The sequence below is a fragment of the Paraburkholderia bryophila genome, assembly GCF_003269035.1.
Lineage (GTDB): Bacteria > Pseudomonadota > Gammaproteobacteria > Burkholderiales > Burkholderiaceae > Paraburkholderia > Paraburkholderia bryophila.
The window spans coordinates 1-115,343 of record NZ_QLTK01000023.1 but is presented as its reverse complement, the minus strand read 5'-3'; the positions used below and the strand labels follow the sequence as shown (position 1 = coordinate 115,343).

Genomic DNA, 115,343 nt, shown 5'->3' with positions numbered 1-115,343 from the left:
CTCGAGACCAGTCAGCAGCCTGCCCGCTATTTGCGCGACGACGACTTTCAGCGCTTCGTTCCCGTGCATGTGGTGTGGGAAATTACGCTGGCCTGCGATCTGAAGTGTCTGCATTGCGGTTCGCGCGCCGGTCGCCGCCGCCCCAACGAACTGAATACCGAAGAGTGTCTGGAAGTGATCGAGTCGCTGGCCCGCCTCGGCACTCGCGAGGTGTCGCTGATCGGCGGCGAAGCTTATCTGCGCAAGGACTGGATTCAACTGATCGAGGCGATCCGTTCGCACGGCATGTACTGCGCGATTCAAACCGGCGGCCGCAATCTGAATCCGGCGCGGCTCGCGCAAGCCGTCGAAGCGGGGCTGAACGGGGTGGGCGTGTCGCTCGACGGGATGGCGCCGCTGCACGACAAGGTACGCAACGTTCCCGGCTCGTTCGGCAAGGCAATCGACACGCTCAAGCGTGCCCGTGCCGCCGGTCTCGCCACCAGCGTCAACACGCAGATCGGCGCGCTGACCCTGCCGGATCTGCCGGCGCTGATGGACACCATCATCGAACTCGGCGCGACCCACTGGCAGATTCAACTGACGGTGGCGATGGGCAACGCCGCCGATAACGACGAACTACTGCTGCAGCCGTACCAGTTGCAGGAACTGATGCCGCTGCTGGCGAGCCTCTATCGACGCGGTTTGAGCCACGGCTTGTTGATGAACGTGGGCAATAACATCGGCTACTACGGTCCCTATGAACACTTGTGGCGCGGTTTCGGCGACGAGCGCGTGCATTGGACCGGCTGTAGCGCGGGGCAACAGGTGATCGCGCTGGAGGCGGACGGCACGGTCAAGGGATGTCCGTCGCTGGCGACAGTCGGCTTTGCCGGCGGCAACGTGCGCGATCTCTCGCTGGAAGAAATCTGGCGGACGAGCGAAGCCATCCATTTCGGCCGGCTGCGCTCGGTGGACGACCTGTGGGGCTTCTGCCGCACCTGCTATTACGCGGATGTATGCCGCGGCGGCTGCACATGGACGTCGCATTCATTGCTCGGCAAGCCCGGCAACAATCCGTATTGCCACTACCGTGTGATCGAACTGCAGAAACAGGGGCTGCGCGAGCGCATCGTCAAAGTCGAGGAAGCCGGCGCCACCTCGTTTGCGGTGGGGCGCTTCGATCTGGTGACCGAGAAGATAGCGGACGGCACGCCGGTGGCGAGCATCGTCCGTTCGGGGCAAACCATCGAACTGACGTGGAAGAACAAAGGCAAGCGCGCGCCGGAAGTGGGCCGTGTGCCGGCGAAACTGGAGCTGTGCCGTAACTGCAATGGCTACGTTCACGCGCACGAGCAAACCTGTCCGCATTGCAGCGAGGATATCGCGGCTTCGGCACGAATCTATGAAGAACAGGCGCAATACCGCCGGGCCTTGATCAGTAATCTCGAACACTTGCTGGGTCAACCGGCCGGTTGATAGCACCGTACGAAAAGTTGCAAAGACACGCCTGGGACAAGGCGAGAGATGTTCCGTTGGTCGAGACAGAAGTAAAGATTGGCATGTTGGATTCACTCTTTCAACGCATCACAATCGGAGATCATTATGTCGACACAAACGCTTGAGAAAGAACGCGTCATCGCGCCGGAAAACCAGGTCAAGGAATCGCTTGCCGTCGATTGGCGCAAGTATGACGGCGAACGCGTCATCGCCAGCACGGGCGGCCCCATTTATCTGGTGCTGAATGGCGAGTTGCAGTGGATTCCCAATCCGGAGACGTACAACAATCTGTTCGCTTCGTGGAACGGTGTCGTGGTGAGCGACTATCTGGTCGACAACGTGCCGCGCGGTCCCGCTCTCACGTCGGGCGCGGTGCTGGCCAAAGGCAATGGCGCGCCGCAGGAGTATCTGGTGTCGAACGGCACCAAGCAATGGATTCCAGATCCGGCGACGTTCAAGAAGTTTGCATTCAACGCATCTAAAGTCGTGACGGTTCCGCAGATCATCATCGACTATGTGCCGTCCGGGCGGAACATCGGCTAACTGATTCGTCTGCCTTCCTGTCGGCGCGCCTGGCGTTATCGCCTGGCGCGCCGACTTTGCTCTAAGGTCTTCACCGCACCGCTGTTATACGGCTTGGTCTGATTCGTCGACGCGAGCCGCCGTCCGTCCCTCGAGCTCCCGATTTGCTGCCCCACGTCTGTTTGGCGCACAAGGCGAAACCGTGCTCGCGTTGTGTCGCCTCAGCGACCGGCCGGCACCTTTCCATTCCCTTGCCACAAATCTTTAACGATCCACAGCCAGAATGGCGCCCGTGCATCGATAGATATTTGTACGTGACGTTGCACACGGTTGCAATCAACCCGCCCCGACTTCCGTTTCTTCACCGAGAGATCGCATGAAACTGTTCAGCAGCCTGCGCGCCGTATCCGTTGCCGTCGCCTTATCCATCGCAGCGTCGAGCGCCGGCGCAGCCGATCTCGTGATCGCCGGCCGCGACGACATCTACGGACGCGGCCTGGCGGACGCCGTCGCCGGCTTCACGAAACTGCACCCCGGCACGGATATCGAACTGCTGAAGCTGCCCAATGCGAACCTCTACCAGAAGCTCAAACTGTCGATGCGCGAAGGCACCGGCGCCTTCGATCTGGTGATGATGGACGACACGTGGTCGCCCGAATTCATGTCGAACGGCTGGCTCAAGCCGCTGCCGGCGAACCTCGCCGATGCGGACATGGTCGCCTCGACCGTCGCGCTCGGCCGCGCGCCGTCGGGCGGTTTGTACGCGCTGCCGGTGGTGGGCAACGTCGAAATGTTCGCCTACAGGAAGGACTTGCTGGCGAAATACAAGCTGCAGCCGCCGCGCAACTGGGACGACGTGCTGAAGATCGCGCAGACCACCGGCGCGGCGGATAAGGACGTGTCCGGCGTGGTGTTTCGCGGCGCGAAGGGCAACCCGGTCGTGACCGGTTTCCTGCCGATTCTGTGGGCGTACGGCGGCGACGTGATCGATCAGGGCGGTAAGGTGACGATCGATTCCCCGCAAGCGCTGAGCGCATTGAAAATGTTCGTCGCGCTGAAGAACAACGCGCCGAAGGAGGTCGCGGTCTACGGCGCAGCCGAAGTGCGCGACGCCTTGCAAAAGGGTGCGGCGGCACAGGCGCTGGAAGTCTGGCCGGCGTGGATTCCCGCGCTCGACGACCCGAAGCAGTCGCGCGTGGTCGGCGAAGTCGCGCTGCAAGCGCCGCCCGGCCAGGTGAAGGGACCGTCGCCGATGCTCGGTATCTGGCAGATGGCGATTCCGAAAGACGCACCCCACGCCGCGCTCGCACAAGAATTCCTGGCCTATCTGACCAACCGCGATACACAAACTCGGCTGGCCGCGATGGGTATTCCGCCGACCCGTAAAAGCGTGTTCGACGATGCGGCGCTGGTGAAGCAATTCCGCTGGTATCCGGATCAGCTCAAGGCGCTCGAAGCCGGCCGGGCCCGTCCGCGTGTGAAGGACTGGCAGCAGATCGAAAGCATTCTCGGCGACGCATTGCAACTGGTGCTGACCGGCCAGCTCGCGCCGGACGCCGCCTTGCATCAGGCCGCGCGGAAGATCACGCCGGCGCTTGCCGCCGCGGCCCAATAACCCCGTCGTCCCGCCGATCTATTCCATGCCATGAACGCCGTGCGCCGCTATCTGCCACTGGTCCTGCTGGTGGGTCCCGCTTTGCTGGTGCTCGGCGTGCTTGCGCTGTATCCGGTACTGCGCGTACTGATCGACTCTTTCTTCAACGTCGACTATGCGTCGGGCCATCGCATCTTTACCGGACTGGAAAATTATCGCGCGGTGCTCGGCGATAGCGAGTTTTCCGCGAGCTTCGCCAATACGCTGCAGTTCACGGTCGCGGCGTCGGTGATCGAAGTCGCGCTCGGCGGCGCACTGGCGTTGTTGTTCTCCCGCGCGTTTGCCGGCCGCCGCTTCATCATTCCGCTCGCGATTCTGCCGATGATGCTGTCCACCCTGGTGTGCTCGGCCATCTGGCGCAACTGGCTGAACTACAGCGGGTTTCTGAACGCGCTGCTGGCGGTGTTCGATCTGCCCGGCGTGCAATGGCTGTCCGATCCGCATCTCGCGATCTGGTCGCTGATTCTGGTGGATGTCTGGCAATGGACGCCCATGGCCTTTCTGATCATTCTCGCCGGCTTGCAATCCATCGCGCCGGAGCTGTATGAAGCGGCTCGCACCGACGGCGCGAGCGAGTGGCAATGCCTGCGTCATATCACGTTGCCGCTGATCGTTCCGCAGATCGTCCTCGCCATGCTGCTGCGTTCGATCGACACCTTCAAGCTGTTCGACAAGGTCTATGCGCTGACGGGCGGCGGTCCCGGCAATGCCACGCAGACGCTGTCCACCTATATCTACGACACGGGTTTCCGCTTCTTCAACGTCGGGCCAGCCAGTGCCGCGTCGGTGCTGATGCTGCTGATCTCGGCGGTGCTGGTGTCGGCCAACGTGTGGCTGTCGATCCGCAAGGCGGGTGCGCGATGAACACCGCTACGTCGTCTTCCGCGTTGCGTCCTGTGGGCCGGCAGGCCGCGCTCTGGCTGTTGCGGGCCATCGCGTTGATCCTGTTGCTGCTGCCTTGTGTCTGGATGATCGGCGCCGCATTCACGCCGACGCTCGAACGCCTCGATCATCCGTTGTTGCTGTGGCCGCATGTGCCGACTTTGCAGCACTTCGAAACGGTATGGGCGAGCGGGATCGGCCGGCAGTTGCTGAACTCGGTGCTGGTCAGTTGCGGGACGACCGTGCTGTCGCTCGCGCTCGCCTTTCCGGCCGCTTATGCACTCGTGCGCATGCGCTTTCCGGCGCGCCTCGATCTGCTGTTCTTGATGCTGGTGCTGGCGGTCAAGCTGATGCCGCCGATCACCGTGGCGGTGCCGTTGTTCACGCTCGCCAAGAACCTGCATCTGCTCGATTCCGAGTTCGGTTTGATGCTCGCCTACCAGGTGTACACGCTGCCTTTGTCGATCTGGATGCTGCTTTCGTTCGTGCGCGAAGTGCCGATCGACTACGAGGAGGCGGCCAGCCTGGACGGCGCCGGTCTGATCCAGCGGCTCGTTTATATCGTGCTGCCGTTGTGCGCGCCGGGGCTCGTCGCGACCGCGATCTTCGTGCTGATCGCGGCGTGGAACGAGTTTCTGCTGGCGTTGCTGTTTCTCAGCACGCCGAGCCGCTTTACGTTGCCGCTCGCGGTGGCGGGCTACGTCACTGAAAACGGCATCGACTGGGGCGATCTGATGAGCGTCGGCATGATCGCTTCGCTGCCGACCCTGGCCGTCGCCGGATACGTGCAGCGTTATCTGCTGCGCGGTTTTTCCGGAGGGCTGAAGTAAAGCAAATAAAGCAGGCGGCACGCGCTGGTCGATGGCGCCTGCGTCGGGTGACATTGTCAATGTACCGGGTGCTTCGCGCTCGTCTACCTACCATCTGGAGATCCACGAAAATGAACAAGCATTTGGCGGTCGTGCTGGCGGCCGCAGGCCTCGTCGCGACCACGGCGGCTCACGCGCAAAGCAGCGTCACGCTCTACGGGGTAATCGATAACGGCCTCGTCTATCAGAACAGCAGCACGTCGCGCGGTTCGACGACGGGTGGCCATTCGGCGATCACGGCGTCGAACGGCGCATGGGCCGGCAGCCGGTTCGGCCTGAAGGGCAGCGAAGATCTCGGCGGCGGCTCGAAGGCGATTTTTCAGCTCGAAGCCGGCGTGAATAGCCAGAACGGTCAATCGCAATTCACGGGCGGCATGTTCACGCGCCAGGAATGGGTCGGTCTGACGAATCCGGCCTACGGTACGTTGACGGCGGGTCGCCAATATACGGCCTACTACACGCTGCTTTCGCCTTATAGCCCGACGACCTATCTGACCGGATTCTTCGGCGCGCATCCGGGCGATCTCGATTCGCTCGACACGACCATTCGCGCGAACAACTCGCTGGTCTACACCTCGCCGAAGTTCTACGGCTTTACGGTGAGCGGTTCGTATGCGCTCGGCGGCGTGGCGGGCAGCACCAATCGCGGCTCGACCTGGAGCGCGGCGATCCAGTATCTGAATGGACCGTTCGGGATTGCGGCGGGCTTCCAGCGCGTCAACAATTCGACGGTCGGTGGCGGCGCGTGGGGAACGGACTCGACGACGAACTCCGGTGGCCAGCCCGGCATTTCCGCCATCAACAACGGCTACGTGACGGCGCAAGCGCAGCAGCGTGTCGCGGTGACGGCCGGCTACAAGTTCTCGCCGGCGTGGGACGTGTCGGTCTCGTACTCGAACGTGCAGTACATCCCGGGCGTGGGCTCGGCGTTTCTGAACACGGCGACCTTCAATACGGCCGGCGCGGTCTTGCACTGGAAGCCGACGGTGAGCTGGGATTTCGCGGGCGGTTATAGCTATACGCGCGCGACGCAGTCGAACGGTATCAGCAGTTCGGCGCAATACCATCAGATTTCGCTGACGCAGTACTACAGCCTGTCTTCCCGCACCGGCCTGTATCTGGGCGAGGCATATCAACATGCTAGCGGCAAGACGATCGGCTCGAACGGCGTGAAGATCATCGACGCCACGGCGTCGATCGGCGACGGCTTCAACGGTTCGCCGTCGTCGACGAGCACGCAGTTCACGGCGGGCGTCGGCATTCTGCATCGCTTCTGATCGTGCAGGCCGCTGCGGTGGCGGCCGGCGTTGACGTCTTTTGCGGTGCAGGCCTCTCCCGCGTCGCGAATCCGAGCCAAACGGCGTGACGTAGGTGAGGCCGCCATGGGGGGCGGTTTTGCTCCGTGGCGCGATGCGATGGTAATACGACAAGGAATACACGGTGGCTACACTCACACTCCGTGCGGTCTGCAAGACGCGGCACGCCCGGCAGCAGGTATTGCGCGATATCGACCTGGAGGTGGCGGACGGCGAATTCGTCGTGCTGGTCGGGCCGTCCGGTTGCGGCAAGTCGACCCTGTTGAGAATGACGGCGGGCCTCGACAGCATCACCTCCGGCGACATCAGGATCGGCTCGCGCGTCGTCAATCAGATCGCGCCGCAGGACCGTAATGTCGCGATGGTGTTTCAGAGCTACGCGCTCTATCCGCACATGACGGTCGCACAGAATATCGCGTTCGGTCTGCGCATGCGCGGCATGCCGGCGGACAAGGTGCGAGAACGCGTCGCGTCGACCGCGCGGATGCTCTCGCTCGACGCCTTGCTCGAACGCAAGCCGAGCGCGTTATCGGGCGGTCAACGTCAGCGTGTCGCCATGGGCCGCGCGATCGTGCGCGAACCCGCGCTCTTTCTGTTCGACGAACCGCTGTCCAACCTCGATGCGAAATTGCGCAGTCAGATGCGCGCGGAGATTCGCAATTTGCACGCGCGGCTGGGTACGACTTCGCTGTACGTCACGCACGACCAGGTGGAGGCGATGACGCTCGCGCAGCGCATCGTCGTGCTGAATCAAGGCGGGATCGAGCAGATCGGTACGCCGGAGCAGATCTATGAGCGTCCGCAAAGTACGTTTGTCGCGAGTTTTATGGGAGCGCCCGCGATGAATCTGCTGCGTGGTCGTCTGAGCGGGGACCGGCAGCACTTCGACGTCGACGACGGGCCGCGCCTTCCGATCCTGGGCGCGAGCGGCGCCGGCGTGCAGGTCGAAGCGAATCGCGAGTGCGTGCTCGGCATTCGCCCCGAACACGTGACGGTGACAACCGACCGGCCGATATGTTTATCCGTCGACGCCTGCGAGATGTTGGGCGCCGACAATCTCGCGTTCGGCCGTCTCGGCAAGCAGAGCCTGGTGGTGCGCCTGCCGTATCGCCAGCGTCCGGCGCCTGGCGAGCAACTCGGTGTCGGATTGCCGGCCGCGCAGCTCCATTTTTTCGATGGACAGAGCGGGCGGCGCGTGAATTGAGCAGCTTCAGGCGCAGCTTTTACGTACCACGCTCGTGACCGGCACCACGTACGTACGTGAGGCGCCGGAAAACGACTCCATGCGGTCGATCAGCATTTCGACCACGGCATTGGCCAGGCCGGAGGTGTCCTGGTGGATGGTGGTGAGCCGATAGTTTTCGTAGCTGGCGGCGGGGATATCGTCGAACCCGACCACTCGCAGTTCTTCGGGCACACGGATCGAGAAATGCTGACGCGCGGCATCGAGAAAGCCCAGTGCCAGCAGATCCGACGAACAGAACACGCCGTCGGGGCGCGGGTTTTGCCTGAGGACCGCTTGCGCTGCCGCCACGCCGCATTCATAGGTATCGGCTTCCGTGGCATGAACCAGAACCGGATCGACGAGGCGCGGTTCGTCTTTGGCGATGCGCTGGACCGCGCGAACAAAGCCGGTGCGGCGCGATTTGCCGTTGTAGCTGGTTTTTGTCGGGCCGACGAAGGCAAGCCGCTTTGCCCCCGCGTCGATCAGCATGCGCGCGGCCAGCGCGGCGCCGGCGGCATTGTCGCTCACCACGACGTCCGCGCCGGGCAGATCCGACGCGCGGTTGATCATCGCCACCGGAATCTCGCGTTCCAGGTACTGGCGAGCAAGGCCGAGCGGTGGCGACGCCGAAGTCATGATGATGCCGGCGATCCGGTAGCTCAGCAGCATTTCCAGCGAATGCTTGATTTGCACCGGGTCTTCCGCGTTCATCACGAGCGGCGTGAGTTGCTGACGCCCGAGCGCGGCGATGATCTGCGAGAGCAGCTTGGCGCGGAACGGGTTTTCGAAACCCGCCGTGACGACGCCGACCATGCTGCTGCGCTGCATGATCATTTCGCGCGCGATCTGGTTGACCTGATAGCCGAGCGCGCCGGCGGCCTCCATCACGCGCTGCCGTGTCTCGGGTGCGATGCTCGCGGTTGGCGAGAAGGCACGCGAGACGGCGGAGCGCGACACACCGGCGCGGCGCGCGACGTCGGCGGCGGTAACCCAAAGCGTTTGTTTCTTAGGCATGTGTGAATGAATGAAGGGATGCGAAGCTAGCTTAACGCAGCTTGCCCGATCAAGAGGACAAGAAGATGACCGTCGAACACGATATAGCCGGGCAGGGTGACTATGCCGGCGCGGCGCCGGCATTGGCGCCGGCCTGCTGGATGTCGAGCCTTGCCGACGATCTCATGCTGAGTCAGTTGGCATTGCCGGGCAGTCACGATAGTTGTGCGTACACCGTTGAGGATTCGCTGGCGAAAACGCAGGGCGCGACGCTGGCGGAGCAATTGGCGCACGGCGTGCGCGTGCTGGATATCCGGTGCCGGCATGAAGGGGATGTGTTTCATATCAATCACGCGCGCATTCCGCTCGGCCTGATGTTCGACGATGTGATCGACGCGTGCGCTGAGTTTCTATCGCAGCATCCCGGCGAATGCATCGTGATGTCGGTGAAGGACGAATGTGGCACGCAGGATTGCACGCGCAGTTTCGCGCGGACGTTCGAGTCGTACGTCGAACGCTATGCGCAGCAGCAGAGCTGGTATCTGGGCGACACGATTCCGCGTTTGGGCGATGTGCGCGGTTCGATCGTGCTGTGGCGGAGGTTCGAGAGCAATTGCGCGCTGGGCATCGATCTGTCGAACTGGCCTGATAACGCCACGTTCGAACTCGATGCGCCGGGTGCGGCGTTCATTATTCAGGACGAGTTTCGCGTGCCGGTCGAGGCGTCGATAGCGTACAAATACCGCGCGATCGAAGCGTTGCTTTCGATCGCGCAGCACGGTGCGCTCAAGCGCTGGATCGTCAACTTTTGCAGCGGTACCGGCATGGGTGCAAACCCGCGCAGAGTGGCCTGCGGCGACGACCGGCGGCGCGGCATCAATGACATGATGGCCGACTGCCTCGCAAACTACCCGAGCGCGCGCGGCGCGCTAATGATCGATTTCTGCGAGTACGCGCAATGGGCACTGGTTCGGGCGTGGGTGGCACAAAACGTGAACCGGTGCCCATCGCAGGCTTGATTAGAGCCGTTCAATCGGCAACGCGTGACCCTGCCTCAACTCGACACGTAGCGTGAGGGCAGCGCCGGGGCACCGGCCGGAATCGTCACGAGTGACGTATTCAACCAGCTCTGCGGTGTGCCGTTCGAGTTCGCGTACGCGCCGACGTAAGGCATCATCAGCGTGGTTTGATACACCTGCGGCGTCCAGCCGGCCGGCGCGAGGAAGATCGAGGTCGCGCGTTTCTCGCTATAGGCGGACGCGCCGTAGGTCGAGATGTTCCACAACGTTTGCTGGTAGGTGTCGTAGTCCGCGTTGTGGCGCGAGCCACCGGCCTGCCAGCCTTCCAGTTGAATGAACGTGTTGTAGGTGCCGCTTCCCGCGAGCAGATTGTTCACGGTGCGGCCATACAGGAACGACAGAATCAGCCCGCAGTTTTCCGGCGCGAAATCGCTGCCGACGCTCAGGTAGTACTTGCCCGTCGTATTGAGCAGCGACGTGTAATGCGAATTGCCGATATCGACGCTGGTGGTGAGGCCGCTTGCCCCCAGGTAGGTGTCGAAGGCCTGCATCGATACGCCCGCTGGCAGGTCGTTCGTCGCGCTGATTGCCACGAAGTGCGAACCCGCCGCGAGCAGTGTCAGAAACGCCGACAGACTTGCCGCATTCCAGTTGCCCGATACGTCGGTAAATGCGAACGGCTGATAGCCTGTGAGATTGAACACCGCCGGGTTCGAGCCTGACTGATAGGCGATCTGCGGTACCCACATGGTCAGCGGGCCGTTGCTGGCGGCGCTATTCACGTAGCGGCTCAGGCAGTCGATCAACTGCGCGTCGGTGCTGGGCAGCGTGGTATAGGACGCGCCGTTCAACCAGCGCTGCACCCATTGCGCGACGAATCCCGCCAACTGGCCGCCGGTGAAATCCGCCGGCGGCACATAGCCGCTCGCGCCCGTGTCTTGATACGCGGACTGGATTGCGGCAGCGCCGCGAATGCCGTTGCCGAACATGCTATTGGCGAAGTCCTGCGCGTTGTTGCGTGGCGGCGTGCCGAGCAGCGCGAGCGGCGCCACCCACGCGCCGTTGCTCGTCGCGACGCCGCGATACAGATTGACGTTCGCCACCGAGTCGTGACCCGGAAAGGTCGCGGCATTCGCACCGGATACGTAGCCCGCCGAAGGCGCAACGGCGACTGTCGTCGGCGATGAACCGAACGGATGAACATACGACACGGCGAAGCTCGCGTCGCTGCCTGTCAGGCTGAACGAACCGGTGCAGTCGCCCAGGCTGTTCGATGCGCTGACCGTGGTGGCTTGTCCCACGGCGATCTGTGCCGTCGACGCCTGCGGTACCGAACCGCTTTGGCTTGCGGCGCTGCCGTAGCCGAGCGCGAGGTCGGGAATCCAGTTGGTGAGGTTGATCGTCATTGAGCGTCCGGTCAGGCTGCGACTGGCCGCCGCCGCGTTGGCGGAGAGTTGGGATGCGCCGGGTGAGCCGCCGTCGCCGCCACCGCACGCGGACAGCGCCGACACCAGCGGCGTGAGAGCGAGTGCGGCGCCGCCCTTGAGGAAGGTCCGGCGGTGCGCGGGCATTGGCTGCCTGAGTGTTCTTGTCATGAGGAATCCCGTTCAAAATTAAAAGAGAAATTGCATGGCGTGTTATGAGCGTTGCACGCGTGTGCAATGCGCGGCGCGGAAAGGACGAATAGCGGCGACGCTGGGCGTAGTTATGCACGAGTTATGTGAAAGGATTGCGACTTGTTTTAACGTGTCGATTCGATTCGACGAGTTTGATGCTTCGCGCTATTCGTCGACGGGATCGTGATGGCAGACACACAGCTTATTGCCGTCCGGGTCTCTGAAGTACGCACCGTAGTAGTTGGCGTGGTAGTGCGGTCTCAGGCCTGGAGCGCCTTCGCACGAGCCGCCATGCGCCAGTGCACGGGCGTGGGCGAGATCGACCGCGCGCCGGTCCGGTGCGAGCAGGGCGATCATCTGGCCGTTTCCGCAGCTTGCCGGATGACCGTCGAAAGGCCTGCCGATCAGGAAGAGTGGGCGGGGAGTATCCGGCGCCATCCAGCCGGCCCACGGCTTGTCCCGGTCGCAGAACTTCATCTTGAGCCGCAATGCTTCCATCACGGGCGAATAGAACTGCACGGCACGATCGAAATCGGTGACACCGATATAAACGTGTGAAATCATTTCCATTTTCCCCAAGAAGCAGATCAGATATGACCCAGTCTACCGAGAACGCGGTGCTCGTGGTTCAGAAGTTTTGGCGTCTCATGGCCACCAACGATTTCCATTCTGTCGCGGTGGTTCTGGCCGATGACTTTATGCTGGAGTGGCCGCAATCGAATGAACGCATTCGCGGCGCGGACAATTTCTGTCGGTTCAATGCGGCTTACCCCGCGCAAGGGCGCTGGGTTTTCACGATCAATCGTATTGTCGGCAATGAGAGGGACGCGGTGTCGGATGTCTCCATTACCGATAGCGTCCTGCAGGCCCGAGCTATTTCGTTCTTCACGGTCGAGCGCGGCAAAATTTCCCGCGTGGTCGAGTACTGGCCGGAGAGTTACGAGCCGCCGTTTGATCGCACGGAGTGGGTCGAGCGGATTGGGTGAGGTGCGATTTCACGCTTCTACACATGATTTTGCAGATCGACGACGTGATCGGTCGAATGGATCGTGCTCTTGCGATGCGTGATGGCCAGCACGGTGACTTCGTCGGCAAGCGTGCGGATATGGTCCATGATGCCGGTCTCCGTGGGTTCATCTAGCGCGGAACTGGCTTCGTCGAGAAACAGTAGCTTGGGTTTGCCATAGAGCGCGCGGGCGATGGCAACCCGTTGACGTTCACCGCCCGACAGCTTCAGGCCGCGCTCGCCGATTACTGTGGCGAATCCATCGGGGAGATCTTCGATCCGCGTGAGAATGGCCGCTCGCGCAGCGGCCTCGCGCAAACGCGTTTCGTCGACCTCCCGGCCGAGCACGATATTCGCCGTGAGCGTGTCGTTGAGCAACATGATTTCCTGCGGCACGACGCCGACCATGCTGTACCAGTCTTTGCGGGCGATCTCGCGCAAATTGAAGCCGTCGATCAGGATCTCGCCTGCGGACGGCTCCATCGCTTTCAATGCCAGTTTGAAGACCGTGGATTTGCCCGAACCGGATTCACCGGTGAGGAATGTCACCGCGCCTCTCGCAGCGATAAAAGACACGTTGGACACGCCCCGCCCGTTTTCGTACGCGAAGCCGACACGCCGGAATTCGATCCTCCCGTCGCTCGCTGGCCATTCTGTGCGCGGCGCAGCGGGTTCGATTTCTTCGGCGGCGGCCCACATGCGGGCAAACGGTTGTATCCGTGCATACGACTGAATGAGGTTCTCGATAGCGATTCCTACCATCTCGAACGGATGGTTGAGTTGGAGCAGCAGCACATTGAACAACACGATATCGCCGACGCTTATCAGCCCAGCCTTGTAGCGCGGCAGAAAAAGAGTAAAGGCGATCACGAACTGGAGCGCAAGCGCCATGCCATACACGCCGGCATAAGCGATGCGTTTAACGCAGAAGCTCCGCCAGTTTTCCAGAACTTCCGTGGCGCCATGATTGAAGCGCTTGCTCATCCACCCGGAACTGCCGAAATAACGCAGCGTTTCCATCGACGTGATTGCATTGCCGATCAGGCTCGCGTTGGCTTGAGCCACACTGATTGCGCGATTCAGGTGCGGCCGTGTCCAAACGTTGGTGAAGTAGGTCAGAGAAGTAAATACCGCGCCGTAGAGGAGCACGACCGCGGCAATTTTTGTATCGAGTGCGGTGCCCAGAACGGCCAGTGTCAAGACGAGCTGAATGACGCCCGGCAGAATGATGCTCAATACCAGGTTCACCGTCATGCTGAGGGCTTGTGCGCCTTGCGTCTGAGCGGCCTGAACCTCTACCGGATTATGTTCGATAAAGAAGCGCGGCGACTTCTTCGACAAACGCTCGAAGAAACTGGTGGACGAGATGAAGTTCAGATTTTCGGCAGCCATCAGCGCAAGAAATCTCGCCGTATTTCCCAGCGTGAGTGAAGCGCCGACGAGGATGGCATAAAGCATGAATCCCGCGAAAGTCGTCTCGATCGGATGCTGACTGGAAAGCCGGTCGACAAGGCGGGAAAAGACAAAGGGCGCGGAGACCGAGATTAGCGACGAACCTGCTACGACCGCCGCGACGAGGGCTATGGTGCCGCGGGACATTTGCCAGAACTTACTGAGAATACTGCCGACAGGAGACGCTACGATATGCCAATTGGTTTCTTTAACCATCTGCACGCCTCTCTCTGCGATAGATAAGCCACGATTATGCGAGGTTTTACGCAGCGACGTCGAATGCTCATGACCGGAGCGCAGGCAGGGTGTTTAGTGTTCACGCCCGCCGTCCGCTGTCTTTCGGCAACGTCCGAACGATCACGAACGCGAGTACGGCCATCATCGGCAACATCAGTACGCTGCCCTCCGGGCCTACCGCGCCGCCGCTCAACCAAACGGGTCCGGTTGAGTGACTCGTCAGCCAATGACCGCTCGCCATCGCACCGCTATCGGCCACACCGAACACGAACGATTGACTCCAGTCCCACGCGGCGTGAAAGCCGATGATCCACCACAGCGAACCCGTGCGCCAAACCGCGAGACAGAACACGAGTCCAGCGGCGGCGACGGACGCAATGCCGAATACCGTTTCCCCCGGATTGCCCATATGCGCGAGGGAAAAAATGGCGGCTGTTACGAGAGTAGCGACGACTGGCCCCACGCCGCGCAGCAAACGGAAGAACACATAGCCCCGGAAACACAGTTCCTCGTTAAACGCAACGAGCAGGAACAACGCCGCCCAGACTATGGCCGATTGGAGCAGCGCTCCCAATTGCATGCCAGACGACTCAATGGTCACCGCGTGAAAATAGCGCAGCGCGGCCATCACGAGCGACATGGCCACTACACCAAAGAAGAGTCCTTGCGCAAGATGGGCAACGCGATGCCGCGCGCGCAGTCCGTAGTCGAGCCATGAACGTTTGTCGATCAGGCTCATTATTTTGGTGGCGACGAGTCCCGCAAAGATCATGACGAATTCACCGATGAGCATGCGCGTCGGGACCATCTCCGTGGATCTGGGCGGAAGGTGATGCAGCAGATGTGCGATAAACGCCACGCCCGCAACCAGACCGCTCACAATCATGATGAAGAGCAGGGCGGCCCAGCCTGAGCGCAGACCGTCTTTGCCGATCCAGATCCGCTTGAATTTGCCGCCGAAGAAACGACGCAGCCGGTGGGTTCGTTGGTGGACAGGTTCGCCGCTGCGATCAGGACCGCTCGATGCCGTGCCGTAGTGCTTGGAATCGCTCATGCATTGCCTCGCTATTTTTGTTGGAATTGGAGAGATAAACCTGGGACGTATTCGGGACGCGCGTTACATTAGCCCTACAAAGACATTTAAAGGCGCAGGCGAAGTTCGTCCGTGACCGTTTTTATGATTGTTCTGCTGCAATAAAGCAGACTGGAAAAGAAAGGTTTGAAATGCGGAAGACTCTTTCCGGAGAGGCCGGAAACGCTCTAAAACCAACGGTGAAAATTGTCGAAGTGCCGTCAATCAGCGGTTCCGATTCTCGACGAACCATTAAGCAACGTCAACTGACTGTTTATCGTGGAGTTGTGTCTACGCGATAGGCATAAATCGATCTATTGCCGCTATTTGGCTGGAGGGTTGCGGAACGGGAAATCGTCGATTGTTAACCTGATTGTTTCTAGCGAGCACGCAGCGCGATCGTCAGAAAGAATAAACGGACGGGGCAGGGGAAAGTCTAACTCGGCGATAGCGAGCATGTTTTCTCCGAGCAATGCGGAAGATCATTTCCAACGCGCAAGGTCAACGCTTCACGATACCTCGCCGATCTCCACCCACCCCCGCACGCCCCCGCCGACGCCGCCTAAGCAGATACGCCTCCACCATATCCACCAGTTCCTGCTTAAGCACCGGCAAGCCGATCGTCCCCCGATGCGCTGAGTCATGAATCACACCCGCCACCGCCGCCGAAACGACTTGCGCCGCGGCGTCGGCGGATTCGCATTTCCGCGCGTCATCTTCATCCGGCTGCGCGATCAACGCCGCATAGCAGCGCAAATACTCCGCCTCGAACCGGTCATGAACCGACTTCGGCCCACGCACGCGCGGCGCCTCCTCGAGCAGCACCCGATGCAGCGCCGGGTTGATGCTATGAACGCCGATCATGCCGTCGACCAATTGCTCCACACGCCGCGTCAAAGACAAGGCTTCGTCACCGATCGGACGTAGCACCGCAAGAATTTCGTCGAAGTGACGCGCCGTGATCGCTTCGGACAAGATCAGCTTGTTCGGAAAGTACTGGTACAGCGAGCCGATGCTCACACCCGCGGCCTCGGCAACCTCATTCGTCGTGAAACCGTCCCAGCCACGGCGGCCCAAAACCTGAGCCCCGGCGATCAGAATCGCTTCGACCGTGGCGCGGGAACGCGCCTGGCGCGGCTGTTTGCGCATCGCCGAAGGACGCGTGGGAATGCGAGTAGCCAAGTGTGGGCTCCCGGGAGAATATGAGCGCTATGCTCACATTGTTTGACACGTTTGGCAATAACGTGCGCGTGTGGCCTCACAAGGAATTTCAAATGATCCAGCCACTCCCCGCCACCAGCCGCGAAATTCGCTTGAAGTCGCAACCTGAAGGCTTGCCCCACGCCGGGAACTTCGAGATTGTTTCGACACCGCTGCCAACTCCCTCCGATCGCGAGGTGCTGGTTCGCAACCGCTATTTTCTGCTCTCTGCGTCACTGCGCATGATGATCAGCAAAGACGCCCAGGACGTAAAAGGTGTGCCGTTCCCGGCCTTGCGCGAGGGCGACACGCTGGCGGCCGAGGCGCTTGGCGAAATCGTTTCGGCCCCTGCGGGCAGCGGTTTTTCTCCAGGCGATCTGGTGCTGCATTTTCAGGGCTGGCGCGAATATGCGGCGGTTCCTGTAGCGGATTGCCAGCGGATCGGCGGCGGATTGCCGGACCCGGCCGCGTATCTTGGGCATGGCTGGACCGCGTATGCCGCACTGACTCGCGGCGTGGAGATCCACCCGGGCGACACGGTGTTCATTTCCAGCGCGGCGGGCGCGAACGGATCGATGGCGGGGCAGATCGCGCGTTTGCTCGGAGCGGGGCGCGTGATCGGCAGCACCAGTTCCAATGAGAAGGCTGCACGGCTGGTGTCCGAGCTGGGTTACGACGCTGCGGTGTGCCGTGGCGGTACGCCAATCGTCGAGCAACTTGCCGCCGCCGCGCCGGAAGGTATCGACGTGTTTCTCGACAATGTCGGCGGCGAACAACTGCAAGCGGCGATTGCAGCGGCGCGTGAAGGTGCGCGCGTGGTGATCGTCGGTACGTTGTCGGGGCAACTGGCAAGCCATGGCGCGGGCAGAACCGCACCGGTCGAACTCGATTCAGTGCAGCTATTGGTGAAGCGCATCACGCTGCGAGGCTACAGCGCCGACGACCATCCCGAAGCCTACGCAGACTGGATCCAGCAATTCGCACAATGGCTGGAGGCGGGCAGCATCCGTTTCCCGCACGAGATCATCGACGGACTCGACCATGCGCCGTTCGCGTTGGAGCGAGTGATACGAGGGGAGTATTTCGGGACGGTGTTGATCAAGCCATAAGCGGAAAGCGGATAGAAAAATAACAGTGCGCGCGGCGACCGAAGTGAACGGGCATGCTTCGACTCGCGTCGAAGCATCGGCAAGCGGGCGGCCTCTACACTCGTCTCAACTTCTTTCGACCTGGACGCGCCGTGACCGTCAATGCTCATTTCACCCTTGAAACCGCCGCCGCCCACGCGGCCGCTCGCTGATCGTGGCCGCGCTCGCGCCGACTCGCAGCGCCGCGTCCCGTGTGCTCGCCGCCACCTGTATCAGTTATACGGTGGTGCTGCTGGACGCGTCCATCGTCAATGTGGCGCTGGGGGAAATCAGCCACACGCTGCGCAGCAACATAGCGGGACTCCAATGGGTCGTCAATGCGTACACGCTGACCTTCGCGAGTTTGCTGATGACCGGCGGGACGCTCGGCGATCGGCTCGGCGCACGTAACGTCTACCTCGCCGGACTCTCCGTGTTCGTGCTCGGCTCCGTGCTGTGCGGAGTCGCGCCCGACCTCACGACGCTGACGTTGGCGCGGGCCTTGCAAGGCGTCGGCAGCGCGATGCTGGTGCCGTGCTCGCTCACGCTGATCAACGACGCGTATCCGCTTCCCGCGGCGCGTGCCTCGGCGGTTAGCCTGTGGATGGGCTGCGGCGGCGTGGCGATGGCATCCGGTCCGTTGATCGGCGGGCTGCTGATTCATCTGCTCGGCTGGCGCAGCATTTTCTTCGTGAACGTGCCGATCGGGCTCGCCGGAATCTGGCTCGCGCAAGCGGTCGGGCGCACGCCGTCGCCAGGGACGCGCCATGTCGATCTAGCGGGGCAACTGGCGGCAATCGTCGCGCTGGGTAGCTTGATCGGCGTGCTGATCGACGGGCATCGGCTCGGTTGGCAGTCCGCGCCGATCGTGGCCGGTAGCGCGATCGGTTGCGCCGCGTGCGTAGCGTTCTTCGTGATCGAGACGCGGACCCGGCACCCGATGTTGCCCATGCAATTTTTCCGCAACGCGCTGTTTTCGGCGTCGACGTTTGTGTCGATGGTCTCCGCGTTCGTTTTCTACGGCATGCTATTTACGTTCAGCCTGTTCTACCAGCAGGCACGCGGTTATTCCGCACTCGACACCGGCCTCGCCTTCCTGCCGATGACCGGCATGGTCGCGCTGGGCGGTCTGCTGTCCAGCCGGGTCGTGAAACGGCTCGGAACCAGAGAGTCCATGTGCATCGCGTTCGCGCTGTACGCGTTGGGCGCTCTCGGCATGAGCCTCACGAGCGTCGCGTCACCGTACTGGGTCGCCGTCGTGCCGATGCTCGCCATTGGCATGGCGTCGGGCTTCATCTCGCCGGCGGCGACCTCGCCCGCGCTCGGCACGGTCGACAAACAGCGCGCGGGGATGGCCGCCGCCGTGTTGAATTCGGCGCGTCAAAGCGGCTCCGCGCTAGGCGTGGCGATCTTCGGCACGTTCATTGCCACCGCCCATGTGTTTCAGCAGGCGATGAATCTGATTCTTGGCATCGTCGTCACCTTGTCGATGGTCGCTGCGTGCGTATGGTGGATCGCGTCGCGCCCGGTTGAGGCAGAACCCTGCCGCCTGTCGTGAGTAAGCGACTGCGAGCAGCCCCCCCACAACCCGACCGTATCGCTACACATCGATCCGCTTGCGCAAACTTTCGCCGGCCAGAGGCAAATCACGCAAACGCTGACCCGTCGCATCGAACAGCGCATTACCGAGCGCGCCCGCGGTCGGGCCCATCGACGCTTCGGCGACGCCCAGAAACGGCATGCCGGGCCGATTGATCAGATGCACGTTGACGCCGCGCGGCACCGCCGAAAACCGCAGGATCGGGTAACTACTCCAGTCGAAGCTGCGGATTCGCGAGGTATCGAACTTCAGTTCTTCGTACAGCGTCCAGCTGGCCGATTGAAGCACGCCGCCTTCGATCTGGTTGCGAATGCCGTCCGGGTTGACGCCTTGCCCGCAGTCCACCGCGACTTCCGCGTGTTCGAGGATCACCTGACCCGTTTCAGGCACGACGGAAATCTCCACGGCCATCGCAACATAAGCCATCAGGTTCTTGTACTTGCCGAACGCGAAGCCGACGCCGTGATTACGCTTGCGCGCCGCGCGCGGCCAGCTGAATTTTTCGGCGGCGAGTTTGATCACGTCGTGTGCGCGTGGATCCTGCATATGCTTGAGTCGAAACGCGACCGGATCGGCGCCTGCGGCGGCGGCCAGTTCGTCCATGAAGGTTTCGATCGTGAAGACGTTCATGTGCGCGCCGAGCGAACGCATCGCCGAGGTTTGCAGCGGCATGGTCGGCGAAAAATTGTTCATGACGTGCACGTTCGGCAACGCGTACAGCGGAATCGCGTTACGGTCGCCGCCGCCTTCGGGCTGCACCATCGGCACGGAAGGCGCCGACACGAATGGCTTCGCCAGCATGCGCGCCGGCAGAAGGCGGCCCGCGTTGACGATCCGCTCATTGTGCGAACTGCTCCACAGCGCGTAGTTCCAGTCGACGATGCTGCCGCCCGCGTCGAGCGACGCGCTCACCTCGGTGACCATCGCGGGCGTGAAGTGGTCCCACGTGTGCTCCTGTTCGCGCATCCACTGCACCCGCACCGGTTGGCCCGGCAGTTCGCGCGCAATCAACGCGGCGTGCGCGGCGACGTCGTCCGCGCCGTTGTGGCCGTAGCAGCCCGAGCCTTCCATGTGGATGCAACGAACCTGCTCCCTGGGCAGCGCGAGCATTTCACCGAGGCCGTCGCGCAGCGGGTAGACACCTTGCGAATGGGTCCACACCGTCATCATGCCGTCCTTGAACTGCGCGACCGAACAGGACGGTCCGATCGAACCGTGCATCATGTAGCGCTTGGTGTACTTCGCGCTGAGCGTTTTGACGGGCGTGCCCGCCGCGCCGTGCGTATTGGCGATCTCGATGTGCTGCGTGGAGATCGTCTTCAGGTCGCGATGCACGGCGGCCGGATCGGGCAGCGTGCGGCCGCCGCTCCACTGGCTGCCGGCCGCGAGTGCGCGCTGCGCCTGCACTGCTTGCCATTCGCCTTTGGCGACCACGGCGAGCATGCTGCCATCGCGAATCACCTTGATCACGCCGGGCATCTTCAGGATCTCGGGCGTGTTGGTCTGCAGCAGTTGGGCGTCGTACACCGGCGGCATCACCACGCGCGCGTGCAGCATGCCGGGCATCGTGATGTCCTGCACGTAGCTCACGCCGCCGGTCACCTTGCCGGGAATGTCGAGCCTCGGCAGCGAGGTGCCGATCACGTTGAAGGTGGCGGGATCTTTCAACGGCGACACCGGTGTCGCCATACGATGCAGATCCACGAAGCCGACTGCCTGGCCGTAGGTCATGCTGCGGCCGTCGGGCGTTTTGATCACGGCGTTGCGCACGTTCAGCGCCGTGCTGCTCACGCCGAACTTCGCCGCTGCCGCGTCGACCAGCAGACCGCGCACCTGGGCAGCCGCGTTCAGCAACGCGCTGCCGCTGTCGGCCATGGTGTGGCTGCCGGCAGTCAGTCCTTCGTCCGGCGACGTGCCTGTGTCGGCGGTCAGGAATGTGATCAGCGCGGGCGTCATGTCGAGCTCTTCGGCCGCGACTTGCAGCAGCGCGGTCCGCACGCCGGTGCCGAGTTCGACCTTGCCGGTGTAGACGGTTACCTTGCCGGCTGGATCGATCTTGATCCACGCGTCGAGATACGGATTGGTCTTCAGGCTGCCGGCCAGCGTCTGGGTCGCTTTGCCGATATGCACGGCCGCGCCTTCGTCGGCAATCACTTCCTGCGCCATCGACCTGACGCCGGGGAACAGGCTGAAGCTCACCACCAGCGCGCCGGACATCAGGAAGCGGCGGCGTCCTTCGTTGACGTCGTCGTGATCGAAGCTCATTGCGCGCCTCCACGAGCCATTGCGCCATACGTTGCGGCAGACGCAGCCGCCGTATCCGGTACGGGCAGATGCGCGACTTCGCGGATCGCCGCGAGAATCCGCGTGTGCGTGCCGCAACGGCAGAGGTTGGGCTCCATATGGTCGAGCAATTCGCCCTCGGTAGGCCGCGGATTGCGATCGAGCAGCGCCTGCGCGCGCATGATCATGCCGGCGATACAGTAGCCGCACTGCGCGGCCTGGTGATCGATAAACGCCTTCTGCAGCGGGCCGGGATGCTCGGCCGTGCCGAGACTTTCGATCGTGCGCACGGCGCGCGTGCCGATCGCCGACACCGGAATCAGGCAAGAGAAGGCCGCCTTGTCGCCGACGATCACGGTGCAGGCGCCGCACTGGCCGAGTCCGCAGCCGAACTTCGCGCCATGCAGATGCAGGTCGTTGCGCAGCGCGTACAGCAGCGGCGTGGAGGGATCGATATCGAGCGTGTGTTGCACGCCATTCACGGTCAGGTTGATCATCGCGCGTTGTTCTCCTTTCTGACTTTGGCGACCGTCGCCTCGACGTTCTGCCACGGCCCGCGCTGCGAGTACGCGGCGCGAACGTAGGACGCCAGATCGGCGATCTGCTGGTCGCTATAGACCTCGCCGAAGGCGGGCATGTAGTTCATGCTGTCCTCGCCCTGCCAGCCGTTGCCGCTGAGGATCATCTGCGCGGTGTTGCGCGGCGTCGTCGCGTTGATGGCGGTGCTGAAGGCGAGGGTGGGGCGTTCGCCGATCGACTGCATTGGCGCGGCGGGGCCGTGACATTGCGCGCACGAGGCGGCGAACAGCAACGCGCCGCGTTGCGCGCCGGGCGACGTCGCGCCTTGGGCCGCCATGTTGACGAGTGCGGGCTGCGGCTTCTGGATCGACAGTATGTAAGTGGCGATCGCTTGCACGTCTTCTTCCGGCACGGTCGCCAGATCGCGCGTGACAGGCAGCATCGGACCGGCCGCCGCGCCATGTTCGCCGGCGCGGCCGGTGCGCAGATAGGTCACGAGTTGCTGCTGGGTCCATGGCTTGGGCGCCGCACCGAGCGCATTGAGCGGGGGCGCTTCCCAGCCGTCGACCACGCCGCCGTCGAACGCATGGCCCAGTTTTTCTCCGCCAATCGCATTGAGCGGCGAATGACACGACGCACAGTGTCCGAGCCCATCCACCAAAAGCTTGCCGCGATTCCACTGCGCGTCTTTCGACGCATCCGCCTGCTGCTCGCCGGGCCGCAGGAACAACACGTTCCAGAAGGCGAGCGGCGGGCGGAAATTCAGCGGGAAGATCAGGTCGTTGGCGGGCGCGGTTGCATGGACCGGCTCACGCGTCATCAGGTACGCGTAGGCCGCCGCGACATCGCGATCGGGCATGCGGGTGAAGTGAATATACGGAAACGCGGGATACAGCAGATGTCCATCGCGCGCCACACCATGACGGACCGCTCGCGTGAATGCATCGAGCGACCAGTTTCCGATGCCCGTCTCGGGGTCGGGCGTGATGTTGGTCGCGTAGATCGTGCCGAACGGCGTGGCCAGCGGCAGGCCGCCGGCGAACGGCTTGCCGCCCTTCGCGGTATGGCAGACGATGCAATCGCCGAGCGCCACGACACGCGCGCCCGCAAGCCGCGTCTGCGAGTCGAACGACGTAGCGGCCGGCGGCGCGATCGGATCGATGGCGGGGTTCCACGCCAGCAGCAGGAAAACGGTCAGCGCGGCGAGGATGACCACGCCGCCTGCCGTCAGCAGTTTTGACTTGCGGGTCATTCACGCACCTCTCACTGAAGTCTTGATTTAATGAAAACGCATGCACGGGGTCATGCATGCGAGTGGGGCACGAGGGTCGTCACCGTTGTTTCCGGACAAAGGGACGGCACGCGTTTCGTGGCAACGATGGAAAGTCGCGCCGGCGCGTCGACTCGATGGCGTTAGCGTATCGCCAACGTCATGAGAACTCCTGAAGCCGGACTGAAAACTTGTTAATCCGGACGGCGCGATGCCGTCCGGACACCCTGCTCGAACCAACACCGAAAGCGTTACGCAATCCGCGCGGCGTGCGGCCGGCCGATCACGAGGTAGTGAACGAGGGCAATCAGCGGGAACGCGGTGGCGACAGCCGCGACCAGCGTCCATCCGCCATGTTCATACAGCGGGCTGGCCAGCGCCGAACCGAATGCGCCGCCCACGAAGATGCTGGTCATGTACAGCGCGTTCAGCCGGTTGCGGCTCGCCGCGTGCAATGCATAGATTTCGCGTTGGCCGAGCACCATGTTCATCTGCACGGCGAAATCGAGCACGATGCCGGTTGCGACCAACCCGAACACGCCCCACGCCGGATGAATCAACGCCGGCGTATAAGCGAGCGCGCCCACCACCAGCGCGATCAGCGTGGCGCGCATCGTATGACCGCCGTCGGCGAGACGCCCCGCCACCGGTGCCGAGGTCGCGCCGATCGCGCCGACCAGCGCGAAGACGCCGATCGCGGTCTGCGAAAGCCCGAACTGCCGCGTCAACTCGATCGGAATCGCGGTCCAGAACAGGCTGAACGAAGCGAACATCAGCGCCTGATACAGCGAGCGGTGACGCAGCACCGGCATCGTGCGGACCAGCTGGCCGAGCGAGCCGATCAGCTCGAAGTAGGTCGCCTTGTGATCCGGCTGGCGGCGCGGAATGGTCAATGCGAGCACGCTCGTGACGAGCGTCATCAACACGGCGGCGCCGCCGAACACCACGCGCCAGCCGAAGTGTCCCGCCACCACGCTGGAGATTGGCCGCGACAGCAGAATGCCGAGCAGCAGGCCGCTCATGATCGTGCCGACCACCTTGCCGCGCGATTCGTCCGGCGCGAGGTGTGCGGCGAGCGGAATCAGAATCTGCACGGCGACCGAGCTGAAACCGATCAGCAGCGAAATCGCGAGAAACCCGCCGGCGTGATGTACGAAGGTCGCGGCGGCAAGACTCGCAATCGACACCAGCGCGGTGGCGATCATCAGCTTGCGGTTCTCCAGCAGATCGCCCAACGGCACGAGAAAGAACAGGCCGAGCGCATAGCCGATCTGCGTCAGCGAAACGATCAGGCTGGCGGTGCCGGTGGACATGTGAATGTCCGGCGCGATCAGTTCGGTAATGGGTTGCGCGTAGTACAGATTCGCGACGATCGCGCCGCAGCAGAAGGCGAACAGCGCGATCAGTCCGCGGGTCAATTGGACGTGGCCGGTACCGGCCGCCGTCGTGGATGCCTGGGTCGACATTGCAACTCCCTTAAAAGAAAAACGCTGAACTCAGCGAGCGATGTTCATCACCCGATCGCCGAGCGAAATACCAAGATCGGTCATCAGGCGGCCGCGTTGCAGTTGCTGGTTTTCCCAGCGCTTGAGCGCGGTGTCGATCGTTACGCCGCTCTGCCAGGTCGACGACAACGCCCGCGCCAACGCATGCGCATTCGCGGCGGCCTTCGCGGTGCTGCCTGCCGTATGCGGGCGCGGCACCGAGGCGGCGTCGCCGAGCAGCACCGCGCGGCCGAACACCATGCGCGGCGAGCGCAGATCGACGATCGGCTGCATGAACGGATCGTCCGTGCTATCGACCAGCGCGCGAAACGTCGGCGCCAGCAAGGCCGCGGCATCGTCGCGCAATACGGCGACGTCGGCGCGCTTGGTCGAGCCGGGCGGCAAAGAAAACGCCCGCGGCTGGCCGTGCCGGTCGACCAGCAAACGGTCGAGCTGCTCGCGGCTGTACTTGCGATACCACACCCAATTCCAGCGACGTTCGCCGACCGCGGTCGAGTCGCGCTCGCCCGGAATCAGATAAGCGAGCGCCGAGTGTTCTTCGCCCTGCTGAAACGTGAAGCGGTCGCGCAACGTGTTCGCGGCCTGCAACGGCAGGTTCGGTTCCTCGACGAGTCCGCGCCATGCGACATAGCCCGCATAGGCCGGCACGATCTCGGGCAACAGCCGCCGCCGGAGCGTCGAACGGATACCGTCGGCGCCGATCAGCAGATCGGCCTGCTCGCTGCGGCCGCCGTCGAACTGCGCGACGATCTGCTCGCCGTTCATGCGGAAATCGGTGAAGGTCTCGCCCGCGTGCAGCGACTCGGCGGGCAACGCCTCTTTCATGGCGCGATACAACAGGCTCCACGACGTTTGCATCTGCGGCATATATAGCTGCTCGACGCGGCGGTCGTCGCGATCCAGATAGATGCGCTCGCCCGACGCCACGCCCGGAGGGTCCGGCAGTGCGACGCCGGCAAACTGCAGCGCGTCCAGTACATCCGGCTGCAGCACGATGCCGCCGCCGCGGCTGTCGAGCTGGTTGGTCGAGGTTTCGAACACGTCGACCCGCCAGCCTGCCGCCCGCAACGTGGTCGCTGTGAACAGGCCGCCCAACGAGCCGCCGATCACGACCGCACGCGGTTGTTCGAGGGCTTTCATGCTGCGTCCCTCCGCATTGCCGCGCGCAGTGCCTCGGTGAACACGGCGGGCGGTTGCGCGCCGCTGATCGCGTGGTCGTCGATCACGATCGTGGGCACCGCCTGAACGCCGCGCCGGTCGGCTCGCTCGCGCGCCGCGTCGATCGCCGGATTGCCCGAACTGCTCGTCAGATAAGCGCGCGCTTCGTCGGCGTCGAACGTGTGCTCGGCGGCGATTGCGACCAGCGTGTCGAGCGAGCCGATGTCGCGGCCTTCGGCGAAGTACGCGGCATAGATGGCCTGATACAGCGCGGCCGTGGTGCGCGGTTCATTGCGGCACTGCGCGAACTGCATCAGCCGATGCGCGAGACGCGTGTTCGGCGTGCGCAGCACGCGGTCGTAGTCGAATGAAGCGCCGGCGCTCAGGCCGGCGGCCGTGACTTGCGCGTCCATGGCTTGCGAGCGGGCCCAACTGCCGAACTTGCGGGTGCGATAGGCGCGCCGTTCCATGCCTTCCACGGGCATCGACGGGTTCAGTTCGAACGGCACGTAGCGGATCGACACCGCCTCGCCCACGCCGGCATCGGCCAGCGCCGCCGAAAGATTCCGTTGGCCGATCCAGCACCACGGGCAAATAAAGTCGTAATGCACTTCCACCTGAATGGCTTGCATGTTGCACCCCTCGCTAGGTAATCGATGCAGCTTATACGTTGCGTTTGTGGCGCGGAATGAGGCTAAAATGCAAACCCGCGTTGCGTTTTTTGCAACAGAACAGCGATCTATCGACACCCAACTCGACCATGGACAAATTCCTTGCCGTGAAGACGCTGCTGGAAGTCGCCGATGCCGGCGGCTTTTCGAAGGCCGCGCGGCGTCTTGGCGTGGCGACTTCGTCGGTCACACGCCTGATGGACTCGCTGGAGGCGTCGCTCGGCACCGCGCTGCTGACCCGCACGCCTCGCAAGGTCAGTCTCACGGACGCCGGCATCGCCTACGTCGAACAAGTTGGCAAGGTGCTCGACGATCTGGCCGAGGCGGACGAGAGCGTGTTCGACAGCGGCGCGTCGCCGGTCGGCTCGCTGCGCATCTCGGTGCCGTCCACCTTCAGCCGCTTGTGGCTAGCGCCGCACCTTGCGGCGTTTCTCGCCGACCATCCACGCGTCGTTCTCGACGTGGTGGTGGCGGACAACTTTCTCGACCTCGCCCTCGAGCGGATCGACGTGGCGATCCGGATCGGCCGGCTGGATCGCGACCCCAACCTGATCGCCAGGAAGCTGGCCGACAATCCGCGCTATGTCGTCGCGAGCCATGGCTACCTCGAGCAGCACGGCACGCCTCGCACCCCGCAGGAACTGGCCGGCCACGAATGTCTGCGTGTCGCGTACGGCGGCGGCTATCGCACGCGACAGATGTGGACGTTCCGCCGCGACGGCGAAGAAATGCGCGTCGAGGTACGTGGGCGTTTGCTGTCGAACGGTCTCGACATCCTGCTCGAAGCGGTGATGGCGGGGCGCGGCATCGCGTTGCTGCCAGGGTGGCACGTCAGCGCCGAGATTCGCGCCGGTCGTCTGATGCGGCTGTTCGAAGCGTTCGACGCCAGTCCGCATCAGGGCGACGCTGTTGTCTATGCCGCGTATCTACCGAATCGCCGTCATTCCAGCAAAGTGCGCACGCTCGTCCAGTTTCTCGAAGCGCGGCTGCAAAGTGCGCTCGAAGGTTGAACCGCGGCGACTGAAGTGTAGAGAGCGCGCCGACTTAATGTCCTGCAAAAAAGTGAAAAGTTCTGAGCGGGGCACGCGCGACGCATCGCCCGCGGATTCTGAAGCTTGATATTTTTTAAGAACGATTAAGGGCTTCAACAAGGACGTTGTGAAAGGCCGTGATTAGACTGGGTCTCAGTTTTTAACGCACTTCAGGCAAGTGCGGCATGTCTCCCATGTCAACTCACCCTTTTAGGAATCACAACGCCATGGCTAATCCGAAACTCGAAGTGCTGACCCCGGCAAACTCCCAACTCATTTTCATCGACCAGCAGCCGCAAATGGCTTTCGGCGTTCAGTCGATGGATCGTCAGACGCTTAAGAACAACGTCGTCGGCCTCGCAAAGGCAGCGAAGGTATTCAACATTCCCACCACGATTACCTCGGTGGAGTCGGAAAGCTTCTCGGGTTACACGTACCCGGAATTGCTGGACGTGTTCCCAGACCACAAGGTGCTCGAACGCACGTCGATGAATTCGTGGGACGACCAGAAGGTGCGCGACGCACTGAAGGCCAACGGCCGCAAGAAAGTGGTGGTGGCCGGTCTGTGGACCGAGGTGTGCAACAACACGTTCTCGCTGTGCGCGATGGACGAAGGCGACTACGAAATCTACATGGTCGCCGACGCGTCGGGCGGCACCTCGAAAGAGGCGCACGACTACGCGATGCAACGCATGATCCAGGCCGGCGTCGTGCCGGTGACGTGGCAACAGGTGCTGCTTGAATGGCAACGCGACTGGGCGCACAAGGAAACGTACGACGCGGTCATGAAGCTCGTCAAGGAGCATTCGGGCGCGTACGGCATGGGCGTGGACTACGCGTACACGATGGTTCACAAGGCGGCTCAGCGCACGGCGCAGCAGCACGAGATCCTCGCGGCCGTGCCGGCAAAGACGAAGTAAGCACGCCCGCTTGCCCTCACCAGCTCCGCGCATTCGACGCGGAGCGCTCCCCATGAGGATCGCCATGACTTCCAGTACTTCCGCGCCGACGCCGGCCGACATCGTCTTCTTCAACGGCAAGATCGCGACGCAGGACGACAAGCGTTCGTTCGCCGATTCGATCGCCGTTGCCGATGGCCGCGTGGTCGCCGCGGGTTCCCGCGACGCCGTGATGCGGCATGTCAACGACCGCACACGGCAGGTCGACCTCAAGGGACGCACCGTCATTCCCGGTCTGAACGACTCGCACCTGCACGTCATTCGCGGCGGCCTGAACTTCAACATGGAATTGCGTTGGGACGGCGTGCCGTCGCTCGCGGACGCGCTCGACATGCTGCGCAAGCAGGTGGCCCGCACGCCGGCGCCGCAATGGGTGCGCGTGGTGGGCGGCTGGAACGAATTCCAGTTCGCCGAACGGCGCGGTCCGACGCTCGAAGAGATCAATGCCATTGCACCGGATACGCCGGTGTTCATCCTGCATCTGTACGACAGCGCGTTGCTGAACGCTGCCGCGTTGCGCGCGGTCGGCTACACGAAAGACACGCCGAATCCGCCGGGCGGTGAAATCCAGCGCGACAAGCGCGGCAATCCGACCGGCATGCTGATCGCACGGCCGAACGCCGGACTGCTGTACGCGACGCTCGCGAAGGGCCCGAAGCTCGCACCGGACGATCAACGCAATTCCACGCGCCACTTCATGCGCGAGCTGAACCGGCTCGGCGTGACCAGCGCGATCGACGCGGGCGGCGGCTACCAGGCCTACCCGGACGATTACGCCGTGATCATGGATCTGGCGAAGCACAATGAACTGACCGTGCGGATCGCCTACAACCTGTTCACGCAGAACGCGAAGAAGGAAATCGAAGACTTCGCGAAGTGGGTGAAGATGACCAAGCCCGGCGATGGCGACGATTTCCTGCGCGTGAACGGCGCGGGCGAAATGCTGGTGTTTTCGGCAGCGGACTTCGAAGACTTTCTGGAACCGCGCCCCGATCTGCCGGACACGCTCGAAGTCGAGCTCGAAGCGGTAGTGCGCCTGCTGGTGGCGAACCGCTGGCCGTTCCGTCTGCACGCCACGTACAACGAGTCGATCGAGCGTTTCCTGAACGTGTTCGAACGCGTCAACGCCGACATTCCGTTCAACGGCCTGCGCTGGTTCTTCGACCATTGCGAAACGATCACGCAACGGAATATCGAGCGTGTTCGCGCGCTGGGCGGCGGCATTGCGATTCAGCACCGCATGGCGTTCCAGGGCGAGTACTTCATCCAGCAATACGGTGAAGAGGCCGTCAAGCGCACGCCGCCGATCCGTCACATGCTGGACGCCGGCCTGCCGGTCGGCGCGGGCACGGACGCGACGCGCGTCGCCAGTTTCAACCCGTTCGTCTCGCTGTACTGGATGGTGTCGGGCAAGACGGTGGGCGGCACGCAAATGTATTCGGCCGAGAACCGGCTCGACCGCATGGAAGCGCTGCGCCGCTACACGGTGGGCAGCGCATGGTTCTCGAATGAAGACGACAAAAAAGGCGCGCTGGTGCCGGGCCAGTTCGCCGACTTCGCGGTGCTCAGCGAAGACTACTTCAGCGTCGACGAGAGCCGCATCAAGTTCCTCGAATCGGTGATGACGGTGGTGGGCGGCAAGGTCGTCTACGCGGACGACGAATTCGCGCCGCTCGCTCCGCCCGCGCTGCCGGTCAGCCCGTCGTGGTCGCCGGTCGCGGAGTTCGGTGGCTATAGCCGCTACAAACCCACGGCAGTGGCCTGCGTGGACGGCTGCGTGAACCTCTGCGGCGTGCATGCTCACGCGCACGGTTGGGCATGGCGCAAAAACGTGCCGGTCAGCGACTCGAACGGCTTCTGGGGCGCGCTGGGATGTAGCTGCTTCGCCTTCTGAGCGTCACCGCTTCCACCCACCCCGCGCGGGAGGATCTGTATGCCGACTCTGACTGACGGTGTGTTGTTCGGCCTCGGCATTCTGGTGCTCGATTTTCTCGCGTGGCGGTTCATGATCCGCACCAGCGATCAGGCGCGCCTCGCCTTCCGGGCGCTCCTGTTCGCGCTGTCGACATACGTGCTGTTCAGTTCGGGCATGAACCCGCTGCGCGCGGCGCCATGGCCCGATCAGCCGCTGCGTCATCTGTTCGCGCAAGGGCTGGAAGTGGTCTGGTGGCTGCAGGGCGCGCGGCTGTTGACCGTCGTGCTGGACCGCACCGTGCTGCCCGAAAGCTGGTACAAGGAGCGCCTGTTCCAGGACGTGTTCGGCGCCTTGCTGTTTCTGGCGGCCGCGGTCGGCGCGATCGCGTTCGTGTTGCAACTGCCGGTGCGCGGGCTGCTCGCCACCTCCGGCGCGTTAGCCGTCGTGCTCGGGCTGGCGATTCAGAGCACGCTGAACGACGTGTTTTCCGGCGTCGTGCTGAACGCCACCGAACCGTTCCGGATTGGCGACTGGGTCACGATCGGCGAGGTGGAGGGCAAGGTGATCGAGAGCAACTGGCGCGCTACCAGCCTGCTGAACGGACAGGGCAATGTCGTCGTGATCCCGAACAGCGTGGCGGCGCGTACCAACATCGTCAATGCCAATCAGCCCTCGCATACGCACGGCATCAGCGTCGTGCTGCCGGTCAAGCCGTCGATCCGGCCGGCTCTGGTGCTGGCGGCGCTGTCGGATGCCGCGCAGAGCGCCGAAGGCGTGCTGGACGATCCCAAACCAGTGGTCAGCGTGCGGCGCGCGACCAACGACGCGATCGAGTACGAGATCGTCTGCTACGTCGCCGAACTCGCCAGAAAAATCGAGGTGCGCAACGACCTGTTCGATCTCGCGCACCGGCATCTGGCGTCGCGCGGTGTGCTGTTGCAGCCGCTGTCGGTGCCTGAACCGGCGGCCGGCGGCATGACCGAGAAGCAGCGCCTGCTGCGCAATGTGCTGATCTTCCGCACGCTCGAAGACAGCGAACTGAGCGAACTCGCCGCGAAGCTCACCCGCCACGAATTCGATGTCGGCGAAACCATCTATACGGCTGCGGACGAGAGTGGCCACGAACTGCACATCCTTGCGCAAGGGGTGGCCAAGGCGATCGTCTCGAAGGACGGCGGCGAAGTCGAGCTGCGCCGTCTTGCGCCCGGCGACTCGATCGGCCAGTCGGGGATTCTGGCAGGCGTCAGGACGGCGGTGATCGTACGCGCAATGACGCATGCCACCGTGTTTCGGCTCGACAAGGCCGCGCTGACACCCGTGCTCGAGCGGCGTCCCGACGTGGCGAAGGAAATGTGCCGTCTGCTGTCGGCGCACCACGCCACCGAAGCATTGCTGCTGGCGTCCCCGCACGACGTGGAGGACAACCCGGGCGGCTTGCTGCAATGGATTCGCGAGGGCGTGCGGCGGTTCCACGAGCTGACGTTGTGAAGGCCATGTTTGACCCGTGCGGTTTGAACGGATCGGTTCGGCATAACTGTCGCATCGATTAAGTCTTTTTAAGGAAGCACCAAAGTCTTAATGGGGTTAATTCGTTACGCTGCATTGGAATGGACCTGACCTCGTTTCGTCCCGCCCAGCCTGGCGGCGAGGCCGCCCCGTCAGCGCCGGAGCGCGCCACGGCGGGAACGTCCCATACGGAGGACTTGAGATGAAAAAAACCATTGCCGGCGTGGAGATTCCCGATGGCGTAGTGGCGCAGGCAGCAAGCGATTTGATGCGCAGCATGGAATCCGAATTGATGTTTCATCACGCGCAGCGCGCGTTTCTGTTCGGTGCGTTGGCGGGACATCGCGACAGGCTGAAGTTCGACGCCGAACTGCTGTACGTCGGCGCGATGTTTCACAACGCCGGGCTCAACCTGAAGTATCGACGCTCGCCGCATCGTTTCGAAGTGGACGGCGCGAACGAGGCGCGTGAGTTTCTGCAGCAGTACGCCGTGGCTGAGGGCGACATCAAGGAAGTCTGGACGGCGATTGCGTTGCATACCACGCCGGGCATTCCGCAGTACATGTCGCCGCTCGTCGCGATGATCAGTGCCGGTGTGCAGATGGACGTGCGAGGCGAGCGCTACGACGATTTCACCGCGCAGCAGCGCAACGACATCGTGCAGGCTTTTCCGCGCGAATCCGGCTTCAAGAAGAAGCTGATCGAAGCGTACGCGCGCGGCATGGAGCATCGTCCCGCGACGACTTACGGAACCGTGAATGCCGACGTGCTGGACCGGTGGGATCCGAACTATCGGCGGCTGAATTTTTGTGGACTGGTGCTGGGTTCGGACTGGTCGAATTGACGCGGATTTTAGAAAGGAAATAAAGCATGGGCTACCTCATTTCACTGGGCGTCGGTTTCGGCGTCGGACTGCTTTACTGGCTATTGAAAGTGCAGTCGCCGGCGCCGCCGCTAATCGCGCTCGCCGGCCTGCTCGGCATGGTACTGGGCGAGCACGCGATACCGGTCGTCAAGGCGCAGTTCTTTGCACAGGAACTGACGCAGAGCCAGACCCAGCCGCAAACAGCGCAGGTCGCGCAGGCGAACGGCGGCGCGGTTCAAAAAACGGTCCCGCAGGGCGCGCCGAAAGAAGGCGGTTGAATTCACCCATGCGCGCTGTTTTCCGTTCGCCGCGCTCCGCCCATAAACCTGAACGGCCGCTTTGTGCCGAGGCCGTTCATTCAATCGTTGCTAACACAATCGGGTCATCCAAATGTTTAAATCGCTGCATCGGTTTCGTCCTCTCGCGCTGCTGTCCGCCGCGCTGCTGATCGGCTTCGCGCCGGTTTCGTCCGCCTTCGCCGACGCCGGTCCGGCGGAAGTGCCGGGGGCAAAAACCGCGCTGGTGAAGCACCCCGACGTGTCGGTCGCAGCGCAGTACGACACCACTCACGTGTACGTGGCCGAGGCCGACCTCGACGCGTTCGTCAACAGCTTCATCGCCACGTTCGGCGGCAAGGCGTCGCCGCGCGCCGTGTTCACGGTCACGCCGACGCCGAGTAAAACCGCGTCGCAATACGTGCAGACGCCGGTCGGCATGCTGTCGGTATTCGGTTTCGAAACGCCGGTGCCGTATCCGTTCGGCAATGAGCGCACTGGTTATCTCGTCACCGATATCGATCAGGCCGTGAAGGCCGCGCGCGCGGCCGGCGCGGACGTGCTGGTCGATTCGTTCGACGATCCGATCGGCAAGGACGCCATCATTCAATGGCCGGGCGGTCTGACGATGCAACTCTACTGGCACACCAAGGCGCCGAACTATGCGCCGCTGCAAAGCGTGCCGGATAACCGCGTGTACGTGTCGCGTTACGAAGCGAATAACTTCGTGCGTCGCTGGCTGCACTTCTCGCACGGCAAGGTGGTGTCGGACAATCCGCGCGCGGATGCCGGCGTGATTGGCCGTCCGGGCGAGACGGTCCGCGAGATTCATCTCAGCTCGGGGTTCGGCCGCATGGTCGTGTTCGTGACGGACGGCAAGCTGCCGTTCCCGTTTGGACGCGAGACGACCGGTTACGCGGTCGCCGACGTCGCGCAAACGCTCGAACGCGCGCAAGCCGCTGGCGCGAAGGTGCTGTATCCGGCCTACACCAGCGGCTCGGGCAAGACCGCGATGCTCGAATTCCCGGGTGGATACATTGCCGAAGTGCACGATGGTCAGTGACGTAGGCGTCAAGCCTCCACCGGCGTCGCGCAACGCCGGGACCCGGGGGTGTCGCGGCGCGTTGCACGCGGCTCGGGCGTTGCTGCTCGGCACGGCGCTGGCGGCGGCGCTGCCGGCTGCGGCTGCGGCTGCGGTTAATACCGCGCTCGGCAGCGCCGACGATACCGCGGCGGGTAGCGACACCGTGACGGCGGCCGCCGCGCCGGCTGCATCGTGCGCGCGGCCGGCGATCCTGTTCAACCGCTGGCAGGAAAACTGGTCGGTGCTGGCGAATCCGTGCGTGCCGAAAAAGCCGTTCGATTCGCTCAAGTACATTCCGCTGTTCGGCAATCCCGACGCTTACGTATCGCTGGGCGTGGTGTGGCGCGAGCGGATCGAAATGAACGACGCGCCGCTCTTCGGTCTGGGCAGCGGACATGACGATACCTATCTGCTGCAGCGGCTCGAAGTGCATGCCGACGTGCGCCTCGGCCCGCATGTGCAGATCTTCACGCAGTTCGAAAGCGCGCAACCCTACGGCAAGGACAACGTCACGCCGGTCGACAAGAATCCGCTCGACTTGCGTCAGGCCTTCGTTGCGATCACCGAACCGCTCGGGCCGGGCACGTTCAAGTTCCGCGTTGGCCGGCAGGAAATGGCGTTCGACTTGCAGCGGTTCATTTCCGTGCGCGACGGCCCGAACGTGCGTCAGGCGTTCGACGCGATCTGGGCCGACTATGAAACCGGTCCATGGCGCTGGATTGCATACGCGTCGCAGCCGGTGCAGTATCGCGACAATTCGGATTTCGACGACGTGTCCAACCGTGACCTGACGTTCAGCGGTGTACGGGTGGAGCGTAAAGGCGTCGGACCGGGCGACGTGTCCGCGTATTACTCGCGCTACAACCGCAACAACGCGCGCTTTCTCGACGCCACCGGCAACGAGCATCGCGACGTGTTCGACGCGCGTTATGCCGGCACGCTCGGGCATATCGACTGGGACATCGAAGGCATGTATCAGTCCGGGCAGGTGGGCAACAAAACGATCGGCGCGTGGGCGGTCGGCTCGCTGGCCGGTTACACGCTGGCCGCCGCGCCGTGGACACCGCGTCTCGGCGTGCAGGTGGATGCCGCCTCGGGCGACAACCATCCGGGCGACGGCCGCATCGGCACGTTCAATCCGCTGTTTCCGAACGGCTATTACTTTGCGCTGGCCGGCTACACCGGCTACGCGAATCTGGTTCACGTGAAGCCGACGCTGACGCTCAAACCGAACAGCAAGCTGACGCTGCTCGCGGGCGTGGGTCTGCAATGGCGCGAGACCACCGCCGACGCCGTCTATCAGCAAGGCTCGGCGGTCGTACCTGGCACGGCGGGTCGCGGCACGAGTTGGACCGGTTTCTATACGCAGTTGCGCGCCGATTATGCGGTCGCCGCCAATCTCACTGCGGCCGTGGAAGCGGTGCATTTCCAGGTGGGACCGTCGTTGCGCGATCTGGGCGCGCGCAATGCCGACTATATCGGTGCCGAATTCAAGTTCGGCTGGTAAAGGGCGGTAAAGCAACCGCGGCGTGATGTGCAATCCGTCGTCACGATGACGCGCTAGAAGAGGTCATGTCATGAGCACCCCGGATTTTTCCGACGTCGCTGCAGCAGCCGCCGTGCCGTCGGAACTCGAGTTTCCTTTTTCCTCGCTGGAATACCGGCAGCATCAGATGTTTCCGCGCCTGTCGGCGGCGGAGATTCAAAGTCTGCGGCGCTTTGCCCGGCCGATGTCGTTCAAGGTAGGCGAGTTGATCTTCGAGACCGGGCGCGTGGCGCTCGGCCTGTTCGTGCTGTTGCATGGGCGCGTGCGGATCGAGTCGCGCGACAGTTTCGGCCGCGCGACGCTCGTCACCGAGCACGACGACGGCCATTTCATGGCGGAGATGGCGCAGCTTTCCGGCAAGCCGGCGTTGATCGACGGCATCGCGTTGACGGAGGTCGAGACGCTCGTGGTCGAGCCGGAACGGCTGCGTGCGTTGATCGTCGCCGACGCGCAACTCGGCGAGCACATCATGCGTGCGCTGATCCTGCGGCGGCTCGGGCTGATCGAGCAGGGGCTGGGGCCGATCATCGTCGGCAATGGCGACGATGCGCGACTCGTCAGACTGCAAGGCTTTCTGCGCCGCAATGCATATCCGGCGATGGTGATCGACGCCCGCAGCGATCCCGATGCGATCACGCTGCTGGGCGGCATGACCACGGGCCCCGGGGATTTTCCGCTGGTGTTCTGCCCCAACGGTTCGGTGCTGCGCGCGCCGGACGAAGCACAACTCGCGTCGTGCCTCGGGCTGGTGCCGACCTTCGAACCCTCGCATGTGTACGACGTCGCGATTGTCGGCGCGGGGCCGGCGGGACTTGCCGCGTCCGTCTATGCGGCGACCGAGGGCCTGTCGGTCGCGGTGTTCGATCAACGCGCGCCGGGTGGGCAGGCGGGCGCCAGTTCGCGGATCGAAAATTACCTCGGTTTTCCGACCGGCATTTCCGGTCAGGCGCTCGCCGCGCGCGCGTTCCAGCAGGCGCTGAAGTTCGGCGCGCATCTGGCGATTCCCGGCAAGGTCCTGTGCGTGGAGCGGCAGGATGACCTCTTCGTGCTGTCGCTGTTCGACGGACAGCGCATCAGCGCCCGCACGGTCGTGGTGGCCAGCGGCGCGGCGTACCGCAAGCCGTCGGTACCCGGCTTCGACAATTTTGAAGGACGCGGCACCTACTACTGGGCGTCGACCATCGAAGCGAAGCTGGTGAAGGGGCAGGACATCGTGCTGATGGGGGGGGGCAATTCGGCCGGCCAGGCGGTGGTGTTTCTGGCCAACTTCGCGCGCAGTATTCGCGTGCTGATTCGCGGCGCGGACCTGGGGTCGAGCATGTCGAGGTATCTGATCGACCGTATCGGTTCGCTGCCCAACGTGACGCTGTGTACGCGTTGCGTGCTGCAAGGACTCGATGGCGACGAAGCGGGCCTCACGCAGTTGCGGATTCGCCGTGAGGACGAGCAGCGCGGCGAGACGATCGACGAGACGATCGAAACAAGGCATCTGTTTCTGTTTATCGGCGCGGACCCGAAGACCGATTGGCTTGGCGCGAGCGGTGTCGAACTCGATAACCGCGGCTTCGTTGTCACCGGCTTCGCTCGCAGCGAACAGCACGGGCTCGCGCCGGAAGCTGGCGCGCGTTTTCCGCTCGAAACCAGCGTGCCGGGCATGTTCGCGGTCGGCGACGTGCGCTCGGAGTCGGCAAAACGCGTGGCCGCCGCCGTCGGCGACGGCGCGGCGGTGGTGAGCCAGATTCACGCGTATCTGAGCCGGCGTGAGCGCGAGGACATTCACGCTGACCTGCCGGTGTTCAGTCAGTGATAGAGGAACGGACCGGCGGCGGGTTGTTCTCCACCGGACGACGTCGCGAGGCGGCTTTTTCGCCGTTCTTGCCGGCGGCTTTTCGAACGGGTTTCACCACGCTTTTCGCGTTGTTCATCGTGCTGTTCTTGCCGCTGCGTTTGCGCAGCTTGCCGAGTAACAGCTGTGCCGCTTTCGCATCGGAAGTGCGGGCGGCGCGTTGCAACTCGGCCAGCAGCGGCGCGAGCATACCGACGGCTTCTGCCGCGCTGCCCTGTGCGTCGAGCAAACGCGCCATGGCCGTCGACGCCCGCAGCTCCCACATCTTCGCACCCTGCGCGTGGGCAAGCTGCAGTGCTTCCGAAAAGCACGCGAACGCGGTCGCGATTTTCGCCGCATAGGCATCGCTGGTTTTCGCGTGCCGCGCTGCGTCGGCTTGGGCCGCGACACCGAGTGCCCGCAAGACTTCCGGCAGGAAAAACAGTTCGCCGTTGCTGCGGCAAAAGTCGCGCGCGTCGTTGAGTTGTGTGGTGGCTTCCGTGACGCGGCCCTGGTCGATCAGCGCCTCGGCGTACGCCACGATAAACGGCGTGATCAGACGCCGGAAACCGCGCGACATCAACGCGTCGAGCCGCGTCTCGAGCACCGGCAGCGCTTGCACGGCGCGTCCTTCGAGAATGTCGCGACAGGCGGCGAGGCAATCGCAATAGTCCAGCCAGTTCGTGAAGCCGTGCAGCGCGGCCTGCGAACGCATGATGTCGATATAGCGCGAGCCGCGCGCCAGATCTCCGGACATCAGCGCGAACGGAATCACCGTTGCACCGAGTACATGCGTGAGCGACGGTTCGAGCGTGTCCGGACGGATCGTCTCGATTACGGTGTCGATCAGCGCCGTGGCTGCGTCGGGGTCGCCTTGCAGCCAGGCGATCCGGCCGAGCGTGCCGTTGCAGTACACCGCGGGATCGACCGCGAAGCAGCCGTCGCTTTGCGCGTCGCGCCGTAACTGCACGATGCGTTGACTGACGCGCTCCAGTCCAGCCTTGGCCTGCGCGTGCTCACCGTGACAATGCTGTGAAATGGCGCCGATCTGGTCGGCGAGAATCTTCTGCCACGGTGTGCCGTGCTGGGCGGCGAGTTGCTGGAACTGCTTCGCCACGTCGATCGATTCATTGATGTCGCCGAGCGACAGCATCGTGTTCCACAAGCCCCATAGCGCGTGTGCCTGGACGGCCTGGTCGCCGGTCGCGGCCGCGCGTGCGCGCACGTCGCGCCAGAGTTGTGCCGCTTTGGCAACCGGTCCGCACACATACGGCAACGCCGACGCCAGTGCCGCGCGCACGCGCATGTCGCTGGCGGTATCGACGGCGCCGGTGGGCAGAGCGTCGAGCACGTCCACGGCCTGCGTGGCGCGGGTGCAGCACTCTTCGATCAGGCCCGCATCGAGCAACGCGGTGACCAGATTCGAGGCCAGTTCGACGCCGACGCGCGCATCGCCCTTGGGCGAGAAGGCCCAGTCGCACGCAACGCGCGCGTCGGCGAGCGTCTGCTGGCGGTCTTGCGGATGGGTGGCGTGGTTGCGCTGGGTCTCGTCCGTTTGTGCCTGGAAGCAACGGGACAGATGACGGGCGTTACGCGAGGTGATGGCCTGCAACTCGCCTTCGGCAACCAGCTTCTCCAACGCATACGCACGGGTGGATTCGGTCAGGCGGTACTTCGCCACCGGGCCGTCGAACTCGACGTTCACGAGCGATTTCGCCACCAGCTCCGTGATCGCGCTGATCGCGTTCGCGACCGAATGCTCCGAGTCGCAGGCAACCGCGCACATCGCTTCGAACGTGAAGCTGCCGCCGAATATCGCCAGACGGCGGAACAGCGTACGCGTGTCGGTGTCGAGTATCGCGAAGCTCCAGTCGAAGGTCGCGCGCAAGGTTTGATGGCGCGGCAGCGCGGTGCGGTAGCCGCCCGCCAGGATCGCCATGCGGTCGTCCAGCCGCCGGTAGACGCCTTCCACGCCAAGCGCGACGACGCGCGCGGCGGCGAGTTCGATCGCGAGCGGAATGCCGTCCAGCCGCCGGCAGATTTCGCCGACGAGACGCAGTTCTTCCGGGTCCGCGCCAATCGCGCCTTGCAGCGAATTGGCGCGCTGCAGGAACAGCTTCACCGCCGAACAGCGCAGAATCTCGGCCGCGCCCGCTTGCGGTAACGGCACGTCGAGCGGATCGACCCGGAAGATCGCCTCGGGCAGAATGCGCAGCGGTTCGCGGCTCGTCACCAGCACGCGCAGCAGGTCGTTGCCGGCCACGATCGCGTCGACGATGGTCGCGATCGCGCCGATCACATGTTCCGCGTTGTCGAGCACCAGCAGCCTGAGTTGCCGGTCGAACGCCGCGGCCAGCTGCGCGACGGTGGGCGGCTCCGGCAGGTCGAGGCCGCAGGCTTCGGCGATTGCGCGGAGCACGTCGCCCTCGGTGCTCAACGTGGCCAGTTCAACGAAACTCACCGGTTCGTTGAAGTCGCCCGCCGTGTGGCGCGCCGCTTCGAGCGCGAGACTCGTCTTGCCGATGCCGCCCGCGCCGACCAGGGTCAGGACGTGCGTTTGCGGCAGCATCGCGCGAATCTGCCGGACTGCGTTGTCACGTCCCTGCAAGCCGGACCTGGACGGCGGCAGACTGCGCGCGTTGCTCACCGGCGCGGCGAACTGGGCGGCGCTCGCGTGCTTGCGCCGTTGCAGAAGCTGGTAGCCGCGCCCGGGCACGGTGAGGATCAGATCGCGGTCCGGGCCGAGGATTTTGCGCAGCGCCGACAGGTGGACCTGAACGTTGTTTTCTTCGACGACCGTGTTCGGCCATACCGTGTCCATCAGCTCGTCTTTCGTGACGAGGCGTCCGCCGGCGGAGGCGACGACCGCGAGAATATCGAAAGCGCGTGACCCGACATGCACGACCTCGCCGTTTTTCCGCAAAGTGCGCATGTCCAGATCAATCTGGAAGCTGCCTATTTCGATCATGATTTTTTTCAGGTTCAGGAATAGGGGGCGTGCATGGGAAACACGGCGGAGCGCCGGTGGAACTGGACGGGCGGGGCGGCTGAGTGTGGCAGGCTCGACGTTACCCTGGCCTAACCTCCACGTCTTGTATGTAAGTACGATGCTTTGTAAGAAAGTCCTGTCCGCGGTCGGCCGCAATCTCGTCTGACTAAAGTCGGTCCGATCGAAGCAGGTCGATCGACGCGTGCCGAAGCGTGCCGCGCGCTACTTGCGGGTCTCGCGGCGCCACGTGCCGGGCGGCGCGCCGATTAGCTGCGAGAAAGTGCGGGTGAAGTGGCTTTGATCGGCGAAGCCGCAAGCAATCGCGATCTCCGACAAGGGCGCGTCGGAATGCTTCAGCAGATCGCGCGCGCGATCGATGCGCCGTTCCAGCAACCACTGATGCGGCGTGCGATCCGTGGTCTCGCGAAACGCGCGAATGAAATAACTGCGCGACAGATTGCACGCGCTGGCGATTTCTTCGAGCGAGATGCTGCCTTGCGTCTTCGCGAGCAGCATGTCTTTCGCGCGGGTTTCCTGCACGCTCGAGAGGCGCCGGTTTTTTTTGTCCGACTCGTTCGCGACCTTGCCATAGCGGTCGATCAGATGCGTGCCGAGCGCCACGCCCAGTTGCTCGACAAACAGCGGACTGGCCTCGCTACGGCGGTCCAGGGTCAGCGCAAGCGCCTGCGCCAGGTGACCGAAGAGCGGATCTTTCTTGCCCAGCAGAGACGAGAAGCCGCTGATCGCCGAACCTCCGCGCTCATAGCAGGTGTTCGTGACGAATGCGTGTGACAGCTCGACCAGCACGAAGTCGAATGCGCCGTGCAGATCGGCTCGATAGTCGTCTTCGAAGTTGCGGACGTAGACCGAGTTTTCTTCGAAGTCGTGGAGGGTCGAACGATTGCCGGACATGATCCGCCGACGGTGGCCGGCCGTCAGCGAAATGCCGATCAGGAAGCCGCGGTCCGACGGTGGCGTGGCGACCTCGCTGGTGTTCTGTTCGCGCCGGCATTTACGATAAAACGTGAACTCGCCCGTGTGCAGTTCCAGGTCTTTATGCAACTGATTTGAAACACATCCGAGCGAGTCCTTTTGCCGGGATGCCGTGGCGGTGAAAATGTCTGCGTTGTTGAGCATGATCCGTCACCTCTGTTTGTCGCGCGGCAGATTGTCAGTTCGCTGCGTCTGGCCAAAATCATGGAGGGTGAAAGTCGGTGTGGTGGCGCGATTATCTCGGAAAAAGACAAATGTTAAATATTTATTTTCGGCGCGCTTCCAGTGTGCAATTCAATAAACCTTTAGTCGGCTTTCAAACGGCGCGCAATGGGCTGTGCAATGCCGCGGATGTCGTTGTTAAGGCCGTCGGTCTTTGCAATGAGCGCCTATCCGCGCCGACGCCCTTGGTCGCGTCATGACGGCGACCCAAGACCGAACGACTCCGCTAGCCGTGGTCCTTTGAGACGCAGTGGTTCGAGCGCCGCGCGCCGTGCCGTGGCCCAGTCGGCGAGCGTCTGGCGTATGTCGGGCGTCGCCGTGGCCGTGGCCGGGTCGAGTGCTTGCGCGAGGCTGACGGCGTCGTCGGCGGCTTTCGAGGTGCCCGAGCCCGTATGCGGCCGCAGCGTGCAGGCCGCGTCGCCGACTAGCGCGACGCGCCCTTGAGCGAACGACGGACTCAGCACGTCGGCGATGGCTTGCAGGAACGGCGCACCAGTGGCGGCGACCAGTTGCGACAGCGCACGCGGCAGATGCGCGGCGGCCGCGTGCCGCAGGTGCGCAAGCGAATGCGCCGACAGTTCGCCGGGCGCGATCGAAGCATGGTGATGCCGGCCTTCGCGGTCCGTCAACAATGAGGCGAGCGTGGCCGCGTCGGGTTCGTTCCGGTACCAGAGCAGTCGAAGCGAAAAGGTATCGGACCGGCTTTGCGCTCACGCGAACTTCAGCGCGTCGGACAGGGTTTTATTTTGTCATCAATGAACTGAAACCGGGGTTAAAACCGCCTGAAAACCCCGCTGGCTCAGGACAATTAATAAAAATTAGCAACGGTTACGGACGCGTCGTCGTATGCTTTTTTCACCGTTGAGACAACCCACAGGAACGTAATGAAGAAGCCGATCCGGCACGCGCGATCGAACCAGGCAAAGGCCTGGTGCCTCGTGATATTGAGCGTGATCGTGAGCGCCTGGCCGCTTGCCGCGTCGGCCGCCGCGCCGCAGGTCCGAAACCAGGCACCGGGCTTTTACCGGATCATGGTCGGCCAGTTTGAAGTGACCGCGTTGCTGGACGGCACGCATCCGTTTCCGATCGATACGGTCGTTGAAGGCGTACCGAAAGCTGAAATTGCCCGTGACCTCCAGCGTGATTTTCTGCATGCGCCCGTGCAAGGTTCGATCAACGCGTTTCTGATCAACACCGGCTCGAAGCTGATTCTGATCGACACCGGCGCGGGCGTGCTGTACGGCGATTGCTGCGACCCTATGCTGGCCAATTTGCGCGCCGCCGGTTATCAACCCGAGCAGGTCGACGAAGTGTTGCTGACGCATCTGCATAAGGACCACGTGGGCGGTATCGTCGCCAACGGCGCGATGGTGTTTCCGAATGCGCTCGTGCGGGTCAGCCAGGCTGAAGCGGACTATTGGCTGAATCCGGCTAACAAACTGACCGCGCCGAGCTTCCTCAGCACCTTTTTCGATGCGGCGGTCGCGTCCGTCGCGCCTTACGTCGCGGCTGGGCGCTTCAAGACCTTCAGCGGCAATACGGATCTCGAACCGGGGATTCACACCATCGCGCTGCCCGGACATACGCCGGGTCATACGGCGTATCTTGTCGACAGCGACGCGAAGGATCTGCTGGTCTGGGGCGATGTGATTCATGTGGCATCGATCCAGTTGCAGAACCCTGCGGCTACCGTCGAGTACGACACTGACGCGGCGTCGGCACAGCGCTCGCGCCGCTACGCGCTCAACCTCGCGGCCGACCGACACTATCTGGTCGGCGCCGCGCACATTGCCTTTCCGGGCTTGGGGCATGTCAGAGAGAACGGCACGACGTACGACTGGGTACCGGTCAACTACGAAGCCGCGCCTGCGCCATGATGGCGGCGTCGGATTCGTCTTTCATCACTTCGAGAGAACGGCAAATGAAAACGGAAACGGTTTCGGTCGCGGTCCGGCAGCAGGCGCTGCAAGCAAATGGTGCCTGCCAGGCAGCGTGCCAGGCCTCTTACGAGCAGAGTGGCGCAGCCTTCCATGACGCTGGCGTGTCGGTATGGAATCACGTGATCCACGCGTTGTGTCGCATCGACCGGAGCGAAGGCGAGGGCGAAGGCGCGGGTGAAGCCTTCCTCCTACGACCGGCTTCGCGGCGCGCGGCTTACGCACTGTCGCCGCACGTTCAGGTGGAAGTGGTGGAGCGTCTGTCCGAGTCGTCCATCGCGGTACTGTGGCAGGACGCGACGCGCTGCCGCTACGCCGACCAGGTGTGGATCAGTTGCCGCGCCCGGCTCAAAGGACGTTGCGCGTTGAGCGGCGCGGTGATTCGCCGCGACGACATGATCTACAAGCCGAGAGTGCGTGCGTCGATTCCGGCCAACGCCGCGGCGATGATTCTCGCCTCGGTGGTCGAGCAACTGCCCGCCATGAAGGTGGCACTGACGAGCGGCGCGCCGGCTAGCGCGTAAGCGGCGCTTCGCAACGTGCTTTCAGCGCGCCTACCGTGCCTCAAGCTTGCTTCACCCACCCGCGTTCGCAATCGATCAACCGCTTCGGGTCCCCGCGTGTCGACCCCCTGCAAGTCGCCCGCGCAGTGCGCGCTTAGTACAAATTTTTTGAATCGTACGTTCAGTTTTTTCCGCGCATCCATTGCAGCCGATGTTCTAGACTTCGGGGACGCAACGCTGAGCGGGCATTCCTCAGTTCTTCCTCCATTCGTTGCGCCAGGGAACTCAGGTAATGATTCGCATAGGTTCGCTTCTGGTCGATCTCGAACGCCGGGAAGTGCTCGCCGATGGTAAGCCCGTCCGGCTGGGCAGCCGCGCGTTCGATATGCTGGCCGTGCTGATCGCCGCGAACGGCGAACTGGTGTCGAAGAACGAGATGCTGAAGGCCGTCTGGCCGAATGCGATCGTCGAGGAAAACAATCTGCAAGTGCATATGTCGGCACTACGCAAGATGCTCGGCGAAAGTCGCGGACTGATTCGCACGGTGTCCGGCCGGGGCTACCGGTTGCTGCAGAGCCGCGCCCCGAAAACGCTCGACGAGGCGAACCACGCAGAACAGGTGGCCGAGCGCGCCACCCCTGATCGCGCCACTCCGCATAACCTGCCCGGCAGCTACTCGCCGCTGATCGGTCGCGACCAAGCGCTCGACGACATTGCGCTCGCGTTGGCAACGGGTCGCCACGTGACGCTGGTCGGCTCGGGCGGCATCGGCAAGACCCGTCTCGCGGTCGAGGTCGCGCGCGGCTTGCTCGCGCTTTTTGCCGATGGCGTCTACCTGATCTCGCTGGCTAGCGCTACCGACGCGAGCGGGGTGCTGGCCGCGTTCGCGGCCAGCGTCGGCGTCACGCCGGCGATGGGTCCCCTGACGCTTGCCACTATCACCCGGCAGATCGCCGGGCGGCGCATGCTGTTCGTGCTCGACAACTGCGAGCATGTGCTCGGGCCGGCCGCGGAACTGGCCGAGACGCTACTGAACGTGAGCCCCACACTGCGCGTGCTGGCGACGAGCCGGGAGCCGCTGCGCGTTGCCGACGAGCATCTTTACTGGGTCGCTTCGCTCGAAGTGCCGGCGCAGGACGATCCCAGTCAGGAGGTGCTGCAATGCAGTGCGGTCGAACTGTTCCTGGCGCGCGCCCGCGCCATCGACACGCGCTTTTCGTCCGACGAGAGAAGCATCCATTTGACCGGCGAGGTATGCCGCCGTCTCGACGGCATACCGCTCGCGATCGAACTGGCGGCGGCGCGCGCGGCGATACTCGGCATCGAGACGCTGGCCGGCCATCTCGACGACCGCTTCAATATGCTGACCGGCGGCAATCGCACGGCATTGCCGCGCCATCAGACCTTGAAAGCGACGCTCGACTGGAGCCATGCGCTGCTCGACGACGCCGAACGCGCCACGCTGCGCCGGCTCGGCATCTTCGTTAACAGCTTCACGATGGAAGCGGCCATCGCGGTAGCCGGCGACGACACGATGCGCGAACTCGACGTGATCGCCGCCGTCTCGGGACTGGTCGAAAAATCGCTGGTGGTCACGCGCGTGGAAGGCGGCCGCGCCAGCTATCGCCTGCTGGAGACCATGCGAGCCTACGCGATACAGAAGCTCGAAGACAACGGCGAGCGGCGCACCGTCACGCTGCAGCATGCGCGTTACTTTCTGAGTTTGCTGGAGCGCGAGGCGCAGGGTCGCGCGGACCTGTCGAACGCGTTCCCGGACGCCTGGTATCAGCGCATGCGGGCGCTGCTCGACGACGTGCGCGCGGCGCTCGGCTGGGCGCTCTCGCCCAAAGGCGATGAAGCACTCGCCGAGACGCTGGCCGTGAAGACTGTCTTTCTGCTTTATGAACTCTCGCTGGTCGACGAATGCTGCATGTGGGCGCGACGGGCGCTCGACGCCGTCACGTCCACGCACTACGGCTCGCGCTCCACCCACCATCTGCGGGTTCGGATGGAACTGCAGGCGGCGCTCGGCGCGGCGCTGGTCTACGTCAACGGACCGAATCGCGAAACGCTCGGTCTCTGGTCCGAGATTCTGGCGTCGGCGATCGCGCTCGGCGATGCGCCGTTCGAGGCGCGGGCCTTGTGGGGCATGTGGAACGCGAGCCAGTCGTCCGGCGCGGCGCGCAATGCGCTGGCGTTCGCGAAGCGCTTCGCATCGCGCGCGGCCGAAACCGGCGACGCGGGCAACGCGGTGCTCGCATACCGGGTGCTGGGTATCGCCTCGCACTATGCGGGCGATCAGCAGCAGGCGCGTGCGTCGATCGAGCAACTGCTGCTGCGCTGCGATAGCGCGCGGCATGGTCTGCCGCTCGGTCGCTCGGTCGATCAAGGCGTTGTCGGCCGCGCGACGCTGGCGCGCGTGCTGTGGTTGCAGGGTTGGCGCGAGCAGGCGTTGCGGCACGCCGAGGCGTGCGTCGTCGATGCGTGCAATCAGCAACAGGCAATCGGCAAATGCTACGTACTGGTCGAGGCGCTGGTGCCGCTCACGCTGCTATCGGGTAAGCGCGAACGCGCAGCGCAGGCGCTCGCGTTGCTGCACGAAGTCGCGACGCACGCGGGCTTGAACGTTGCACAAGTCTGTTGCCGCTGTTTCGGCGAATACCTGCGCTCGCTGGACGACGTCAGCCCCGAGCGTCTGCATGCATTCCGTGTCGCGCTGGAGCATCTCGAGTCGCTCGAATTCGGCGCGCCGCGCGCGATGCTGATCGGCCAGTACAGTCTCGCGCTTGGCCGCGCGGGTCGGCGGGACGAGGGCGTCGCCGCGGTGACCGGCGCGCTGCTGCGCTGCGACGAAGCCGGCGACCACTGGTATGCCGGCGAGCTCAGACGTATTCACGGCGAGTTGCTGCTGATGACGCAGGCGGGCGCGCCGCTGCCGGAGATCGTCGCGCGGGATGCGGAGGACTGTCTGATCGCGGCGCTGGAAGATTCGCTTGCGCAAGGCTGCCGTTCGTTGCAACTGCGCGCGGCGACCAGTCTGGGCGCGCTGTGGCACGCGCAAGGTCGTAGTGCGGAGGCCGCACGGTTGCTGAGTTCGGCGTGTGCGAAGTTGACCGAAGGGCTCGACTGGGACGATTTCAAGGCCGCGACCACGGTGCTGCTGATCGCTTCGGCGGCGGCCGGCGAGCAGGGCGGCGCTTCTGCCTCTGCGGTCTCCAATGCCTCTACCGGCTCGACCCCTTCCGCCAGAATTCCCCGCACCCGAATGGATTCATTCGACGAACCGGCTCGAAGCAACGTTGTAGAGCGCGACTAGGCCGCCTGTTCAGCCGTGCATGGTGCGTTGTTGCGCGACCTCGTCGATCAGGTCCGGCCGGTCCAGTTGCTCGACCCACCAACGCAATGCCTTACCCGTTTCGTCGCCGCGCCACGCAAGATAAAAATGCGTGGTGTGCCGCATGCCAATGACTTCCTTCTGCACCAGTTCACCCCGGCTCAGCGGCTCGGCGGCGAGGCATTCCGGAATCGTGCCGGCCGCCAGACCGCGGATCTGCGCGGCGAGTTTCGCTTCGAGCGTGGGGACCGTCATGACCTCCTGGTTTTCGGCAATCGCGATGGTGCGCGGCGCCAGCTTGCGCGACGTGTCGCCGATCGCCACCACGCGATATTTCGCCACCACCTCTTGCGTTAGCGGGCCCGGCATGGACGCGAGCGGATGATCCGGCGCGACCACGAAGACATGCTTTAACGAGCCGATCGGCTTCGCCATCAGATTGGGAATCGCCGGCGGCTCGCCCGCCGCGCCGACCACCAGGTCCGCGCGACGTGTCAGCAGCGCGTCCCACGAGCCGCCCAGCACTTCTTTCGACAGATGCAGGCGGGTGTCCAGTTTCAGCTTGTAAAAATCGCTGACGTGATCCCACAGCAGGTCGAACGGGATGATTTCGTCGACCGCGATATGCAGTTCGGTTTCCCAGCCGTGCTGGATGCGCTTGGCCTTGCATTCGAGGTCTTCCGCCGCCTGCAGAAGACGGCGCCCTTCCTCGACCACCACGCGCCCGGCATGCGTGAGCATGGCGCGCCTGCCGCTGCGGTCGAACAGCTTGACGCCGAGATCGAGTTCCAGCTTCTGGACCAGATACGTCAACGACGACGGCACCTTGTGCAGCGTTTCGGCCGCACTGGCGAAGGTGCCGGTCCGGTCGATGGCGTCGAGCACCTGCAGCACTTCGAAAGAGAGATTCATGGCAAACGGCGGGAGGGGCGTGAAGTACGCCAGCATACTGGATTCCGGTCGTTTCGCTAATGGCTTCCAACGACCGGCGCGGCTTTTTTATTTGCGCACCGGAGCCCGATTCATTAAGGTCTTTTTAGTCCCGTTCAGGACATTTTTGACGCGCTAGCCTAGCCTTGGCAGATTGCGGCCGCCGGACGGCGCCCGGCTATCTCGCGGACTTCCTGGCCCTCCACCCATGCTCACCCAGCGCTCGACGACTGCCCTATGACCCCGCCCGCGGATGCCGACGGCGCGGTCCCGCCGCGCCTGCGCGGCGAGTGGAAGGCGTACTGGAGCGACGACGCCCCGCGCCTGCTTCACATCGTCAAGGTCGCCCTGGCCGCGACGCTGGCGATGGGTTTGTGCATGCGTTTGGCGCTGCGCACGCCGGGCACGGCGATGGTGTCGTGCGTGATCGTGATGATGCATCAGCAAAGCGGCATGGTCATCGCGCGTGGTTTCTATCGCGGGCTTGGCATGGTGTGCGGCAGTCTGGCGGGGCTCGTGCTGATCGCATTGTTCCCGCAGCAGCCGCTGCTGTTCTTTCTCGCGTTGGCGGCGTGGATCGGCGCCTGCGTGTTCGGCGCGTCGTACTACCGCAATTTCCAGTCGTATGGTTTCGTGCTGGCGGGCTACGGCACCGCGATCACCGCGATGCCCGCGTGGTCGAATCCCTATGGCGTGTTCGACAATGTCGTGTTCACCGTAAGCGAAGTGGTGATCGGCGTGGTCTGCTCGAGCGTGATCAGCGCCGCGGTGTTTCCGCAGCGCGTCACGCCCGCGCTTTACGCATCCAGCCAGCGCAACTTCACGCATCTGTTGAATGCGTTGCATGCCGTGCTCGAACGCACGGCCGCCGTTGCCGGGTTCGACCTGTTTCTCGACCTGATCCGCGAGCGGGCAGGCGTGGAAACGTTGCGCAGCGGCGCGGTTTTCGAAGATCCGTCGATCCGTTTGCACAACCACCTGTTTCTCGATCTCGACCGGAGCTTTCTCGATACCGTGGCGTGGATTCACGCGCTGCATCAGTTGAAGGTCCGGGTCGCCGCCGAAGCCGGTCCGCGCGTGCGGGCGGTCGTCGACCAACTGCTCGGCGACCTGCTCGCCATCGTGCCGGACCAGCGCCTCGCGGAACCGGTCGCGCTCGACCAGGTGCAGACCATGCTGGCCCGTCTCGACGCGTTCGAACAGGCGCTGCCCGCGCACTTGCAGCGCCTGCTTGAGTCGCTGGACGGGCACGCGCCGCAGCAGCGCCAGTTCGCGGCGACCACCGGCGCGGCGCTGTTCTTTTCGATCGCCGATCTGCGCCTGCTGTGCCGCGCTTATGTCGACGCGCGGGTCGAAGACCGCCAGTCGTGGAGCCTGTCGGTGTTTCAGGCGCTCAGCCGGATCGGCCGGACGCGTGCCACGGCCAACCGCACGGCGGCGCTGGTGGCCGGCGCGCGCGCGGCGATCGCCGTACTCGCGGTCGGCGCGGCGTGGCTCGCGTCCGGGTGGGTGAACGGCTCGAGTGCGATCGTCGCGGTGGCGATTACGAGTGCGCTGTTCGCGCTCGTGCCGAACCCGGCGGTGGTGAGCTGGCAGATTTTCGGCGGTTGTATGGCCGGCTGGCTGGCGGGCTTCGGCTTCAACTTTTTTCTGTTGCCGCGCTTCGATAACTTTCCGTTGCTCGCGGCGACCATCGCGATCTTCGTAATGGTCGGCAGCTACGTGAATTCGTTCGCGAGGACGGCGGTGCTCGGGCTCGGCTTCTGCATCTATTTCTGTTTCATCGTCAGCATTTCCAATCCGACGGTTTATAACCCGAGCGCTTACCTCGATACCGGCTTTGCGCTGCTGGTCGGCATCGCCGCTGCAGCGGTCGCGTTCTCGATCATCGTGCCGCGCGCGGGCGACTGGATTTCCGCACAGTACCTGAAGCAGATTCGCGCGCTGGTGGCCGACAGTGCGCGTGACGACGATCTCGACGATCTGCTTTACAGTTTCGAATTGAGTCTGCGCGATTTCATCATCCAGATCGCGGCGGCGCCGGTCGATCCGCGCGTGGATCGCAATCGTCTGATCGGCTGGGCGTTCGCCGCGCTGGAGATTGGCCGCGCGATGATCCAGATGCGGCTGGATACGGAACGACTCGGCGGCACGTTGCCGTCCGCCTGGCCCGCCGCGCAGGACGCGTGGCTGGCGGCGCTCGCCGAGCTATTCTGCAATGCGGCGCCGCCGGCCGCTCAAGCCGCGTTGGCCGCGACGCGGCGCGCGCTGGAGGTGCTGCCGATGGTGCATGCCGACACGGTGGATGCCGCGATGCTCGCGCATTGCCGGATGCGCGCGTTGCTGCACTTCACCGAACTGACCTTGCAGGACGATACTGTGTGGCTGTGGCAAACCGCGGGAGCGGCAGCATGAACACGCGTCGGCTGTTCAACTCGACGAGATGGCGAGCGATCGTGGTAGCGCTCGCGTGTGCGCCGCTGCTCGGCGCGTGCATCGACAGCGGCGGCATCCATCCCCGCGAGTCGCCGATCGACCCGGCGTCGCTCGATGCAGGCGCTGCATTGCGCGCCACCCAGCAGGACGCGAAGTGGCCCACCGACCGCTGGTGGCAACAGTGGCGCGACCCGCAGCTCGACGCACTGGTGCAGGACGCCACCGCCGGCAATCCCGGCTTGCGCGCGGTCGAAGCCCGGATCGACGCGGCGCGCTTCCAGCTACAGATCGCCGGTGCGGCCGAACTGCCGCAACTCGATGCCGACGGCAGTTTCGAACGCCGCCGCTATGCCCGCTACACGACACCCGCGCCGCCGGGCGGCACGACGGTGTGGAGCAACAGCATTCAGGCGGATCTCTCCTACGACCTCGATTTGTGGGGCAAAAACCGCGCGTTTCGCGAAGGCGCGCTCGACAATCTGCATGCGACGGCCGCCGACGCGCGCTTCGCCGAGCTCGAATTGCAGACCGCCGTGGTGCGCAGTTATGTGCAGTTGTCGTTGCAGTACGCGTTGCTGGACGTCTACCGCGCGATGCAGGACGAGCAGCAGCACACCCTCGACATCGCGACGCGCCGCTGGCAAGCGGGCGTGGGCAGTCAGCTCGAAGTCAGCCAGGCCGCCACCCAGTTCGCGACGAGCACGACGCGTGTGCAGCAGGCGCAGCAGCAGCTTGCATTGACCCGTCTTGGCCTCGCCGGGCTGGCCGGCAAAGGACCGGGCTACGGCGACACGCTGCACCGTCCCAGCCTCGCCTTGAGCGTGCCGGTCGCGTTGCCCGCGTCGCTACCGGTGGACCTGCTCGGCCATCGCCCGGACGTGGTGGCGGGGCGCTGGCGTGTGCTCGAAGCGGATAAGGGCATCGATGCCGCGCACGCCAACTTCTATCCGGACATCGACCTGCTGGCCACGGCGTCGCTCGGCTCGGCGGCGACCTTCGGCGGCTTCTTCAATTTTCTGAATAGCGACGGCATGGGACACGGCGTCGGCGCGGCGATCTCGCTGCCGATCTTCGACGGCGGACGACGGCGCGGTCAATACGGCGTAGCGGTTGCCTCGCGCGATGCCGCAGTCGATTCGTACAACCAGAGCGTGGTGAACGCCATGCAGGGCGTGGCGAGTCAGGTGGTGTCGCTACGCTCGCTCGATCAGCAGCAGGCGTCGGTGGAAAGCACGCTCGCGTCGGCGCGCCGCTCGTTCCGGCTGGCCGATACCGGTTATCGCAGCGGCATCACGGAATTTCTGAACGTGCTGGCCGCGCAGAACGAGCAGTTGCAGCAGGAGGAAAGCCTCGCGCAGATTCAGGCGAAACGCCTCGACGCGTGGGCGCTGTTGATGAAAGAGCTGGGCGGCGGGTTCGCGTCCGCAACGACCGACGAGGTGTCGAAAGGAGCCGGCGATGCCGGGCGAAATTGATCTGTTCTCGCTGCTGGTGCCGGGTCTGCTGCCGATTCTGGTCGGCTGCGCGCTGCTGTTCTTCCTGCTCGATCTGGTGCTGGCGCGGCTCGGCGTCTATCGCTATGCGTGGCACCCGGGGCTCTTCCGTATCGCCTTGTTCGCCGCGCTGTTCAGCGGCATCGCGCTGTTATTGCGGCAATAAGCGCGCAACCGAAACGCTTCCGTGAATTCACCGACCGCCTACGTCCGGCCACGATCATGAAAACGCAATCCCTGCTGCGTGCAGCCTTCACGCTTACCCTTCTCGTCGTGGCGATTCTGCTGGTGCGCCTGCTGTGGCTCGACTACATGTTTTCGCCGTGGACGCGCGACGGCCGGGTTCGCGCGCAAGTCGTGCAGGTCGCCACCGACGTATCCGGACTCGTCAGCGAAGTGCGGGTGAAAGACAACCAGTTCGTGCGCAAGGGCGACATTCTGTTCGTGCTCGATCCGGCGCGTTTCCACTACGCGGTGGCGCAGGCCGATGCCGATCTGCTGCGCGCTCAGGCGCAGGTGGCGCAGGCCAAGGCGCAGATGGCCGGCAGCGAATCCGGCTTCGCGATGAAGCGTGCGCAGGCGGCGCGGCGCGCCAATCTGGCGGGCGATGTAATTTCCGACGAAAGCCGTGTCGACGCGGCGTCGCTCGCGAAGCAGTCGGCCGCCGCGTATGCCGCCGACGTCGCCGCTTACAGCGCGGCCCAGGCGCAGGTCAAGACGGCACAGGTCGCGCAGCAGACGGCAGCGCTCAACCTCGCGCGCAGCGAAGTGCACGCGCCGACCGACGGCTACATCACCAATTTGAATCTGTATCCGGGCGATTTCGCCACGGCCGGCAGCGCGCGGATGGCGCTGATCGACTCGCATTCGTTCTGGGTCTACGGTTACTTCGAGGAAACCAAGCTGCCGCACGTGCATGTCGGCGATCGGGCGGTGGTGCGGCTGATGTCGGGCGGCGAAGAGATTCTTGGGCACGTCGATAGCCTGGCGAGCGGGATCGCCGATCGCGACAATCCGACCAGCAATGGCGATCTGCTCGCGGACGTCAATCCGATCTTCACGTGGGTACGGCTTGCGCAACGCGTGCCGGTGCGGGTGCATCTCGACCACATTCCGGCCGGGATGAAACTCGCGATGGGCATGACCTGCACGGTCACGCTGAGGCCGAAAGACGGTCATTCATCGTGAACCTTCGAACGCCCGGCGCCTGATCGATCACGGCCTGAGAAACGATTCAGCACCGCCGGCTGCGGTGCAGCCGAACGGTGCCGAACGATGGTTTAGCCTTGGGCGCTGTCCGGCTGATCGAGCCGTCGGCGTCGGACCTGACCTTAGCCTTGCTGCAGGAACGCCAGCAGATCGGCGTTGACCTTGTCGGCTTCCGTGGTGCACATGCCGTGCGGTGCGCCCGGATAGACCTTCAGCGTGGCGTTCCTGACGATCCTGGCCGACATGCGGCCGGCCTGGTCGATCGGCACGATCTGATCGTCGTCGCCGTGCAGCACCAGCGTCGGCACGTCGATCTTCTTCAGATCGGCCGTGTAGTCCACTTCCGAGAACTCTTTCACGCAATCGTACTGGCCTTTGATCGAACCGAGCATGCCTTCGCGCCAGAACTCGTCGATCGTGCCTTGTTCGATCTTGGCGTTCGGACGGTTGAAGCCGAAGAACGGCACCGCAAGATCTTTATAGAACTGCGAGCGGTTGCTCGCGACACCCGCCCGAATGCCGTCGAACACCGACATCGGCAGACCGTTCGGGTTGCTTTCGGTCTTGACCATGATCGGCGGCACGGCGCCGATCAGCACCATCTTCGCGACACGCGCAGTGCCGTGACGGCCGACGTAATGCGCGATTTCGCCGCCACCCGTCGAGTGGCCTACCAGCATTGCGCCTTTCAGGTCGAGCGCGTCGATCACCGCGGCCAGATCGTCCGCGTACGTGTCCATGTCGTTACCGTGCGACGGCTGGTCCGAGCGGCCGTGACCGCGGCGGTCGTGGGCAATGACGCGATAGCCCTTGTTCACCAGGAACAGCATCTGCGGGTCCCATGCATCGGCGTCGAGCGGCCAGCCGTGCGAGAACACCACCGGCGTGCCGGTGCCCCAGTCCTTGTAAAAGATTCGCGTGCCGTCTTTCGTCGTGACGTAGTTCATGGTGTGACGCTCTCCGTGATGTGAATGGGACGAGTTGCCTGTGTGCGTGTTGCTGACGGATGCCGCTGCCATGGCGGCGCCCGGTGCTGCCATGGCAGCGACGGCGGCACCTGCTGCGCCGGCGCCGGCCATGAGTAGCTGGCGGCGCTGCGCCGACGGCGTGTCGGATGAGTGGCCCAAAGTGATTCTCCAGTCTTGTGTTGTTTCTTGTGTTGTCGATCGGTGTGCCGTTCTGACGTGTGCGTCGTGCGACATCACAGGTTGAATCCTACGGCGCGACTGGCTGTGTTGAACTTCAGAATGCTTAATTCTTCTTAACGGAACTGGAGGCCAGCCTGTGGGGGAATCGGAGCGGAACGACCCCGGCGGCGGGTTGATGGCGAGGCGCGGCCGTGGCTGTGCGAGGCTTGCTGAGGCGGCGCTAAAGTTTGTGCCGCGCGCTGCCGTTATACATTGAGGGGCAGTCCGTCGGGGCTTGCCCATTTCCGACGAATCGACCTGTTTAAAGGAGGTGTGCTGATGCAGATCACCAGCGCGACCAGCCTCAATGCCTGGCAAACCAACGGCGGCGCAACGGCCGCGACGACTACGGCGACTACGGCGAATGCAGATGCATCGGGCTCTGCCGCGGCGGGTTCCGCTTCTACGTCCGCTGCCACGTCCGCTACTTCGTCGGGCTCGTCGGGCTCGTCCGGCTCTCAGTCCGGCAGCGCGACGTCGACTTCGGCGGCATCCGGGTCGTCGGGTAGCGGTGGTAGCAGTTCGACCACACATGCCAAAGGCAAGGGCGGCGGTGGTGGTGGTGGCGGTGGGGCGTCCAGCAGCTCGAGCGCCACGGAATTCGAAATGCAGGAACTCACGCAACTGATCCAGCGGCTGCAGGCGCAACTCGCGGCGGTGGAGTCGCAAATGTCGCAAGCACAGGGATCGCAAACATCGCACGGCTCGCAATCGCAAGGCAGCCAGTCGATCGGGGCGATTCAGTCCGGCGGTGGCGCTTCAGCCGACGCATCCGCGCAAACCGCGCAGACCAGGCATTCGCGCCAATCCGCCAGCTCGACGCAATCGGCTGACAACGACGTTCAGGTCAGCGCTCAGGAAGTTCGTGTGAGCAGCTTGGCAAGTCAGGTGTCGACGATCAATTCCGCCATTGAAATGGCCACCTCCGAGCTCGCCCAACTGATGCTCGCCTCCGGCAAGACAACCGGCATGGTCGACACGCAAGCCTGAGTCGTTCTCTCAAGCCGCGCGCCGCCGCCGCTAACGGCGCTTGCCGACCTGAAAAATCGACAGGGGACGGCGCCGCGCCGTCCAACCGTCAGATATTGATCTGACCGCCCATTTCCACGACGCGATTCGCGGGCAGGCTGTAGTACTCGGCCGCCTGCGCCCCGTTCCTCGCGAGGAACGCAAACAGCTTTTCGCGCCACAACGACATGGCCTTGCTTTCGCCGGTCGCCAGCACCGTATCGCGTGCGAGGAAGAACGACGTGTCGGCGGGCTCGTAGTGCCAGTCCGGAATCTGTTTCTGCGCGATCTCCAGAATCCGCGGCACGTTGGGGATCTCGGTGAAGCCATGACGGACGACGACCGAGTAGCAGCCGTGCCCCAGATCTTCAACCACCGCTTTCTGTTCGTCCGGCACGTGCGGCACGTTGTCGGTCGTTCCGGCCATGAAGATGTTGAACTGATGCATGACGCCGTTGTGTTTCAGGTTGTGCAGAAACGCGCTGGGCGCCATGCCGGCCACGCCGCCGGGAAACACCGCGGTGCCGTTGGTGCGCGGCGGCGCATGGCCGCCGTCGCACAGCGAATGAATCAGGCCGGCGAGCGGCAGGTTGTCGCTTCTCATCCGCTCCATCAGGGTCTCGCGCCCTTTGTGCCAGGTGGTCATCACGGTGAACAGCACGCCGCCCGCCAATAACGGGAACCAGCCGCCTTCCATGACCTTGCTGACGTTACTCGACACGAACACGGCGTCGACCAGCGCGAGCGGCACGATAACCACGGCCGTTTTCAGCGGGCTCCATTTCCACAGGTCGTGGGTAATGAAATACATCAGCAGGGTCGTCAACAGCATGGTCGACGCTACGGCGATTCCGTACGCCGCCGCGAGGTTATCCGACGATTTGAAGAACACGACGAGGAACACCACCGCCGCGTAAAGTGAAATGTTGATGAACGGCACGTACACCTGGCCGATTTCGTGCGACGACGTGTGAACCACCGGAATGCGCGGCAGGAAGCCGAGCTGAACGGCCTGCTTGGTCATCGAGAATGCGCCGGAAATCACCGCCTGCGACGCGATGATGGTGGCCGCCGTGGCCAGCACCACCAGCGGCACCAGCGCCCAACCCGGTGCCGACTGAAAGAACGGTTGCGAGATCGTCGACGGTTTATCGAGCACCAGCGCGGCCTGGCCGAAGTAATTCAGCACGAGGCTCGGCAGCACGAGAAGCAGCCAGGCGAGGTTGATCGGCCGCTTGCCGAAGTGGCCCATGTCCGCGTAAAGCGCTTCACCGCCGGTCAACGCGAGAAACACGGACCCCAGCACGATGAACGCGGTGCCGGGGGCGTGCGTCACGAACGCGAACGCATAGGTCGGCGACACGGCTCGCACAATGCCGATGTGCGGGATGATATGCGACAGGCCGAGCGCGGCCAGCGTGACGAACCAGACGATCATGATCGGCCCGAACACTTTGCCGACCGTGCCGGTGCCGCGTTTCTGAATCTTGAAGAGGCCCGTGAGAATGACGAGCGAGATCGGCACGATCCACTCGGTGAGGTGCGGATCGACCAGCGTCACGCCTTCCACCGCGGAGATCACGGAAATGGCCGGCGTGATCATCGAATCGCCATAGAACATCGCCGCGCCGAACACGCCGAGGGTCAACAGCACCTGCTTCAACCGTTCGGGCGCCACGCGCGAAGCGAGCGCGGTGAGCGCGAGTATGCCGCCTTCGCCGTCGTTATCGGCACGCATCACGAAAGTGACATATTTGAACGTCACCACGACGATGATCGCCCAGAGAATCAGCGACACGATGCCGAACACGTTCGTCTGGGTGATGCCGCCGGCTGCCTTCAGGCATTCGCGAAGCGTGTAGAGCGGGCTGGTGCCGATATCGCCGAACACCACGCCGATGGCGCCCAGTACGAGGCTTGGTGCGGCCGCCTTGACGGTGGCGTTGGGTGAGGAAGTCGCGGAGGAGGACATAGGTCTGTCGTAAGCGGAGTAAAGGCGGCAAGCGTGTCAGCGTGGCGGGACAAGCAATCAATGCCGGTCGATGCAACTTGCGAGCTGATACAAAGGATAGGCCAGGCTCGGGGCGGTCTGTGTGGGCTACGCTACCTCAGCCGCCAGATTCCCCAGATCGCGATGAGTAGTGCGAGTCCGAACCCACCGCCCAGCAGGATATAAGTGCCCATGTGAATCCTCGATGTCTTCGGCGAAGCCTGATTGACGCGTCGCGTCGCGACACGTGCCAGCCCGAATCCTACCGTGGCTTCCTTTCAGTAAACATCGCGATGCCTGCACCCGGCGCGCTGCTTTCTTGGTACCGATTGGTCGGCGCGGATTCGTTATGAATAGCGGTGCGTGAAAAATACCGGCGCCGTTGATTGCGCATTGACACTCGCCCATCAGGTCAATATGATCGAGGTAATTTCAAACGCCCTCCCGGTCCGCCGGGAGGGCGTTTCTTTTTGGTTTTCCAACTCCCAAAAAGGAACGTGTTGAAATGAACCGCTTTATCTCCACCGACGAAAATGCAACCTCAGGCCTCGGTTACGTGCGTCACGGCACGGGTCCCGAGTGTGTGCTGGTCTTACATGACTGGCTTGGCGACCATACGAACTACGAAGCCGTGATTCCTTATCTGGACGGCGCCGCGTTCACCTATGTGTTTGCCGATCTGCGCGGCTATGGATGCTCTATCCAGTTGACCGGCCAATACAGCATTCGGGAGATCGCGGACGACTGCCTCGCATTGGTCGACAGCCTGGGATGGCAGCGCTTTCATCTGCTCGGCCATTCGATGACCGGCATGGCAACGCAGCGAATCGCCGCCGATGCGCCAACCCGTATCAAGAGTGCTATTGCCGTCTGCCCTGTTTCGGCGGCCGGAAATCGTTTGAACGACGAGGCGCTGGCATTCTTCGCGAGCACCACGGAGAACGACGACGCGTTCCGCCGACTGATCAGGTTCGTGACCGGTGGGCTGTCCGACGGCTGGGCCGAGATGAAGTTACGGCAGAACCGGGAAAGGGTTGCTGCAGCATGCCGGTCCGGCTACCTGACCATGTTGACTGGAACGGACTTTGTCGATGACGTTCGCGGACTCGACACGCCGTATCTGATCATCGTCGGCGACAAGGATCCTGGACTCGGCGAAGACGCGATGCAGCAGACGTTCCTTGCATGGCATCCCGATGCGAGGTTGCTGGTCATTCCGAACTGTGGCCACTATCCGATGCAGGAGTGTCCGCCGTACTTCGCGACGGTGATCGAAAGCTTCCTGCGCGAGCACGCCGGTTAAGCGGCGATGCAGCCGTGAGCGAAATTCACGGCTGCATCGCTGCCTGCATTTACGCATGCAGCACCAGCTTCTGCACCCGCCAGTTCAGCAATTCAGCCACGAACAGCACGTTCTCCGACGGGCACGCCATCTGGTGAATCCAGCCGAATTGCTTCAACTGTTTGCCGGATTGACCGAGCACGCCGAGCACCTTGCCGTCGAGCGTCATCTTGTAGATACGGCCCGGATAACCGTCGGCGCTATACAGCACCTGATTCGGTCCCGGCGAAATGCAAATAGCCCACGGTGCGCCCGGCGCGAACGTGCCGGCGGCGAGGGTCGCTTCGTCCGGCATGTTGCCGATCGCCGGTCGCGCGCCCGGCGGCACCGGCACGTCGATCGTGAATTGCCGCAGGAACGTGCCTTCGGTATCGAACACCTGAATGCGGCGGTTGCTGCGATCGGCGACGTAGATGTTGTCGTGCGCGTCGAGCGCGATGCTGTGCGGCGTATGAAACTGTCCCGGACCGGTGCCGCGCTCGCCCCACGACTTGAGCCAGTTGCCGTCGCGATCCACCTTGGCGACGCGCGAGTTGATGTAGCCGTCGCTGATGTACGTATTGCCCGCCACGTCCCACGCAACATCGGTCACCTGGCGGAACCGTCCGTCTTCGGCGGGCAGCGGCGGGTTGGGGTGCTTGAGCGGCGCGGTGTCTTCGTCGGCGGCTTCCTGCTTGCGGCCGAATACCATCGCGACGCGGCCGTCCGGGGTGAATTTGATCACCATGTCGGAGCCTTTGTCCGTCACCCAGATGTTGTCCTGGCGGTCGATCTTGACCGTATGCGCGAACGACCACGCGTACAGATTGCGGCCGATCTCGCGAATGAAACGGCCGTCGGGCGCGAACTCCAGCAATTGCGCCGCGGCCGCGCCATAGGCCGGTCCGTTGGTGTTGCCGCGCGACAGCACGAAGATGTGTCCGTGCGAATTGAGCGCGACGCCGGAGCATTCGCCGAAATACGTGTCTTTAGGCAAATGAACGGGATTGGCAATCGAGTCGTAAGGAATCGAGGGCGCGGCTTGAGCGTCCGCGAAGGCGGATGGTAGGGCGAGACCGGCAGCGGTGCCGGCGATCAGGTTCAGGAACGTACGGCGACTGATTGCGCGATGTTCCGCGCTGCCGCAGCAAGGGCACAACGACCCGTATTGTTCGTTCATCTTCTGTCTCCGGTGGGCACGCTTACCTGGTGCCATGCGCGATAGTTGTATCGGGCACGCGTCACGTGCCGAACGTACAGAAGCAATCCTAGTTCACAAAGCGCTTAATGGCTAAGGCGTCTTTACGCCAAGGTCCCCGCTTGCCGCGCGTCCTTGTTCTGCGCGACGATCAACGCCAGCGACGAAGCCAGAATCGCTTTCGCGAGTTTGTCTTCGTCGACCGCACGCGCCAGCGTGACCGCCCCGACAATCGTCGCGACGATGCCGAGCGCCATGCTCTCGCTGGGACCGGCCAGCGTCCTGGCAATTTGCGACGTTAGCGAGTGGACGTACTGGGTCAAGCGGTCTCTCACTTCCGGACTCGCATGCCGAGCTTCGCCCGCCAGCGAACACAACGCACAACCGTTGCCGGGATCCTTGACGTGGCGATCGCTGAGAAACAACTCCGCCATGGCTTGCAAGGGCTCTTTCGCCTTGGCCCCGCCTTTACCCGAAGCCGTGTTCAGTGCCGCGATGCGTTGCCGGCTCTGAGTGACGGCATATTCCAGCGCCTCGACGATCAACGCGTCGCGCGAAGAAAAATGCCCGTAGAACGCGCCATGCGTGAGCCCGGCGCGCCGCATGCAATCCGCCACGCCGAGCGCGCCGATCCCCTCTTCACGAATTTGCCGCGACGCTGTTTCCAGCACGCGCTGGCGGCTTTCCGCCTTCTGTGCCTGCGAGTAGCCCATTTCGTTCACCGCATCTTGACAATCTGCATGATGAACATAATACTGAAAATGTGCATGACGATCAACATGCAGAATGGCCGAATGGGACATCGCCGGGATGTCTGATTTATGTGGCGGTGTGGGCGGCCGCTTAACCGTTTTCGGGTGTCGCGCAGCCATCGCTTTGGCTGGGCCGGCGGCGCCTTGAAGGAGAAAGATGATGCGTTTCACTGGAAAGACAGCGTTAATCACGGGTGGCAATAGCGGGATTGGTTTCGTCACGGCCAAGCTGATGATTGCCGAAGGCGCACGTGTGGTGATCACCGGCCGCGATCGCGCGAAGCTGGATCAGGCGGTCGCGGAACTAGGCGAAAACGCTCTAGGCGTGCAGGCCAATCTCGACGACGAAGCGGCCATCGGCACGCTATTCGAACGGATCGGCGGCGCGTTCGGTTCGCTCGACATCGTCTTCGCGAACGCCGGCATCTCGGGGCCGACGCCGCTCGGCGGCACATCGGCCGCTGCGTTCGAGGCGATTCTGCGCACCAACCTGACCGCGGTCTTTCTGACGGTGCAGGCCGCACTGCCGCTGATGAGCGCCGGCGGCGCGATCGTCCTGAACGGCTCGGTGATGCGCGAACTCGGCTCGCCGGGTTCGGCAGCTTATTCCGCCACCAAGGCGGGCATTACGGCCATGGCGAAAGTTTTCGCGACCGAACTGGTGCAACGCGGCATTCGCGTGAATACCGTGATTCCGGGCGGCACGCGCACGCCGATCTGGACGCGTGGCGCGCGTGAGGGCGCCACGCTCGACGCTACTGAAGAAGCGCTCGCACCGCGCATTCCGTTTGGCCGCCTGGCCACGCCGGAAGAAGTCGCGGCGGCCGTGCTGTTCCTCGCGTCGAACGACGCTTCGGGAATGACCGGCGCGGAGATCGTCGTGGATGGTGGCACGACCGGCGCACCGTGGGGCTCGGCGCTGTTCCGGCAGGGCTGATGCGCGGCTAGGGGGGGCCGTCTCGCCACGCTGTGATCGGATCAGGAACTCAGGGTGGGGGCGACGCACCGCCTCCGTCTTCGTCCTCGTTCAATAAGTGCCGCGCACCAGGTTGCTCGGCCGCCCATCGACAAAGTTCTCGATGTTATCCATCAACTGATCCGCCAGCCCCTGCTGTGCCTCATCCGACGCCCACGCCACATGTGGCGTCAGAATCACGTTCGGCCGAGCGGCGGCGCGCAACAGCGGGTTGTCCTCGGACGGCGGTTCGCCTGCCGTCACATCGAATCCCGCGCCGCTGATCAGCCCTTCGTCGAGCGCCTGCACGAGCGCGTGTTCATCGACCAGTCCGCCGCGCGCCGTATTGATCAGCAGCGGCCGCCGTTGCATGGCGCGAAACTCGGGCATGGCTAGCATGTTGCGAGTGTGCGGCGTGAGCGGACTGTGCACGGTGATGATGTCGCTGGTCGCCAGTACTTCGTCCCATGGTGTGTACAGCGGGCCGAGTCCGTCGCGGCCCTTGTGCGCGGCGAACATCGGCTGCATGCCGAAAGCCTTGCCAATTTCCGCGACGCGCTGCCCCAACACCCCTTCGCCGATGATGCCGAGTTTCGCGCCGGCAAGATCGTGAATCGCGTGCGTGAAGAAACAGAATTGCCCGGACTTCTGCCACTCGCCGGCGAGCACGTCATCGCGGTAGGCGATCAGATTGCGCCTGAGCGCGAGGATCAACGCGAAGGTATGCTCAGGCACCGTGTTGATCGCATAGCCGCGAATATTGCTGACCGCAATGCCGAGGCGTTCGCACGCCGCTTTATCGACGCAGTCGGTGCCGGTCGCGGCAACCGCGACGAGCTTCAGATCGGGCAACTGCGCGAGCAGGTCTTCGGTCAGCGCGACCTTGTTGGTAATCGCAATCGATGCCCCGGCCAGGCGCTTGAGCACCTGATCCGGCGTGGTGCGATCGTGCTCGATCAGTTGATGATCGAAGCGCGGCTCGCGCAACACGATTTGCGGCGCTAATGTGGCGCGGTCGAGAAAAACGATCTTATGCATGGTCATGTCCCCGATGATTTACAGGTGCCGCTTCGCTTCAGCGACGATACATTCCGCCGTGATGCCGAAGTGTTCATACAGCGTTTCCGCCGACGCCGACGCGCCGAACCCCGTCATGCCGACGAAGCCGCCACGCTCGCCGAGATAGCGATCCCAGCCGAAACGCAACGCCGCTTCGACGCCCACGCGCACCGTGCCGGCCCCGAGCACGGCTGAACGGTAGGCGTCGTCCTGTTCGTCGAAGATCTCCCAGCAGGGCATGGACACCACCGCTGTCGCAATGCCTTCGTCCTGCAAGCGGCGGCGTGCCTGCAACGCCAGTGCCACTTCGGAACCCGTGGCGAGCAGCGTGACGGCGCGCGGTGCGCCGTCCGCCTCGGCCAGCACGTAAGCACCGCGCTTCGACAGCGATTCGGCGCTGTGTTCGCGGCGCACCAGCGGCAGCGTCTGGCGTGCAAACACCAGGGTGCTCGGACCATGCCGGTGTTCCAGTGCGAGCGCCCAGCATTCGGCGGCTTCCACGGCGTCGGCGGGACGCAGCACGCGCATGTTCGGCATCGCGCGCAGCGATGCGAGGATTTCGACGGGCTGATGCGTCGGCCCGTTTTTGCCGACGCCGATCGAGTCGTGGCTGAACACGAAATGCACCGGCAACGCCATTAACGCGGCCATCCGCATGGCCGACCGCTGATAGTCGGAGAACGCCAGATAGGTCACGCTGGTCGCGATCACGCCGCCGTGCGCGGCCATGCCGTTGGCCATCGCGCCCATCAGATGTTCGCGCACACCGCAGTGAACATAGGCGCCGCTGCGGTCCGCGGCGGTGAACGCGTGCAACTGGCGTTTGTGTCCGGTGGGCGCTTCGAGATCGGCGCAGCCGACCATACGTTCCGGCAGCAACGGCGCGAGCAGGTCGCTAATTTCGCCCGATACTGCGATGCCGGGCTGCGCTTCGTCGCGCTCCACGGCGCGCCGGCGATAGTCGTCGAGCACCTCGCGCCAGTCTGGCGGTAAATGGCCACACTGCACCCGCTTGAATTCGGCGCGCTGCGCATCCGGCAATGCGGCAACCCGCGCCTGCCATGCGCGATGCTGCGCATCGCTGCGCTGACCGGCCGCGCGCCATGCGCTCAGAATCTCCGTGGGTACGTCGAACGGCGCGTGCGGCCAGCCGAGTTGCTCGCGTGCCGCGTCGGCGTCGGCCTGGAACAGCTTGCCGCTGTGGCCGCCGCGCTGCCCTTGCAAGCGCGCAATGCCGCGGCCGATCACGGTCTTGCACGCGATCACCGAAGGCCGCGGGTCCGCACGCGCAATCGTCAACGCCGCCGAGACCGCTTCCAGATCGTGCCCGTCCACTTCGATCACCTGCCAGCCGCCGACCCGAAAACGCGCGCAGACGTCTTCGCTGATCGACAGCGAGGTGCTGCCGTCGTCGGTAATCTGGTTGTCGTCCCAGCAGAGAATCAGTTTGCCCAATTGCAGATGCCCCGCCAGCGAAATCATTTCCTGACCGATGCCTTCCTGCAAACAGCCGTCGCCGACAAACGCGTACGTGTAGTGATCGACCAGATCGCTGCCGAACTTCGCCGCGAGATACGCTTCGGCGATCGCCATGCCGAACGCGTTGGCGATGCCCTGACCGAGCGGGCCGGTGGTGGCCTCGATGCCGTGCGCCGGTTCGTACTCCGGGTGGCCCGCGCAATGCGAGCCGAGTTCGCGGAACGATTGGAGTTGCGCGAGGCTAATCGCGCTATAGCCGGTCAGATAGAGCAACGCGTAAAGCAGCAGCGAGCCGTGTCCGTTCGACAGCACGAAGCGGTCGCGATCGGGCCAGGTGGGATCGGCCGGATTGAACTTGAGGTGTCGGGTAAATAGCGCGGTGGCGATTTCGGCCATGCCGAGCGGCACGCCTTGATGGCCCTCGCCGGCGCGCAGGATCGCGTCGATGGAGAGGAAGCGGATGGCATCGGCGAGCGGCGGCGCGGGCGTCGTTTGCGCAAGCGGCGAAGCCGCAGGCGCTGAAGAGGCCGCAGGCGCAATGGCAGCGGGCGAAGCATTAAGCACAGCAGGCTGGGCTTCGGTGGTGGACATGGCAACAGGCTCCTCTACGCCAGCCCGCGAAGCGGGCGGCGGCAATCCGACAGAGTGGAACAAACGGAATGATTCGGCGGCGAAGCAGGTGTGGCGATCTTGCGCGAGGCCACGTTGCGTTATGCGCAGGACCGGCCAGCGGCCAGCGCAGCGCAACCTCGCGCGTCAGCGACTCAATGCAGGAACCCGGTCGAAATCCACGGCACGGCGGCCACCACGATCAGCCCGACCATCAACGCGGCGATATAACCCAGAATCGGCTTCATGCCTTCATCGGGATGAATGCGGCTCACGGCGCACGCCGAGTAATAACCCACACCGAACGGCGGCGCGAACAGGCCCACGCCCATCGACAGGATCACGACCATGGCGTAGTGCACGTCGTGAATGTGCATGGCGCGCGCGATCGGGAACATCAGCGGGCCGAACAGCACGATGGCCGGAATCCCTTCGAGCACGCTGCCGAGAATCACGAACACGCAGATCGACGCCGCCATGAACATCGCCGCGCCGCCCGGCAACGCACCGAGGGTTTGCGCGAGCTGGCCCGAGAAGCCGGACTGGGTCAGCGCCCATGCCATCGCGGTGGCCGCGCCGATGATCAGCAGGATCGCGCCGGACAGCGACGCCGTATCGATCAGCATCGGCTTGAGCCGTCGCCACTCGAAGCGGCGATAGATCAGCAGGCCCGCCAGCACCGCGTACGCAATGCCGATAGTGGACACTTCGGTCGCCGTCGCAATGCCTTCGACAACGGCCGCGCGAATCACGAACGGCAACGCCAGCGCCGGAAACGCGATCACGAGCTTGCGCAGAATCTCGCCGCGCGTCGCGCGCTTCACATTCGACATATCCTCGCGCCGATAGCGCCACTGCACGACGATGCACAACGTGAAGGCGAGCACGATGCCAGGCAGCATGCCGCCCGTGAAGAGTGCCGAGATCGAGATGCCCGTCACCGACCCAAGGGTGATCAGCACGAGGCTCGGTGGAATCGTCTCGGTCTGCGCGCCGGTCGCGGCGAGCAGCGCGACCAGATCGCCGGGTTTCGCGCCGCGCGCTTTCATCTCCGGAAACAGCACCGGCGCGACGGCGGCCATGTCGGCGGCTTTCGAACCCGAGATACCGGACACCAGATACATCGCGCCGACCAGCACATACGACAAACCGCCGCGCACATGGCCGAGCAGGCTGGCGAGAAACGCGATCATCGCGGCGGCCATGCCGGTCATCTCGATCAACTGGCCGAGGAACACGAACAGCGGCACGGAAAGCAGAATCAGATGCGACATGCCTTCGTCCATCCGGCCGACCACCACCGGCATCGGCGTATTCGTGGTGAGCGCGAGGTAGCCGAAGGTGGCGAGCCCGAACGAGAACGCGATCGGCACACCGCTCAACACCCCAAGCGCGACCAGCCCGACGAAAAAAATCAGCAGGTTGAGATTGCCGAGGTCGCGCAACATCGGTCCGAGCAGAATGAACACGCCGACCAGCGCGCCGACCGTGGCGAGTGCGGCCAGAATCAACCGCCAGTGGCCTATGCGCGCGAGTCGCACCACCGCGACCAGCAGCATCAGCGCCGAGCCGATCGGCAACGCGGCCGCGCGCCACGAATTCGACAGTTCGAGCGCGGGCGTGGTGATGAACGACTCGTCCTGCGCGAAGCTGATCGCGGGGCCGACCACCATCGCGAGAAACGCGATCGGCGCCGCGATCGCCACTACGTCGAGAAATGCCCGCACGCCCGGCGACGCCATGCCGACCAGCGCGGTCATCCGCATATGTTCGCCGCGCCGCAACGCGATCACGGCGCCGAGCATGGCGAGCCACAGAAACAGCATCGACGCGAGTTCGTCGGACCAGACGAGCGGCGCATGCAGCAGGTAGCGGCTCGTCACGCCGGCCAGCAGCACGCCGATTTCCGCCAGCACCAGCAACGCGGCGGGAATTTCCACCAGATGCCCGAGCGCGGAATCGAGCGCGCAGGCGAAACGATGCTGCGCGTCGTGCGAATAGAAGATCGTGGTCATCGCATTACCCCAGTTTTCCGACGGACTTCTCCAGCAGGCCCCAGGCTTCGTCGCCGTATTTGCCCTTCCAGTCGTGGTAGAAGCTGGTCTTGGCCAGCGCGGCGCGGAACGCCTCACGATCCACGTCGACGAAGGTAATGCCCTTCGACTTCAGATCGTCGCGCAGCGAATTGCTGAGCTTCGCGATATCCGCGCGTTGCAGCATCGCGGCTTTCTCGAACTCGCGTGTGACGATTGTGCGGATGTCGGCCGGCAGACGTTCCCACGCGGCGCGGTTGCCGAGAATCCAGTAGCCGTCCCACACGTGCGAGGTCAGGCTGATGTACTTCTGCACTTCGTACAGCTTGGCGGTGGCGATGATCGGCAGCGGATTTTCCTGGCCTTCCACCACGCCCGTCTGCAACGCCGAATACAGTTCGTTGAAGTTGATCGGCGCCGGCCCAGCGTCGAGCGCCTTGAACAGCGAGGTCAGCATCGGCGCCTGCGGCACGCGAATCTTGAAGCCCTTCAGATCGGCGGGCGCACGCAATGCACGCGTGGAGGAACTGATCTGCCGGAAGCCGTTGTCCCACACCTTGCTGACCGACACGATGCCGGACTTGGCGATCTGCGCGCGAATGTAATTGCCGAGGTCGCCGTCCATCGCTTTCCAGACCGCGTCGTAATCCTTGAACGCGAAACCGGTATTGACGATGCCTGCTGCCGGCGTGAGCGTCGCCAGAATCGACGAGGCCTGATTGAAAAACTCCACGCCGCCGTTGCGTACCTGCGAGAGCAGGTCGGTGTCGGAGCCGAGCTGATTCTGCGGAAACAGCTTGATGTCGAGGCGGCCGTTGGTCGCGTCGCGAATGTGATTGATCGCTTCCTGCGCGCGGATGTTGACCGGATGGGTCGGGTCCTGGCCGGTGGCGAGCTTGTACGAAAACTCGGGCGCGGCCAGCGCGCGGCGCGACACGCTCCATAACGGCGCGGCGGCGGTCAAGCTCGCGCCGGCCTTCAGAAAGGTGCGGCGACTGATGCCCTGCGGGGCGTTCGAACGGGTAGTCATGGTGTCTTCCTCCAATTCCGGATCGCGCGTCGTTATGGTTTTTTGCCTTCGAGGCGCGGTGGCTGCACGTATGGCTCGCCGCGCCCGTTCCCGTCTACCGCCTGTGCGTCATCAACAACTCTTGAATCGATCGCGAATCAACCGTGAATCAGCATGCCGCCGTTCACGTCGATCACCGCGCCGGTGATATACGACGACAGCGGCGACGCGAGAAACAGGAACGCGCCGGCCACGTCGTCGGGCACACCCAGACGATCGAGCGGAATGCCGGCGAGAATCTCGCCGCGTTTGTCGTCGCTGATCTTGCCGGCGTTGATATCCGTTTGAATCAGACCCGGCGTCACGCAGTTCACCCGAATGCCGTCGATACCGAGTTCACGCGCCATCGCCTTGGCGAGACCGAGCACGCCCGCCTTCGCCGCCGAGTAGTGCGGGCCGCCGAGAATGCCGCCGCCGCGTTGCGCCGACACCGACGACATGCAGCCGATCGAGCCGCTCTTCTGCTTTTTCATTTGCGGCACGACTGCTTGCGACAGGTACAACACGCCGCGCAGATTGACGTCGAGAATCCGGTCCCAGCCTGCCGCGTCGATATCGAGCAGTTTGGCGGCCTGGGTAATGCCGGCGTTGTTGATCAGCACGTCGATCGCGCCGAAGTCGGCGACCGTGCGTTCGACGGCGGCCTGACACGCGCCGCGATCGGTCACGTCGCACGCATAGCCGCGATGCGCGCTGCCGATCGACGCGGCGGCCTCCATCGCGGCGTTTTCGTCGAGATCGAAAATCGCGACGCGCGCACCGTGCGCGGCGAACATGCGGGCGGTCGCCATGCCGATACCGCGCGGCGACGCACCCCCGGAAATGACAGCGACTTTACCGTCGAGAAGACGTGACTCGGACATGATGCGGATCTCCTGAATGGAATGCTTATGGATTGCTACGTTGCTGGCTATTGGTGACTACGCGGTGACTACGCGGTGACTACGCGGTGACTACGCCTGCCGCTTCTCGAAGCGGTTCAGCGCAGCCAGCCTTTGATCGTGTCGCACATGGCCGCGGTGGAAATGCCGTAGCGGTCGTGCAACGTGGGCAGCGCGCCCGCGTCGAGAAAGGCATCGGGCAGCCCGATCTGGCGGAATGGCGGGGTGACGCCGTTGGTCAGCAGCACATTGGCCACCGCTTCGCCGAGCCCGCCGATCACCGTGTGGTTCTCCGCGACGACCACCAGCCGCCCTGGCCGGCGCGCTTCGCGCAGCAGCGTGACCGAATCGAGCGGCTTGATGGTCGGCACATGCAGGACACCCACGTCGATGCGGTCGGCGGCGAGCTCTTTGGCGGTTTCGAGCGCGCGCATCGTCATGATTCCGGACGAGACGATCAGCACTTCGGCGCCGTCGCGCAGCAGCTTCGCCTTGCCGAGTTCGAAGCGGTAGCCGTATTCGTCGAGCACGACGGGTACGTTGCCGCGCAACAGGCGTGCGTAGACCGGGCCGCGATGATCGGCGATGGCGGGCACCATCTGTTCGATTTCCAGCGCGTCGCACGGGTCGATCACCGTGAGGTTCGGCATCGCGCGGAACAGCGCGAGGTCTTCGGCTGCCTGGTGGCTCGGGCCGTAACCGGTCGTGAGACCCGGCAGCGCGCAGACCAGCTTGACGTCGAGATTGTCTTCGGCGATGGCCTGGTGGATGAAGTCGTACGCACGGCGCGCGGCGAATACCGCGTAGGTGGTGACGAACGGCTGCGCGCCTTCGTGCGCCATGCCGGCCGCGGCGCCCATCAGCAGTTGCTCGGCCATGCCCATCTGATAGAAGCGTTCGGGGTATTCCTTGGCGAACAGATGCAGGTCGGTGTATTTGCCGAGGTCGGCGGTCATGCCGACCACCTCGGGCCGGTTGCGCGCCAGTTCGACCAGCGCGTGACCGAACGGCGCCGAGCGCGTGATCTGGCCTTCACCGGCGATCGACGCGATCATCGCCGAAGTCTTCAGGCGAGCTTTCGGGGCGGTGGCGCTCATACGTTTCTCCCGGCTTCCAGCGCCTGCAGCGCGAGTTGCCACTCGTGCGCGTCGACGCGGATAAAGTGGTTTTTTTCGCGGGCTTCGAGGAACGGCACGCCACAGCCCATCCTCGTATCGCAGACGATAATGCGCGGCTGCGCCTCCGGGTGCGCGCGCGCCGCGTCGAAGGCGGCGACCACGGCGGCCAGATCGTTGCCGTCCACGCGCTGTACGAACCAGCCGAACGCCTGCAACTTGTCGACCAGCGGTTCGAACGCCATCACGTTCGACGAGGGTCCGTCGGCCTGCTGGTTATTCACGTCGACCATCGCGATCAGGTTGTCGAGTTGCCAGTGCGCAGCGGACATGAGGCCTTCCCAGACCGCGCCTTCGTCGAGTTCGCCGTCGGAGAACAGCGTGTAGACGAAGGCGTCCGATTGCTTGCGCTTCAGGCCGAGGCAGCGGCCCACCGCAATCGTCAGCCCCTGGCCGAGCGAGCCGCCGGACATCTCCATGCCGGGCGTGTAGCTCGCCATGCCGGACATCGGCAGACGGCTGTCGTCGCTGCCGTAGGTCTCCAGTTCTTCATCGGCGATGATGCCGGCTTCGATCAGCGCCGCGTAGAGCGCGATCGCGTAGTGGCCGTTGGACAGCAGGAAGCGGTCGCGGCCTTCCCAGTCGGGGTCGTCGGCGCGATAACGCAGCGCCCGGAAATAGGCGACCGCCAGCACGTCGGCAATGTCGAGCGCCTGGCCGATATAGCCCTGGCCTTGCACTTCGCCCATTCGCAAAGCGTTGCGGCGGATCTGGTACGCGTGTTCGGCTAGCTCGGTGTAAGGGGCGATTTCGCTGGGGTTCACTGCGCGTCTCCTTGGTTTTTCGTGGTCCGCATCGACACCGCGGCCAGTGATTCAAGCGTAATCTCGCACCCGCCTGCGCTCAAACGAATTAAGATGGCCGATAGATGAATTGAATTCACGTTGGTGCTGCCATGCACAATCGGGTTACGCTCAAGTCGATACAAGCCTTCGAAGCCGCCGCACGGCTTTCTTCGTTTGCGCTCGCAGCAGAAGAACTGTTCGTCACGCCGTCCGCGATCAGCCATCAAATCAAGCTGCTCGAAGAGCAATTGAGCATTCGTCTGTTCCATCGGCTGCATCGCACGGTGCTGCTGACCGACTCCGGGCGGCAATACGCCGAGGAAATCACCTCCGCGTTCGCGCGGATCGACGCGGCCACGCGCGAGATCGGCCGCGTGGCGAAAAGCGACATCCTGACGATTCACTGCACGCCGAGCTTCGCGACGCAATGGCTGATGCCGCGCATCGCGCGATTCAGCGCGACGCATCCGGATATCGACGTGCGTTTGAATGCGTCGTCGGAAGCAGTGGATCTGATTTCAGGCGCGGTCGATATCGATATCCGCTACGGGCCGCGCAAACTGCAACCGGCCGGTACGCTGGTGCTCGAACTGCCGCCGGAGACGATCGTGCCGCTCTGTTCGCCCGCGTTGATGAGCGGCGACTATCCGCTGCTGGGTGTCGCGGATCTGCAGCACCACCCGTTGATTCATAGCGAAGGCTGTCTGGTCGGCTGGCGTGACTGGATGCGTTTGCATCGAAAGACGCGAGTCGATATTGGCCGTGGGCCGCGTTTCGATCGCTCGTTCATGGCGTTGAGCGCCGCGGTGGACGGACTCGGCGTGTGCCTCGAAAGTCTGCTGCTTGCGCAGCGCGAACTGGAAACGGGGCGGTTGGTGGCGCCGTTCGGGCTGGAAGGACTGGAGGTGCGGGGGTATACGCTGAATCTGTTGAAGTCGCGGGCCGATTTGCCGAAGCTGCGCAGCTTTCAGGATTGGTTGTTTGCGGAACTGGAGCGTTAGGCCGCCTTGTTCACCGGTATGCCGATGACCGGACCGAGCCGGCGTGCCGTTAGGAGAGCATTTTTAACCAAGACGCCCGCCCCCGACACTCAGTATCCTTGCCCCTATTCGTCATCTCATACGGGAACCTCACCGTGGCGCACTACCTTTGCCATGAACAGCCGGATCTGCTGGATTTCGACACGACGGTACTCGCCGCACGACCCGGCGCGGTCGTGCTGGGCCGTTCCGCGCTGCATCCGGGCGGCGGCGGCCAGGTCTCGGACGCGGCCACGCTGACGCACGCGCACGGCGCCGCGCGCATTACCGGCGTCGCGGCGGAGGGCGGGTTGCTATGGCATCTGCTCGACGAACCGCTCGAACTGAGCGGCGACGTGCATGTCGCCATCGACGCCGCGCGCCGCGCCACCGTCGCGCAACTGCATACCGGTACGCATATTCTCCACGCGCTGGTGTACCAGCGGTTCGCCGGCGCGCTCGTGACCGGCGCGCAGATCAATGCCGACGGCACGGCGCGCATGGACTTCGATTTGCCCGACGCGGACAACGACGCGCTGCGCGCGCTCGAAGAACCCGTCAACGACGTGATCCGCCGTGCCATGGACGTGCGCATCTATTACGTCAGCGCAGCCGAAGCGCAATCCACCGAAGGCCTGATCCGCAGCCTGTCGGTCGCGCCGCCGCCTACGTCGGACGGCCGCGTGCGGATCGTCGAGATCGGCGATCTGGACCGGCAGGCTTGCGGCGGCACGCATCTGAGTAACACGGCTCAGTCGCGTCAGATCCGCATCGGCAAGATCGAAAACAAGGGCCGCCGTAATCGCCGTGTCATAATCGAACTGGTTTGACGAACACCGCGAGGACACGCCATGCAAACGTCGGATAAAAGCGAACCGGAAGTGGTCTGCTGGCGCGACGGCGCGCTCGACGGCGCATGCCTCGCGACCGCCCGTTACGGCGACCACAAGTTCGACCGGCATCTGCACGACGAACTCGTCATTGTCATGACCGAGAGTGGCGCGGGACAATGCCACACGCGCGCCGGCAGCGACGTCGCCGGGCCCGGCAGCGTGCTGGAGTTCGGACCCGGCGAGTATCACAGCGGCGAAGTGTGGGAAGGCCGCGAATGGATTTACCGGGCCATTTATCTCGACATGGAAGGGCTGGGTGCGCTGAGCGCCGTGTTTTCACCGGAGTCGCGCGCCGACAGTCCGCTGCTGATTCCGCCGGGGCTCTATCAGGACCCGCATCTGGCGGGTCTACTGGTGAAAGCGCATGCGAGCCTCGACGAACAGCGCGCGGTTTCTCTGATGGAGCGTCAGGCCAACTGGTGGGGCGCGATGGGCATGCTGGTCGGCCGATATGGCGAATCCGCGCAGACCTTTGGCGAGGCGCGCCGCGAAGCGCACAAGATGGCGCAGGTGCGCGAGTATCTGGAGGCCCACTACGAGCGCGATATCCCGGTCGATGAACTCGCGGAACTGGTGGGCTTGAGCCGCTATTACCTGACGCGTGCGTTCTGCAAGGAGTTCGGTTTGCCGCCGCATGCCTATGCGACGCAAGTACGGTTGCTAGCCGCAAAACGGCTGCTTGCAACCGGGCACAATGCGGCGAGCGCCGCAGCGGCGGTTGGCTTTTACGATCAGAGCCATTTGAATCGTCTGTTCAAGCGGGCGTACGGAGTGACGCCGGGGAAGTACGCGGCGATGAAGCCGGGGCATTAGTTTTTCGAGGGCGCGTGGGGTCGTTTTTCAACGCACCGCACCGCACTGCATTGCTTGCCCTGAAACTCACTCTGGTAGCGCCACATCCTCGATCAACGCCGCTTGCAATAAACGCATGCGCCGGTCGACAAAATAGCCACCGCCCTCGGTATAGCGCAAATAAAGGCGGCGGCACAGCGAACATTGCCAGACGGCGCAGCGGTTATACGGGAAGTAACGCGGCGCGATCGGCGCGTCGGCCGCCCAGTAATTCGTCTTGCCCGGCAGATATTCGCTGAAGGTCGGCTCCGGATCGTCTTCCGGCGTCAGCGTGCCGACTTCCTCGAACTGGGTTTCGTCGAGCGACAACGGCTGCGATTGCCAGCCGTCGAGCGGCGTTTTAGTGCATGAGCAAGGCGTGGCAACGAGCGCTTGCGCTTCACGCGCGAGGTCGAGCAGCGTCGCCGCGTTCAGATAGTCCGTCATAACGGCTCGGGTTCCTGCAGGGTGTTTAAAAACGCCGCGAGCGCGGACAACCAATCCAGCGCGCGTTGCACCGCTGCTATCATGCCCGCGCTCGCGCCTCTGGGAAAGTCAGTTGTTCATCATCCGTTCGCGTTGCGGCACGACCCACGAGCGGTCGAAGCGTCCTTCGGCGATGGCCTTGAGCGACGCCGTTTCCTTCGCGTGCTGGCGGCGCGCGCCTTCGATCACGGCTTCGACATCGGCGGGCGCGATCGCTAGAAGGCCATCTTCGTCGCCAACGATGATGTCGCCCGGATGCACCGCCATGCCGCCCACCGTCACCGGCACGTTGATCTCGCCGGGTCCGTTCTTGTACGGCCCGCGATGCGTCACGCCCCGCGCGTACACCGGAAAATCGCGCAGGCGCAACGCGCCGACGTCGCGAATCGCGCCGTCGATCACCAGGCCTTGCACGCCGAGACTTTCCGCGAAGCTCGCCATGATTTCGCCCATCAGCGCCTGCGTCAGATCACCCGCGCCATCGATCACCAGCACGTCACCCGGCCGGCAAAAATCGAACGCGCGATGAATCGCCAGGTTGTCGCCCGGCCGCGTATGGACCGTGACCGCGGTGCCGGCCATTGGCCGGGGTTGATGGTACGGGCGCAAGCCGACCATGCCGCTCGAACGCGCCATATTGTCGCTGAGCAGCGACACCGCCAGTTCCCGCAATGCGTCGAGTGTGGCCGCGCGGGCCTGAGGCGCGGACTCGTATTCGCGCCAGCCGATTGGATTCATACCGTTGCCCCTTGTGTAGCGAATTGACGATCGAGTTGCCGCGATAAACGCGGATAGACGCTGCGTGCGTTGTCTTCGTAGATACATTGCCGATCCGCGGCGCTCAACCAGTCGATCGCGTCGATATAGCGGCGCGTGTCGTCGTAGTAGTGGCCGGTTTCCGGATCGATACCCTGGACCGCGCCGATCGTTTCCGACGCGAACAGAATGTTCTGCACCGGAATGACCTTGGCGAGCAATTCGGCGCCGGGCTGGTGATAGACACAGGTGTCGAAGAACACGTTATTCAGCAGATACTCGCTGAGCAGCGGGCGTTGCATGTCCTGCGCGAGGCCGCGATAGCGTCCCCAGTGATACGGCACCGCGCCGCCGCCGTGCGGAATGATCAGACGCAGCGTGGGGAAGTCGGCGAACAGATCGCCTTGCAGCAACTGCATGAACGCCGAGGTATCGCCGTTGATGTAATGCGCGCCCGTGGCGTGAAAATTCGCATTGCACGACGACGACACGTGAATCATGGCCGGCACGTCGAGTTCGACCATTGCTTCGTAGAGCGGATACCAGCTTCGATCGGTGATCGGCAAACCGGACCAGTGTCCGCCGGACGGATCCGGATTCAGATTGCAGCCGATAAACCCGAGCTCTTCGACACAGCGCCGCAATTCGGCAATGCACTTGGCAGGCGGCACGCCCGGCGCCTGCGGCAATTGGCACACGCCGACGAAGTTGCGCGGAAACAGTCCGCACACACGATGTATGAGATCGTTGGACTCGCGGGACCACGTCGCGTTGGCTTCGGCGGAGGCGAGGTGATGCCCCATGCCGGCGGCGCGCGGCGAGAAAATCGTCAGATCGGTGCCGCGTTCGCGCTGAATGCGCAACTGACCGTTGTCGATGCTTTCGCGAATCTCGTCGTCGCTAATCGTGGGGCGGGGCGGCGGCGTGCCGCCGTCTTTCAGCGCGGCGATCTGCTGCGCGCGCCAGACTTCGTGCTGGCGAGGCGCGGTCGTATAGTGACCGTGGCAATCGATGATCATGGTATGCAATACCCTTCTGTTGTGTTCGTGCTGACGCTTTTGCCTGCGTGCGCCGGATTTGCGATAGTCGATCCGGCGCGCGCGGTTGTCAGGTTCGTGGCGCCGCGTCGCCATGGGCGAGCGAGGCGGACTCGTCGTCGGCTGGCGTCACGCGCATGACCAGCGCGATGATCGTCGCGACGATCAGGAACGCCGCGATGGTCAGCAGCGCCAGTTTGAAATTGCCGGTCGCGTTGCGCACGAGCCCGATGCTCCACGGACCGACCAACCCGCCGAACTGCGCAATCGTATTGATCAGCGCAATCGTCGCCGCGCCCGCCGCGCCGGTTCTGAACGACGACGCCAAACTCCAGAACAGGGGATTGCCCGCATAGATGAACAAACCGGTCACACACAGCAACGCATAAGCGATCACCGGAGTCGGCGCATACGCGCTACCGGCAATAGCCAGCGCGCTCATGCCATACACGAACGCGAGGTGTTTCTTGCGGTCGCCGGTGCGGTCCGAACTGCGGCTGATCAGGAAAGTGCCCAGCACGCCGAGCAAGGGTGGCGCGGCCGAAAGAAAACCGACTTCGAGATTGCTCAGATGGCCGAGGCTTTTGACGATCTGCGGCAGCCACAGAAACAGTCCGTAAATGCCGACCAGCGCGCAACCGAACAGGCAGGCAAGACTCCACACACGAATGTCGCCGGCCACCCGCAGGAGCGGAAAGTGCGTGTTGCCGCCCAGCGCTTCGCGTTCCGTGGCGAGCGTGGTTTCGAGCCAGCGTTTTTCGTCGGCGGAAAGCCAGTCGGCGTCGGCGGGGCGTTCGGTCATGATGCGCAGGGTCACGAGGCCGAGCAGCATGGCGGGCACGCCTTCGAGAATGAACATCCATTGCCAGCCCTGCAAACCGAGCACGCCGTTCGCGTAGGTCATCAGCGCGGTCGAGATCGGTCCGCCCAGCACCGCGGAAAACGATCCCGCGATGATGTAGCCGCCCACCGCGCGCGCCCGGTAGCGCACCGGAAACCATTTGGTCAGATACACCGCGACGCCCGGCAGAAAACCCGCTTCCATCACGCCGAGCAGAAAGCGCAGCACGTAGAAGCTCGAATCGTTGAACACGAATGCGGTGGCCGCCGCGACCGCGCCCCACGTAAGCAGGATGCGTGCGATCCAGCGGCGTGCGCCGAGGCGATGCAGCAGAAGATTGCTCGGCACTTCCAGCAGCATGTAGCCGAAGAAAAAGATGCTGCCCGCAAAGCCGAACACCGCCGGGCTGAAACCCAACTGTTTGTTCATGTCGAGCGCGGCGAAACCGATGTTGATCCGGTCGAGATAATTAAAGAACATCATCGCGAAGAGCAGGGGCATCAGGCGCCCATACACTTTGCGCATGGTTGCGGCTTCATCGATCGAGGGCATTGACGTGTCTCCGTGTGGCGACAGTCGTTGCTGCCGCTGCGTTCTTTATCATGTGTGAGGCCATGATAAGAACGCGCGGAGCAGGCGTCCAAGACCGCTTACTTATGCTTGTATAGGTTTTTGCTTATAGTGCAGCGTCGGCAACGGGCGCCGGCAGGCAGTCGAGAAACGCACGCAGGTGCGGCGATGCATCGTCGGTGCGGAAGGTGGCCGCGAGGGTCGAACGATACGACGAACCCGGTCCCGCGAGATGACGGAACACGACGTCATGACGCCCATGCCGTGCCACCGATTCGCCGATGAACGTGACGCCCAGGCCGGCGGCCACCAGCGCAATGGCGGTTTGAATTTCATACGCCTCGTGCGCGACGAAGGGCGTCACGCCCGCATCGCGATACAGCGACAGCACCGAGCGTTTGAACTGCGCGTTCTGGTGCTTCGGATACAGAATCAGCGGTGTGTCGGCGAGCTCCGCGATCTGCACGCTTTGGTGCGCGGCAAGCGGATGATTCGGCTCGAGCGCCGCCATCACGCGTTCGCGCATCAGCGGATACGACGTGCAGCCTTCCACGGCAACGGGCTGCCGGCCAATGCCGATATGAATGCGCAGATCGCGCAGCGCATCGGTCTGTTCTTCGGTGAGCATTTCGAACAGTTTCAGTTCGACCTGCGGGTACGCGCGATGAAACGCCTTGAGCGCGGGCGGCAGCACGCTATACATCGACGAGCGGGTGAAGCCGACGCTGAGCCAGCCGCGCCGGCCCACGCCGATTTCCTGCGCCGCACGCGTCACCTGTTCCACCGAACCGAGAATCTGCCGCGCCTCGCTACACAGATAATGGCCGGCTTCGGTCAACACCAGCGGGCGTCTCGCCCGGTCCACCAGTTGCGTGCCGAGCCGTTCCTCGAGTGAACGGATCTGCTGGCTCAGCGCCGGTTGCGCGATATGCAGGCGCTCGGCGGCACGGCTGAAATTGAGTTCCTCGGCGAGAATCACAAAGCACTGCAAGGCCCTAAGGTTCATCACGCTCGTCCTGATACCTGATCTCCGGTAGGCACAGGATAGCCGGTCGGCGGCGCTCGGGGGCGTTTCGGCGGAGAGAAGCGCGCCCGGGCGTGGCGGATGAAACAGGCCGCTTAGCGATCGAAGCCGCCCTGGCACAGGTACTTGATGGACAGGTAATCGTCGAGCCCGTACTTCGAACCTTCGCGGCCGTAGCCCGATTCCTTCACACCACCGAACGGCGCCGCTTCGCTGGAGACGGCGCCTTCGTTGATGCCGATCACGCCCGCTTCGAGTCCACTCGCCACACGATCTATACGCCCAATGTCCCGCGTATAAAAGTAGGCGGCGAGGCCGAACGGCGTGTCGTTCGCCAGACGCAGCGCTTCGGCTTCGTCGGTGAAACGGAACAGCGGCGCGACCGGGCCGAAGGTTTCCTCGCAACACACCATCATGTCGTCCTGCGCGCCGGTCAGGACGGTCGGCGCGTAGTAGTTCGGGCCGAGTTCGGTCAGGCGCTTGCCGCCCGTCAATACTTTGGCGCCGTGCGCGACGGCGTCTTCCACGTGGCGGGCGATCTTGTCGATGGCGCGCGCGTTGATCATCGGGCCGATCTGCGCGTCCGGGTCGGTTGCGGGTGCAACCTTCAAGGCCGCGACGCGGGTTGCGAGCAGATCGGCGAAACGCTCGTAAACGCCGGCCTGCACGTAGACGCGGTTCGGACACACGCAGGTCTGCCCGCCGTTGCGGAATTTCGACGCCATCAGGCCGGTCACGGCCGCGTCGAGATCGGCGTCGTCGAACACGATGAAGGGCGCGTTGCCGCCCAGTTCCAGCGAGAGTTTTTTCAACGTGCCGGCCGATTCACGCGCCAGATGCTTGCCGACCGGCGTCGAGCCGGTGAACGTGATCTTGCGCACGCGCGCGTCGGCGAGCCAGTCGGCGACCGCGGCAATGCCCTGTTCGCGCGACGCCGACAGCATGTTCAACACGCCGTCCGGCAAACCGGCGTCCTGAGCGAGCGCGGCGAGCGCGAGGGCGGTGAGCGGCGTATCTTCGGCGGGCTTGGCGACCACGGTGCAACCGGCCGCGAGCGCGGGCGCGATCTTGCGGGCGATCATGGCGAGCGGGAAATTCCACGGCGTGATCGCCGCGACCACGCCGAGCGGTTCCTTCACGGCGCTCATGCGCTTGCCGCGTTGTTGCTGCGGAATCAGATCGCCGTAGATGCGGGTCGCCTCGTCGGCGAACCACGCGACGTACGACGCGCCGTACGCGACTTCGCCGCGGCTTTCGGCGAGCGGTTTACCTTGCTCCATCGACATCAGCTTCGCGAGGTCGTCGGTATTGGCGACGATCAAGGCGTGCCAGCGGCGCAGCAATTCGGCGCGCTCGCGCGGCAGCTTGTCGCGCCATGCGGGGAACGCGCGGGCGGCGGCATCCGTGGCGGCGCGGGCGTCCGCCGCGCCGCTGTTCGCGACTTCGGCGATCCGCTCGCCGGTGGCCGGATTGGTGACCGGGAAGCGCGCGCCGTCGGCGGCATCGGTCCATTGGCCGTCGATCAGATTGTGCGTGCGGATCAGTTCGTCGCGCGTCAAGGCGAGAGACATGAGGTGACTCCTTGAGGGTTGCCCTGGATGAGATCAAGGCATGCGGCAGCGCTCGCGTACCTTCGATCGATGCCTCGATGCTACGCCCGCGCGGCCGTGGATGACGTTGCCAAAAACGGCGCTGACGGCGTAGCGCGCGTTTTTTTCTTAGCGTGACGGCATTTTCTGCTGAATCGGTTTGACATGGCACGCCGAAGGCAACGGGGCCGCGCGTTCAGCGCGTTCGCCGGGGTCCGGTCGATGCGCGCACCACCAGTTCGGGCGGCGGCGCGAGCACCATCGACGGTTGCTGATGGGGCGTCTGGATCAGCCGGATCAAACTCGCAATCGACAACTCCGCAATGGCCGCGGTCTGGATCGCGACCGTGGTCAACGCGGGATGCACCTGATGCGCGAGCTGAATGTCGGTGATACCGATCACCGACACATCCGCCGGCACCGCGCGGCCCAGCGTGATCAACGCCTGCGCCGCACCGATCGCGAGCAGGTCGTTGGTGGCGAAAATCGCGGTGAGCTGCGGCCGGTTCGACATCAACTGCATACAGGCCGCGTAACCGGCGTCGATCGAATCGCGAATCTGCAGCACCGCGGCGGCATCGGCCTCGATGCCGGATGCCCGCATCGCCGCGCGAAAGCCGTTCGATCGCGCGTCCTGCAAACCGCCGCAACCGTCGCCGATCAACAGGCCGATATCGCGGTGCCCCAGTTCGAGCAGATGCCGCGCGGCCAGCTCGCCCGCGCGGGCGAAATCCACCGCGACGCACGGCAGCGCGGGCGGCGCCTCGGGGTGTTCCCACATGGCGAGCAGAATCGGTGCGCTGTGCGTGGCGGACGCGCAGAGGTCGTTGATCGTGATGTCCGTGTTCATGACGAGCACGCCGTCCGCGAGCGTGCCCGCGATCTGGTTCAGATACGCGCGGCCGATTTCGGCGTCGTCGTCGGTATTGCAGACCATCAGGAAGTGGCCGGCTTTGCGCGCCGCGCGTTCGGCGGCCAGCACGAACTCGGGGTAGAACGGGTTCGAGATGTTCGACAGCATCAACGCCAACGTGGACGAGCGGCCCTCGGCCAGCGCGCGTGCATTCAGATTCGGCCGGTAGCCGAGATCGGCGATCGCCTTCAGCACGCGCTCGGCGGTTTCCGGGCGGACTTTGTCGCGATTGCGCAGCACATTGGAAACGGTGGCGGCGGTAACGTGCGCGCGCTTCGCCACTTCGGACAGGGTGACCATGGTTGTTATCCCAAATTCAGGGAATGCGATTCAAATGTTGCGGGCCGAGGGCGACGTTGATAACTTTGCAAAAAACCCAGCGGAGACACTCATCATGACTTTTTCCCTCGAATCCGAATTTAAGCGATTAAATGCCTGCCGCACAAGGTCTGGCCGTTTATTTTTTGCAAAAATTTAAGCGGTTAAATCCAAGGGGGCCAGCATGGCGGCAATTCGTTTGACGGACGTGCAGAAGTCGTACGGTGAGCATGCGCCGGTGATCCGGCGCGTGAATCTGGAGATCGCGCAGCACGAGTTTTGTGTGTTTCTCGGACCTTCGGGTTGCGGCAAGTCGACCTTGCTGAGAATGATCGCCGGTCTCGAAGATTTGAGCGAAGGCGAGTTGCATATCGGCGGCCGTCTGATGAACGACGTGCCTTCCGCGGCGCGCGGCGTGGCGATGGTATTTCAGAGCTACGCGCTATTCCCGCACATGACCGTGTTCGACAACATGGCGTTCGGCCTGAAGCTCGCGAAGCAACCGAAGGACGTGATCGACAGCAAGGTGCGGGAGGCCGCGCGCATTCTGCAACTCGACGCTTTTCTGGAGCGTTATCCGAAAGCGTTGTCGGGCGGCCAGCGTCAGCGCGTGGCGATCGGCCGCGCGATTGTGCGCGAGCCCGGCGTGTTTCTGTTCGACGAACCGCTGTCGAATCTCGACGCCGCGTTGCGAGGCCAGACACGGATCGAGATCGCCCGTTTGCATCAGCGCTTTGCCAACGCGAGCGTGGTGTACGTGACGCACGATCAGGTCGAGGCGATGACGCTCGCCGACCGCATCGTGTTGTTGCACGCTGGGGCGGACGCGGAGCGTTTGGGCAGCGTCGCGCAAAGCGGCGCACCGCTCGAGTTGTATCACCATCCCAGGTCGCGCTTCGTGGCGGGCTTCATCGGCTCGCCGCGAATGAATTTCATCGACGCGGTGGTCGAGTCGATCGGGCCGGGCCGTGTGAGCGTCACGCTCGCGCAAAGCGGCGAGCAGTTGATCGCGCAGGTAGACGGCCGGCGTTTGCAGCGCGGGCAGCCGGTCACGCTCGGCGTGCGACCCGAGCATGTGGGCCTCGACGGCGACGAGCAATCGATTCAATGCACGACCGTCCTGTCCGAGCGTCTCGGCGAGCACAGCTATATTCACGCGGATCACGCGGGCGGCGCGCTGGTCGCGAAGGCGCCGGGCGATACGCCGATCGGCTCCGGCGAGCGTATTTGCATTCACATTCCGTCCGCCGCGTGTCATCTGTTCGATGCGGACGGCGTCGCCTTGCGGCGCAGTAGCTTCGAACCCGAACGGGTCGCCGCCTGAGGCCGCGCTAGCGAAGCGCGACGTTTGCCGAACCGGATTCCGCCACAGAGCGGGTTACATCGCTGTCAGCCGCTTGCTGTCAGCCAACAAGGTAGTCAAGGAGACACAAGATGATTGCTCTACGCCTTCGCCGTCTTGCGCAACTGTCGATCGCAGCCGCCCTGGTTGTCGGCGCACTCGGTTGCGCCACAGCCGGCGCCGCCACGCTCAACGTCAACGTCTCGGCGCGCGGCAACCAGCGTTCGACCTGGCAAGACGCGTTCGACAAGTTCAAGAAAGCCAATCCCGACGTCGATCTCAAGGTCACCTACATCACCGAGGAAGCGTACAAGGTACAGATGGGCGGCTGGCTCGCCACCGATCCGCCCGACGTCGTGTCATGGCACGACGGTGAACGGATGGCCTATTACGCGCAACGTGGCCTGCTCGAAGACCTGTCGCCGGACTGGACGAAGAACGGCTGGTCGCAGCAATACGCGTCGGTCAAGGAAGCGTCCACCTTCAAGGGCAAACAGTACGCGGCGCCGCTCGGCTACGACGCGTATGGGTTCTTCTATCGCAAGGACCTGTTCGACAAAGCGGGTATTAAAGGCGAGCCAAAAACCTGGGACGAGTTTCTCGACGCCTGCAAGAAGTTGAAAGCGAGCGGCGTGGCCCCGATTGCCGTGGCCGCGCGCGACAGCTGGACACTCGCCGCCTGGTTCGATTACCTCGATCTGCGGATCAACGGCAATGCGTTCCATCAGCAATTGATGGCGGGTGAAATTCCGTACACCGACGCGCGCGTGAAGAAGGTCTACGCCGCGTGGAAAACGCTGATCGACGACCACTATTTCATCGATAACGCGCTCTCGTACGACCTCGATTCAATCGCGCCGTTTCTCGTGAACGGCAAGGCGTCGATGATGCTGATGGGCACGTTCTTCTCGGCGAGCATTCCACCGTCGATCAAACCGCAAACCGGTTTCTTCCGTTTCCCGGTGATCGACGCCAATGTGCCGATGGCCGAAGACGGTCCGGTCAACGTGCTGCTGATCCCTGCCAAAGCCAGGAACAAGGCCGATGCCCGCAAGCTGCTGGCCTTCATGGAACAGCCGCAGATCAACGCGGATCTCGCGAAGGGCTGGGGTCAACTGCCGTCGAACAGTCAGTCGGCTGAACCGGAAGACGCGATCTCCAGGGTCGGCTTCCAGACGTTGGCCAACACGAAGGGCGGCATCGCGCAGTTCTACGATCGCGACATGCAGAAGGAAATGGCCGACGAAGGCATGAAAGCGATGCAGCAGTTCTACAGCGATCCGTCGCAACTCGACGCCGTACTGGCGCGCCTCGAAGCGACCCGCAAACGCATCTATCAGAAGTAAGTTCCTAAAGCGCCGGCGGCGCAGCAACAGCCGGCGCTTGCCTTCGATCTTCGACGAGGCCCGACCCATGTCTCAATCCGCAGCGCGCCGCTTACCCGCGGCGCAGCACCGTCACGTCTCGACCACGCGCCGTCACCAGCATCGGGCCGCGTTTTTCTTCCTGTTGCCGGGTTGCGCGTTGTTTTGCCTATGCGTGGTTTATCCGATCTTCAGCAGCATCTCGCTCAGCTTTTATCACTGGGACGGCATGACGCCGAAGACCTTCGCGGGGCTGGACAACTACATCGAACTGTTCCAGGCCGACACGTTCTACACGGCGCTGAAAAACAATCTGACCTGGCTCGGGCTGTTCCTGCTCGCGCCGCCGCTCGGCCTGCTTTTCGCGTTGTATCTGAACCAGCACCTGCGCGGCATGCGGGTCGTGAAGTCGCTGTTTTTCGCGCCGTTCGTGCTTTCGGGTGTGGTTGTGGGGCTCGTATTCAGCTGGTTCTACGACCCGGGGTTCGGCCTGCTGCGCCTGATTGTCGGCCACGGCATTCCGGTGCTCGGCGATCCGCATACGGTGACCTTCGGCATTATCTTCGCCGCGCTATGGCCGCAAACGCCGTTCTGCATGGTGCTGTATCTCACTGGTCTCACCGGCATCAATCCGGAAGTGGTCGAGGCGGCGCGCATGGAAGGGGCGAAGGGCGTGCGGCTGCTCTGGCACGTGATCCTGCCGCAATTGCGGCCCGCCACGTTCATGGCCGTCGTGCTGACCGTGATCGGCGCGCTGCGCAGTTTCGACCTGATCGCGGTGATGAGCGGCGGCGGCCCGTTCGACAGCTCCACGGTGCTCGCCTATTACATGTACGACCAGGCCATCAAGTACTACCGCGAAGGCTACTCCGCGGCGATTGCCGTCGTGCTGTTCGCCATCATGCTCGTCTACATCGTGTTCCATCTGCGCCGCATGCTGCGCGAGGAACGCTGATATTCAGGAGGTTCGTGTCATGTATCCGCTTCCCGTCGAACGCTGGAAACCGTTCAATCGCACGCTCTATAAGGTGTCGTTGCCGATCGCGTTGCTGATCTGGCTGCTGCCCATGCTGGCCGTACTCGTCACGTCGATCCGCTCGTCCGATGAATTGTCGCAAGGCGATTACTGGGGCTGGCCGAAACATTTTGCGTTGATCGAAAACTACGGCACGGCGCTCACGCAGACGCCGATGCTGCATTACTTCGCCAATAGCGTGCTGATTACCGTGCCTTCGGTGCTCGGCGCAATCGTGCTGGCCTCCATGGCGGGTTTCGCTCTCGCGACCTATCGCTTTCCCGGCAATACGGCGGTGCTGTTCGCGTTCGTCGCGGGCAATTTCGTGCCGATCCAGATCCTGATGATTCCGGTGCGCGATATGGCGTTGAAAGTAGGCCTGTTCAATAGCGTCTGGGCGCTGGTGATTTTTCACGTGTCCTTTCAAACCGGCTTCTGCACGCTGTTTCTCCGCAATTTCATCAAGCAGTTGCCGTTCGAAATGATCGAGGCCGCGCGCGTGGAGGGCGCGAGCGAATGGACCATCTACTGGCGCATCGTGCTGCCGCTGATCCGGCCGGCGCTCGCCGCGCTCGGCATTCTCGTCTTCACGTTTGTCTGGAACGACTACTTCTGGGCGTTGTGCCTGACGCAAGGTGACGACGCCGCGCCGATCACCGTCGGCGTCGCCGCGCTCAAGGGGCAATGGACGACAGCATGGAATCTGGTCGCCGCCGGTTCGGTACTGGCCGCGCTGCCTTCCGTGCTGATGTTCTTCCTGATGCAGAGGCACTTCGTCGCCGGCTTGACGTTCGGTGCGAGCAAAGGCTGAACGCCGATCCGTCTTCAACTACTCAAGAGATACGTTCATGCAACTTGGTGTCTGCTATTACCCGGAACAATGGCCCCGCTCGATGTGGGCCGACGACGCAAAGCGGATGGTCGAACTCGGCATCACGCACGTGCGGATCGCCGAATTCGCGTGGAGCCGGATGGAGCCGCGCGCCGGCGAATTCGAGTGGGAGTGGCTCGACGAAGCGGTCGCCGTGCTGGCCGCCGCGGGACTGAAACTGGTGCTCGGTACGCCGACCGCCTCGCCGCCGAAGTGGCTGATCGACGCGCATCCGGATGTGCTGCCGGTGCGGGCCGACGGCACGCGCTGGAACTTCGGCTCGCGCCGTCATTACGACCTTTCAAGCGACACGTACCGGCGCGAATGCGTGCGGATCGTCAGCGCGATGGCGGCGCGCTATGGGCGTCATGCTTCTATCGTGGCGTGGCAGACCGATAACGAACTCGGCTGTCACGACACCGTGCCGAGTTATTCCGCCGCCGCGCTGGCGCGTTTTCATCGCTGGCTGCATCTGCGTTATGGCACCGTCGGCGCATTGAACGACGCCTGGGGCAATGTGTTCTGGAGCATGGAGTATCCGTCGTTCGAAGCGATCGAATTGCCGACCCTCACGCCCACCGACGCCAATCCGATTCATCTGCTCGAGTACCGCCGCTTCATGTCCGACGAAGTGGCGAGCTTCCATTGCGAGCAGGTCGACGTGTTGCGGCGGCATGCGCCCGAAGCGGACGTGCTGCACAACTTCATGGGTTTTTTTACGACTTTCGATCACTACCGTTTTGCCGAAGGCGATGCGCTCGACGTGGCCGCGTGGGACAGCTATCCGATTGCCCGTACCGAGTCGATCGCCCTGCCCGACGAGCAGAAGGCACGCTACGCGCGCACGGCGCATCCCGATGTGTCGGCATTCGATCACGACCGCTATCGGGCCATCGGCCGGGGGCGTTTCTGGGTGATGGAGCAGCAGGCGGGGCCGGTCAACTGGGCGTCGTGGAATCCCGTGCCGGCGAAGGGCATGGTCCGGCTCTGGGCGTATGAGGCGTTCGCGCACGGCGCCGAACTGGTGTCGTATTTCCGCTGGCGTCAGTGTCCGTATGCGCAGGAGCAGATGCATTCGGGCCTCAATCTGCCCAATGACGAATTGTCGCCGGGCGGCCTGGAAGTGCAGCAGGCGGCGCGCGAGATTGCGGCGAGCCCGGTGTTGTCGGCTCCCGGTGCGGCTGCGCGCGCCGCCGTTGCCGTGGTATTCGACTACGAGACGCAATGGATGTTCGAGATTCAGCGTCATGGCAAAGGCTTCGATTACCAGACGCTGGCGTTCGACTACTACGAGTCGTTGCGCGAGTTGGGACTCGACGTCGATATCGTGCCGCGCAACGCGGGCCTTTCTGCCTATCGCCTCGTGGTCGTGCCGAGCCTTGCGGTGATCGACGACGTGCTGGTCCGACAGATCGAACGCAGCACGGCGCAATGGGTTTTCGGGCCGCGTAGCGGCTCGAAAACCGACCTGTTCGCGATTCCGTCGACCCTGCCGCCCGGTGCGCTGCAACGCGTGCTGCCGATCCAGGTGCTCGAAGTCGAGACGCTGCGTCCCACGCTCACGCCGGCGCTGTCGATCGGCGCGACGGATGGCGTGGCGCTGCATTGGCGCGAGCACGTTCGCGCCAACGGCGAGACTCGCGTCGAAGCCCGATTCGACGACGCATGGCCGGCGATTCTCTCGCACGGCAACGTGCGCTACATCGCGGGCTGGTTGTCGCACGCCTTGCATCGTCAGGTTTTGGCCAATGCGGCGCGCCAAGCCGGTATCGCAACACAACAGTTGCCCGACGGCGTGCGGATTCGTCGCCGTGGCGAGTTGACCTTCGCGTTCAACTTCGGCCCCGAACCCGCCCAAGCGCCCGCACCCGCCAACGCTGATTTCGTACTCGGCCACGCCCGGATAAAAGCCGGCGACGTCTGTGCATGGCGAACCGTCGCCGATTGAGATTCAAGCGCTTCAACCTGGAGCAGGCGGCCTCATAAGAACCGCCGTTCAATCAATGGAGGGTGACCGATGAACCGAAGAGAAATGCTCGGCTGGCTAGCGTCGGCTGCGGCGGCGACCGGTGTGGGCGCAACGGCCGGCCTGCCGGCTTTCGCAGCTGAAACTGGTCTGAGCGTACCTGGCAGCCGTTTTGCGAAAGGCGCGGACGTATCCACGTTGCTCGAACTTGAAGCCAACGGCGCGACGTTTTATGAGCATGGCAAGCCGCTCGATTGCCTGTTCATTTTGCGCAGCCACGGCGTCGATTCGATTCGAATCAAGGTCTGGAACGACCCCGGCAATCCGAACTTTTTCCCGTCCGATCAAAGCCCCGCGACGGGCTATAACAATGCCGGGCATGTGCGTATCCTGGCGCGCCGGGCCGCCGCATTGGGCATGCGGGTGTTGATCGACTTCCACTACAGCGACTGGTGGGCCGATCCCGGCAAACAGTATCCGCCGCATGCGTGGGCCGGCAAGGATCTCGCGCAGACCTGCGCGCTGTTATCCGGCTACACGTCGCACGTTTTGAATCTGCTCAAACGCGACGGTGTGCGGCCCGAGTGGGTGCAAGTGGGCAATGAGATCACCGGCGGCATGCTCTGGCCGCTCGGCAAGTACGACCAGTGGGACAATCTCGCGCAATTGCTGAAGGCGGGGCACGATGCGGTCAAATCCGTCGACGACCGGATCAAGGTCATGTTGCATCTCGACAGCGGCGGCAACAACGCGACCAGCCGCTGGTGGTTCGACAGTGCGACGCAGCGCGGCGTCACGTTCGACGTGATCGGCCTGTCCTACTACCCGCAATGGCAAGGCTCGCTCGGCGATCTGCAGAACAACGCGAACGATCTGGCGGCACGCTACGACAAGGATGTGATGGTGGTCGAGACCGCATACCCGTGGACCACGAGCGACGGCGATTCCGAACCCAACTCCATGACCAGCACCGGGTCCACGACGTTTCCGCAGACGCCCGCAGGCCAGGCGCAGTTTCTCGAAGCGGTGACGGATATCGTCAAGGCGATACCGGGTGGTCGCGGCAAGGGCGTCTTCTGGTGGGAGCCGGAGTGGATCCCGACGCCGAATGTCGGATGGAAAGTCGGCGCGGGCGATCAGTGGGACAACAACACGTTGTTCGATTTCCACGGCAACGCGCTGAGTTCGCTGGACGCGTTTCGCAAGCGCTAGTTCCAACGCTTGCGCGGCAAGGTAGCCGAGCGAAAGCAGGCGCTATTTCGCGGGCGCCTGCGCTTTGTTCTGGTTCGCGCAGTCCGACGTGAACACCATACTCGCCTGATCAGGCGTCATATGCGGTGCGTTCGGTGCGTAGATTTTCTCGATGATCGCGTCGACCGCTTGCCGGTCGGACGGATCCTTGTAGTATTTGGCCGCCTGATCGAGCGCTTGCGCCTTGGTCTTTTTGTGCGAGCGCCACGACGCGACCTGGCCGGCAATATCGCCGAGCGCGAAACATTGATTGCTGACCGTCTGGGCAACGGCCTGTGCCGCCGGTTGGGCAAGACACGCCGCTGCCAGCAGGGCGGAGACGACTACGCGTTTCATGACCGGAATCCTGTCATTAGATGAGCGCGGTATGAAAGCGATGGCATGCGCCACCGCAGCGACCGCGCGAACAAAGAACCGCGTAGTTTATCGGTAAGTGGCGCGTGAGGTTTTTTTGCGCACGCGGATCAATGTCCAAACGATTCCGCATTCGAAGCCGTCGGCGTCGCGACATGGGGCCGTGCCGCCTGCTTGATCAGCAGCGCCACGCAGGCAATCAGCCCCGCGACAGCCACCATCGCGAAGATCCCGCCGAACGAGAAATGGCGCCGCGTCAGTTCCGCGACCAGGAACGACCCGGCGATTCCGCCAAAGCGCCCGATCCCGAGCATCCATGCCACACCCGTGCCGCGTCCTTCGGTTGGATAGAACGCGGCGGCGAGCGCGGGCATCGACGATTGCGCGGTATTCATCAGCACCCCCGCGACGAACACGATAAACACCAGCGCGCCGACATTGCCCACCGCCTGGCCGATGAAGTACACGCTCACGGCCGTCAACGCATAGCACGCGGCGATGATCCGGTTCGCGTTGAACTTGTCCATCAGCACGCCGCACAGCACGGCGCCCACGCCGCCGAGCGGGAACAGCGCCGAAATCAGCGTTGCGCGTTGCGGCGTGAGGCCGGCGTCTTTCAGCAGAATCGGCATCCAGTTGATCGACGCGTAAAAGATCACGAGACCCATGAAGTACGCGACCCACAACATCACCGAGCCGACGATATACGAGCGCGACAGCACCACGCCCACGCCCTTGCTACCGGTTTGCGGCGCGCTTTCGGTCATGGTGAACGAGCCGGCCTGCGCGGCTTCGTCCGAAATGCGCGCGAGCGCCGCACGAATGCGCTCGACCGGCGCGCTATTGGCGACCATGTAGCGGACCGACTCCGGCATCTTGATCAGCAGCAGGACCAGCAGCAACAGCGGCGTGATACCGCCGAGCAGCAACACACTGCGCCAGCCGAGATGCGGAATCATCCATGCGGCGAGAAAACCGCCGAACGCAGCGCCCAGCGGGAAGCCGCAGAACATCAGATTGATCAGCGTCGCGCGACGGCGATCGGGGCAGTATTCACCCATCATCGTCACGGCGTTCGGCATGGCCGCGCCGAGTCCGACACCGGTCACGAAGCGCAGCACCGTGAGTTGCTCGATGTTGGTCGAGAAGGCCGACGCGAGGCACGCCACGCCGAACAGCAGCACCGAACCAAGCAGCAGCGAGCGTCGCCCGAGGCGGTCGGACAGCGGTCCCGAGCCGAGCGCGCCGCAGGCGAGGCCGAACAGCGCTGCGCTCAGCACCGGCGCGAGCGCCGGTTTCGTGATGCCCCATTCGGCGATCAGCGAAGGCGCAATGAAGCCGATCGCGGCCGTGTCGAAACCGTCCAGCAGGACGATCACGAAACACATGAAGAAGATGAGCCACTGGAACGGCGAGAATGGGTGTTCGTTGATGAAGGTTTGAACGTTCACAGCGGTACTGCGGCTCATGATGGTCTCCTGACTGCGAAAAGCGCGAAGGCTCGTGATCACGAGCCTTTCTTTCTTCTACGATCGTGTGCCGTTCAGAAGCGGTGCACGATGCCTACGCCCGCGGCGAACTGGCTGCGCGACGACGAGGGCGCGCTCTGGAACCCGTCGCCGATCGTGGCGGTGGCGCTGATGATATGCCCCGAGCCGGCGGTGCCGAGCGTGTTGCCGTTAGTGCGCTGGAATGCCTGCAACGCATAGAGGCCGGTGCGCTTCGACAATGCATAGTACTCGGACAGGTTGACCTGCTGGTACTGCGCCGAACTCGTGATGCCGTTCGCTTTGGTCGCACGCGTGTAGCTGTAGCCGGTGGCGAAGTCCCACGCGACACTCGGCTTCCAGTGCAGCACCGCGCCGGCCGTGTTGAAGATGGCGGTGTCGCGGAAGCTCGAACCGACGCCCGGAATGTACTGCACGTTCGAGTAAGCCGCCGACACGTCCCAGCCATTGCCGAAGTTATACCCGCCGGTCACGGCGAAGCGCTGCTGCGCCTGGGCGGTCTGATAGCCGTTGGTCACCGCCGACACGCCCGGCTGCGCGCCGTTGTTCGATACGGTCGAATCCGCGCCATACGCGCCGCCGCCCACCGTCGAATTGTTGATGCGCATGAAGCCGACCGCGATGCCGACCGGGCCGTTGAGGTACTGCACCGCGCCGCTCCATGTCGAGCCGCGGTTGAAGCTGCCCGGCACGCCGCCCACCGCGTAGGAGCCGCTGAACGTGAAGCCATACAGCTTCGGCGACGTATAGACCAGCGAGTTATTGGCGCGGTAGATCGTGTCGAGTGCGTCGACGTCGCCCGGATGCGCGCCGTAGTAGCCGGTGAGCCATGTGGTCGGGCTATAAGGCGACAGCAGCGAGTAGTACGCGGTGTACTGGCGGCCCGCCTGGAACGTGCCGTAGGTCGGATTCGTGACGCCGACCCAGGCCTGGCGGCCGAACATCGCGTTCGTGTATTGCTGGCCGCCGGTGGCGGAATTGAAGCCGGACTCCAACTGGAAGATCGCCTTGGTGTTGCCGCCCAGGTCTTCCGCGCCCTTCAGGCCGAAGCGGCTGCCGGCCCACACGCCGTTGATCATCTTGACGTTCGATTTGCCGCCCGAGGTCGAGCCGAGCGAAGGCGCCTGGCTGCTCTGATAGCCGATACCCGTGTCGACGATACCGTACAGCGTGACGCTGCTTTGGGCGAAAGCGGGCGCGCTGGCCAATGCGGCCATCGCGCAGGCGAGCCGGGTCAGGGTGAGGTTGCGATTCATGCGGATGTTCTCCAAGGCGACCTGCTCCGGCTTGCTGCCAGGCCGGGCAATCCGGTCGTCGATCAATTTTTGTGATTTGTTCGCATATAGAACCGTGATTCTTTGTGCGAACAGGCGTCACTGTAAGTAAATCGACAACGAAGGGTCAACGCGGGATTACCCGAGCGTGTTGCAGCGGTGCGTCGGAAAGGAGCGTGCGCTGGACAGCGCGGATGACTGCTGAGGCCGCGGCGCGCGTCGGCGTGCCGGGAAAATACCGGGATGGCCGCGCCGGCCTGAAAGGCCTGGCGCGGCGCTCAATGCAACACGTAACGCGCTATTCAGAAGATCACATAGACCTTGCGCATCGTCTCTTCGACTTCCCAGAGGCCTTCCGTATTGGCCTCGAAGAACAGGGTGTCGCCGCTCGCGAAATGGATGGTCTCCTCGTTGTCCGGCGTGAAGCGCCCGCGGCCCGCGATAAAGTGCATCACCTCGGCCTGCTTGATCGAGCGGCGATAGGTGCCCGCCGTGCATTCGAAGATACCGGTATCGACCGCCTCGCTGCCTTCGATCACGCGCTGCACGCCGGACACCTGAATCGGTGTCGTGCCGGGCAAGCCGACCGTGCCCCAGTCCTCCAGATTCCGCAGATTCACGCTTTGTTTGAGCTGCTGTACCTTCATCTTCGCCTTACCTTTTGAATGTGCTGAAACCGATCACCGGCCTGTGGTGTCGGCACGCGTAACGGTCTGTTCGATCTTGCCCAGCCGCACGACCGTGACGCCCGGCCGCAATTGCCGCAGCGAAGGCATGACGAGCATGCAGTTGTCGTAAGGCGTGAGCACCGCCTCGCCGTTCGACCAGCCGATCACGGCGCCGGCCTTCTCGAAGATTTCCAGACCCGTGTACGGCGCGGCGAAACGGAAGTCCATGCTGGTCGCCACGACCGGTTGCGTCACACGCACGATGTGCTGCGCAGCCGGCACCGGCGCGAGCCAGCCCGGCGGCAGATCCGTTTCGTCGATCACACCGGCCAGCATCAGAAAACGCGCGGTGGTATCGCGCGCCACGCCGACCGCGCCGCGTTCCCAGTGCTGTCCGCATTCGATCAGCAACGCGTTCTTCGCGCTGGCCGGATCGCCGAAGCCTTCGTAATCGCGCATACGACGGCCTTCGGGATGGCCTTCGTCGCAGATCACCGTGGCCGGCGTGCCGAGCTTCACGGCCAGCTCGCTGCCTTTTTGCAGCGGTCCCGCGACGATCAGCGGCTTGCTCTTTTCGTGCATGGAATGCAGATCGAGCAGGGCGTCGACCGTGTCGATCAGCGGCCGCATCGCGCGGGCGCGCGCCAGTTCGCTGGAGGTGCGCGAGGTGTCGTCGAGCGTCGCGGCGGTCCATACGCGGTTGAAGTCCTGATCGACGAAACGTGCGGCGTCGGGCTTCGCGGGATCGAAGCTCAGGTAAGCGGCAACGTTCGCGAACCCCAGCGTAAGGCGCCCGCGCCGCGGCCGCAGTTGGCGGCGCAGCAGTTCGTCGACGACGATCGCGCCGCACACTTCGTTGCCGTGCGTGAGCGCATTGATCATCACATGCGGTCCGGGCACGCCGGAGTCGAACGTATGGACGTACGCGATTCCCGACGGCGAGTGTTCATGCACCGAGATGTCGGGGAAGTCGACTTCGATCGGATAGGCTTCGATGCTCATACGTAGGTGTCCTGGCAAGGAGTGGGACGGGGGGCTCGGGTGACCTCAGGCAAGTTTAGCCGCGATCGCCTGGCCGACGTCGGTCGTGTTCGCCTTGCCGCCCAGGTCGCCGGTATGCGGGCCTGACACCAGCGTGGCCTCGATCGCCGCGAGAATCGCGTCGTGCGCCTCGCGCTCCTTGCCTGCGTGATTGCCGAGGAAATCGAGCATCATCGCGGCCGACCAGATCATCGCGATCGGATTGGCGATGTTCTTGCCGGCAATGTCGGGCGCCGACCCGTGCACCGGCTCGAACAGCGACGGAAACTTGCGGTCCGGATTCAGATTGGCCGAGGGCGCGAGGCCGATCGTGCCGGTACAGGCGGGGCCGAGATCGGACAAAATGTCGCCGAACAGATTGGTGGCGACCACCACGTCGAAGCGATCGGGGTTCAGCACGAAGCGCGCGCACAGAATGTCGATATGCTGCTTGTCCCACGTCACGTCGGGATACTGCGCCGCGATGCCGGCCGCGCATTTGTCCCACCACGGCATGCTGATCGCAATGCCGTTGCTCTTGGTGGCGACCGTGATCTTCTTGCGCTCGCGGCGCTGCGCGAGGTCGAACGCGAACTTCAGCACGCGCTCGCTGCCGTGCCGCGTGAAGACCGATTCCTGCAGCACGAATTCGCGCTCGGTGCCTTCGAACATCACGCCGCCCACCGACGAATACTCGCCCTCGGTGTTCTCGCGCACGATCCAGAAGTCGATGTCGCCGGCCTTGCGGCCCGCGAGCGGCGACGGCACGCCGGCAAACAGGCGCGCCGGCCGCAGGTTGATGTACTGGTCGAATTCGCGGCGGAACTTGAGCAGCGAACCCCACAGCGAAACGTGGTCAGGCACCGTGTCGGGCCAGCCCACCGCGCCGAACAGAATCGCATCGGCGGATTGCAAGTGCGCTTTCCAGTCGTCCGGCATCATCTGGCCGTGCTTTGCGTAGTAGTCGCAGCTCGCCCATTCAATGTGCTGATACTCGAAGTCGAGTCCGAAGCGGTTTTTCACCGCGTCCAGCACGCGTAACGCCTCGGGCATCACTTCGACACCAATGCCGTCGCCGGGAATGACCGCGATCCGATATTTCTTCGACATGTTGCTGCTCCTCCATTAGGACGTTCGACGCTTCAAGCGGATTCAGGGTTTATTTTATTCCTGCTGTTTGAGCCTAAAATGGTCGCTTTAGTTAAGCCACTGTGCACGATTCGTGTACAAACGCATGGACCGCCGAGCGACCTATGAACTCCGTCCCTTCACCCGATCTCGGCGATTTGCGCGTGTTCTGCGAAGTGGCGCGCAAGTCCAGTTTCAGTGCCGCGGCGGAGGCCTTGTCGGTGTCGGCGGCCTACGTCAGCAAACGGATCAATGTGCTCGAGACTACGCTCGGCACGCGTTTATTGCATCGGTCCACACGGCGGGTCGCGATTACGGAAGCCGGCGAACGCGTCTACGCGTGGGCCGAGAAGATTCTCGACGACGTCGATCAACTGGTGGAAGACGTCTCCACCACGCGCCGCATTCCCGGCGGCAAGTTGCGCATTTCCAGCAGCTTCGGTTTTGGGCGACGTTTCGTGGCGCCCGCGCTGGCGCGTTTTTCAGAGCGTTATCCGCAACTGAGCGTGCGGCTCGATCTGTTCGATCGTCTCGTGGACGTGGCCGGCGAAGGCTTCGACCTCGACATTCGCATCGGCGACGAGATCGCGCCGCATCTGATCGCGCGGCGGCTTGCGTCGAATCATCGCGTGCTGTGCGCGTCGCCGGGCTATATCGCGCGGCATGGCGCGCCGCGGCAACTCGCCGAGCTGTCCTCGCATGCGTGTCTGGCGATCAAGGAGCGCGATCATCCGTTCGGTTTGTGGCGCTTGACGGTGCGCGGCGAAGCGGTCTCGATCAAGGTCACCGGACCGTTGTCGACCAATCACGGCGAAGTGGCGGTGCAATGGGCACTGGCCGGTCGCGGCATCGTGCTGCGTTCCATGTGGGACGTGCGGCCCCTGCTCGACAGCGGCCAGTTGCAGCAGGTGCTGCCCGAGGTCACGCAACCGGCGAATCTGTGGGCGGTGTATCCGGCGAGGCTCGCGCAGTCGGCGAAGGTGCGGGTATGCGTCGACTTTCTGAGCGAGGAGTTCGCGCAATGGAGTCCGCCGGCCGAAGGCGCGGCGCTGGAGCAAGCCGCCGAACCCTGACATGAGGGCCCGGCGCTATCGACACGCCTAGTTGTGGTTCTGCGAGAACAGGGTTTCGAGCGGGTAATGGCTCTTCACGAACGGCGACTTGATGATCACGTAGCTGAAGTATTTCTCGATGCCGATATCGCGTTCGAGCAGGCCTTCGACAATGCTCTGATAGTGGCTCACGCTGCGCGTGACGAACTTCAGCAGGTAGTCGTAACCGCCGCTTGCAAGATGGCATTCGACGATCTCGTCGACGTCGCGGATCGCATTCACGAACTTGATGAAGTCTTCCCGCCGGTGGTCGGCGAGCGTGACTTCAGTGAACACGATCTGCACGTCGCCGAGCTTTTCGAGCTGGATCTGCGCACCGTAGCCGATGATGTAGCCGGCCTTCTCCAGACGTTTGACGCGAATCAGGCAAGGGCTGGGCGAAAGGCCGACCGCGTCGGCAAGCTCGACGTTGGTGATGCGGCCTTTCTTCTGCAGCTGTGAGAGTATCCGCAGGTCGATCCGGTCAAGCTTGCAGTCGCTGCTCATCGTAACGTTGTCGCTCCGGCGGTTGGGTGACAGGCTGAGGGTGCCTCTACTCTAGCATGCAGCGGCGTGAGTTTTGACCTTCAGCGCGGCCCTGACGTCGGCTTGTGCGAGCACGTCGTCGAGGGTTTTTTCGAGGCGTTCGAACATCAGGTCGAAGTCGGCCTCGGTGTACGACAAGGCCGGCGCGAAGCCGAGAATGTTGTCACCGAATGCACGGAAAATCAGGCGGTTTTCATACGCGGCGGCAGCGATCCGCTCGGACAGTTTCAGCGCCGGGTCGAAGCCCGCCCGGGTCTCTTTGTCGGCGACCAGTTCGAGTGCGCCGAGCAGGCCGCGATGGCGCGAATCGCCCACCAGCGGATGCGCGAGCAGCGCATCGAGACCGCGCGCGAAGCGCGGCGCCCGCGCCACGCCGTTCGCCAGCAGCCCGCCTTCGTGATACAGGCGCAGCACTTCGAGGCCGATCGCCGCACTCACCGGATGCGCCGAATACGTGTGACCGTGGCCGACCACGGCTTCGGCGTCGCCATCGGCAATGCCCTGGTAAATTTCATCGGACATCAGCACCGCGCCCATCGGCGCATAACCGGCGGTGAGGCCTTTCGCCACCGTCATCAGATCCGGTTCGACGCCTTCGCCTTGGCAGGCGAACAGCGGACCCGTGCGGCCGAAACCGGTAATGACTTCGTCCGCGACGAACAGGATGCCGAGCCGACGGCAAGCGTCGCGCATGGCTTTGAGCCAGCCGAACGGCGGCACGATCACGCCGCCCGACCCCTGGATCGGCTCGCAGAAGAACGCCGCGACGTTGTCCGCGCCGAGTTCGGCGACCTTCGCTTCGAGCGCGGCGACCGAGGCGGCGATCAGGGCGGCGTCGTCGGCGAAATCGTTGCGGTACGCATACGGCGACGGCAGATGATGCTGGTTGGGCAGCGGCAGATCGAAGTTGCGATGGAACGCGGGCAACGCGGTGAGACCCGCGCCGGTGGTCGACGAACCGTGATAGCCGCGTTGCAGCGCGATGATGTGCTTCTTCGACGGGTGGCCCGTGGCGTTGAAGTAATGCGTGATGAAGCGCAGCGCGGAGTCGACCGCGTCGGAGCCGCCGAGCGTGAAATACACGTGCTGCAGCGAAGCGGGCGACAGCTCGACCAGCTTCTGCGCCAACTCGATGGCCGGCTCCGAGCCGAAGTGGAAATAGCCGGTCGCGTAGGGCAGTTTCTGCATCTGCGCGGTGGCCGCGTCGACGATGCTCTGCTGGCCATAGCCGGTGTTCACGCACCACAGCCCGGAAAAGGCGTCGAGCAGTTCGTTGCCGGCCGCGTCGCGCAGAAATGCCCCGCTGGCGGATTCGAGGATGGTGACGCCGCGGGCTTCGTGCGCGCGGTAGTTGATGACCGGATGGATCAGATGCTTGCGGTCGGCTTCAATGAGCGAATGAATCGGCATGATGGGTTCTCGTCGCGGAAAAAGGCTGTTGACCGTTCCATACTACTGACCCGCGACGATTCACCGCTTGCCTAAACAATTGCCTGAAAAGCGCGCGCGACGCGTTTTGATACATGAACTCGGCATTTTCTGCTGCGGGTGTTGAAAAGCCGTGCCGCGCGGATGTTTTGCGTCCGGCAGCGTGCTCAATAACCCTGGGTCCGGTCGATCTGGCCGAGCATCGGCAAGCCTTCGCGATGACGGCGCAGGTTGTCGAGCACGACGTCGACGGCCGTGTCGGGCCGCGTCGCGCTGGCGATATGCGGCGTGATGCGCACGCGCGGGTGCGTCCACAGCGGATGACCGGCGGGCAGCGGTTCGGGATCGGTGACGTCGAGAATCGCGTTGTGCAACTGGCCGCTATCCAGCGCAGCGAGCAGATCCTGCTGATTCAGATGCGGTCCGCGCCCCGTTTGAATCAGCGACGCGCCGCGCGGCAGCTTCGCGAACAACGCCGCGTCGAGCAGGCCGCGGGTCGCGGGCGTCAGCGGCAACAGACAGATCAGAACGTCGGTGCGCGTCAGAAACGTATCTAACTCCTCTTCGCCCGCATAACAGGCCACGCCCTCGATCTCGCGTGCCGAGCGGCTCCATCCCGCGCAGTCGAAGCCAAACAGCCGCAAGCGCTCCAGAACGGCCGTGCCCAGCACGCCGAGTCCGAGCACGCCGACGCGCCGCTGGCCGGCCGGTTTGAGCGGCAGTTCGCGCCACACCTGCTGCTGTTGCTGCAAGCCGTAGTCGAACAGGTCGCGATGAATCGTCAGCACGGCCTGCGTGACGTATTCCACCATGCCTTCGACAATCCCCGGTTCGATCATGCGCACCACCGGCACATGCGCCGGTACGCTCGACAGGTCGAACTGATCGATACCCGCGCCAACCGAGAACACGACTTCCAGATTCGGAAAGGTGCGGGTGGGATGCTCAGGCGGCTGCCAGGCAGCGAGATAACGGATCGCGGCCGGATTGCCGTGGTCGGGCCAGATATGAAAGGGCAGGTCCGGCGCTTTCTGTGCGAAGAGTTTCGCCCACTGGGCGCCGCGCGCCGGGTCGGCTTTGTAGAGAAAGGCCATGGTCGGTTAGAGGATTGCCTGGTTGATGATGCCGTATTGGAGGCAGGTGGCGTGTGCGGCGGCAGTGCTTGCAGACGCAACCGTATTTGCGTGGGAGGCGTCGCTGCCGACGTCCGCTTCGCTGCGCACCATCTTCACCACGGTATCCACGCGTGGTAACCCCAACTGTTCCAGCCATTCGGTCAGTCCGCTGTCGCCCGGCGTATCGATCCGCACGAATACGCCTTCATTCAGCGCGAGCCAGTGGCTGATCAGCGCCTTGGCGCGGCTTGCATCGTGGGAGGCGGGCGCCACTACCGGCCCGATCGCGAAGCCCCGCCCGAAGCGGCGAAACAGCGCGAAGCCGACCAGTTCGCCGTCGCGGTCGAGCGCGATGCCGTCGGCGGCGCTCATCAACGCCGGTAGTACCTCGCCGCGATCCAGGCCGCTGGCCCGCGAAGCCAGTTCGACCAGCCGAGCCGTATCGCTGGAGCCGAGCGGACGCAGACGCTCGCCGGGCGGCAAGGACACCAGCGGCGGCTGGAACGCCGCGCCCTGATGTTGATCGAGCGTGCCGGCCGCGCGAAAGCCGAGCCTTTCATAGAGCGGCTGACCGGCGGGTGTGGCGTGAAGAAACGTGACGCGGCCCGCGAGTTCCGCCAGCACGCATTCCATCAGCTTCCTGCCGATGCCACGCCCCTGCCGCGCCGGCGACACGATCACCATGCCGAGCGACGCGCGATCCGCGCCGTACTTCCAGCACAGCGCGGTGCCGATCACGCCGCTCGCGTCTTCCGCGACGAAACCCACGCCCAGTTGCGCGACGAAGCGCCAGTCGTCCGCGCGATGCGGCCACTTGAGTTCGACGGTCAGCGCGTGCGCGGCGGCGATGTCGTCGAGGGTGAAGCGTCTATAGGTAATCGAATCGCTCATCGAATCGGACACGCGGGACTCCCTGAATGGCTGAAGGCTTACGCCGTCACTGTGTCATTCGCTGCGCGATGTGACTAGGACGATCTTTTTATCCGGGGCGCCGGAACGGGCAACGGTGCAAATCGATGCAAAACGCCCAGTCTGGACCCGCATTACCAGCGCGTTCTGCTGTGCGGCGATTTTTGTCGGCGACATATGCCAGGCGCGCGGCTCTACGATTTTGTCATGGCGGCGGTGCGGTGAAAGCCGGCGCGCGGACCCTCCAGTCAGTCACACAGGAACTCTCTCTCATGGACAGCTTCAATCCGAACGACGTCGCGATTCGCAGTGGGCATTTCATCGGCGGCGAGTACGTGGATGGCAACGAGCACGGCGGCGCGCACCGGCTGGACGTATCACGCCCGTCGGACGGCGTGACCTACGCCTCCATTCCGGTTGCCGATGCCGCGCTCGTGGACCACGCGGTCGAGAACGCCTGGCAGGCCTTCCGGCACAGCGGCTGGGCGCGCATGGCGCCGCGCGACCGCGCCAGAATCCTGCGCCGTTTCGCCGACCTGGTCGAAGCCGACGCGCCGGCGCTCGGCCGCCTCGAAGCGCTCGGTTCGACGCGGCCGATCGCTCAGGCGGTCGGCTGGGACGTGCCGTTCACCGCCGAAGGCATCCGCTTCTACGCGGAGTTCGCCGACAAGCTGGGCGGCGAAGTGGCCGCCACCGATCACGATCATCTGGGCATGACGATCGCCGAACCCTACGGCGTGATCGGTGCGATCGCGCCATGGAATTTCCCGCTGGTGATGGCGTCGTGGAAGATCGCCCCTGCGCTGGCGGCGGGCAACGCGGTGGTGCTGAAACCGTCGGAGATGACGCCGTTCTCGGTGCTGCGTCTGGCCGAACTGGCGGTCCAGGCGGGCGTGCCTGCCGGCATCTTCAACGTGATTCAGGGCGACGGCCGGGTCACCGGCGACGCACTCGTGCGCCACCCGCGGATCGGCAAGGTCACGTTCACGGGTTCCACGCGCACCGGCGCCGCGATCATGGCGGCCTGCGCCCAAAGCGGCACCAAGCCGGTCACGCTCGAACTGGGCGGCAAGAGCCCGCAAATCGTTTTCGCCGACGCCCCGCGTCTGGACGAGGTCGCGCGCCGCATTGCCGGCTCGATTACCGGCAATGCCGGTCAGGTTTGCGTGACGGGGTCGCGCCTGCTGGTTCAACGCGGCCTCGCCGACGAGCTGAGCGAGCGCATCGGCAAGCTCTTCGCCGAACTGAAACCCGGCGCGACCTGGGCCGCGGATACCACGCTCTCGCCGATCATCTCCGCGCCGCAGGCGGCGCGCATCGAGGCAATCGTCGGACGGACGCTGGAAGCGGGCGCGACGCTGCGCCATGGCGGCACGCGTGTCGACGGCGGCGCGCACGGCGCGTTCTACTCGCCGACCTTGCTCGCAGACGTCACGCCGCATTCCGAGGCCGTGCGCGAGGAAATCTTCGGCCCCGTGCTGACGCTGCAAACCTTCGACACCGAAGAGGAAGCGCTCGTGCTCGCCCAGCACCCGGACTACGGGCTCGCGGCCGGCGTGCATACGGCAGACCTCGGCCGGGCGCTGCGCTTCGTGCGCGGTCTCGAAACGGGCACGGTGTGGGTCAACCGGTACGGCCGCACGTCCGATTTCATGATTCCGACGGGCGGCTACAAGCGCTCGGGCATCGGCAAGGACCTCGGCCGCCAGGCGTATGAGGCCAACCTGCGTTTTAAAAGCGTGCTCATCGACCTGCGTCCTTGAATGCGCTGGTGCGACGGCCGCAAACCCTTAGCCAGAAAGGCTTGCAGCCCGATCACCGCATTCTGTGCTGTCCGGTGGCCCCAAAACGCATGGTTTGTGTCACCAGCACCACCCGAATCAGGAACATCTATGTTTTTGCGCTGATTAAATCTTTTATAGCGCTGAGCTTTCCACTGTTTTCGTCAATGAGCTCGCTGCGAGTTCACCACCTCGATAGGACTGCATCATCATGATCGAATTCGAACCGAAGTACATCACCTTCGACTGCTACGGCACGCTGACCAAATTCCGCATGGCCGACATGACGCGCGAAATGTTCGGCCATCTGCTAAGCGGCGACGACCTTGAAAAACTCATCGCCTTCTACGCGGGTTATCGCCGCGACGAAGTGCTCGGCGCATGGAAGCCGTATCGCGACGTGGTCGTCAACGCGTTGCGCCGTGCCTGCAAACGGATGAACGTCGAGTTCAACGAAGTGGAAGCCGAGAAAATCTACACGGCCGTGCCGACCTGGGGCCCGCATCCCGACGTGCCGGAAGGCCTCGCGCGTCTGGCGAAGAAGTACAAGCTGGTGATTCTGTCGAACGCGTCGAACAACCAGATTCAAAGCAACGTCGACAAGCTCGGCGCGCCGTTCCACAAGGTCTTCACGGCGGAGCAGGCGCAATCGTACAAGCCGCGCATGCAAGGCTTCGAATACATGTTCGATCAGCTGGACTGCAATCCGGAAGACGTGCTGCATGTGTCGTCGAGCCTGCGCTACGACCTGATGACCGCGCACGACATGGGCATCAAGCACAAGGCCTTCGTCAAGCGCGGCCACGAACCGTCCACGCCGTACTACCAGTACTACGAGGTCAACGACATTCCGCATCTGGCCGCGGAACTCGGTCTGTAAGCGCGGTTGCACGCGCTGAACACGCCAGGCTACCTCGCTCATTGCCTCTCTCAAGGACAGACCGGATGAAGCTCGATTCCTATTGGCTCGACACCGCACCGCCGCTGATGTCGGCGTGTGAAGGCCCGGTCGACGGCCAGGCCGATGTGCTGGTGATCGGCGGCGGCTTTACCGGACTGTCGGCGGCGCAGGCGCTGGGCAAGCGCGGCGCCACGGTGAGCGTGGTGGACGCGGGGCGGATTGGCGGCGGCGCGTCCGGGCGCAACGGCGGGCAGGTCAATACCGGCGTTGCGCAGGACTTCGTCGCGCTGGTCGCGCAACTCGGCGTGGAACGGGCCAGCGCGTGTTATCGCGCGTTTTCGGATGCGGTCGACACGGTCGAGCGGCTGATTCGCGAGGAAGACATCGACTGCGATTACATCGCGACCGGCAAGCTGAAGCTGGCGTCCAAACCGCATCATCTCGCGCATCTGGAGAAGACGGCGGAGCTGATTCGCCGCGAAGTCGATACGGATATCGAACTGATCGGCCGCGAACGGATTCGCGGCGAGGTCCAGTCGGACAGTTTTCACGGCGGCCTGTTGCAGCGGCACGGCGGCCAGATGCATATGGGCCGGTTTGCCGTCGGTCTCGCGGATGCCGCCGTGCGGCGTGGCGCGAAGCTGTACGAGAACGCGGCAGTCAGCGCGATCGTGAAGGACGGCAGCGGCTATCGCGTCACCACCGCGCGCGGCGAAGTGCGCGCCAAGCAGGTGCTGATCGCGACGGGGCCGTCGCGGCACGGACCGTTCGGCTGGTATCGGCGTCGCATCGCCCCGATCGGCTCGTTCATCGTCGTGACGGAGCCGTTGCCGCCTGCCTTGCTTCAGCAGGTGTTGCCGAAGCAGCGCGCGTACACCACCACGCGGCTGATGCACAACTACTTCCGCGTGACGCCCGACTCGCGTCTGCTGTTCGGCGGCCGCGCGCGTTTCACGGCGTCCGAACGACCGTCGGACGCGAAGAGCGGACGGATTCTGCGGGACGGTCTCGTCGCGATGTTTCCGCAACTGGCGGATGCGCGTATCGACTATTGCTGGGGCGGTCTCGTCGACATGAGCGCCGACCGCCTGCCGCATGCCGGCCAGCATGACGGGGTGTATTTTTCGATGGGCTATAGCGGCCACGGTACGCAGATGTCGACTCACATGGGCCAGGTGATGGCCGACGTGATGGACGGCCACGAAGAACAGAACCCGTGGCGCGAGTCCGAATGGCCCGCGATTCCGGGCCACACCGGCAAGCCGTGGTTTCTGCCGCTGGTGGGCACGTACTACCGCATCAAGGATATTTTTTATTGATTTCACGTCGTCGTATCAGGCAATCACAACCACACAGCCGCACCCACAATTCAACCTCGCTTACCCTCGCGGAGATGTTCGATGAATAAGGAAAACTCGCAACACGGCGTGCTTCAACTCGATACGAGTCTGGAGCGATTGACCGCCAGGGGGGCATCGCGGCGCGACGTGCTGCGCGCGATGGCCGCGGCCGGCATGATGTCCGTGACGGGCGCCGGCCTGTTATCCGCGAGCGGCGCGGCCTTCGCGCAAGCAAAGCCGAAGCAGGGCGGCAAGATCCGGGTGGCGACGCAATCGGCCTCCGCCGCCGACACGCTCGATCCCGCGAAGGGCGCGCTTGGTACGGACTATGTGCGTGGCTTCATGTTCTACAACGGTCTGACCGAACTCGATTCGCACCTCGGCGCGAAGATGGCGCTGGCCACCTCGCTGGATACGAAAGACGCGATCGTGTGGGTCGTGAAGCTGCGCACGGGTGTGCAGTTCCACGACGGCAAGTCGCTCGCGCCGGCCGACGTGGTCTATTCGATCATGCGGCACAAGGACCCGGCCACGGCCTCGAAGGCCAAGACGCTCGCCGACCAGATCAAGGACGTGAAGGCCACCGGCCCGAACGAAGTGACCATTACGCTGGAAGGCGCGAATGCCGACCTGCCGGTGATTCTCGCGACCTCGCATTTCCTGATCATCAAGGACGGCACCAGGGATTTCAAAACCGCGATCGGCACCGGACCGTTCAAGGTCAAGGAGTTCTCGCCCGGCGTGCGCACGGTCGGCGTGAAGAACGAGAAGTACTGGAAGCCCGGCATGCCGCATCTGGACGAAGTCGAGCTGATCGGTATCGGCGACGAATCGGCGCGTGTGAACGCGCTGCTGTCCGGCGACGTGCAGTTGATCAACTCGGTGAGCCCGCGTTCGACCGCGCAGATCAAGAGCGCCGGCGGCCACTCGGTGCTGGAGACGAAGACCGGCGAGTACACCGATCTGATCGTGCGCGACGAAAACGGCATGACCGGTAACGACGATTTTCGGCGAGGCATGATGTATCTGCAGAACCGCGATCAGATTCGTCAGGCGATTTTCCAGGGTTACGGCGCGATCGGCAACGATCAGCCGATCGATCCGACCAACAAGTACTACCTGGCGGGCTTGCCGCAACGCGCCTTCGATCCGGACAAGGCGAAGTTTCACTTCCAGAAGGCGAAGGTAGGTAGCGCGCCGATCCAGATTTACGCCTCGCCGGCCGCCGAAGGCTCAGTGGAAATGGCCATGCTGCTTCAGCAGGTCGCGCCGCAAGCGGGCCTGAATCTGCAGGTGACGCGCGTGCCGGCGGACGGCTACTGGTCGAATCACTGGATGAAGCATCCGCTCGGCTACGGCTCGGTGAATGCGCGTCCGAGCGCCGACGTGATCTTCACGCAGTTCTTCAAGTCCGACGCGCCGTGGAACGAAGCGAACTGGAAGAGCGCGAAGTTCGACCAGATGCTGGTGGCCGCGCGCGGCGAGCCCGACGACGCGAAGCGCAAGAAAATTTACGGCGACATGCAGGTGCTGGTCCACGACAACGGCGGCATTGGTATTCCGCTGTTCCAGAGTTCGCTCGACGCGTACACGGACAAGCTCAAGGGTCTCGGTTCGATTCCGCTGGCCGGGTTGATGGGTTTCATGTTCGCGGAAAACGTCTGGCTCGAAAGCTGAGCCTGACAGGTCCTGCTGCCATAGGAGGCGACTTTCAATGAAAGCTCATGCGCAACGTCTCATCGCCGCGCGCCTCGGCCTCGCGCTGCTCACGCTGCTGCTGGTCTCGGCGGTCGTATTCGCCGTGACCGGACTGCTGCCGGGCGACGCGGCCCAGCAGGCGCTCGGTCAGGCGGCGACGCCCGAAGCCGTCGCCGCCCTGCGGCATCAGTTCGGTCTCGATCAGCCGGCGCTGCAACGCTACGTCGAGTGGCTGGTGCAGGTGGTCACCGGCAACTTCGGCACCTCGATGTCGAACAACCTGCCCGTCAGCCAACTGATCGCGACGCGTCTGCCGAACTCGCTGGTGCTTGCCGGTCTCACGGCGCTGGTCTCGGTACCGCTCGCGCTGACGATCGGCATTGCGTCGGCCATGTTTCGCGGCTCGCTGCTCGACCGCACGCTCAACGTGCTGACACTGTCCACGGTGGCGGTGCCGGAGTTCCTGATCGCCACCGTCGCGGTGCTGATCTTCGCCGTGAAGCTGCGCTGGCTGCCGGCGCTGTCGTATCTGTCGGAAGTGCATTCGTTCGGTGCGCTGCTGCGGATCTACGCGATGCCGGTCATGACGCTGTGCTGCGTGCTCGTGGCGCAGATGGCGCGCATGACACGCGCCGCGGTGCTCGATCAGCTCAATTCGTCGTACGTGGAAATGGCGGTGCTCAAGGGTGCCTCGCCGGTGCGCGTGGTGTGGCGGCACGTGTTGCCGAACACCGTCGGGCCGATTGCCAACGCGGTGGCGCTGAGCCTGTCGTATCTGTTCGGCGGCGTGGTGATCGTCGAGTCGATCTTCAACTATCCGGGCCTGGCGAGCCTGATGGTCGACGCGGTCACGAATCGCGACATGCCGCTCGTGCAGGGCTGCGTGATGGTGTTCTGCGCGGCGTATCTCGCCCTCGTGCTGATCGCCGATCTGTGTCAAATCGTCTCCAACCCGAGGCTACGTCGATGATGAGCCAACCTACCAATCCCCACCACGTTCCGCACGCGGGCACGGAACTGTACGACGTGCAGCGCGACGAGGTGGTTGTCGAGCCCGCACCCGTCGAAACGGCGGCGTTGAATCAGGGCGTGTTCAAACGCCTCGTGCAGCGTTTTTCCGTGCTCGGTCTGATCGGCCTGACGATGGTCGCGTTCTGGCTACTGGTCGCATTCGTCGGACCGCTGGTCGCGCCGTACAAAGGCGGCGCGCTGACGTCGACGGAAATTTTCGGCCGGTATAGCGCGGCCTATCCGCTCGGCACCGACTATCTCGGCCGCGACATGCTGAGCCGGATTCTCTACGGCGCGCGCTATACGGTCGGGCTCGCGCTGGCCGCTGCCGTACTCGCCAGCGTGATCGGCACGTTCTTCGGTTTGCTCGCCGCGGTGTCCGGCCGCTGGGTCGATGAAATTATCAGCCGCCTGTTCGACGCGCTGATTTCGATTCCGAGCAAGGTGCTCGCGCTGGTGGTGATCGCCGCGTTCGGTTCGTCGATCACGATGCTGACCACGGTCGCGGCGTTGGCCTACATTCCCGGCGCGTTCCGGATTTCGCGCTCGCTCGCGGTGAACCTGATGGGACTCGAATACGTGCAGGTGGCGCGCGCTCGCGGCGAAGGGATTTTCTATATCGCACGGGTCGAAGTGCTACCGAACATGATTCATCCGATGCTCGCGGATTTCGGTTTGCGCTTCGTGTTCATCGTGCTGCTGTTGAGCGGGCTGAGTTTTCTCGGGCTCGGCGTGCAGCCGCCCAATGCCGATTGGGGATCGCTGGTGCGCGAGAACATCGGTGGTCTATCGGAAGGTGCGCCCGCCGTATTGATGCCGGCTGTCGCGATTGCGACGCTGACGATCGGGATGAATCTGCTGATCGACAATTTGCGGCGTCGCGGCCGTAGTCATGGAGGTGCGTGATGGCCGAGCGGGACATGATTGAAGTACGAGGTCTGCGCGTCGTCGCCGGCGCGGCGCCGGGCGCCGTGACCGAGATCGTCAAGGGCGTCGATTTTTCGGTGAAGCAGGGCGAGGTTCTGGCGCTGATCGGCGAGTCGGGTTCGGGCAAGACAACCATTGCGCTGGCGCTGCTCGGCTATGCGCGGGCGGGCTGCTCGATCAGCGGCGGCTCGGTGTGCATCGGCGGGCTCGACGTGTTGTCGCTCGACGCGAAAGGACGCCGCGCGTTGCGCGCGCGCACGGTGGCCTATGTCGCGCAGAGCGCGGCGGCCGGCTTCAACCCGGCGCGCACCATCATGGATCAGGTCACCGAGCCGGCGCTGCTGCACCGGCTGATGACGAAAGAGGCCGCCAGCGCCAAAGCGATCGGCCTGTTCCGCGCGCTGGCGTTGCCCGCGCCGGAGACGATCGGCGAGCGCTATCCGCACCAGGTGTCGGGCGGGCAGTTGCAGCGCTTGATGGCCGCGATGGCCTTGATCACCGATCCGGCCGTGGTGGTGTTCGACGAGCCGACCACGGCGCTGGATGTGACCACGCAGATCGAAGTGCTCGCGGCCTTCAAAAAGGTGGTGCGCGAGTTGGGCACGACGGCCGTGTACGTCTCGCACGATCTGGCGGTCGTTGCGCAGATGGCGGACCGCATCGTCGTATTGAACGGCGGCGCGGTGAAGGAAAACGGCGCGGTCGCGCAAGTGCTCGACGCGCCCGTGGATGCGTACACGCGCCAGTTGCTGGCCGCGACACGCCGCCCCGAACTCGAACTGGATGCGCCGCTCACCGTCGGCGCACGGGTGCCGCCGTTGCTGGAAATTCGTGGCCTGTCGGCGGGTTATGGGCGCATCGACCGGTTTGGGTCCCCCGCCGTGCGCGTGCTCGACGACGTCAGCCTGTCGATTCCGCGCGGCAGCACGCTCGGCGTGATCGGCGAGTCCGGCTCGGGTAAGACGACGCTGGCGCGAGTGGTGGCCGGGTTGGTCGACCGTGCGAGCGGCGAGGTGCTGTTCAACGGCAAGCCGTTGCCCGCGCAACTGTCGCGGCGCACGCCGGAGCAATACCGGCAGATTCAGATCGTGTTCCAGAACGCCGACACGGCACTGAACCCGAGTCATTCGATCGCCGACATTCTTGGCCGGCCGCTCGCGTTTTATCACCATCTGCGCGGTTCGGACGCGAAGAAGCGCATGCTGGCGCTGCTCGATCTGGTGAAGCTGCCGGCTTCGATCGCCACGCGCACGCCGGCCGGGTTATCGGGCGGTCAGAAGCAGCGCGTGAATCTGGCGCGCGCGCTGGCCGCCGACCCCGCATTGATTCTGTGCGACGAAGTGACCTCCGCGCTCGACACCGTGGTCGGCGCTGCGATTCTCGATCTGCTGGCCGAATTGAGGCGCGAGCTGGGCGTGTCGTACATGTTCATCAGCCACGACATTTCGACGGTGCGCGCGATCTGCGACGACGTGATCGTGCTGTATGCCGGCCATCGCGTGGAAGCGGGACAGCGCAACATGCTCGCGGCGCCGCCTTATCACCCGTATACGGGTTTGCTGGTCGATTCGGTGCCGACGTTGCAACCGGGTTGGCTCGACGCGCGTCGCGGGATCGTCGCCGGCGCGTTACCGGCCATGGGCGAGAGCGCCGATATCGCCGAGCTGTGTGCGTTCCGCGCGCGTTGTCCGGTGCGGATCGACGGCATGTGCAACATGACGCCGCCGTCGCTCAAGAAGCTGCCCTGCGGCGCGGAGATTCTTTGCCACCATCCCGCCGCCGAATTGAACAGCTTGCAAACCCTGGAGACGATTCCGGCATGAACGGACGATTTATACGGCTCGCGGAAACCGGCCGTAACACCTTTGCAATCACCGTGGACGGTGTGGCGCGCGAAGCCGCGGAGGGCGACACGCTGATAGTCGCGCTGTTGACCGGCGCGACCACGTTGCGCGATTCCGAATTCGGCGACGGACGTCGCGCCGGTTTCTGTCTGATGGGCGCGTGCCAGGATTGCTGGGTGTGGACCGCGCAAGGCGAGCGTGTGCGCGCGTGCAGCACGCCCGCCGTGCCGGGTATGGCGATCGTCACGAAGCTGGCGGAAGCCGGGGAGGGCGTATGGCCGCGCGGATAGTCGTGATAGGCAGCGGGCCGGCGGGCGTGCGCGCCGCACAGGCGCTGGTCGAAGCGGGGCTGCGGCCGACCGTGATCGACGAAGGGCGGCGTGACGGCGGGCAGATTTATCGGCGCCAACCGGAAGGCTTTTCTCGCAGCTACGAAACGCTTTACGGCACCGAGGCCGAGCGTGCCGCGTCGCTGCACCGGAGCTTCGATGCGTTGAAGAGCAGGATCGACTATCTGCCGGACACGCTGGTGTGGAATATCTCGCCGAATGCCGTGCATCTGGCGAGCGGCACGCACTACCGGACGCTGCCGTTCGACGCGCTGATCGTTTGCAGCGGCGCAACCGATCGGTTGATGCCGGTGAAGGGCTGGCATCAGGCGGGCACGTATAGCCTCGGCGGCGCGCAGGTGGCGCTGAAATCGCAGGGCTGCGCGATCGGCTCGCGGGTCGTGATGATGGGCAGCGGGCCGTTGCTGTATCTCGTGGCGGCGCAGTACGTGAAGGCCGGCGCGCAGGTGGCGGCGGTGCTGGATACGTCGACCTTCATGCAGCGTGTGGCCGCATTGCCCAAGTTGCTGGCGATTCCCGCCGCGTTGAGGAAAGGCATCGCGTTGACACGCGTGCTCGCCAAGGCACGCGTGCCGGTTCATCGCGGCGTGCAGCCTGTCGAGATCAAAGGCTCGCCGCAAAACGGCGTGAGCGGCGTGGAAGTCGCGCTGCCTGGCGGCGCGCGCCTCGAGTTCGCGTGCGATGCCGTGGCACTCGGTTATCACCTGCGTCCCGAGACGCAACTCGCGGATCTCGCGGGCTGCCGGTTTATTTTCGACGATGCCGCGCAGCAGTGGCTTCCACTGGTCGACGCCGACGGCCGTAGCAGCATTAAAGGCGTTTATCTGGCGGGCGACGGCGCACGGGTGCGCGGCGCCGACGCTGCCGAACGGTCCGGACGTCTGGCTGCGCTGGCGGCGTTGCAGGACCTGGGTACGCCGGTTGACGGCGTGGAGCGCTTGCGTGCCGAACTCGCGCGCTTCACACGCTTCGCCGCCGGGTTGAGAGAAGCGTTTCCGTGGCCGGCGAAATTCGCCGCCTCGTTGCCGGACGAAACGATCGTCTGCCGTTGCGAAGCGATCACGGCCGGCGAATTGCGCCGCGTCGTGCAGGCAACCGGCGCGTGCGAAGCCAATCGCGCGAAGGCGTTTTCGCGCGTCGGCATGGGCCGTTGCCAGGGGCGCTATTGTGGCCATGCGGGCGCCGAGATTATCGCAGCGGCTGCGAGCGTGCCGTTGTCTTCCGTGGGACGGTTACGCGGCCAGGCGCCGGTTAAACCGCTGCCCGTGGCGTTGGTCGAAGAGGTGAGCGAATGAGCGCGACTTCTCCGGTCAAGGGCGGCGAGGCCGATGTCATCGTGATCGGCGGCGGCATCATGGGGACTACGACGGCGTTCTTTCTGCGCCAGCGCAACCGGTCGGTGATTCTGCTCGAACGCGGTCTTACGGGGCAGCAGGCGAGCGGCGTGAATTTCGGCGGGATTCGCCGGCAAGGCCGCGCATTGCCGCAACTCGCGATGTCGAACCGCGCGCTGCGTACGTGGCAGCGTTCGGCGGAACTGCTCGGTGAGGACATCGAGTTTCTGCCGGTGGGGCATACGCGGGTTTGCTATCACCAGAAAGACGTCGAGAACGTCGAACAGTACGCGATCGACGCGCGCGCCCATGGTCTCGATCTCGACGTGCTGCGCGGCGAGGCCGTGTTCGAGCGCTTGCCGTTTCTCGGTCGCGAGGTGCTGGCGGCGTCGATTTCGCCGCTCGACGGCCACGCGAATCCGCGGCTCGCGGCGCCCGCCTTCGGCCGGGCGGCGGCGCGGCTCGGCGCGCGGATCGTGGAGAACACGGAGATCGTTCGGGTCGAGAAAGACGGCGAACGGTTTCGCGTGGAGAGTGCCCGCGGCGACGTGTATTGGGCGGCGCAACTCGTGATCTGCGCCGGCGCGTGGGCCACGCGTCTGACTGAACAATTCGGCGAGACGGTGCCGCTCATCGCGAGCGGCCCGCAAATGTGCGTGACGGAGCCGGTGCCGTATGTGTTCAAGTCGTCGATCGGCGTGTTCACGTCGATCAAGGAGGAGAGCATTTACTTCCGGCAGATTCCGCGCGGCAACATCATCGTGGGTGGCGGCCCGCCCGGGCCGGCGGATGCCGCGACATGCCGCGCTTCGGTGCTGCCGGCCAATACGGTGGGCCAACTCAGGCAATTGCGCCGGCTCGTGCCCGCGCTCGCGCCGCTGCATGTGATTCGCGTGTGGAGCGGCGTGGAAAGCTATCTGCCGGACAGCGAACCGGTGATCGGCCCGAGCAGCAAGGTGGATGGGTTGTTTTACGCGTTCGGTTTTTGCGGGTCGGGTTTCCAGATCGGGCCGGGCGTGGGCGAGACCATGGCGGAGCTCGTCGGAACGGGCCGCACCGAGATTCCGCTCGAGGTGTTTTCCATTCAGCGATTCGCCGCCAGACAGGCGGCGGTCAGTTCAAGCACGGTGATGTCATGAGACAGTCGCTTGGGCTCAACGCCGCGCGAGCGTTTATCGAAGCGCACTTCGACGAACCGGTGACGCTCGCGCAGCTCGCGGCGCTGTCCGCGCTGAGCGTGTCGCGCTTCGCGACGGCGTTCCGGCAGCAGTATGGTTCGTCGCCGTATCGGTATCTGTGCGGTTTGCGGATTCAGCGCGCGCAGATGTTGTTGCTCGAGGGCGTGCCGGGTTCGGTGGTGGCGACCGAGGTCGGCTTCTTCGATCAGAGCCATTTCAGCCGGCATTTCAAGCGCTGCTGCGGGATGACGCCGAGCATGTTTATCGAGCGTGCCGGCGGCCGTGCCGGGAGCGTTACTGCGCCGCGTTCAGCTTCCGCCATAACGTCGTCTTGCTGATACCGAGGTCGGCGCACACCGCGTCGCGGTCGCCGCCGTGCGTGACGAGCGCCGCGCGGATTTCGTCGGCTTCCACGTGACGGCTGCGTTCGCGTAACGTGAGGGCCGATTTTTTCGCGCGTGGTTGAGGATCGAAGCTGATTTCAGGCGCGACGGCGCGCAGAATTTCGCGCGGGAGGGCGGCCTTGACTTGAATCGCGCCGGTGTCTGAATCCATGTCGGCGTCGGCGAGTTCCACCGCGAGCCGTTCGATCACGTTCTGCAATTCACGCACATTGCCGGGCCACGGGTAGTGTCGCAACGCATCGCCGAGACCTTCGAGTAGCCGTTCCGCTGCCGCGGCATCCGGCAGCCGCGCTGCGAGCCTCGGTTCACGCGCGGCGGCCTGCAATAACAGTTCGACGGCGAGTGGCAGCAGGTCGGTGGGACGCTTGCGCAGCGGCGGCAGCGCGATGCTCAGAATGTTGAGCCGATAGTAGAGGTCCGCGCGAAAACGCCCCGCGGCGATGCCCTCCGTCAACGCACGATGCGTCGCCGCGACGACGCGGATATCGACCCGCGTCGGCTCCGTCGAACCCAAACGCACCACCTCGCGTTCCTGCAGCACCCGCAATAGGCGACTCTGCAACGACAGCGGCATTTCGCCGATCTCATCGAGAAACAGCGTGCCGCGGTGCGCCACTTCGATCAGCCCCGCCTTGCCGCCTTTGCGCGCGCCGGTGAATGCGCCTTCCTCGTAGCCGAACAATTCGCTTTCCAGCAACGCCTCGGGAAACGCGCCGCAATTGATCGCGACGAACGCGAAATCGCGCCGCGCGCTCAACTGATGCATGCTCTGCGCAACCATTTCCTTGCCCGTGCCGCTTTCGCCGAGAATCAGAACGGTGGCGTCGGAGCGCGCATAACGCTGAACCAGCGTGCGTACCCGTTCGATCGAGTCGGAAGCGCCGACGATATCGTCGAGCCGGTAACGCGCGCTGAACTGCTGCACGCGCTGGCGCGAGCGTAACGTGCGGTCGAGCCGTTCGACCGCACGCGATTCCTGAAACGTCAGCACCGTGCCGGCCGCCGCGCCACTGCTCGCCAGCGGCCCGCGATGCACGACGTAACTCGCGCCGCGCACCGTGCAGAAAGCGTCGCCGTCCGCCTCCGGCAGACTGCCGGCGAGATCCGGCGCGAGTTCGAGCAACACGCGGCCTACCGCGCGCGCGGCGTCGATGCCGAGCAGGCTGGCGAGCCGTTGGTTCATGGCTTCGACTCGGCCTTGCGCGTCGAGCGCCACCACGCCATCGCGCAGATGTTGCAGCAGGTTGTCGAGCCGTTGACGACGCACCGTTTCGCGCCGAGTGGCTTGCGCGACTTCGAGCGCGGTGTCGAAGGCGGCGCGGATCGACGCGCGCGAGTAGAGAAACACCGCGCCCATGCCGGCGTTCGCCGCGAGATCGGTGGCGAGGCCGGGACCGACCAGCATGTCGATGCCGCGATCGCGCAGATCGAGCACGACGCTTTCCGCGTCCTGCGCGGATTGATACGACGCCAACGTGACGTCGAGCGCGTAGGCAGCCACGAAGCGCCGTACTTCGTCGGGTGTATTGCCGTGCGTGACGAGGGCGACGTTCGCGCCGTCGCGCCGCGCGCGGGCGAGCGCATGCATGACGTCGAAGCCTGTCGGACTGATCTGCACGACCGGAACGGAGACGCGGGTTTTCAGATACGCGCCGTTGGAGCCGCCGGCGATCACGACATCGGGACGCCCCGTGCCTGCCGCTTCGATCTCGCGCACCGCGTCTTCGAAACCGTGCGACACGACGCGCAAATCCGCGCGCTCCACGTATTCGGCGGCGATGTCGAAAAACAGATCGCGCAGGCGGCTGATGCTGAGCGCCCAGATACGAGGGCGCAGACCGGGTTCGAAAAGCGGTGTGCTCAAGATGGGCGCTCGCGGCGTGCGTGTGAGGTCCGGCTATTATGCACCGTTAAATTTCGAATTTGAAATTGTGATTTCAATTATGAAATGAGCGGCTAGCTATGCCGGACAGCGGTCTTTTGTTAAATCAGGCACTTAGATCGATCCGTCACGCCTGGCCCGTTCTTTGCATTTCAGGCTGCAGTCAAAGTCAACAGCACCCCCAATGCATCTGGAGACAAACCCATGAGCGAAGCAGACAACAGCACGCCGGCCGCAGGCGCATTCAAACCGAAGAAATCCGTGGCGCTGTCGGGCGTGACGGCGGGCAATACCGCCCTGTGCACGGTCGGCAAGACCGGCAACGATCTGCATTACCG

96 protein-coding genes and 1 pseudogene (1 of these 97 running past the window's edge) are annotated in these 115,343 nt (G+C 63.9%); 52 read left to right on the top strand and 45 right to left on the bottom strand.

Annotated elements, in window-relative coordinates:
* The 7 genes from BX591_RS26615 to ugpC form a co-directional block, all read left to right on the top strand.
* A protein-coding gene (locus tag BX591_RS26615) for a GDL motif peptide-associated radical SAM/SPASM maturase (RefSeq protein ID WP_111934302.1) crosses the window boundary here: on the top strand, positions 1 to 1,458 show its 3' portion. 3 nt of this gene lie to the left of the window's left edge; only the last 1,458 of its 1,461 coding nucleotides appear in the window; its start codon lies beyond the left edge, outside the window; it ends in the stop codon at positions 1,456 to 1,458.
* 126 nt (positions 1,459 to 1,584) lie between these two features.
* Positions 1,585 to 2,022 (top strand): hypothetical protein, encoded by a 438-nt coding sequence (locus BX591_RS26610; RefSeq protein WP_111934301.1) that lies wholly within the window; start codon positions 1,585 to 1,587, stop codon positions 2,020 to 2,022.
* Positions 2,023 to 2,377: 355 nt separating this feature from the next.
* Complete coding sequence (locus BX591_RS26605) at positions 2,378 to 3,616, top strand: ABC transporter substrate-binding protein (RefSeq protein WP_111934300.1); 1,239 nt, start codon at positions 2,378 to 2,380, stop codon at positions 3,614 to 3,616.
* A 30-nt stretch (positions 3,617 to 3,646) separates the two neighbouring features.
* Positions 3,647 to 4,519 carry a carbohydrate ABC transporter permease gene (locus BX591_RS26600; protein WP_111934299.1) on the top strand — a complete coding sequence of 291 codons (873 nt, stop codon included), beginning with the start codon at positions 3,647 to 3,649 and terminating at the stop codon, positions 4,517 to 4,519.
* Positions 4,516 to 5,367, top strand: a complete 852-nt coding sequence (locus tag BX591_RS26595) for a carbohydrate ABC transporter permease (RefSeq protein WP_111934298.1) — start codon at positions 4,516 to 4,518, stop codon at positions 5,365 to 5,367. The genes BX591_RS26600 and BX591_RS26595 overlap by 4 nt, the downstream gene beginning before the upstream one ends.
* 110 nt (positions 5,368 to 5,477) lie before the next feature.
* Positions 5,478 to 6,683, top strand: a complete 1,206-nt coding sequence (locus BX591_RS26590; protein ID WP_111934297.1) for a porin — start codon at positions 5,478 to 5,480, stop codon at positions 6,681 to 6,683.
* Positions 6,684 to 6,846: 163 nt separating this feature from the next.
* A complete protein-coding gene (gene ugpC, locus BX591_RS26585) occupies positions 6,847 to 7,926 on the top strand; it encodes a sn-glycerol-3-phosphate ABC transporter ATP-binding protein UgpC (RefSeq protein ID WP_111934296.1) in 1,080 nt (359 codons plus the stop codon).
* Positions 7,927 to 7,932: 6 nt separating this feature from the next.
* On the opposite strand, the gene BX591_RS26580 is transcribed toward ugpC, so the two are convergent.
* Complete coding sequence (locus BX591_RS26580) at positions 7,933 to 8,961, bottom strand: LacI family DNA-binding transcriptional regulator (RefSeq protein ID WP_111934295.1); 1,029 nt, start codon at positions 8,959 to 8,961, stop codon at positions 7,933 to 7,935.
* Between the two features lie 65 nt (positions 8,962 to 9,026).
* On the opposite strand from BX591_RS26580, the gene BX591_RS26575 reads away from it, so the two are divergent.
* Positions 9,027 to 9,959 carry a phosphatidylinositol-specific phospholipase C gene (locus BX591_RS26575; RefSeq protein ID WP_167444617.1) on the top strand — a complete coding sequence of 311 codons (933 nt, stop codon included), beginning with the start codon at positions 9,027 to 9,029 and terminating at the stop codon, positions 9,957 to 9,959.
* A gap of 35 nt (positions 9,960 to 9,994) precedes the next feature.
* On the opposite strand, the gene BX591_RS26570 is transcribed toward BX591_RS26575, so the two are convergent.
* Both BX591_RS26570 and BX591_RS26565 read right to left on the bottom strand, forming a co-directional pair.
* Positions 9,995 to 11,554 carry a hypothetical protein gene (locus tag BX591_RS26570; RefSeq protein WP_111934294.1) on the bottom strand — a complete coding sequence of 520 codons (1,560 nt, stop codon included), beginning with the start codon at positions 11,552 to 11,554 and terminating at the stop codon, positions 9,995 to 9,997.
* A gap of 186 nt (positions 11,555 to 11,740) precedes the next feature.
* Positions 11,741 to 12,139: a VOC family protein gene (locus BX591_RS26565; protein WP_111934293.1), complete on the bottom strand. Its 399-nt coding sequence runs from the start codon at positions 12,137 to 12,139 to the stop codon at positions 11,741 to 11,743.
* Between the two features lie 29 nt (positions 12,140 to 12,168).
* Between BX591_RS26565 and BX591_RS26560 the strand changes: the two genes are divergently transcribed.
* Positions 12,169 to 12,561 carry a nuclear transport factor 2 family protein gene (locus tag BX591_RS26560; protein WP_111934292.1) on the top strand — a complete coding sequence of 131 codons (393 nt, stop codon included), beginning with the start codon at positions 12,169 to 12,171 and terminating at the stop codon, positions 12,559 to 12,561.
* 17 nt (positions 12,562 to 12,578) lie between these two features.
* Here the strand turns inward: BX591_RS26560 and BX591_RS26555 are convergent, their stop codons facing one another.
* The 3 genes from BX591_RS26555 to BX591_RS26545 form a co-directional block, all read right to left on the bottom strand.
* Positions 12,579 to 14,249: an ABC transporter ATP-binding protein gene (locus tag BX591_RS26555; protein ID WP_111934291.1), complete on the bottom strand. Its 1,671-nt coding sequence runs from the start codon at positions 14,247 to 14,249 to the stop codon at positions 12,579 to 12,581.
* A 100-nt stretch (positions 14,250 to 14,349) separates the two neighbouring features.
* Positions 14,350 to 15,324, bottom strand: coding sequence for a CPBP family intramembrane glutamic endopeptidase (locus BX591_RS26550; RefSeq protein WP_111934290.1), 975 nt, complete (start codon positions 15,322 to 15,324; stop codon positions 14,350 to 14,352).
* Positions 15,325 to 15,843: 519 nt separating this feature from the next.
* Positions 15,844 to 16,524 carry a TetR/AcrR family transcriptional regulator gene (locus BX591_RS26545; RefSeq protein WP_244147022.1) on the bottom strand — a complete coding sequence of 227 codons (681 nt, stop codon included), beginning with the start codon at positions 16,522 to 16,524 and terminating at the stop codon, positions 15,844 to 15,846.
* A 92-nt stretch (positions 16,525 to 16,616) separates the two neighbouring features.
* Between BX591_RS26545 and BX591_RS26540 the strand changes: the two genes are divergently transcribed.
* Both BX591_RS26540 and BX591_RS26535 read left to right on the top strand, forming a co-directional pair.
* Positions 16,617 to 17,651 (top strand): MDR family NADP-dependent oxidoreductase, encoded by a 1,035-nt coding sequence (locus tag BX591_RS26540; RefSeq protein ID WP_111934318.1) that lies wholly within the window; start codon positions 16,617 to 16,619, stop codon positions 17,649 to 17,651.
* Between the two features lie 193 nt (positions 17,652 to 17,844).
* Entirely contained in the window at positions 17,845 to 19,227 is a 1,383-nt protein-coding gene (locus tag BX591_RS26535) for an MFS transporter (RefSeq protein ID WP_111934288.1), read from the top strand.
* Between the two features lie 42 nt (positions 19,228 to 19,269).
* Here BX591_RS26535 and BX591_RS26530 read toward each other — a convergent pair whose 3' ends face one another.
* The 6 genes from BX591_RS26530 to BX591_RS26505 all read right to left on the bottom strand — a co-directional run bounded on the left by BX591_RS26530 (position 19,270) and on the right by BX591_RS26505 (position 26,636).
* Complete coding sequence (locus BX591_RS26530) at positions 19,270 to 21,534, bottom strand: xanthine dehydrogenase family protein molybdopterin-binding subunit (protein WP_111934287.1); 2,265 nt, start codon at positions 21,532 to 21,534, stop codon at positions 19,270 to 19,272.
* Positions 21,531 to 22,049, bottom strand: a complete 519-nt coding sequence (locus tag BX591_RS26525) for a (2Fe-2S)-binding protein (protein ID WP_111934286.1) — start codon at positions 22,047 to 22,049, stop codon at positions 21,531 to 21,533. Before BX591_RS26525 ends, BX591_RS26530 begins: the two co-directional genes overlap by 4 nt.
* The gene (locus BX591_RS26520; RefSeq protein ID WP_111934285.1) at positions 22,046 to 23,323 is read right to left on the bottom strand and encodes a c-type cytochrome; all 1,278 of its coding nucleotides are present in this window, start codon (positions 23,321 to 23,323) and stop codon (positions 22,046 to 22,048) included. Before BX591_RS26520 ends, BX591_RS26525 begins: the two co-directional genes overlap by 4 nt.
* A gap of 269 nt (positions 23,324 to 23,592) precedes the next feature.
* A complete protein-coding gene (locus tag BX591_RS26515; RefSeq protein ID WP_111934284.1) occupies positions 23,593 to 24,807 on the bottom strand; it encodes an MFS transporter in 1,215 nt (404 codons plus the stop codon).
* A gap of 30 nt (positions 24,808 to 24,837) precedes the next feature.
* The gene (locus BX591_RS26510; protein WP_111934283.1) at positions 24,838 to 25,986 is read right to left on the bottom strand and encodes an FAD binding domain-containing protein; all 1,149 of its coding nucleotides are present in this window, start codon (positions 25,984 to 25,986) and stop codon (positions 24,838 to 24,840) included.
* Positions 25,983 to 26,636, bottom strand: coding sequence for a DsbA family oxidoreductase (locus tag BX591_RS26505; protein ID WP_111934282.1), 654 nt, complete (start codon positions 26,634 to 26,636; stop codon positions 25,983 to 25,985). The genes BX591_RS26510 and BX591_RS26505 overlap by 4 nt, the downstream gene beginning before the upstream one ends.
* Before the next feature lie 128 nt (positions 26,637 to 26,764).
* Between BX591_RS26505 and BX591_RS26500 the strand changes: the two genes are divergently transcribed.
* From BX591_RS26500 to BX591_RS26460, 9 genes are all read left to right on the top strand, one after another.
* On the top strand, positions 26,765 to 27,685 hold the full coding sequence (locus BX591_RS26500; RefSeq protein ID WP_111934281.1) for a LysR family transcriptional regulator: 921 nt from the start codon (positions 26,765 to 26,767) through the stop codon (positions 27,683 to 27,685).
* Positions 27,686 to 27,933: 248 nt separating this feature from the next.
* Positions 27,934 to 28,626: a hydrolase gene (locus tag BX591_RS26495; protein WP_105511513.1), complete on the top strand. Its 693-nt coding sequence runs from the start codon at positions 27,934 to 27,936 to the stop codon at positions 28,624 to 28,626.
* A gap of 64 nt (positions 28,627 to 28,690) precedes the next feature.
* Complete coding sequence (locus tag BX591_RS26490) at positions 28,691 to 30,559, top strand: amidohydrolase (protein WP_111934280.1); 1,869 nt, start codon at positions 28,691 to 28,693, stop codon at positions 30,557 to 30,559.
* 39 nt (positions 30,560 to 30,598) lie between these two features.
* On the top strand, positions 30,599 to 32,068 hold the full coding sequence (locus tag BX591_RS26485) for a mechanosensitive ion channel family protein (RefSeq protein ID WP_111934279.1): 1,470 nt from the start codon (positions 30,599 to 30,601) through the stop codon (positions 32,066 to 32,068).
* Positions 32,069 to 32,288: 220 nt separating this feature from the next.
* Entirely contained in the window at positions 32,289 to 32,930 is a 642-nt protein-coding gene (locus BX591_RS26480; protein ID WP_111934278.1) for an HD domain-containing protein, read from the top strand.
* 26 nt (positions 32,931 to 32,956) lie between these two features.
* Entirely contained in the window at positions 32,957 to 33,229 is a 273-nt protein-coding gene (locus BX591_RS26475; RefSeq protein ID WP_111934277.1) for a DUF1427 family protein, read from the top strand.
* 112 nt (positions 33,230 to 33,341) lie between these two features.
* Positions 33,342 to 34,289 (top strand): glyoxalase, encoded by a 948-nt coding sequence (locus BX591_RS26470; RefSeq protein WP_111934276.1) that lies wholly within the window; start codon positions 33,342 to 33,344, stop codon positions 34,287 to 34,289.
* Entirely contained in the window at positions 34,279 to 35,817 is a 1,539-nt protein-coding gene (locus BX591_RS26465; protein WP_111934275.1) for an alginate export family protein, read from the top strand. Before BX591_RS26470 ends, BX591_RS26465 begins: the two co-directional genes overlap by 11 nt.
* A 70-nt stretch (positions 35,818 to 35,887) precedes the next feature.
* Complete coding sequence (locus tag BX591_RS26460) at positions 35,888 to 37,663, top strand: FAD-dependent oxidoreductase (RefSeq protein WP_111934274.1); 1,776 nt, start codon at positions 35,888 to 35,890, stop codon at positions 37,661 to 37,663.
* Here BX591_RS26460 and BX591_RS26455 read toward each other — a convergent pair.
* The 3 genes from BX591_RS26455 to BX591_RS26445 form a co-directional block, all read right to left on the bottom strand.
* Entirely contained in the window at positions 37,653 to 40,649 is a 2,997-nt protein-coding gene (locus tag BX591_RS26455; protein WP_111934273.1) for an ATP-binding protein, read from the bottom strand. The two genes, BX591_RS26460 and BX591_RS26455, sit on opposite strands and share 11 nt — an antisense overlap.
* A gap of 243 nt (positions 40,650 to 40,892) precedes the next feature.
* Positions 40,893 to 41,807: a helix-turn-helix transcriptional regulator gene (locus tag BX591_RS26450; protein ID WP_111934272.1), complete on the bottom strand. Its 915-nt coding sequence runs from the start codon at positions 41,805 to 41,807 to the stop codon at positions 40,893 to 40,895.
* A 272-nt stretch (positions 41,808 to 42,079) separates the two neighbouring features.
* On the bottom strand, positions 42,080 to 42,562 hold the full coding sequence (locus BX591_RS26445) for an FAD binding domain-containing protein (RefSeq protein ID WP_111934271.1): 483 nt from the start codon (positions 42,560 to 42,562) through the stop codon (positions 42,080 to 42,082).
* A 207-nt stretch (positions 42,563 to 42,769) separates the two neighbouring features.
* On the opposite strand from BX591_RS26445, the gene BX591_RS26440 reads away from it, so the two are divergent.
* From BX591_RS26440 to BX591_RS26430, 3 genes are all read left to right on the top strand, one after another.
* Complete coding sequence (locus BX591_RS26440; protein ID WP_111934270.1) at positions 42,770 to 43,762, top strand: MBL fold metallo-hydrolase; 993 nt, start codon at positions 42,770 to 42,772, stop codon at positions 43,760 to 43,762.
* A 44-nt stretch (positions 43,763 to 43,806) separates the two neighbouring features.
* Positions 43,807 to 44,346: a DUF3331 domain-containing protein gene (locus BX591_RS26435; RefSeq protein WP_111934317.1), complete on the top strand. Its 540-nt coding sequence runs from the start codon at positions 43,807 to 43,809 to the stop codon at positions 44,344 to 44,346.
* Positions 44,347 to 44,617: 271 nt separating this feature from the next.
* Positions 44,618 to 47,641, top strand: coding sequence for an ATP-binding protein (locus BX591_RS26430; protein WP_111934269.1), 3,024 nt, complete (start codon positions 44,618 to 44,620; stop codon positions 47,639 to 47,641).
* A 9-nt stretch (positions 47,642 to 47,650) separates the two neighbouring features.
* Here the strand turns inward: BX591_RS26430 and BX591_RS26425 are convergent, their stop codons facing one another.
* Positions 47,651 to 48,571: a LysR family transcriptional regulator gene (locus BX591_RS26425; RefSeq protein WP_111934316.1), complete on the bottom strand. Its 921-nt coding sequence runs from the start codon at positions 48,569 to 48,571 to the stop codon at positions 47,651 to 47,653.
* 255 nt (positions 48,572 to 48,826) lie between these two features.
* Between BX591_RS26425 and BX591_RS26420 the strand changes: the two genes are divergently transcribed.
* From BX591_RS26420 to BX591_RS26405, 4 genes are read left to right on the top strand one after another with little or no spacing between them, the layout of a single operon-like run.
* Positions 48,827 to 51,004, top strand: coding sequence for an FUSC family protein (locus BX591_RS26420; protein WP_111934268.1), 2,178 nt, complete (start codon positions 48,827 to 48,829; stop codon positions 51,002 to 51,004).
* The gene (locus tag BX591_RS26415; RefSeq protein ID WP_111934267.1) at positions 51,001 to 52,500 is read left to right on the top strand and encodes an efflux transporter outer membrane subunit; all 1,500 of its coding nucleotides are present in this window, start codon (positions 51,001 to 51,003) and stop codon (positions 52,498 to 52,500) included. The genes BX591_RS26420 and BX591_RS26415 overlap by 4 nt, the downstream gene beginning before the upstream one ends.
* Positions 52,484 to 52,684, top strand: coding sequence for a DUF1656 domain-containing protein (locus tag BX591_RS26410; protein WP_111934266.1), 201 nt, complete (start codon positions 52,484 to 52,486; stop codon positions 52,682 to 52,684). Before BX591_RS26415 ends, BX591_RS26410 begins: the two co-directional genes overlap by 17 nt.
* 56 nt (positions 52,685 to 52,740) lie before the next feature.
* A complete protein-coding gene (locus BX591_RS26405) occupies positions 52,741 to 53,706 on the top strand; it encodes an HlyD family secretion protein (RefSeq protein ID WP_111934265.1) in 966 nt (321 codons plus the stop codon).
* A 143-nt stretch (positions 53,707 to 53,849) separates the two neighbouring features.
* Here the strand turns inward: BX591_RS26405 and BX591_RS26400 are convergent, their stop codons facing one another.
* Positions 53,850 to 54,674, bottom strand: coding sequence for an alpha/beta fold hydrolase (locus tag BX591_RS26400; protein ID WP_244147020.1), 825 nt, complete (start codon positions 54,672 to 54,674; stop codon positions 53,850 to 53,852).
* A 519-nt stretch (positions 54,675 to 55,193) separates the two neighbouring features.
* Between BX591_RS26400 and BX591_RS26395 the strand changes: the two genes are divergently transcribed.
* The gene (locus BX591_RS26395; RefSeq protein ID WP_111934264.1) at positions 55,194 to 55,904 is read left to right on the top strand and encodes a hypothetical protein; all 711 of its coding nucleotides are present in this window, start codon (positions 55,194 to 55,196) and stop codon (positions 55,902 to 55,904) included.
* 88 nt (positions 55,905 to 55,992) lie between these two features.
* Here the strand turns inward: BX591_RS26395 and BX591_RS26390 are convergent, their stop codons facing one another.
* Positions 55,993 to 57,894 carry a potassium transporter Kup gene (locus BX591_RS26390; RefSeq protein ID WP_111934263.1) on the bottom strand — a complete coding sequence of 634 codons (1,902 nt, stop codon included), beginning with the start codon at positions 57,892 to 57,894 and terminating at the stop codon, positions 55,993 to 55,995.
* Positions 57,895 to 58,468: 574 nt separating this feature from the next.
* Here BX591_RS26390 and BX591_RS26385 point away from each other — a divergent pair.
* Entirely contained in the window at positions 58,469 to 59,215 is a 747-nt protein-coding gene (locus BX591_RS26385; protein WP_244147019.1) for an alpha/beta fold hydrolase, read from the top strand.
* A gap of 49 nt (positions 59,216 to 59,264) precedes the next feature.
* On the opposite strand, the gene BX591_RS26380 is transcribed toward BX591_RS26385, so the two are convergent.
* Both BX591_RS26380 and BX591_RS26375 read right to left on the bottom strand, forming a co-directional pair.
* A complete protein-coding gene (locus tag BX591_RS26380; RefSeq protein WP_111934261.1) occupies positions 59,265 to 60,413 on the bottom strand; it encodes a peptidyl-alpha-hydroxyglycine alpha-amidating lyase family protein in 1,149 nt (382 codons plus the stop codon).
* Positions 60,414 to 60,535: 122 nt separating this feature from the next.
* Positions 60,536 to 61,354, bottom strand: coding sequence for a TetR/AcrR family transcriptional regulator (locus BX591_RS26375; protein WP_244147018.1), 819 nt, complete (start codon positions 61,352 to 61,354; stop codon positions 60,536 to 60,538).
* On the opposite strand from BX591_RS26375, the gene BX591_RS26370 reads away from it, so the two are divergent.
* Positions 61,344 to 62,120 (top strand): SDR family NAD(P)-dependent oxidoreductase, encoded by a 777-nt coding sequence (locus BX591_RS26370; RefSeq protein WP_111934314.1) that lies wholly within the window; start codon positions 61,344 to 61,346, stop codon positions 62,118 to 62,120. The genes BX591_RS26375 and BX591_RS26370 overlap by 11 nt on opposite strands.
* A 90-nt stretch (positions 62,121 to 62,210) precedes the next feature.
* Here BX591_RS26370 and BX591_RS26365 read toward each other — a convergent pair whose 3' ends face one another.
* The 7 genes from BX591_RS26365 to BX591_RS26335 all read right to left on the bottom strand — a co-directional run bounded on the left by BX591_RS26365 (position 62,211) and on the right by BX591_RS26335 (position 71,207).
* Entirely contained in the window at positions 62,211 to 63,176 is a 966-nt protein-coding gene (locus BX591_RS26365; RefSeq protein WP_111934313.1) for a D-2-hydroxyacid dehydrogenase, read from the bottom strand.
* A gap of 18 nt (positions 63,177 to 63,194) precedes the next feature.
* A complete protein-coding gene (tkt, locus tag BX591_RS26360; protein WP_111934259.1) occupies positions 63,195 to 65,267 on the bottom strand; it encodes a transketolase in 2,073 nt (690 codons plus the stop codon).
* A gap of 173 nt (positions 65,268 to 65,440) precedes the next feature.
* Complete coding sequence (locus BX591_RS26355) at positions 65,441 to 67,300, bottom strand: TRAP transporter large permease (protein ID WP_111934258.1); 1,860 nt, start codon at positions 67,298 to 67,300, stop codon at positions 65,441 to 65,443.
* Between the two features lie 4 nt (positions 67,301 to 67,304).
* Positions 67,305 to 68,348, bottom strand: coding sequence for a TRAP transporter substrate-binding protein (locus BX591_RS26350; protein WP_111934257.1), 1,044 nt, complete (start codon positions 68,346 to 68,348; stop codon positions 67,305 to 67,307).
* Positions 68,349 to 68,485: 137 nt separating this feature from the next.
* Positions 68,486 to 69,250 carry an SDR family NAD(P)-dependent oxidoreductase gene (locus BX591_RS26345; protein ID WP_111934256.1) on the bottom strand — a complete coding sequence of 255 codons (765 nt, stop codon included), beginning with the start codon at positions 69,248 to 69,250 and terminating at the stop codon, positions 68,486 to 68,488.
* 116 nt (positions 69,251 to 69,366) lie between these two features.
* Positions 69,367 to 70,365: a transketolase family protein gene (locus tag BX591_RS26340; RefSeq protein ID WP_111934255.1), complete on the bottom strand. Its 999-nt coding sequence runs from the start codon at positions 70,363 to 70,365 to the stop codon at positions 69,367 to 69,369.
* Positions 70,362 to 71,207, bottom strand: coding sequence for a transketolase (locus BX591_RS26335; RefSeq protein ID WP_111934254.1), 846 nt, complete (start codon positions 71,205 to 71,207; stop codon positions 70,362 to 70,364). The genes BX591_RS26340 and BX591_RS26335 overlap by 4 nt, the downstream gene beginning before the upstream one ends.
* A 131-nt stretch (positions 71,208 to 71,338) precedes the next feature.
* Here BX591_RS26335 and gcvA point away from each other — a divergent pair, with 131 nt between their 5' ends.
* From gcvA to BX591_RS26320, 3 genes are all read left to right on the top strand, one after another.
* Positions 71,339 to 72,229, top strand: coding sequence for a transcriptional regulator GcvA (gcvA, locus tag BX591_RS26330; RefSeq protein WP_111934253.1), 891 nt, complete (start codon positions 71,339 to 71,341; stop codon positions 72,227 to 72,229).
* Between the two features lie 134 nt (positions 72,230 to 72,363).
* Positions 72,364 to 73,077, top strand: coding sequence for an alanyl-tRNA editing protein (locus BX591_RS26325; protein WP_111934252.1), 714 nt, complete (start codon positions 72,364 to 72,366; stop codon positions 73,075 to 73,077).
* A gap of 21 nt (positions 73,078 to 73,098) precedes the next feature.
* Positions 73,099 to 73,953, top strand: coding sequence for an AraC family transcriptional regulator (locus BX591_RS26320; protein ID WP_111934251.1), 855 nt, complete (start codon positions 73,099 to 73,101; stop codon positions 73,951 to 73,953).
* 66 nt (positions 73,954 to 74,019) lie between these two features.
* On the opposite strand, the gene BX591_RS26315 is transcribed toward BX591_RS26320, so the two are convergent.
* From BX591_RS26315 to BX591_RS26285, 7 genes are all read right to left on the bottom strand, one after another.
* Positions 74,020 to 74,418, bottom strand: coding sequence for a hypothetical protein (locus tag BX591_RS26315; RefSeq protein WP_111934250.1), 399 nt, complete (start codon positions 74,416 to 74,418; stop codon positions 74,020 to 74,022).
* Positions 74,419 to 74,526: 108 nt separating this feature from the next.
* Positions 74,527 to 75,195: an RraA family protein gene (locus BX591_RS26310; protein WP_111934249.1), complete on the bottom strand. Its 669-nt coding sequence runs from the start codon at positions 75,193 to 75,195 to the stop codon at positions 74,527 to 74,529.
* Positions 75,192 to 76,232 (bottom strand): amidohydrolase family protein, encoded by a 1,041-nt coding sequence (locus tag BX591_RS26305; RefSeq protein ID WP_111934312.1) that lies wholly within the window; start codon positions 76,230 to 76,232, stop codon positions 75,192 to 75,194. Before BX591_RS26305 ends, BX591_RS26310 begins: the two co-directional genes overlap by 4 nt.
* 88 nt (positions 76,233 to 76,320) lie before the next feature.
* The gene (locus BX591_RS26300) at positions 76,321 to 77,643 is read right to left on the bottom strand and encodes an MFS transporter (protein WP_111934248.1); all 1,323 of its coding nucleotides are present in this window, start codon (positions 77,641 to 77,643) and stop codon (positions 76,321 to 76,323) included.
* A 124-nt stretch (positions 77,644 to 77,767) separates the two neighbouring features.
* Positions 77,768 to 78,667: a LysR family transcriptional regulator gene (locus BX591_RS26295; RefSeq protein WP_111934247.1), complete on the bottom strand. Its 900-nt coding sequence runs from the start codon at positions 78,665 to 78,667 to the stop codon at positions 77,768 to 77,770.
* A gap of 113 nt (positions 78,668 to 78,780) precedes the next feature.
* Positions 78,781 to 80,256, bottom strand: a complete 1,476-nt coding sequence (locus BX591_RS26290; RefSeq protein ID WP_111934246.1) for an NAD-dependent succinate-semialdehyde dehydrogenase — start codon at positions 80,254 to 80,256, stop codon at positions 78,781 to 78,783.
* Between the two features lie 214 nt (positions 80,257 to 80,470).
* Entirely contained in the window at positions 80,471 to 81,487 is a 1,017-nt protein-coding gene (locus tag BX591_RS26285) for a LacI family DNA-binding transcriptional regulator (protein ID WP_111934245.1), read from the bottom strand.
* A gap of 202 nt (positions 81,488 to 81,689) precedes the next feature.
* Here BX591_RS26285 and BX591_RS26280 point away from each other — a divergent pair, with 202 nt between their 5' ends.
* The 6 genes from BX591_RS26280 to BX591_RS26255 all read left to right on the top strand — a co-directional run bounded on the left by BX591_RS26280 (position 81,690) and on the right by BX591_RS26255 (position 89,275).
* Positions 81,690 to 82,829: an ABC transporter ATP-binding protein gene (locus tag BX591_RS26280; RefSeq protein ID WP_111934244.1), complete on the top strand. Its 1,140-nt coding sequence runs from the start codon at positions 81,690 to 81,692 to the stop codon at positions 82,827 to 82,829.
* Positions 82,830 to 82,939: 110 nt separating this feature from the next.
* Positions 82,940 to 84,193 (top strand): ABC transporter substrate-binding protein, encoded by a 1,254-nt coding sequence (locus tag BX591_RS26275; RefSeq protein WP_111934243.1) that lies wholly within the window; start codon positions 82,940 to 82,942, stop codon positions 84,191 to 84,193.
* A gap of 67 nt (positions 84,194 to 84,260) precedes the next feature.
* On the top strand, positions 84,261 to 85,166 hold the full coding sequence (locus BX591_RS26270) for a carbohydrate ABC transporter permease (RefSeq protein ID WP_111934242.1): 906 nt from the start codon (positions 84,261 to 84,263) through the stop codon (positions 85,164 to 85,166).
* Positions 85,167 to 85,185: 19 nt separating this feature from the next.
* Positions 85,186 to 86,037, top strand: coding sequence for a carbohydrate ABC transporter permease (locus BX591_RS26265; protein ID WP_111934241.1), 852 nt, complete (start codon positions 85,186 to 85,188; stop codon positions 86,035 to 86,037).
* Positions 86,038 to 86,074: 37 nt separating this feature from the next.
* A complete protein-coding gene (locus BX591_RS26260; protein ID WP_111934240.1) occupies positions 86,075 to 88,045 on the top strand; it encodes a beta-galactosidase in 1,971 nt (656 codons plus the stop codon).
* Positions 88,046 to 88,114: 69 nt separating this feature from the next.
* On the top strand, positions 88,115 to 89,275 hold the full coding sequence (locus BX591_RS26255; protein WP_111934239.1) for a glycoside hydrolase family 53 protein: 1,161 nt from the start codon (positions 88,115 to 88,117) through the stop codon (positions 89,273 to 89,275).
* 42 nt (positions 89,276 to 89,317) lie between these two features.
* On the opposite strand, the gene BX591_RS26250 is transcribed toward BX591_RS26255, so the two are convergent.
* The 6 genes from BX591_RS26250 to BX591_RS26225 all read right to left on the bottom strand — a co-directional run bounded on the left by BX591_RS26250 (position 89,318) and on the right by BX591_RS26225 (position 95,248).
* Positions 89,318 to 89,650: a hypothetical protein gene (locus tag BX591_RS26250; RefSeq protein ID WP_111934238.1), complete on the bottom strand. Its 333-nt coding sequence runs from the start codon at positions 89,648 to 89,650 to the stop codon at positions 89,318 to 89,320.
* Between the two features lie 128 nt (positions 89,651 to 89,778).
* A complete protein-coding gene (locus BX591_RS26245) occupies positions 89,779 to 91,137 on the bottom strand; it encodes an MFS transporter (RefSeq protein ID WP_111934237.1) in 1,359 nt (452 codons plus the stop codon).
* A 74-nt stretch (positions 91,138 to 91,211) separates the two neighbouring features.
* A complete protein-coding gene (locus BX591_RS26240) occupies positions 91,212 to 92,432 on the bottom strand; it encodes a porin (protein ID WP_244147016.1) in 1,221 nt (406 codons plus the stop codon).
* A 320-nt stretch (positions 92,433 to 92,752) separates the two neighbouring features.
* The gene (locus tag BX591_RS26235) at positions 92,753 to 93,097 is read right to left on the bottom strand and encodes a cupin domain-containing protein (protein ID WP_035555324.1); all 345 of its coding nucleotides are present in this window, start codon (positions 93,095 to 93,097) and stop codon (positions 92,753 to 92,755) included.
* A 33-nt stretch (positions 93,098 to 93,130) separates the two neighbouring features.
* Positions 93,131 to 94,120: a M14 family metallopeptidase gene (locus tag BX591_RS26230; RefSeq protein ID WP_111934236.1), complete on the bottom strand. Its 990-nt coding sequence runs from the start codon at positions 94,118 to 94,120 to the stop codon at positions 93,131 to 93,133.
* Positions 94,121 to 94,165: 45 nt separating this feature from the next.
* Complete coding sequence (locus BX591_RS26225) at positions 94,166 to 95,248, bottom strand: tartrate dehydrogenase (RefSeq protein WP_111934235.1); 1,083 nt, start codon at positions 95,246 to 95,248, stop codon at positions 94,166 to 94,168.
* Between the two features lie 143 nt (positions 95,249 to 95,391).
* Here BX591_RS26225 and BX591_RS26220 point away from each other — a divergent pair, with 143 nt between their 5' ends.
* Positions 95,392 to 96,339: a LysR substrate-binding domain-containing protein gene (locus BX591_RS26220; RefSeq protein ID WP_111934234.1), complete on the top strand. Its 948-nt coding sequence runs from the start codon at positions 95,392 to 95,394 to the stop codon at positions 96,337 to 96,339.
* Positions 96,340 to 96,366: 27 nt separating this feature from the next.
* On the opposite strand, the gene BX591_RS26215 is transcribed toward BX591_RS26220, so the two are convergent.
* From BX591_RS26215 to BX591_RS26200, 4 genes are all read right to left on the bottom strand, one after another.
* Positions 96,367 to 96,864, bottom strand: a complete 498-nt coding sequence (locus BX591_RS26215) for an Lrp/AsnC family transcriptional regulator (protein WP_111934233.1) — start codon at positions 96,862 to 96,864, stop codon at positions 96,367 to 96,369.
* Between the two features lie 51 nt (positions 96,865 to 96,915).
* Positions 96,916 to 98,313, bottom strand: coding sequence for an aspartate aminotransferase family protein (locus BX591_RS26210; RefSeq protein ID WP_111934232.1), 1,398 nt, complete (start codon positions 98,311 to 98,313; stop codon positions 96,916 to 96,918).
* Between the two features lie 185 nt (positions 98,314 to 98,498).
* Entirely contained in the window at positions 98,499 to 99,425 is a 927-nt protein-coding gene (locus BX591_RS26205) for a 2-hydroxyacid dehydrogenase (RefSeq protein WP_111934231.1), read from the bottom strand.
* 6 nt (positions 99,426 to 99,431) lie between these two features.
* Entirely contained in the window at positions 99,432 to 100,337 is a 906-nt protein-coding gene (locus BX591_RS26200) for a GNAT family N-acetyltransferase (RefSeq protein WP_111934310.1), read from the bottom strand.
* A gap of 290 nt (positions 100,338 to 100,627) precedes the next feature.
* Here BX591_RS26200 and BX591_RS26195 point away from each other — a divergent pair, with 290 nt between their 5' ends.
* The 11 genes from BX591_RS26195 to BX591_RS26145 all read left to right on the top strand — a co-directional run bounded on the left by BX591_RS26195 (position 100,628) and on the right by BX591_RS26145 (position 113,057).
* Complete coding sequence (locus BX591_RS26195) at positions 100,628 to 102,118, top strand: aldehyde dehydrogenase family protein (RefSeq protein WP_111934230.1); 1,491 nt, start codon at positions 100,628 to 100,630, stop codon at positions 102,116 to 102,118.
* A gap of 229 nt (positions 102,119 to 102,347) precedes the next feature.
* Positions 102,348 to 103,016, top strand: a complete 669-nt coding sequence (locus BX591_RS26190) for a haloacid dehalogenase type II (protein WP_111934229.1) — start codon at positions 102,348 to 102,350, stop codon at positions 103,014 to 103,016.
* A 65-nt stretch (positions 103,017 to 103,081) separates the two neighbouring features.
* Entirely contained in the window at positions 103,082 to 104,356 is a 1,275-nt protein-coding gene (locus BX591_RS26185) for an NAD(P)/FAD-dependent oxidoreductase (RefSeq protein ID WP_111934228.1), read from the top strand.
* Between the two features lie 81 nt (positions 104,357 to 104,437).
* Positions 104,438 to 106,054, top strand: coding sequence for an ABC transporter substrate-binding protein (locus BX591_RS26180; protein WP_111934227.1), 1,617 nt, complete (start codon positions 104,438 to 104,440; stop codon positions 106,052 to 106,054).
* Positions 106,055 to 106,091: 37 nt separating this feature from the next.
* On the top strand, positions 106,092 to 107,045 hold the full coding sequence (locus tag BX591_RS26175; RefSeq protein ID WP_111934226.1) for an ABC transporter permease: 954 nt from the start codon (positions 106,092 to 106,094) through the stop codon (positions 107,043 to 107,045).
* Positions 107,042 to 107,992 (top strand): ABC transporter permease, encoded by a 951-nt coding sequence (locus tag BX591_RS26170; RefSeq protein WP_111934225.1) that lies wholly within the window; start codon positions 107,042 to 107,044, stop codon positions 107,990 to 107,992. Before BX591_RS26175 ends, BX591_RS26170 begins: the two co-directional genes overlap by 4 nt.
* Positions 107,992 to 109,836, top strand: coding sequence for an ABC transporter ATP-binding protein (locus BX591_RS26165; protein ID WP_111934224.1), 1,845 nt, complete (start codon positions 107,992 to 107,994; stop codon positions 109,834 to 109,836). Before BX591_RS26170 ends, BX591_RS26165 begins: the two co-directional genes overlap by 1 nt.
* The gene (locus BX591_RS26160) at positions 109,833 to 110,147 is read left to right on the top strand and encodes a (2Fe-2S)-binding protein (protein ID WP_111934223.1); all 315 of its coding nucleotides are present in this window, start codon (positions 109,833 to 109,835) and stop codon (positions 110,145 to 110,147) included. Before BX591_RS26165 ends, BX591_RS26160 begins: the two co-directional genes overlap by 4 nt.
* Complete coding sequence (locus BX591_RS26155; RefSeq protein ID WP_111934222.1) at positions 110,132 to 111,502, top strand: FAD/NAD(P)-dependent oxidoreductase; 1,371 nt, start codon at positions 110,132 to 110,134, stop codon at positions 111,500 to 111,502. The genes BX591_RS26160 and BX591_RS26155 overlap by 16 nt, the downstream gene beginning before the upstream one ends.
* Positions 111,499 to 112,680, top strand: a complete 1,182-nt coding sequence (locus tag BX591_RS26150; RefSeq protein WP_111934221.1) for an NAD(P)/FAD-dependent oxidoreductase — start codon at positions 111,499 to 111,501, stop codon at positions 112,678 to 112,680. The genes BX591_RS26155 and BX591_RS26150 overlap by 4 nt, the downstream gene beginning before the upstream one ends.
* On the top strand, positions 112,677 to 113,057 hold the full coding sequence (locus BX591_RS26145) for a helix-turn-helix domain-containing protein (protein ID WP_111934220.1): 381 nt from the start codon (positions 112,677 to 112,679) through the stop codon (positions 113,055 to 113,057). Before BX591_RS26150 ends, BX591_RS26145 begins: the two co-directional genes overlap by 4 nt.
* Here BX591_RS26145 and prpR read toward each other — a convergent pair.
* The gene (prpR, locus tag BX591_RS26140) at positions 113,014 to 114,987 is read right to left on the bottom strand and encodes a propionate catabolism operon regulatory protein PrpR (RefSeq protein WP_111934219.1); all 1,974 of its coding nucleotides are present in this window, start codon (positions 114,985 to 114,987) and stop codon (positions 113,014 to 113,016) included. The two genes, BX591_RS26145 and prpR, sit on opposite strands and share 44 nt — an antisense overlap.
* 222 nt (positions 114,988 to 115,209) lie before the next feature.
* Between prpR and BX591_RS26135 the strand changes: the two are divergent.
* A pseudogene (locus tag BX591_RS26135) lies at positions 115,210 to 115,343 on the top strand (2-methylcitrate synthase); the annotation flags it as partial.

Bases quoted from the DNA above. Each gene is read 5' to 3' on its own strand.
- BX591_RS26610 (WP_111934301.1), top strand. From the start codon at position 1,585: ATGTCGACACAAACGCTTGAGAAAGAACGCGTCATCGCGCCGGAAAAC.
- BX591_RS26605 (WP_111934300.1), top strand. From the start codon at position 2,378: ATGAAACTGTTCAGCAGCCTGCGCGCCGTATCCGTTGCCGTCGCCTTA.
- BX591_RS26600 (WP_111934299.1), top strand. From the start codon at position 3,647: ATGAACGCCGTGCGCCGCTATCTGCCACTGGTCCTGCTGGTGGGTCCC.
- BX591_RS26595 (WP_111934298.1), top strand. From the start codon at position 4,516: ATGAACACCGCTACGTCGTCTTCCGCGTTGCGTCCTGTGGGCCGGCAG.
- BX591_RS26590 (WP_111934297.1), top strand. From the start codon at position 5,478: ATGAACAAGCATTTGGCGGTCGTGCTGGCGGCCGCAGGCCTCGTCGCG.
- BX591_RS26580 (WP_111934295.1), bottom strand. From the start codon at position 8,961: ATGCCTAAGAAACAAACGCTTTGGGTTACCGCCGCCGACGTCGCGCGC.
- BX591_RS26575 (WP_167444617.1), top strand. From the start codon at position 9,027: ATGACCGTCGAACACGATATAGCCGGGCAGGGTGACTATGCCGGCGCG.
- BX591_RS26570 (WP_111934294.1), bottom strand. From the start codon at position 11,554: ATGACAAGAACACTCAGGCAGCCAATGCCCGCGCACCGCCGGACCTTC.
- BX591_RS26565 (WP_111934293.1), bottom strand. From the start codon at position 12,139: ATGATTTCACACGTTTATATCGGTGTCACCGATTTCGATCGTGCCGTG.
- BX591_RS26560 (WP_111934292.1), top strand. From the start codon at position 12,169: ATGACCCAGTCTACCGAGAACGCGGTGCTCGTGGTTCAGAAGTTTTGG.
- BX591_RS26555 (WP_111934291.1), bottom strand. From the start codon at position 14,249: ATGGTTAAAGAAACCAATTGGCATATCGTAGCGTCTCCTGTCGGCAGT.
- BX591_RS26550 (WP_111934290.1), bottom strand. From the start codon at position 15,324: ATGAGCGATTCCAAGCACTACGGCACGGCATCGAGCGGTCCTGATCGC.
- BX591_RS26540 (WP_111934318.1), top strand. From the start codon at position 16,617: ATGATCCAGCCACTCCCCGCCACCAGCCGCGAAATTCGCTTGAAGTCG.
- BX591_RS26530 (WP_111934287.1), bottom strand. From the start codon at position 21,534: ATGAGCTTCGATCACGACGACGTCAACGAAGGACGCCGCCGCTTCCTG.
- BX591_RS26525 (WP_111934286.1), bottom strand. From the start codon at position 22,049: ATGATCAACCTGACCGTGAATGGCGTGCAACACACGCTCGATATCGAT.
- BX591_RS26520 (WP_111934285.1), bottom strand. From the start codon at position 23,323: ATGACCCGCAAGTCAAAACTGCTGACGGCAGGCGGCGTGGTCATCCTC.
- BX591_RS26515 (WP_111934284.1), bottom strand. From the start codon at position 24,807: ATGTCGACCCAGGCATCCACGACGGCGGCCGGTACCGGCCACGTCCAA.
- BX591_RS26510 (WP_111934283.1), bottom strand. From the start codon at position 25,986: ATGAAAGCCCTCGAACAACCGCGTGCGGTCGTGATCGGCGGCTCGTTG.
- BX591_RS26505 (WP_111934282.1), bottom strand. From the start codon at position 26,636: ATGCAAGCCATTCAGGTGGAAGTGCATTACGACTTTATTTGCCCGTGG.
- BX591_RS26500 (WP_111934281.1), top strand. From the start codon at position 26,765: ATGGACAAATTCCTTGCCGTGAAGACGCTGCTGGAAGTCGCCGATGCC.
- BX591_RS26495 (WP_105511513.1), top strand. From the start codon at position 27,934: ATGGCTAATCCGAAACTCGAAGTGCTGACCCCGGCAAACTCCCAACTC.
- BX591_RS26490 (WP_111934280.1), top strand. From the start codon at position 28,691: ATGACTTCCAGTACTTCCGCGCCGACGCCGGCCGACATCGTCTTCTTC.
- BX591_RS26485 (WP_111934279.1), top strand. From the start codon at position 30,599: ATGCCGACTCTGACTGACGGTGTGTTGTTCGGCCTCGGCATTCTGGTG.
- BX591_RS26480 (WP_111934278.1), top strand. From the start codon at position 32,289: ATGAAAAAAACCATTGCCGGCGTGGAGATTCCCGATGGCGTAGTGGCG.
- BX591_RS26475 (WP_111934277.1), top strand. From the start codon at position 32,957: ATGGGCTACCTCATTTCACTGGGCGTCGGTTTCGGCGTCGGACTGCTT.
- BX591_RS26470 (WP_111934276.1), top strand. From the start codon at position 33,342: ATGTTTAAATCGCTGCATCGGTTTCGTCCTCTCGCGCTGCTGTCCGCC.
- BX591_RS26465 (WP_111934275.1), top strand. From the start codon at position 34,279: ATGGTCAGTGACGTAGGCGTCAAGCCTCCACCGGCGTCGCGCAACGCC.
- BX591_RS26460 (WP_111934274.1), top strand. From the start codon at position 35,888: ATGAGCACCCCGGATTTTTCCGACGTCGCTGCAGCAGCCGCCGTGCCG.
- BX591_RS26455 (WP_111934273.1), bottom strand. From the start codon at position 40,649: ATGATCGAAATAGGCAGCTTCCAGATTGATCTGGACATGCGCACTTTG.
- BX591_RS26450 (WP_111934272.1), bottom strand. From the start codon at position 41,807: ATGCTCAACAACGCAGACATTTTCACCGCCACGGCATCCCGGCAAAAG.
- BX591_RS26440 (WP_111934270.1), top strand. From the start codon at position 42,770: ATGAAGAAGCCGATCCGGCACGCGCGATCGAACCAGGCAAAGGCCTGG.
- BX591_RS26435 (WP_111934317.1), top strand. From the start codon at position 43,807: ATGAAAACGGAAACGGTTTCGGTCGCGGTCCGGCAGCAGGCGCTGCAA.
- BX591_RS26430 (WP_111934269.1), top strand. From the start codon at position 44,618: ATGATTCGCATAGGTTCGCTTCTGGTCGATCTCGAACGCCGGGAAGTG.
- BX591_RS26425 (WP_111934316.1), bottom strand. From the start codon at position 48,571: ATGAATCTCTCTTTCGAAGTGCTGCAGGTGCTCGACGCCATCGACCGG.
- BX591_RS26420 (WP_111934268.1), top strand. From the start codon at position 48,827: ATGACCCCGCCCGCGGATGCCGACGGCGCGGTCCCGCCGCGCCTGCGC.
- BX591_RS26415 (WP_111934267.1), top strand. From the start codon at position 51,001: ATGAACACGCGTCGGCTGTTCAACTCGACGAGATGGCGAGCGATCGTG.
- BX591_RS26410 (WP_111934266.1), top strand. From the start codon at position 52,484: ATGCCGGGCGAAATTGATCTGTTCTCGCTGCTGGTGCCGGGTCTGCTG.
- BX591_RS26405 (WP_111934265.1), top strand. From the start codon at position 52,741: ATGAAAACGCAATCCCTGCTGCGTGCAGCCTTCACGCTTACCCTTCTC.
- BX591_RS26400 (WP_244147020.1), bottom strand. From the start codon at position 54,674: ATGAACTACGTCACGACGAAAGACGGCACGCGAATCTTTTACAAGGAC.
- BX591_RS26395 (WP_111934264.1), top strand. From the start codon at position 55,194: ATGCAGATCACCAGCGCGACCAGCCTCAATGCCTGGCAAACCAACGGC.
- BX591_RS26390 (WP_111934263.1), bottom strand. From the start codon at position 57,894: ATGTCCTCCTCCGCGACTTCCTCACCCAACGCCACCGTCAAGGCGGCC.
- BX591_RS26380 (WP_111934261.1), bottom strand. From the start codon at position 60,413: ATGAACGAACAATACGGGTCGTTGTGCCCTTGCTGCGGCAGCGCGGAA.
- BX591_RS26370 (WP_111934314.1), top strand. From the start codon at position 61,344: ATGCGTTTCACTGGAAAGACAGCGTTAATCACGGGTGGCAATAGCGGG.
- BX591_RS26365 (WP_111934313.1), bottom strand. From the start codon at position 63,176: ATGCATAAGATCGTTTTTCTCGACCGCGCCACATTAGCGCCGCAAATC.
- tkt (WP_111934259.1), bottom strand. From the start codon at position 65,267: ATGTCCACCACCGAAGCCCAGCCTGCTGTGCTTAATGCTTCGCCCGCT.
- BX591_RS26355 (WP_111934258.1), bottom strand. From the start codon at position 67,300: ATGACCACGATCTTCTATTCGCACGACGCGCAGCATCGTTTCGCCTGC.
- BX591_RS26350 (WP_111934257.1), bottom strand. From the start codon at position 68,348: ATGACTACCCGTTCGAACGCCCCGCAGGGCATCAGTCGCCGCACCTTT.
- BX591_RS26345 (WP_111934256.1), bottom strand. From the start codon at position 69,250: ATGTCCGAGTCACGTCTTCTCGACGGTAAAGTCGCTGTCATTTCCGGG.
- BX591_RS26340 (WP_111934255.1), bottom strand. From the start codon at position 70,365: ATGAGCGCCACCGCCCCGAAAGCTCGCCTGAAGACTTCGGCGATGATC.
- gcvA (WP_111934253.1), top strand. From the start codon at position 71,339: ATGCACAATCGGGTTACGCTCAAGTCGATACAAGCCTTCGAAGCCGCC.
- BX591_RS26320 (WP_111934251.1), top strand. From the start codon at position 73,099: ATGCAAACGTCGGATAAAAGCGAACCGGAAGTGGTCTGCTGGCGCGAC.
- BX591_RS26315 (WP_111934250.1), bottom strand. From the start codon at position 74,418: ATGACGGACTATCTGAACGCGGCGACGCTGCTCGACCTCGCGCGTGAA.
- BX591_RS26310 (WP_111934249.1), bottom strand. From the start codon at position 75,195: ATGAATCCAATCGGCTGGCGCGAATACGAGTCCGCGCCTCAGGCCCGC.
- BX591_RS26305 (WP_111934312.1), bottom strand. From the start codon at position 76,232: ATGATCATCGATTGCCACGGTCACTATACGACCGCGCCTCGCCAGCAC.
- BX591_RS26300 (WP_111934248.1), bottom strand. From the start codon at position 77,643: ATGCCCTCGATCGATGAAGCCGCAACCATGCGCAAAGTGTATGGGCGC.
- BX591_RS26295 (WP_111934247.1), bottom strand. From the start codon at position 78,667: ATGAACCTTAGGGCCTTGCAGTGCTTTGTGATTCTCGCCGAGGAACTC.
- BX591_RS26290 (WP_111934246.1), bottom strand. From the start codon at position 80,256: ATGTCTCTCGCCTTGACGCGCGACGAACTGATCCGCACGCACAATCTG.
- BX591_RS26285 (WP_111934245.1), bottom strand. From the start codon at position 81,487: ATGGTCACCCTGTCCGAAGTGGCGAAGCGCGCGCACGTTACCGCCGCC.
- BX591_RS26280 (WP_111934244.1), top strand. From the start codon at position 81,690: ATGGCGGCAATTCGTTTGACGGACGTGCAGAAGTCGTACGGTGAGCAT.
- BX591_RS26275 (WP_111934243.1), top strand. From the start codon at position 82,940: ATGATTGCTCTACGCCTTCGCCGTCTTGCGCAACTGTCGATCGCAGCC.
- BX591_RS26270 (WP_111934242.1), top strand. From the start codon at position 84,261: ATGTCTCAATCCGCAGCGCGCCGCTTACCCGCGGCGCAGCACCGTCAC.
- BX591_RS26265 (WP_111934241.1), top strand. From the start codon at position 85,186: ATGTATCCGCTTCCCGTCGAACGCTGGAAACCGTTCAATCGCACGCTC.
- BX591_RS26260 (WP_111934240.1), top strand. From the start codon at position 86,075: ATGCAACTTGGTGTCTGCTATTACCCGGAACAATGGCCCCGCTCGATG.
- BX591_RS26255 (WP_111934239.1), top strand. From the start codon at position 88,115: ATGAACCGAAGAGAAATGCTCGGCTGGCTAGCGTCGGCTGCGGCGGCG.
- BX591_RS26250 (WP_111934238.1), bottom strand. From the start codon at position 89,650: ATGAAACGCGTAGTCGTCTCCGCCCTGCTGGCAGCGGCGTGTCTTGCC.
- BX591_RS26245 (WP_111934237.1), bottom strand. From the start codon at position 91,137: ATGAGCCGCAGTACCGCTGTGAACGTTCAAACCTTCATCAACGAACAC.
- BX591_RS26240 (WP_244147016.1), bottom strand. From the start codon at position 92,432: ATGAATCGCAACCTCACCCTGACCCGGCTCGCCTGCGCGATGGCCGCA.
- BX591_RS26235 (WP_035555324.1), bottom strand. From the start codon at position 93,097: ATGAAGGTACAGCAGCTCAAACAAAGCGTGAATCTGCGGAATCTGGAG.
- BX591_RS26230 (WP_111934236.1), bottom strand. From the start codon at position 94,120: ATGAGCATCGAAGCCTATCCGATCGAAGTCGACTTCCCCGACATCTCG.
- BX591_RS26225 (WP_111934235.1), bottom strand. From the start codon at position 95,248: ATGTCGAAGAAATATCGGATCGCGGTCATTCCCGGCGACGGCATTGGT.
- BX591_RS26220 (WP_111934234.1), top strand. From the start codon at position 95,392: ATGAACTCCGTCCCTTCACCCGATCTCGGCGATTTGCGCGTGTTCTGC.
- BX591_RS26215 (WP_111934233.1), bottom strand. From the start codon at position 96,864: ATGAGCAGCGACTGCAAGCTTGACCGGATCGACCTGCGGATACTCTCA.
- BX591_RS26210 (WP_111934232.1), bottom strand. From the start codon at position 98,313: ATGCCGATTCATTCGCTCATTGAAGCCGACCGCAAGCATCTGATCCAT.
- BX591_RS26205 (WP_111934231.1), bottom strand. From the start codon at position 99,425: ATGGCCTTTCTCTACAAAGCCGACCCGGCGCGCGGCGCCCAGTGGGCG.
- BX591_RS26200 (WP_111934310.1), bottom strand. From the start codon at position 100,337: ATGAGCGATTCGATTACCTATAGACGCTTCACCCTCGACGACATCGCC.
- BX591_RS26195 (WP_111934230.1), top strand. From the start codon at position 100,628: ATGGACAGCTTCAATCCGAACGACGTCGCGATTCGCAGTGGGCATTTC.
- BX591_RS26190 (WP_111934229.1), top strand. From the start codon at position 102,348: ATGATCGAATTCGAACCGAAGTACATCACCTTCGACTGCTACGGCACG.
- BX591_RS26185 (WP_111934228.1), top strand. From the start codon at position 103,082: ATGAAGCTCGATTCCTATTGGCTCGACACCGCACCGCCGCTGATGTCG.
- BX591_RS26180 (WP_111934227.1), top strand. From the start codon at position 104,438: ATGAATAAGGAAAACTCGCAACACGGCGTGCTTCAACTCGATACGAGT.
- BX591_RS26175 (WP_111934226.1), top strand. From the start codon at position 106,092: ATGAAAGCTCATGCGCAACGTCTCATCGCCGCGCGCCTCGGCCTCGCG.
- BX591_RS26170 (WP_111934225.1), top strand. From the start codon at position 107,042: ATGATGAGCCAACCTACCAATCCCCACCACGTTCCGCACGCGGGCACG.
- BX591_RS26165 (WP_111934224.1), top strand. From the start codon at position 107,992: ATGGCCGAGCGGGACATGATTGAAGTACGAGGTCTGCGCGTCGTCGCC.
- BX591_RS26160 (WP_111934223.1), top strand. From the start codon at position 109,833: ATGAACGGACGATTTATACGGCTCGCGGAAACCGGCCGTAACACCTTT.
- BX591_RS26155 (WP_111934222.1), top strand. From the start codon at position 110,132: ATGGCCGCGCGGATAGTCGTGATAGGCAGCGGGCCGGCGGGCGTGCGC.
- BX591_RS26150 (WP_111934221.1), top strand. From the start codon at position 111,499: ATGAGCGCGACTTCTCCGGTCAAGGGCGGCGAGGCCGATGTCATCGTG.
- BX591_RS26145 (WP_111934220.1), top strand. From the start codon at position 112,677: ATGAGACAGTCGCTTGGGCTCAACGCCGCGCGAGCGTTTATCGAAGCG.